The sequence below is a fragment of the Mangrovibacterium lignilyticum genome (assembly GCF_010882175.1).
Classification (GTDB): domain Bacteria; phylum Bacteroidota; class Bacteroidia; order Bacteroidales; family Prolixibacteraceae; genus Mangrovibacterium; species Mangrovibacterium lignilyticum.
The window spans coordinates 979,164-1,094,506 of the sequence record NZ_WKLH01000001.1; the positions used below are offsets into that span (position 1 = coordinate 979,164).

Annotated in this window: 99 protein-coding genes and 1 tRNA gene (2 of these 100 cut by a window edge); 52 read left to right on the plus strand and 48 right to left on the minus strand. The window is 43.7% G+C overall.

The window, feature by feature from the left end:
* Together GJV22_RS04015 and GJV22_RS04020 are read right to left on the minus strand one after the other, a co-directional pair.
* Positions 1-147, minus strand: the start of a protein-coding gene (locus GJV22_RS04015) for a 4Fe-4S dicluster domain-containing protein (protein WP_163709028.1). It extends 387 nt beyond the left edge of the window; only the first 147 of its 534 coding nucleotides appear in the window; its start codon is at positions 145-147; its stop codon lies off the left edge, out of view.
* Entirely contained in the window at positions 144-2,399 is a 2,256-nt protein-coding gene (locus GJV22_RS04020; RefSeq protein WP_163709031.1) for a molybdopterin-dependent oxidoreductase, read from the minus strand. Before GJV22_RS04020 ends, GJV22_RS04015 begins: the two co-directional genes overlap by 4 nt.
* Positions 2,400-2,935: 536 nt before the next feature.
* On the opposite strand from GJV22_RS04020, the gene GJV22_RS04025 reads away from it, so the two are divergent.
* Together GJV22_RS04025 and GJV22_RS04030 are read left to right on the plus strand one after the other, a co-directional pair.
* Positions 2,936-3,328, plus strand: a complete 393-nt coding sequence (locus GJV22_RS04025) for a QcrA and Rieske domain-containing protein (protein ID WP_205461741.1) — start codon at positions 2,936-2,938, stop codon at positions 3,326-3,328.
* Between the two features lies 1 nt (position 3,329).
* Positions 3,330-6,035: a cytochrome b family protein gene (locus GJV22_RS04030; RefSeq protein WP_163709037.1), complete on the plus strand. Its 2,706-nt coding sequence runs from the start codon at positions 3,330-3,332 to the stop codon at positions 6,033-6,035.
* A 3-nt stretch (positions 6,036-6,038) separates the two neighbouring features.
* Here the strand turns inward: GJV22_RS04030 and mobA are convergent, their stop codons facing one another.
* The 5 genes from mobA to GJV22_RS04055 form a co-directional block, all read right to left on the minus strand.
* Positions 6,039-6,611: a molybdenum cofactor guanylyltransferase gene (gene mobA / locus GJV22_RS04035; RefSeq protein ID WP_163709039.1), complete on the minus strand. Its 573-nt coding sequence runs from the start codon at positions 6,609-6,611 to the stop codon at positions 6,039-6,041.
* A gap of 278 nt (positions 6,612-6,889) precedes the next feature.
* Complete coding sequence (locus tag GJV22_RS04040; RefSeq protein WP_163709042.1) at positions 6,890-7,687, minus strand: hypothetical protein; 798 nt, start codon at positions 7,685-7,687, stop codon at positions 6,890-6,892.
* Between the two features lies 1 nt (position 7,688).
* On the minus strand, positions 7,689-8,405 hold the full coding sequence (locus tag GJV22_RS04045) for a L,D-transpeptidase (protein ID WP_163709045.1): 717 nt from the start codon (positions 8,403-8,405) through the stop codon (positions 7,689-7,691).
* Complete coding sequence (locus GJV22_RS04050; protein ID WP_205461742.1) at positions 8,402-9,514, minus strand: L,D-transpeptidase family protein; 1,113 nt, start codon at positions 9,512-9,514, stop codon at positions 8,402-8,404. Before GJV22_RS04050 ends, GJV22_RS04045 begins: the two co-directional genes overlap by 4 nt.
* A gap of 75 nt (positions 9,515-9,589) precedes the next feature.
* Positions 9,590-10,192, minus strand: a complete 603-nt coding sequence (locus GJV22_RS04055) for a hypothetical protein (protein ID WP_163709051.1) — start codon at positions 10,190-10,192, stop codon at positions 9,590-9,592.
* A gap of 163 nt (positions 10,193-10,355) precedes the next feature.
* Here GJV22_RS04055 and GJV22_RS04060 point away from each other — a divergent pair, with 163 nt between their 5' ends.
* The 20 genes from GJV22_RS04060 to GJV22_RS04155 all read left to right on the plus strand — a co-directional run bounded on the left by GJV22_RS04060 (position 10,356) and on the right by GJV22_RS04155 (position 31,623).
* Complete coding sequence (locus GJV22_RS04060; RefSeq protein WP_163709053.1) at positions 10,356-10,928, plus strand: RNA polymerase sigma factor; 573 nt, start codon at positions 10,356-10,358, stop codon at positions 10,926-10,928.
* Positions 10,929-10,987: 59 nt separating this feature from the next.
* Entirely contained in the window at positions 10,988-11,395 is a 408-nt protein-coding gene (locus GJV22_RS04065; protein ID WP_163709055.1) for a hypothetical protein, read from the plus strand.
* A gap of 90 nt (positions 11,396-11,485) precedes the next feature.
* Positions 11,486-11,562: transfer RNA gene (locus GJV22_RS04070), tRNA-His, on the plus strand.
* 138 nt (positions 11,563-11,700) lie between these two features.
* Entirely contained in the window at positions 11,701-12,426 is a 726-nt protein-coding gene (locus GJV22_RS04075) for a head GIN domain-containing protein (RefSeq protein ID WP_163709057.1), read from the plus strand.
* A 144-nt stretch (positions 12,427-12,570) separates the two neighbouring features.
* On the plus strand, positions 12,571-13,497 hold the full coding sequence (locus GJV22_RS04080) for a DMT family transporter (RefSeq protein WP_163709059.1): 927 nt from the start codon (positions 12,571-12,573) through the stop codon (positions 13,495-13,497).
* Between the two features lie 68 nt (positions 13,498-13,565).
* Positions 13,566-13,898, plus strand: coding sequence for a hypothetical protein (locus GJV22_RS04085; protein ID WP_163709061.1), 333 nt, complete (start codon positions 13,566-13,568; stop codon positions 13,896-13,898).
* 200 nt (positions 13,899-14,098) lie between these two features.
* Positions 14,099-16,477, plus strand: a complete 2,379-nt coding sequence (locus tag GJV22_RS04090; RefSeq protein WP_163709062.1) for a TonB-dependent receptor — start codon at positions 14,099-14,101, stop codon at positions 16,475-16,477.
* A 119-nt stretch (positions 16,478-16,596) separates the two neighbouring features.
* Positions 16,597-17,100, plus strand: a complete 504-nt coding sequence (locus GJV22_RS04095; protein ID WP_238480273.1) for a YkgJ family cysteine cluster protein — start codon at positions 16,597-16,599, stop codon at positions 17,098-17,100.
* Between the two features lie 92 nt (positions 17,101-17,192).
* Positions 17,193-18,215, plus strand: coding sequence for a type IX secretion system protein PorQ (gene porQ / locus GJV22_RS04100; RefSeq protein ID WP_163709066.1), 1,023 nt, complete (start codon positions 17,193-17,195; stop codon positions 18,213-18,215).
* A gap of 138 nt (positions 18,216-18,353) precedes the next feature.
* Positions 18,354-19,058, plus strand: coding sequence for a (d)CMP kinase (gene cmk, locus GJV22_RS04105; protein WP_163709069.1), 705 nt, complete (start codon positions 18,354-18,356; stop codon positions 19,056-19,058).
* A 50-nt stretch (positions 19,059-19,108) separates the two neighbouring features.
* Positions 19,109-19,960 (plus strand): 4-hydroxy-3-methylbut-2-enyl diphosphate reductase, encoded by an 852-nt coding sequence (locus GJV22_RS04110; protein ID WP_163709073.1) that lies wholly within the window; start codon positions 19,109-19,111, stop codon positions 19,958-19,960.
* 263 nt (positions 19,961-20,223) lie between these two features.
* The gene (gene pfkA / locus GJV22_RS04115) at positions 20,224-21,213 is read left to right on the plus strand and encodes a 6-phosphofructokinase (protein ID WP_163709075.1); all 990 of its coding nucleotides are present in this window, start codon (positions 20,224-20,226) and stop codon (positions 21,211-21,213) included.
* Between the two features lie 122 nt (positions 21,214-21,335).
* Positions 21,336-23,807 carry a replication restart helicase PriA gene (priA, locus tag GJV22_RS04120; RefSeq protein ID WP_163709078.1) on the plus strand — a complete coding sequence of 824 codons (2,472 nt, stop codon included), beginning with the start codon at positions 21,336-21,338 and terminating at the stop codon, positions 23,805-23,807.
* A gap of 210 nt (positions 23,808-24,017) precedes the next feature.
* Positions 24,018-24,818, plus strand: a complete 801-nt coding sequence (locus GJV22_RS04125; RefSeq protein WP_163709081.1) for a ParA family protein — start codon at positions 24,018-24,020, stop codon at positions 24,816-24,818.
* Positions 24,819-24,839: 21 nt separating this feature from the next.
* Positions 24,840-25,727 carry a ParB/RepB/Spo0J family partition protein gene (locus tag GJV22_RS04130; RefSeq protein ID WP_163709084.1) on the plus strand — a complete coding sequence of 296 codons (888 nt, stop codon included), beginning with the start codon at positions 24,840-24,842 and terminating at the stop codon, positions 25,725-25,727.
* Positions 25,728-25,749: 22 nt separating this feature from the next.
* Entirely contained in the window at positions 25,750-26,352 is a 603-nt protein-coding gene (locus GJV22_RS04135; protein ID WP_163709087.1) for a DUF5683 domain-containing protein, read from the plus strand.
* A gap of 9 nt (positions 26,353-26,361) precedes the next feature.
* Positions 26,362-27,933 (plus strand): LysM peptidoglycan-binding domain-containing protein, encoded by a 1,572-nt coding sequence (locus GJV22_RS04140; RefSeq protein ID WP_163709091.1) that lies wholly within the window; start codon positions 26,362-26,364, stop codon positions 27,931-27,933.
* Positions 27,934-28,006: 73 nt separating this feature from the next.
* Positions 28,007-29,398, plus strand: coding sequence for a GDSL-type esterase/lipase family protein (locus tag GJV22_RS04145; protein WP_163709094.1), 1,392 nt, complete (start codon positions 28,007-28,009; stop codon positions 29,396-29,398).
* A complete protein-coding gene (locus GJV22_RS04150) occupies positions 29,383-30,903 on the plus strand; it encodes an MBOAT family O-acyltransferase (protein ID WP_163709096.1) in 1,521 nt (506 codons plus the stop codon). Before GJV22_RS04145 ends, GJV22_RS04150 begins: the two co-directional genes overlap by 16 nt.
* Before the next feature lie 147 nt (positions 30,904-31,050).
* Entirely contained in the window at positions 31,051-31,623 is a 573-nt protein-coding gene (locus tag GJV22_RS04155; RefSeq protein ID WP_163709099.1) for a YkgJ family cysteine cluster protein, read from the plus strand.
* Positions 31,624-31,756: 133 nt separating this feature from the next.
* Here GJV22_RS04155 and GJV22_RS04160 read toward each other — a convergent pair whose 3' ends face one another.
* From GJV22_RS04160 to sucC, 6 genes are all read right to left on the minus strand, one after another.
* Positions 31,757-33,310 (minus strand): alpha-L-fucosidase, encoded by a 1,554-nt coding sequence (locus GJV22_RS04160; protein WP_205461743.1) that lies wholly within the window; start codon positions 33,308-33,310, stop codon positions 31,757-31,759.
* A 122-nt stretch (positions 33,311-33,432) separates the two neighbouring features.
* Positions 33,433-34,533, minus strand: coding sequence for a PAS domain-containing sensor histidine kinase (locus tag GJV22_RS04165; RefSeq protein ID WP_163709102.1), 1,101 nt, complete (start codon positions 34,531-34,533; stop codon positions 33,433-33,435).
* 433 nt (positions 34,534-34,966) lie between these two features.
* On the minus strand, positions 34,967-35,980 hold the full coding sequence (locus tag GJV22_RS04170) for a mechanosensitive ion channel family protein (RefSeq protein ID WP_205461744.1): 1,014 nt from the start codon (positions 35,978-35,980) through the stop codon (positions 34,967-34,969).
* A gap of 3 nt (positions 35,981-35,983) precedes the next feature.
* Positions 35,984-38,812: an ATP-binding protein gene (locus tag GJV22_RS04175; RefSeq protein WP_163709105.1), complete on the minus strand. Its 2,829-nt coding sequence runs from the start codon at positions 38,810-38,812 to the stop codon at positions 35,984-35,986.
* A 201-nt stretch (positions 38,813-39,013) separates the two neighbouring features.
* Positions 39,014-39,895, minus strand: a complete 882-nt coding sequence (gene sucD / locus GJV22_RS04180; protein ID WP_163709107.1) for a succinate--CoA ligase subunit alpha — start codon at positions 39,893-39,895, stop codon at positions 39,014-39,016.
* Positions 39,896-39,928: 33 nt separating this feature from the next.
* Complete coding sequence (sucC, locus tag GJV22_RS04185) at positions 39,929-41,062, minus strand: ADP-forming succinate--CoA ligase subunit beta (RefSeq protein WP_163709109.1); 1,134 nt, start codon at positions 41,060-41,062, stop codon at positions 39,929-39,931.
* Between the two features lie 274 nt (positions 41,063-41,336).
* Here sucC and GJV22_RS04190 point away from each other — a divergent pair, with 274 nt between their 5' ends.
* From GJV22_RS04190 to GJV22_RS04200, 3 genes are all read left to right on the plus strand, one after another.
* Complete coding sequence (locus GJV22_RS04190) at positions 41,337-41,948, plus strand: SIS domain-containing protein (RefSeq protein ID WP_163709111.1); 612 nt, start codon at positions 41,337-41,339, stop codon at positions 41,946-41,948.
* Positions 41,949-42,074: 126 nt separating this feature from the next.
* Complete coding sequence (locus tag GJV22_RS04195; protein ID WP_163709114.1) at positions 42,075-42,617, plus strand: isochorismatase family protein; 543 nt, start codon at positions 42,075-42,077, stop codon at positions 42,615-42,617.
* 128 nt (positions 42,618-42,745) lie between these two features.
* Positions 42,746-44,710, plus strand: a complete 1,965-nt coding sequence (locus GJV22_RS04200) for a sensor histidine kinase (protein WP_163709116.1) — start codon at positions 42,746-42,748, stop codon at positions 44,708-44,710.
* Between the two features lie 15 nt (positions 44,711-44,725).
* On the opposite strand, the gene GJV22_RS04205 is transcribed toward GJV22_RS04200, so the two are convergent.
* The 8 genes from GJV22_RS04205 to purN all read right to left on the minus strand — a co-directional run bounded on the left by GJV22_RS04205 (position 44,726) and on the right by purN (position 55,879).
* Complete coding sequence (locus tag GJV22_RS04205) at positions 44,726-47,296, minus strand: T9SS type A sorting domain-containing protein (protein WP_163709120.1); 2,571 nt, start codon at positions 47,294-47,296, stop codon at positions 44,726-44,728.
* Positions 47,297-47,581: 285 nt separating this feature from the next.
* A complete protein-coding gene (locus GJV22_RS04210) occupies positions 47,582-48,247 on the minus strand; it encodes a transaldolase family protein (protein ID WP_163709122.1) in 666 nt (221 codons plus the stop codon).
* Between the two features lie 74 nt (positions 48,248-48,321).
* A complete protein-coding gene (locus GJV22_RS04215; RefSeq protein ID WP_163709125.1) occupies positions 48,322-49,593 on the minus strand; it encodes a zinc-binding dehydrogenase in 1,272 nt (423 codons plus the stop codon).
* A gap of 89 nt (positions 49,594-49,682) precedes the next feature.
* Positions 49,683-51,650: an SDR family NAD(P)-dependent oxidoreductase gene (locus tag GJV22_RS04220; protein WP_163709129.1), complete on the minus strand. Its 1,968-nt coding sequence runs from the start codon at positions 51,648-51,650 to the stop codon at positions 49,683-49,685.
* A gap of 88 nt (positions 51,651-51,738) precedes the next feature.
* Entirely contained in the window at positions 51,739-52,968 is a 1,230-nt protein-coding gene (locus tag GJV22_RS04225) for a hypothetical protein (protein ID WP_205461745.1), read from the minus strand.
* Positions 52,969-53,111: 143 nt separating this feature from the next.
* Positions 53,112-54,134 carry an adenosine deaminase gene (locus GJV22_RS04230; protein ID WP_163709132.1) on the minus strand — a complete coding sequence of 341 codons (1,023 nt, stop codon included), beginning with the start codon at positions 54,132-54,134 and terminating at the stop codon, positions 53,112-53,114.
* Positions 54,135-54,708: 574 nt separating this feature from the next.
* Complete coding sequence (locus GJV22_RS04235; protein WP_163709135.1) at positions 54,709-55,239, minus strand: hypothetical protein; 531 nt, start codon at positions 55,237-55,239, stop codon at positions 54,709-54,711.
* A gap of 58 nt (positions 55,240-55,297) precedes the next feature.
* Positions 55,298-55,879, minus strand: a complete 582-nt coding sequence (gene purN, locus GJV22_RS04240; protein ID WP_163709138.1) for a phosphoribosylglycinamide formyltransferase — start codon at positions 55,877-55,879, stop codon at positions 55,298-55,300.
* Positions 55,880-56,067: 188 nt separating this feature from the next.
* On the opposite strand from purN, the gene GJV22_RS04245 reads away from it, so the two are divergent.
* The 5 genes from GJV22_RS04245 to rprY all read left to right on the plus strand — a co-directional run bounded on the left by GJV22_RS04245 (position 56,068) and on the right by rprY (position 60,895).
* A complete protein-coding gene (locus GJV22_RS04245; RefSeq protein ID WP_163709141.1) occupies positions 56,068-56,304 on the plus strand; it encodes an acyl carrier protein in 237 nt (78 codons plus the stop codon).
* A gap of 19 nt (positions 56,305-56,323) precedes the next feature.
* Complete coding sequence (fabF, locus tag GJV22_RS04250; protein WP_163709144.1) at positions 56,324-57,565, plus strand: beta-ketoacyl-ACP synthase II; 1,242 nt, start codon at positions 56,324-56,326, stop codon at positions 57,563-57,565.
* Positions 57,566-57,569: 4 nt separating this feature from the next.
* The gene (rnc, locus tag GJV22_RS04255) at positions 57,570-58,316 is read left to right on the plus strand and encodes a ribonuclease III (RefSeq protein ID WP_163709152.1); all 747 of its coding nucleotides are present in this window, start codon (positions 57,570-57,572) and stop codon (positions 58,314-58,316) included.
* 292 nt (positions 58,317-58,608) lie between these two features.
* Positions 58,609-60,231, plus strand: a complete 1,623-nt coding sequence (locus tag GJV22_RS04260) for a sensor histidine kinase (RefSeq protein WP_163709155.1) — start codon at positions 58,609-58,611, stop codon at positions 60,229-60,231.
* The gene (gene rprY / locus GJV22_RS04265) at positions 60,194-60,895 is read left to right on the plus strand and encodes a response regulator transcription factor RprY (RefSeq protein ID WP_163709158.1); all 702 of its coding nucleotides are present in this window, start codon (positions 60,194-60,196) and stop codon (positions 60,893-60,895) included. The genes GJV22_RS04260 and rprY overlap by 38 nt, the downstream gene beginning before the upstream one ends.
* A gap of 65 nt (positions 60,896-60,960) precedes the next feature.
* Here the strand turns inward: rprY and GJV22_RS04270 are convergent, their stop codons facing one another.
* Together GJV22_RS04270 and lepA are read right to left on the minus strand one after the other, a co-directional pair.
* Entirely contained in the window at positions 60,961-62,949 is a 1,989-nt protein-coding gene (locus GJV22_RS04270) for a cation:proton antiporter domain-containing protein (RefSeq protein WP_238480274.1), read from the minus strand.
* Between the two features lie 214 nt (positions 62,950-63,163).
* Positions 63,164-64,951, minus strand: coding sequence for a translation elongation factor 4 (lepA, locus tag GJV22_RS04275; RefSeq protein WP_163709161.1), 1,788 nt, complete (start codon positions 64,949-64,951; stop codon positions 63,164-63,166).
* 203 nt (positions 64,952-65,154) lie between these two features.
* Between lepA and GJV22_RS04280 the strand changes: the two genes are divergently transcribed.
* Together GJV22_RS04280 and GJV22_RS04285 are read left to right on the plus strand one after the other, a co-directional pair.
* Positions 65,155-65,850, plus strand: coding sequence for a lipid-A-disaccharide synthase N-terminal domain-containing protein (locus GJV22_RS04280; protein WP_205461746.1), 696 nt, complete (start codon positions 65,155-65,157; stop codon positions 65,848-65,850).
* Between the two features lie 10 nt (positions 65,851-65,860).
* Complete coding sequence (locus GJV22_RS04285) at positions 65,861-66,844, plus strand: GDP-mannose 4,6-dehydratase (RefSeq protein ID WP_163709163.1); 984 nt, start codon at positions 65,861-65,863, stop codon at positions 66,842-66,844.
* On the opposite strand, the gene GJV22_RS04290 is transcribed toward GJV22_RS04285, so the two are convergent.
* From GJV22_RS04290 to GJV22_RS04310, 5 genes are read right to left on the minus strand one after another with little or no spacing between them, the layout of a single operon-like run.
* Positions 66,841-67,485: an SRPBCC family protein gene (locus GJV22_RS04290; RefSeq protein WP_163709166.1), complete on the minus strand. Its 645-nt coding sequence runs from the start codon at positions 67,483-67,485 to the stop codon at positions 66,841-66,843. The two genes, GJV22_RS04285 and GJV22_RS04290, sit on opposite strands and share 4 nt — an antisense overlap.
* An 18-nt stretch (positions 67,486-67,503) precedes the next feature.
* Positions 67,504-68,496, minus strand: coding sequence for an NAD-dependent epimerase/dehydratase family protein (locus tag GJV22_RS04295; RefSeq protein WP_163709169.1), 993 nt, complete (start codon positions 68,494-68,496; stop codon positions 67,504-67,506).
* A gap of 14 nt (positions 68,497-68,510) precedes the next feature.
* On the minus strand, positions 68,511-69,215 hold the full coding sequence (locus tag GJV22_RS04300; RefSeq protein WP_163709171.1) for a CPBP family intramembrane glutamic endopeptidase: 705 nt from the start codon (positions 69,213-69,215) through the stop codon (positions 68,511-68,513).
* Position 69,216: 1 nt separating this feature from the next.
* A complete protein-coding gene (locus tag GJV22_RS04305) occupies positions 69,217-70,065 on the minus strand; it encodes an SDR family NAD(P)-dependent oxidoreductase (protein ID WP_163709174.1) in 849 nt (282 codons plus the stop codon).
* Positions 70,062-70,565, minus strand: a complete 504-nt coding sequence (locus GJV22_RS04310; RefSeq protein WP_163709176.1) for a DUF2062 domain-containing protein — start codon at positions 70,563-70,565, stop codon at positions 70,062-70,064. Before GJV22_RS04310 ends, GJV22_RS04305 begins: the two co-directional genes overlap by 4 nt.
* Before the next feature lie 375 nt (positions 70,566-70,940).
* Here GJV22_RS04310 and GJV22_RS04315 point away from each other — a divergent pair, with 375 nt between their 5' ends.
* Entirely contained in the window at positions 70,941-71,945 is a 1,005-nt protein-coding gene (locus GJV22_RS04315; protein WP_163709178.1) for a hypothetical protein, read from the plus strand.
* 9 nt (positions 71,946-71,954) lie between these two features.
* Here GJV22_RS04315 and GJV22_RS04320 read toward each other — a convergent pair whose 3' ends face one another.
* Together GJV22_RS04320 and GJV22_RS04325 are read right to left on the minus strand one after the other, a co-directional pair.
* Positions 71,955-72,740 carry an SDR family NAD(P)-dependent oxidoreductase gene (locus GJV22_RS04320; protein WP_163709181.1) on the minus strand — a complete coding sequence of 262 codons (786 nt, stop codon included), beginning with the start codon at positions 72,738-72,740 and terminating at the stop codon, positions 71,955-71,957.
* A gap of 222 nt (positions 72,741-72,962) precedes the next feature.
* Complete coding sequence (locus GJV22_RS04325; protein WP_163709183.1) at positions 72,963-73,340, minus strand: MotA/TolQ/ExbB proton channel family protein; 378 nt, start codon at positions 73,338-73,340, stop codon at positions 72,963-72,965.
* Between the two features lie 223 nt (positions 73,341-73,563).
* Between GJV22_RS04325 and GJV22_RS04330 the strand changes: the two genes are divergently transcribed.
* The 5 genes from GJV22_RS04330 to GJV22_RS04350 all read left to right on the plus strand — a co-directional run bounded on the left by GJV22_RS04330 (position 73,564) and on the right by GJV22_RS04350 (position 77,558).
* On the plus strand, positions 73,564-74,670 hold the full coding sequence (locus GJV22_RS04330; RefSeq protein WP_163709186.1) for a sensor histidine kinase: 1,107 nt from the start codon (positions 73,564-73,566) through the stop codon (positions 74,668-74,670).
* A complete protein-coding gene (locus tag GJV22_RS04335) occupies positions 74,670-75,401 on the plus strand; it encodes a LytR/AlgR family response regulator transcription factor (protein WP_163709189.1) in 732 nt (243 codons plus the stop codon). The genes GJV22_RS04330 and GJV22_RS04335 overlap by 1 nt, the downstream gene beginning before the upstream one ends.
* Before the next feature lie 111 nt (positions 75,402-75,512).
* On the plus strand, positions 75,513-76,379 hold the full coding sequence (locus GJV22_RS04340; RefSeq protein WP_163709192.1) for a cation diffusion facilitator family transporter: 867 nt from the start codon (positions 75,513-75,515) through the stop codon (positions 76,377-76,379).
* 74 nt (positions 76,380-76,453) lie between these two features.
* On the plus strand, positions 76,454-76,918 hold the full coding sequence (locus tag GJV22_RS04345; protein WP_163709195.1) for a DUF6452 family protein: 465 nt from the start codon (positions 76,454-76,456) through the stop codon (positions 76,916-76,918).
* A complete protein-coding gene (locus GJV22_RS04350; protein ID WP_163709198.1) occupies positions 76,863-77,558 on the plus strand; it encodes a DUF6048 family protein in 696 nt (231 codons plus the stop codon). The genes GJV22_RS04345 and GJV22_RS04350 overlap by 56 nt, the downstream gene beginning before the upstream one ends.
* Positions 77,559-77,898: 340 nt before the next feature.
* Here the strand turns inward: GJV22_RS04350 and groL are convergent, their stop codons facing one another.
* From groL to GJV22_RS04380, 6 genes are all read right to left on the minus strand, one after another.
* Entirely contained in the window at positions 77,899-79,530 is a 1,632-nt protein-coding gene (groL, locus tag GJV22_RS04355; RefSeq protein WP_163709201.1) for a chaperonin GroEL, read from the minus strand.
* Between the two features lie 32 nt (positions 79,531-79,562).
* A complete protein-coding gene (locus GJV22_RS04360; RefSeq protein ID WP_163709204.1) occupies positions 79,563-79,841 on the minus strand; it encodes a co-chaperone GroES in 279 nt (92 codons plus the stop codon).
* 310 nt (positions 79,842-80,151) lie between these two features.
* A complete protein-coding gene (gene secG / locus GJV22_RS04365) occupies positions 80,152-80,502 on the minus strand; it encodes a preprotein translocase subunit SecG (protein WP_163709207.1) in 351 nt (116 codons plus the stop codon).
* An 11-nt stretch (positions 80,503-80,513) separates the two neighbouring features.
* The gene (locus GJV22_RS04370; protein ID WP_163709209.1) at positions 80,514-81,092 is read right to left on the minus strand and encodes a hypothetical protein; all 579 of its coding nucleotides are present in this window, start codon (positions 81,090-81,092) and stop codon (positions 80,514-80,516) included.
* The gene (locus GJV22_RS04375) at positions 81,092-81,619 is read right to left on the minus strand and encodes an LptE family protein (protein ID WP_163709214.1); all 528 of its coding nucleotides are present in this window, start codon (positions 81,617-81,619) and stop codon (positions 81,092-81,094) included. Before GJV22_RS04375 ends, GJV22_RS04370 begins: the two co-directional genes overlap by 1 nt.
* A complete protein-coding gene (locus GJV22_RS04380; protein WP_163709218.1) occupies positions 81,606-82,850 on the minus strand; it encodes a sigma-54 interaction domain-containing protein in 1,245 nt (414 codons plus the stop codon). The genes GJV22_RS04375 and GJV22_RS04380 overlap by 14 nt, the downstream gene beginning before the upstream one ends.
* Before the next feature lie 163 nt (positions 82,851-83,013).
* Between GJV22_RS04380 and GJV22_RS04385 the strand changes: the two genes are divergently transcribed.
* Positions 83,014-85,662, plus strand: a complete 2,649-nt coding sequence (locus GJV22_RS04385; protein WP_163709221.1) for an Ig-like domain-containing protein — start codon at positions 83,014-83,016, stop codon at positions 85,660-85,662.
* Between the two features lie 130 nt (positions 85,663-85,792).
* Here GJV22_RS04385 and GJV22_RS04390 read toward each other — a convergent pair whose 3' ends face one another.
* From GJV22_RS04390 to GJV22_RS04405, 4 genes are read right to left on the minus strand one after another with little or no spacing between them, the layout of a single operon-like run.
* On the minus strand, positions 85,793-87,268 hold the full coding sequence (locus tag GJV22_RS04390; protein ID WP_163709224.1) for a glycosyltransferase family 2 protein: 1,476 nt from the start codon (positions 87,266-87,268) through the stop codon (positions 85,793-85,795).
* On the minus strand, positions 87,268-88,656 hold the full coding sequence (locus GJV22_RS04395) for a HEAT repeat domain-containing protein (protein ID WP_163709227.1): 1,389 nt from the start codon (positions 88,654-88,656) through the stop codon (positions 87,268-87,270). Before GJV22_RS04395 ends, GJV22_RS04390 begins: the two co-directional genes overlap by 1 nt.
* Positions 88,657-88,658: 2 nt before the next feature.
* Positions 88,659-89,936 (minus strand): YaiO family outer membrane beta-barrel protein, encoded by a 1,278-nt coding sequence (locus GJV22_RS04400; RefSeq protein WP_163709231.1) that lies wholly within the window; start codon positions 89,934-89,936, stop codon positions 88,659-88,661.
* A complete protein-coding gene (locus tag GJV22_RS04405) occupies positions 89,937-90,296 on the minus strand; it encodes a response regulator transcription factor (RefSeq protein WP_163709234.1) in 360 nt (119 codons plus the stop codon). It abuts the gene before it with no gap.
* A 276-nt stretch (positions 90,297-90,572) separates the two neighbouring features.
* On the opposite strand from GJV22_RS04405, the gene kdsB reads away from it, so the two are divergent.
* Positions 90,573-91,319, plus strand: a complete 747-nt coding sequence (kdsB, locus tag GJV22_RS04410; protein ID WP_163709237.1) for a 3-deoxy-manno-octulosonate cytidylyltransferase — start codon at positions 90,573-90,575, stop codon at positions 91,317-91,319.
* Positions 91,320-91,323: 4 nt separating this feature from the next.
* A complete protein-coding gene (locus tag GJV22_RS04415; RefSeq protein ID WP_163709239.1) occupies positions 91,324-91,794 on the plus strand; it encodes a putative molybdenum carrier protein in 471 nt (156 codons plus the stop codon).
* 4 nt (positions 91,795-91,798) lie between these two features.
* Here the strand turns inward: GJV22_RS04415 and uxuA are convergent, their stop codons facing one another.
* Complete coding sequence (gene uxuA / locus GJV22_RS04420; RefSeq protein WP_163709242.1) at positions 91,799-93,004, minus strand: mannonate dehydratase; 1,206 nt, start codon at positions 93,002-93,004, stop codon at positions 91,799-91,801.
* A 42-nt stretch (positions 93,005-93,046) separates the two neighbouring features.
* A complete protein-coding gene (locus GJV22_RS04425; protein WP_163709246.1) occupies positions 93,047-93,856 on the minus strand; it encodes an SDR family oxidoreductase in 810 nt (269 codons plus the stop codon).
* Positions 93,857-93,965: 109 nt separating this feature from the next.
* Here GJV22_RS04425 and GJV22_RS04430 point away from each other — a divergent pair, with 109 nt between their 5' ends.
* The 5 genes from GJV22_RS04430 (at position 93,966) to GJV22_RS04450 (ending at position 101,589) form a co-directional block, all read left to right on the plus strand.
* Positions 93,966-94,841: an AraC family transcriptional regulator gene (locus GJV22_RS04430; RefSeq protein WP_163709248.1), complete on the plus strand. Its 876-nt coding sequence runs from the start codon at positions 93,966-93,968 to the stop codon at positions 94,839-94,841.
* Positions 94,842-95,002: 161 nt separating this feature from the next.
* Positions 95,003-96,550: an acyl-CoA dehydrogenase family protein gene (locus GJV22_RS04435; protein WP_163709251.1), complete on the plus strand. Its 1,548-nt coding sequence runs from the start codon at positions 95,003-95,005 to the stop codon at positions 96,548-96,550.
* Positions 96,551-96,706: 156 nt separating this feature from the next.
* Positions 96,707-98,860, plus strand: a complete 2,154-nt coding sequence (gene yccS, locus GJV22_RS04440; RefSeq protein WP_238480275.1) for a YccS family putative transporter — start codon at positions 96,707-96,709, stop codon at positions 98,858-98,860.
* Between the two features lie 108 nt (positions 98,861-98,968).
* A complete protein-coding gene (locus tag GJV22_RS04445) occupies positions 98,969-100,339 on the plus strand; it encodes a dipeptidase (RefSeq protein ID WP_163709253.1) in 1,371 nt (456 codons plus the stop codon).
* 515 nt (positions 100,340-100,854) lie between these two features.
* Positions 100,855-101,589, plus strand: coding sequence for a DUF6261 family protein (locus GJV22_RS04450; RefSeq protein WP_163709257.1), 735 nt, complete (start codon positions 100,855-100,857; stop codon positions 101,587-101,589).
* Positions 101,590-101,682: 93 nt separating this feature from the next.
* Here the strand turns inward: GJV22_RS04450 and GJV22_RS04455 are convergent, their stop codons facing one another.
* The 5 genes from GJV22_RS04455 to GJV22_RS04475 all read right to left on the minus strand — a co-directional run bounded on the left by GJV22_RS04455 (position 101,683) and on the right by GJV22_RS04475 (position 107,376).
* Positions 101,683-102,396, minus strand: coding sequence for an OmpA family protein (locus tag GJV22_RS04455; protein ID WP_163709260.1), 714 nt, complete (start codon positions 102,394-102,396; stop codon positions 101,683-101,685).
* 271 nt (positions 102,397-102,667) lie between these two features.
* Positions 102,668-103,942, minus strand: a complete 1,275-nt coding sequence (locus GJV22_RS04460; protein ID WP_163709263.1) for a spondin domain-containing protein — start codon at positions 103,940-103,942, stop codon at positions 102,668-102,670.
* A gap of 158 nt (positions 103,943-104,100) precedes the next feature.
* On the minus strand, positions 104,101-105,051 hold the full coding sequence (locus GJV22_RS04465) for a bifunctional methionine sulfoxide reductase B/A protein (protein WP_205461747.1): 951 nt from the start codon (positions 105,049-105,051) through the stop codon (positions 104,101-104,103).
* A gap of 139 nt (positions 105,052-105,190) precedes the next feature.
* Complete coding sequence (locus tag GJV22_RS04470) at positions 105,191-106,663, minus strand: sensor histidine kinase (protein WP_163709266.1); 1,473 nt, start codon at positions 106,661-106,663, stop codon at positions 105,191-105,193.
* Between the two features lie 17 nt (positions 106,664-106,680).
* On the minus strand, positions 106,681-107,376 hold the full coding sequence (locus tag GJV22_RS04475; protein ID WP_163709269.1) for a response regulator transcription factor: 696 nt from the start codon (positions 107,374-107,376) through the stop codon (positions 106,681-106,683).
* Positions 107,377-107,588: 212 nt separating this feature from the next.
* Between GJV22_RS04475 and GJV22_RS04480 the strand changes: the two genes are divergently transcribed.
* Complete coding sequence (locus GJV22_RS04480) at positions 107,589-108,047, plus strand: hypothetical protein (RefSeq protein WP_163709272.1); 459 nt, start codon at positions 107,589-107,591, stop codon at positions 108,045-108,047.
* Positions 108,048-108,131: 84 nt separating this feature from the next.
* On the opposite strand, the gene GJV22_RS04485 is transcribed toward GJV22_RS04480, so the two are convergent.
* Positions 108,132-109,760, minus strand: a complete 1,629-nt coding sequence (locus GJV22_RS04485; protein ID WP_205461748.1) for an AMP-binding protein — start codon at positions 109,758-109,760, stop codon at positions 108,132-108,134.
* A gap of 373 nt (positions 109,761-110,133) precedes the next feature.
* On the opposite strand from GJV22_RS04485, the gene GJV22_RS04490 reads away from it, so the two are divergent.
* The 5 genes from GJV22_RS04490 to GJV22_RS04510 form a co-directional block, all read left to right on the plus strand.
* Positions 110,134-110,775: an HD domain-containing protein gene (locus GJV22_RS04490; protein ID WP_163709279.1), complete on the plus strand. Its 642-nt coding sequence runs from the start codon at positions 110,134-110,136 to the stop codon at positions 110,773-110,775.
* A gap of 25 nt (positions 110,776-110,800) precedes the next feature.
* Entirely contained in the window at positions 110,801-111,190 is a 390-nt protein-coding gene (locus GJV22_RS04495; protein WP_163709282.1) for a VOC family protein, read from the plus strand.
* 150 nt (positions 111,191-111,340) lie between these two features.
* Positions 111,341-112,540, plus strand: a complete 1,200-nt coding sequence (locus tag GJV22_RS04500; protein WP_163709285.1) for an alpha/beta hydrolase — start codon at positions 111,341-111,343, stop codon at positions 112,538-112,540.
* Between the two features lie 130 nt (positions 112,541-112,670).
* Positions 112,671-114,845, plus strand: a complete 2,175-nt coding sequence (locus GJV22_RS04505) for a hybrid sensor histidine kinase/response regulator transcription factor (protein ID WP_163709287.1) — start codon at positions 112,671-112,673, stop codon at positions 114,843-114,845.
* Positions 114,846-115,072: 227 nt separating this feature from the next.
* Positions 115,073-115,343, plus strand: partial view of a hypothetical protein gene (locus tag GJV22_RS04510; protein ID WP_163709290.1) — the 5' portion only. 11 nt of this gene lie beyond the right edge of the window; 271 of the gene's 282 nt are visible here — the first part of the coding sequence; the start codon lies at positions 115,073-115,075; its stop codon lies beyond the right edge, outside the window.

Here is a 115,343-nt window from a genome sequence, read left to right on the forward strand (position 1 = left end):
GCTTAAGCTCGGATAAGTTCCATCCACGCGCTCCACAATCCAGTCGCGGCAATAGCCGTGAGGCACATTATTTTCTGTTTGACAGGCCACTACACAGTCGCCACAACCAACACATTTCTTGGTGTCGATAGCCATTGCATATCTCATGCTTTATCCTCCTTTACTTCCATTGCAGGATCTTCTTTCAAAAACGTTATAAAGTTTCCGCGCATGCCGGTTCCACCCATAATCGGGTCAACGGCAATGTTGGTGATCAGCTCTTCATCACTTGCTCCGCGACCAAATGCGCGCGACAATTTTTTATCTGAGTGACCAAAACCATGGACCATATAGACGGAGTCCCAACGAATACGCTCTGTTACCCGAACTTTTACAGGGAACGAGGTAACCGCTCCATCCTGATTCTTCAACCAGACTTCCTCGTCCTTTTTCAGCCCCCAGAGATCAGCCACTTTGGGGTTTACCCAAACGCTGTTTTCACTCATTAAATCCCACAAATTGGGATTGTTCGATGTTCGGCTGAAGGTGTGCATTGGAGCACGACCATATATCAGGCGGTAAAAATTCTGTGGCGGTTCGGGATGGGGTTTGTACACTGGCATCGGATCGAAACCTTCATCCGAGAAATCAACCGCATACAATTCTATTTTACCCGTGTTGGTGTTGAATTTGAAATCTTCCCCTTCACCGATATAAAGCGGCCCACTTTGTCTTGGATAGGTTTTTACACCAATCTTTTTCATTTCCTCCAGCGATGTTCCCATTTGCTTCAACTGCCAGTCAATCACTTCCGAGAAATCGTCATAATTAAAGTAATCATGCAATCCGAGTCGTTCACCAATTTGCTTGGCAATCCACCAACCCGGTTTCGAATCGTATTTCGGTTCAGCAGCCGGCACACGCAAAGCAATATTGGGCTCGCGGTTTTGTGCCGAACGAATAAAATCGTAACGCTCCAGATAAGTTGCTTCCGGAAGAATAACATCGGCGTAACCGGTGATTTCCATCGGCATTGTATCCATTACCGCAATAAACTCAACAGAATCAGCGGCCTCTTTAAACAGCTTTTTATCGGGCATTGCTAACGGCAAGTTGGTTCCGCCAACCAGCCAGGCTTTCACCTGATGCTTTTTATTCAATCGGGGAATAGAAGCCTTTAGCAACTCAGTCGTAATCCCCATCGTCGCCAACGGATATTTTCCTTCGTTGATGTCCTTCCAGGTCCACTCCGGCTCCGGGTATTCCGGTTGCGGATATTTCGGGATGCTAACAGATTCGGGCAGGTACAAACTTCCACGTTTCCCCCATGCACCGAGCAAAGCCGTCAAAATAGCCATCGCCCGCTCGCGTTGTGTGTCATCTCCGTACCAAACAACGTGACGTCCCGGATGAATTACGACTGCAGGTGCAGCCCCGGCCATCGCTTTCGCAGTTGTGCGAATCACATCAGGTTGAATATCGGTTATTCCATAAGCCCACTCCGGAGTCATGTTTTTCACATGCTCTTTCAGGTGATCTAAACCGAACGTATATTTCTCAACAAAATCTTTATTGAACAATTCCTCATAAATCAGCACATGTATCCAAGCCATCAACAAGGCAATGTCAGTCGATGGTTTGATCGGCAACCAATGTGTTGAGTGCGCTGCTGCAGTAGAAAAACGTGGATCGACCGTGATAATAGTTGCCCCGTTATCAATCGCCTGCGACATCTCCTGAACCTGCGAGTTGTGCATGTTTTCGCCCAGGTGAGAACCGATCAGCACCAGACATTGCGTATCGCGAATATCGGTACACTCCGGAGAGCCAATGTAGGCACCAAAAGTGGAAAAATAGGCTGCCGAACGTGGACCGCGACAATTTGCAAAAGCCGGTTCCGCATTCGATTCCGATCCGTAGGCACGTAAAAGGTGTTCGAGATGAGTTCCGGGGTTACCATGATTGAATAACCCGAAAGCTTCAGGGCCGTACTTATCTTTCACTTCCGTCATTTTGGTCGCCACCAAATTCAGCGCTTCATCCCACGAAGCTTCGCGGAAATATTGGCTGCCGTCGCTATTTTTTTCACGGATTAATGGCGTCTTTAAACGATCTTCGTCGTAATACATTCCAACTCCGCCTGTTCCTCGGGGACATAAGCGACCGTTGCAATGCGGATCATTTTGGTTTCCGACTACTTTCCGAATTCGGCCTTGTTTATCCACATAGGCCCATCCGGCGCATTTCCAGAAACATACTTCGCAGTAAGTAGCATAGGGTGTCAGATCTTCATCACTGACAGGTCCTTCAATCTTCGGCTCAAACCACTTGAACTTTTTTGCACCAAAAGCACTTAATCCTAAGACCGTTGCTCCGGTACCAGCTGCTGAAATCTTGATAAAATCCCGTCGTGTCTTCATGCGTGATTAGTTATTTTTCAAGCTATTTTGTTACTATCTCCAATGCAGAACCAATACGTGTAGACTGTAGAATATTAATCATAGTTTTATCTACAAGTTAGGCTATGCAAATATTTAAAGATTTAGATATGATGACAAATATAGAAGTATTATCAAAAGATGATACAATTCAATTCTAATTTGAAAACGTTAAAAATAAGGCCCATTCAATATCGGATTTAAAGCTATTTTTATCTTCTTGTTTCTTGAAAGGAAATGCGATCTCAAAAAACACAACAAACTCGCATACATCATCTTCCATCTAGATTAGATTACGAAATTTAAATTCAGGCAGGTCAATTCACTTCATTTTATGTGCGCTAATCGACCAATCTATTTAAACAAAATACAAATAATCATTTGTTCATTTCTAACTTAAGATAAGAATCTTGATTTTGCAATATGTTATAGAAAACCCTACCATAAAAGTCACTTATGAAATATTCCAGATATTTTCATTTATCATTTTACTACTTTTGCTTCTTAAAATTGAAGTAATGGAGCGAGTGAGCAGACGGACTTTTCTACAGTTAGCCATGACGATTACCGCAGGGCTTTTTGTTGCCTTATGGAACAAGCTTGCTCAAAATCAACTAAAACAGGATGAGCAACGTACGCGGATTTTTCCTTTCAATAAAAACAAGACTGTTATTTTCGCGGACAACTTCATCATTATAAATCAAGAGGATAGCACAACGGTTTTATCGGCTCATTGTACGCATTTGGGTTGTAAAATAAACGAAACCGAAAATGGCAAACTGATTTGCCCCTGCCACGGCTCGGAGTATGATCTCAGCGGAAATGTGTTAAAAGGTCCGGCTTATAAAAGTCTACCGCAACTTCAGGCACGCATCTCCGACGATGGAAACCAAATCGAAATTCAAGGGTAAGATGAACGGCAAAAAAAATAAAACAACTTTTGGGACGGTAGCATTAAGCCTCTTCTGGCTGGTTCTTGTTTCCGGCGTTTTGTTGGCTGTGCCTTATAAGGTTGAATCTCCATACCTCAGTGTCAGCGGCATCATGGTTGCTAACCCATGGGCCTCGCTGACAAGAAACCTGCACTACTGGAGCGCTCAATTTTTTCTGATTTTCAGTCTGATTCATCTCTACGACCATTTTCACTACAAAGAACGAATCGGCATAAAGAAGGGCATAGCCTGGCGATTGAGTCTGGGTGTGCTAATCATTTTCATGGCCATGCTCACCGGTTTTTTGTTGAAGGGTGACGCAGATAGCTTGCAAGCAAGGCAAATACTGGAAACACTTTCGGCCCGAATACCTTTCATTGGGCAACTACTTGCCTATTCATTGCTAGGAAAAACAGGCGACTTCCAGCTCATTTACGTTCATCACATCGCTACTTTTACGGTTTTCATCACCATCGTCATGGTAGAGCACAGCCGTCGTTTCTGGCCATCAGCCGCGGAATTCCTACTCACTACCATAAGCGTTTTAGCCGTCAGCTATTTGTTCAGTGCTCCCTTGCACGACAACCTCAACCCAACTGTAAAAGGTCCGTGGTATTTTGTTGGTTTCCAGGAAATCCTACATTGGCTGAGTCATCCCGAGTGGTCGTTACTGCTATTTCTGGCTATCCTCGTACTTATTTACCTGGTCAATGCAGAAAAAGGAAAACTTGTCTTTATCAGCAAAAGAAGCCTACTGGTTGTGACTGCTTTTTATTTTTTGCTGACCATCACCGGGCTCTTTTTTAGGGGAGAGCGCTGGACCTGGATTCTTCCCGGCGAATCAAATTACAACTACAGCGTATTGCACAATTTTAAATCGCCCCGAGTTAACTTCTCGCCGGATTTCGAGTCGCAGGGGACATTCAACTCACCGGTTGTTTTTGGACGAAAAGAAAGTTGTCTGTCGTGCCACACCGAAACACACGGCTTTGTCGATTCCCACAAACCCGAAGTGATTGGTTGTTTTTCATGCCACGGAGGAGATCCGTTTGCAACCGGGAAAAAACAGTCGCACCGAAAAATGATCCTGATTCCAGGAAACCTTGCCACCGCGCAACAAACATGCGGAACAACGCAGTGCCACCCGGAAATCGTGGAGCGTGTCCCTACCGGATTGATGTCGACCCTAAGCGGAATGATCAGCGTTGATCGTTTTGTTTTTAATGAACAGGAGAATCCTGATATCTTAACTGATGTGCATCAACTGGGTAATTCCGCAGCCGACGAGCATTTAAAAAACCTTTGCGTCCGATGCCATTTGGGAAATCCAAAAATGGAACTCGGCGTGATCAATGAATCAAGCCGCGGAGGCGGTTGTTTGGCCTGCCACCTGAATTACAGCGCCGAAGCCGAACAACTACTGACTGACTCTGGAAAAAACATTCACCAGTTCCACCCATCAGTGAGTTTAAAGGTGACTAACAATCATTGCTTTGGCTGCCACAGCCGTTCCGGACGTATTTCGACCAACTACGAAGGATGGCACGAAACCACACTTGAAGCGAATGAAATGCCCGACAGTTCCAATTACCGACTGGTTGAAGGGACCCGCGTTTTCACCCAACAACCTGAAGACGTGCACCACAAAGCAGGAATGGAATGTATCGACTGTCATCACTCTTACGAACTGATGGGAGACGGCAAACATTATGCACACGAAGAAGACCAACAGGATGTTCAGTGTATTGACTGTCATATCGATGGTACTCCAAATACAATTGCGGCTTCAGATTTGGATAACGAATCAGCCCTTATTGCGGCTTTGCGGTTCGGAAACATCAATAATCGCCGGCTCCTGATAACACAAAAACACGATCATGCCCTCATCAACACATCCTTTGAAAACGACTCACTTTTCCTATTCACTAAAAATACAGGCATAAAAATGGAGCTCAAAGCGCCTGCAATTGTTTGTACCCGAAATAATGCGCATCAGCATCTAGCCTGCTCCGCGTGCCATAGTGCATGGGCTCCGAGCTGCATCGGCTGCCACAACACCTACGATGAGAACGAACCTGGCTACGATATGATTCGAAATGAAGAGAAAATAGGAAGCTGGGTAGAATACATTGGGAGATACACCGCCAAAGAGCCTGCACTTGGCACCAGAACAATTGACGGCAATCGGGAAGTGATCCCGGTGATCCCAGGAATGATTCTGACCATTGACAAGAAATCGTATCCAAATGCAAAAGGAGACTCGGTTATTTTCCACCGATTGTTCGCCCCCGCAGCTCCTCACACAACTTCGGCCAGTGGCCGCGATTGTATAAGTTGTCACAACAACCCTGTCGCTCTCGGGTTTGGCGAAGGAGAGCTAACCTACCATGTGGAACCCGAGAAAGGCAAATGGACCTTCAACCCGAAATATGAAGATGATCCACACGATAATCTGCCCGGTGATGCCTGGACCGGATTTATGCAAAATCGCAACGGCGTGGTTTCAACCCGAACAAACGTGCAACCATTTGACATTGAACAACAGCAAAAAATCCTTACAGTTGGCGCCTGTTTGCATTGCCACGATCAGAAATCGAATCTAATGCTAAATACACTAGACAATTTCAACGCGCTAATCCAAAAAAGAAGCAGTCGATGTGTCCTTCCGGAATGGGTGAATGAATAGGTTCTAATCTGCCAACTCGTCCAGTTCTTCGGGACGGTTTAGATTATAAAATAGCCGTGGATATTTCTGAATTAAGCCGGTTGCATCGTAAAAAGCCGTATTGCTTTCGTACAGAAATTTCTGTGTTTTGAAATCCTTCGCTTTCAATTTGGCTTCAATCGATTCAGCCAACGATTTGTGATACACACCAGCCATTGGCTCAATTCCTCCGGCATGTTTGGGAATAACCGCGTCAAAGCCGGTTTTCATTTGCAAAAGCGAAGTAAACAATTCGGCCTGCAGAAAAGGCGTATCGCAGCTCACAACAACATTCCATTCAAATTCCGTTTCTGACAATGCTGCCTGCAATCCACCTAATGGGCCACAATCGCGATAAACATCAGCAACTGTTTTCAACCCAAATTCTTCATAAGCTGCTTGATTGGTACTAATAATAATTTCGGTGCACAAAGGATGAAGTAGGCCGATTGCATATTGAATCAGTTGCTTGCCCTGAAACTCAATTAACCCCTTGTCTTTCCCCATACGGGAGCTTTTCCCGCCTGCCAAAATTATTCCGCCAATCTGGTCGCCCATCTTTCGTTCTATTTTTTTCGAAGTTCGGAAAATCATTCAAAAGAAAAAAATAATCCTATCGCGTTACTTCTGCGTATAATCACGTCTAACGTATAAAACCATCAAAGATGAACACAAGCAGGAAATCTAAAAGTCAGGGAAACCTAATTGCCTTTTCGATAGCTTTTATACTGCTACTAATATTGGTTCTGATTTACCTGATGTAAGTCAGAAAAGAAGAGGGAATACTGGGGTAACGGGACACCGGGAGTTGAGAAAACCCGGTGTTTTTTTCTCAATCAAAAACGAATACAAATCAAGGGTGATGTTGGTAAAGCTCTGAAAATTGCTTTCGCGTCAGCTTCTGAAATTACCATTGCAATCTCGGGTTTATAATCGGGAATCTCGAAAAACAAGGTCTTTTGAATATCCTTCTTTAACTGCATAAAATCCTGCTTCCACCAAAACTTTCGCCCCATCCAACCGCCATCGTTCGAAAGCTTGTCGGCACCTTCTATTTTAAGAACAATACCATTATCCAGCTGAAGCAACCAATGCACCACTTCTGACTTTGCGCTGCCAATAACATGCTCCTGTTCCGCATATTCAATCGTATCTTTCGGCGCATTTTTCACAATCAAAGGTTCTTTCTCAATGGTTGACAATGCGCTCTCGGCAACCGCCTGCACACCGAAAAAATGATGGTATGCTCCTTCGTTCAGGTGGCTAAAGATTTGATCAGCTCTAAAATCCAGAATCTTAGACCTTTTTAATACGACACCCTTCAATTCCAATTGCAAAGTGCTGTCTCCTAAATTCACCGATAAGCTTATGGAATCGGTTCGGGATATTTGATAACGTGTTTCAAGCCACGTTTTATCCTTATAATGCATGAACCATGTTGAATCGGCAGGGATATTTCCGGAGAGTAACTTTACATCTTCCTGGTCATAGAGCATTTTCAAATTATCGCGAACGGCAACAATTGACAGGACTGCATACTGCCCGACAATCAACAATAAAACAACTGGAATGGTAACCGCAAAAAAGCGGCGTACCGGATGACTTAATTTGCGTGTATATTTTTGATTGTTCATCTTAGTATATAAAAACTTTGGCGCCAACCGACAGGGTTTTGTAGACCGTTTCCAAATCCTCGTCGTTCATTCGAACGCAACCGTGTGTTACCGCTTGTCCGAGGAAACGCTTGTATAACGTACCGTGAATGAGATAGCCACCGCCCAAACTTAGTGCATAGGCGCCCAGCACACCGGACTCGTATCGAGAAGGATCGTTCGCCGACGGGATCGGCAGACCTTCCTCAACAAAAGCCCAATCCGGCTTTCGCCACACAGGATTGGTAATTTTGCCCTTGATCGTAAAAACACCTTTGGGCGTTTCAAACACCCAGTTCTTTTGATTCTCAGCTTGCAGCTTGATATAACTACCGGTTGAGCATAACCCCTCCCTGATAAGTTGCTTATTCTGATACAGAGAGAAGCTATTATCGGAGGTGTTAATAATGAGATACACGCCACCTGGTGTCATGCGTTCAAGCTTCTTTTGCAAACGACCAATATCATCGGTCAGATCCTTGTCTGTGGGGCGATTCTCGACTACCGAATCATTTACCGGCTGATTTACCTTATAAAAAACAGCCTGATCTTTTAGCCAGGGAACAAAAGAAAACAGCAGCCAAAGAAATAGCAGAATGGCTGTCAGAATAACTGTTACAAATCCGAGCCACCCCCATAGCGGATTCTTCAAAAAACCAATCTTATTGACTTTATTTTTTGTTTTTACGTCTTCGTTCATTCCTTACCCAATACTTCCTTCAATGATTTCTGTGAACCAATAATAATAACCGGAGTTCCGACTGCGGCCATCCTAAACAAGGCATCCATGTCCTCATTCTTCAATGCCACGCAACCATCGGTCCAGTCAACGCCCTTTCCTCCCAAACCGTGAAATTCAATCAAGCCGCCAATGTCGGCTTTCGCAGGTAATGTCCCGTTACGCTTTGCACCAGCAAACCGGGCGCGATCATCATCGTTGGGATAGTTCAACAGTAATGCTTTATGAAACCGGGTGCGAGAGCCATCCTTTTTCTGACTAATTCGATAAAAGCCTTCAGGTGTTGCTTTATCACCTTTTCGCACTTTATCGCCCATCCAATTCACACCAAGTTCGACATCAAATCTGCGAATCACTTTCCCGTTTTGGTACAGCAAACACTCATGAGCTAACTTATCCACCAAGATTACTTTCTGCCCGCTTTTCGACAATCGAATCGACTGTTCTGCCAGCTTTTGCCAGGTGTTGTGGGATTCGAACCAACCGCGAACAATTTTCTCCGCCTTGCCATTAGCTCGTTCAATCAATTCTTTTGCTTGGTGAAAATGCGTTTCAGCTTCGTTAAATCGGTTGTTTTGCCAGGCAAACTTAGCTTCAGAAAGTTTCAACACTCCTTGATTATGCCTCTTTGAAACCGCAGCAGGGAGTGGCATCCGCTTAAAATACTTGTTATACTCAGCAACTTTCTTGTCCAAATCGGCTACTCCGTTCCGTACGCGACTATTAGCTGATGCCGAGCGCTTACCGGACAGTTCTTCTGCCTTAACAGACTTTTCAATTGTCTCCGCAATCCAGCCATCCAAACGCGAATAATTACGAAACAAAAAGAAACGTTGGTTTTCAGCAGACCAGCATACCATCGCCGAATCGTAAGCTTGTTTCGCTGCAGCGTAGCTATCTGCGGCATAAACTTCAGCTCCGCTTTTCAGTGCTTCAGTTAAAGCCTCCCGAGCTGTTTTAAGTGCAGCCACCGGTGGTCTCGGAGTTCTGTAAATCAGCAATCCAGCCAGTAAAACAACAGCGGTAAAAATCCAAAATCCCCAAACAACTCCTCGTTTCAATTTTCGCATAAAAACAACACTGATAAAAAAATCCCCGGATACATTACTCCGGGGAAATCTCAGGTTATGGCTTACAATCTGACTTTATCTCTTTTTATTTTTGGCGTATTTCGTCGTTACTTCGTTCAGTTCGGCGTTAATAGCCAATGCTTTTTCCTTCGCAGCCTTAGCTTTGTCAAGCGAAGCAATCAGGTTATCAGCCAAAACCAAATCAGCCACTTCAGTCATCGAAGTTTCGATCAGGCTAATGTCGCCTTTAATAGCTTCCAATGCTGCTGCTCCTTCTTTTCCTTTTGGAGCTTTTGCAACCAACTCATTGTTCAAAGCAACCAATTCTGCCACTTCTGTTTGCAAGGCAGCAACTTCCTGTTTCACTTCTTCTTTACGAACTTCGGCTTTCGTTTTGGTCTCTGCAGCCATTTCGGTTACAACAGCCAACTGCTCTTTCACTTTGTCGAAGTTCTTGAAAAGCTTACCATTCTGTGCTTCCACGCCTTCGTTTACAGCACGCATCGAATCTTGCAGGGCAGCAAAATCAGCAACCACATAAACATCAGCACCAGCGGTTTTAGCCACCTCAATCGCGGCATTTGCAGCATCAATTTCCGCCTGAGGCGCTTTTCCACAACTACTAAACAAGACAGCTATACTTAAAGCTGTCAACGCAATCATCAACTTTTTTTTCATCGTTAACAAGTAAAATTTATTTTTCAGAATGAATTCCAATCCCATTGCTTATTTTCGTTTTTTGTATATTAATCCGGGTTGAAATCTTCATTTAGACGGAAGGAAAATCTGAAGTAACGAAAAGATTGAAAAAATATTTTCAGAAACGTTTTGAAGCGCGTTTATGACCAAAGAACAGTTATCAGACACCAGCGATGAAGAGCTTGTTCGCTTGATTACACAAGAACAGCGAACCGAGCTTTTTGAGCATCTATACAAACGTTATTTTTTAAAGGTTGTCGACAGATGCCACAGTTTCGTTAGAAACCGTGATTTGGCTGAAGATTTTGCCAGCGACATCTTATCGAAAGCTTATGAAAAGCTTCCCGGATTTAAAGGGAATGCACACTTTTCGTCGTGGCTATATGCCATTACTTATAACTATTCTATCGATTATTTACGACTGAAAAAAAAGCTGCACTATCCTAGCTGGAATGCTGAAAATGAAATTCCGGATATTCCGGACGAGTCGGAAGCTGATTTGCAGGACTTAAGCTACGATAATCTGTTGAAGATTCTGGAGATGATTCACCCGGAAGAAAAAGCCCTTTTATTGATGAAGTATCAGGATAACCTGCCTGGCAAACAGATTGCGCAAACCTTACGCATTAGTGAAGACGCCGTAAAAATGCGTTTAAAAAGAGCCCGAACCCGAGTAATCTACCTTTACCAAACGGTGTTTGAAAAAGATTTATAGGAAATGTAGTTACTTCCTCAATAGCCCGCGTCAATTAACTGAAAGACAATCAAAACACAATGGATATCAAAAATTTCTTCCACAAAATATTATCGACCAACAAAGGACCAACCATCCCTGAACTGGTTAAAGAAAGCTTTTTCAAGCAGTTTCAGCAACCACTGAACATTGAATGGCAGGTATCAGCCGATCAATTCGAAGCCGTTTTCTACAAAAATGAGATGGAACACATTGCCCGTTTCAACCGAGAGGGACAAATTACCTGTTTAAAGACGAATATCTCCCTGGAAAAGCTTCCTGAAGCAATCAACGAGACAGCCCAAAAGCATGGTGAACTAATGAATGCCATCTCTATTGCATGTGACGAAAGCCTGAAATACGAACTCATTGTGCGCGATTCAGAGCTAACCAGATACTTCCTGCTACTCAGTAAAACAGGTGAAGTCCTTGATAAAGAAAAACTTTAAAAACAGACGAAGAAATTTTTCACGACAAGCACAAAAAATGCTTGCAGAGATCACAAATAAAATACTATATTTGCACCCGAAAGAAAAATGGTGGTTGTAGCTCAGTTGGTTAGAGCGCCGGATTGTGGTTCCGGAGGTCGCCGGTTCGAACCCGGTCTTCCACCCCAAAAGAGAAGGATATCAGTAATTGATATCCTTTTTTTATTTCTTCATTCTGCAAAAACACCCCACATAAAATACACCCTATTTCATGTAACGTTTTGTCGTTGAGATCGTCTGTTTAAATAAGCAGAAAAGAAACAAGCATGAAAACAAAACCTGACTTCCTTGTCGTGCTCCTGGCAGCACTGGCAATTACCATTTCCACATCGTGTTCAACCGATGAAAAAATTGAAGGCAATCACCAACTCACCACCGAAGATCGTGCAACCAGCGATTTCAACCAAGTTGTCATGTCCGGGTCGTTTAATGTTTACATCGCTCCCGGAAATGAGCACTCGGTGACGGTCCGTGCAGAATCCAACCTCATTGATTACATTGAAACCGACCTGACCGGGAAGACACTCCACATCAAAAGCAGCGACAATGTCAGCCTGCAAAACAATCTTCCCATGGAAATACACGTCAGCTGCCCCGAAGTACATAGCCTCGAACTTGAGGGTTCTGGTTCTATTGAAGCCGGGCACTTTGAGAACGATCTTTTCTACATCGATTTAATTGGCTCCGGCATCATTAGCAGTTCGGTAAATGCTGATAAGCTTCAGATCCGGCTTTCCGGCTCGTGCCAAATAATCATTGAAGGCGAATGTAACCAAAGCGACATGATGATTATTGGCAGCGGCCTTATCTCATCGTTCAAACTGGAACAGGACACCTGCCTGGCCTCTATTGAGGGTTCTGGGATCATGAAGGTTGATGTTTCTGATTTACTGGATGTACTCATCGACGGAAGTGGCGTTGTGCTGTATCAAAATGCACCTGAAATCAGGTCAAGCATCAACGGAAGCGGGAGCGTAACTCCGGCTAATTAGTTCCACTTCCAGTAAAGTCGTTGAAAGTTGGTCACTAGAACCACATTTGACCGGCAGCGATTATCGCCGATAAATGTTTCGCAAGGATGTATTTTATCCGATTAAATTTATCTCTACTTTTGCGCTGCATCCTGAAAATGTTTTATGCAAAATAATATCTTGAAATACTACGGGGCAGCGCTGTTAGCCATGTTCTTTTGGAGTTTCTCCTTTGTGTGGTTTAAAGTTGCCTATCGCGCTTACGACCCGATGACCGTCGTGCTAATCCGTCTCACTCTGGCAACAGTTATGATGTTTGTCATCGCTAAAGTAATTGGCAAGTTACAGCCGATTCAAAAAGGCGATTTGAAGTGGATGATTCTACTCTCCTTTTTCGAACCGTTCCTGTATTTCATGGGCGAAAGCTTTGGGTTGAAATATGTTTCCCCAACCGTAGCGGCAGTGATCGTGGCAACGATTCCGCTTTTCACTCCTTTGGCGGCCTGGTATTTTCACAAGGAAAAAATGAGCTGGGCAAACTTTGCGGGCTTGACCATCTCCTTTGCCGGAGTCTCTTTAGTTGTGCTCGACAATTCGTTTCGATTTTCAGCGTCGCCACTAGGCGTCACATTGGAATTTATAGCCGTTCTTTCCACTATTGGTTATGCAATCATTCTGAAAAAGCTGACCCATAACTATAACGGATACACTATCATCAGTTACCAAAACCTCTTTGGTTCCTTTATGTTTTTGCCTTTTTGGCTCACCTTTGAGGCTCAAAAAACGTTGCAAACACCTTTTAATCAAGAAGCGTTCATGGCAATCGTGAAATTGGCAGTGTTCGCGTCTATCCTTGGATTCATCTTCTTCACCTACTGTATCCGCCATCTGGGGATTAACAAATCGAACATGTTCATCAATGTCATGCCTGTATTTGTGGTCATTTTCTCTTATTTCATTCTGGGTGAAGAAATCAACAGCCAGAAGGTGATCGGCATCATCATTGTTATTACCGGCATATTTTTAGCACAATTGAAACGGAGACGAATTAAACCTGTAACAAATGCGGAAATACCGAACATTGAAATCTAAAATCGTTTAAAAGACTTTCACTTTTTAATCAAACACTTTTCCGACTTCGCTGTTTCTAACAGTCAACAATGAAGAAACTGAAACAAATAAATTTAGTTCTGCTGGTCGTTAGCCACCTGATTTTGTTCGCCTATCCGTTGGCGAGCAAAACCTTTCACGTGCACGAAGTCCAACCCGAACAAAGTTGTTGTGAAAGTTGCTCAACACCAGGTCCGGTCATTGATCATCCGGCTCAAGACTGTCTCATTTGCGATTACGAGCTATTGAGTTTTGTCAGTGAACCGACTTTCACGCCGTCAGTTTATTGGGTTACTTATCCCATTTTACTTGCTCCGCTACCGGAAAAAGTACATACGGAGCCGATACGTCATTTTTCTCTTCGAGGGCCTCCTGTAGCCTAAGCTTTATCAAGCATAACAAACTCTCACATTCGATTTTTACAATTGGTACGCATTCATTTTTTATTCAAAATATGAATTCGGCGTGCCTGTATTTCTATTTCCTAAAAGCAGGGAAAGAAGTATAATATAATCTCATAATCAAAAAGATATTCGCAATTCAACTGACGTTTGATTGCTGAATTAACAATAGACAGAACAACATGAAATACCGTATAATTACCATTACATTCTTCTTATATTTTATTCATTCTGCTTTTGCGCTGCCGACAGACACCAGCAGCCGAACCCTGCTAAGCGGAAAAATAACTGATAGCGAAACACGTGAGCCACTTCCTGCAGCGACAATCTATTTCCCCGAGCTAAAGATTGGCGCATTAACGGATGATGAAGGAAATTTTGAGATCAAAAACTTACCTGCCTCCAAATTGACAATTCAAATCAGTTTGATTGGCTACCAATCCATCACCCAATCCGTGGACCTGAGGCAAACCACTTCTATTAATTTTGAACTAAGCGAATCGGTCACCGAAATCAGCGAAGTGGTAATTACCGGCCAACCCGGCTTGATTGAGCAAAAACGGACACCGGCACCAATCGCTGTTGTGCCACATGCTGCCTTAATCGAGGGAGCCTCCAACAACATCATTGACGCACTGGCCAAGCAACCGGGCGTTTCACAAGTAACAACAGGAGCGGGTATTTCGAAACCTGTGATCAGAGGGCTGGGGTACAATCGAGTGGTGGTGGTAAACGATGGAATTCGCCAGGAAGGTCAGCAGTGGGGTGACGAACATGGTATCGAAATTGATGAATATGGTGTCAACCATGTCGAAATATTGAAAGGACCTGCCAGCTTGGCGTTCGGCTCCGACGCCATGGCCGGAGTTATTAACATGATATCGGCACCAACATTGCCAAACGGAACAATCAACGGAAATATCATCACCAACTACCAAACAAACAATGGGTTGTTTGGCTATTCGGCAAATATGGCCGGCAACCAAAATGGGTTTATTTGGGATGCCCGAATTAGCGACAAAAGAGCACATGATTACCAAAATAACATCGACAATTGGGTCAATAACTCAGCCTTCCGCGAAAACGCTGCCAGCGCACTGGTCGGACTAAATCGCTCATGGGGTTTCTCACACTTAACCCTCAGCCTTTATAACCTGAATCCGGGAATTATTGGAGAGGAAGAAGGAGGAACAGTGCGCGATCCGAAGTCGTATCAACCCGGAGCTCCTTTTCAAGAGATAAGCCACTACAAAGCAGTATGGAACAACAAACTTTTCCTCGGGAAGGGAAGTTTAAATGCGACCTTTGGCTTTCAGCAAAACAACCGAAAGGAATTTGAATCGGCCGACGACTATGGCTTGTACTTCAAACTAAACACGCTTAGTTACGACCTGAAATACAGTTTACCCTCTGAAAGCGATTGGACACTTACCGGAGGCATTGGTGGTATGTGGCAACAATCTGAAAATAAAGGGTCCGAGTTTTTGGTGCCTGCTTACGATCTGTTCGATATCGGCGTTTTTGCCATCGCTCACAAACAAATCGGTGATTTTGATATCAGTGGCGGACTACGCTACGACCGCCGCCATATGAATGGTGATGCACTCTACCTTACAAGTGACGAAGCAGTTACAACAGTAACTGATCCGGATGCGACAGTGCGCTTTCCCGGCTTCAGCGAAACCTTTAATGGCATTTCGGGAAGTATCGGTGCCAGCTATCAGATCAGCGAGTCTGCTTATACGAAACTGAATATTTCAAGAGGTTTTCGGGCACCTAATATTGCAGAGCTCGGCTCGAACGGGAACCACGAAGGTACTTTCCGTTACGAAATTGGCAACCCCGATTTGAAACCGGAAAACAGTCTACAGATTGATTGGGGAATCGGACTGGACACCAAACACGTTTCCGCCGAACTCAACCTCTTCAACAACAAGGTCGATAATTACATTTACAGCCATAGGTTGAATACTGAAGCGGGAAATGACTCGACAATCAATGATGTCCCTGTTTTCAAGTTTACCGGTGGAAAGGCTCATTTGTATGGCGGCGAGCTATTCATCGATATGCATCCGCACCCGCTCGACTTCCTGCATTTTCAAAATACCTTTTCGTACACTCGCGGAACTTTATCGAACCAGCCCGATTCAGCGAAAAATCTGCCCATGATCCCGGCAGCCCGCTGGTTATCCGAAATTAAATTCGACATCAAAGACGTTAATAATTGGATGCAAAACGCCTGGATAAGTTTCAGTGTGGATCACAACTGGAAACAGGACAATTTTTTTGCGGCTTACGCCACCGAAACAGCAACTCCCGCATACACGCTCTTGAATGCAGGAATCGGAACTGATTTCACCGGTAAAAAAGGAAAAATCTGCTCCCTGTTCATCAGCATCAATAACCTGACGGACAAAGCGTACCAAAGCCACCTCAGTCGACTGAAATACACGGGTCTAAACGAGACAACCGGTCGCGAAGGATACTTTAACATGGGGCGAAATGTGAGTTTCAAACTCATCATTCCAATTTCCATCAGTTCGACCAGTGCATCAAAATAAATAGTCAATCAATATGATAGGGTGCCGAAAGCCTTGTGGGCATTCGGCACCCATTTTTCTTTTAGGCTTTTCAGTATTCCGTTTATCTTTGCGACAAATTCATTCGATATTAGGAAGCAGTGGACAAAATCTTGTACTATAAACCGGAACAATTGAAAGAAATGACGGCCAACAACCGACAGGAATTTACAGCGTTGTTTCAGAAATTGAGAAAGAAGAAACCGAAAAATCTGGATTCAGTGGTTCACCAATTGCACAACGAAGCCTTTGATCGATTCGACTGTCTGGATTGTGCCAACTGCTGCTCCAGCATCAGTCCGATTGTAACCGATAAAGACGCTGATCGCCTGGCCAAAAGTCAGAAAATGAAATCTGCCGATTTTATTGCCAGTTACCTTTACAAGGACGAAGACAATGATTTTGTTTTTCAGCAAACGCCCTGCCCTTTTCTGATGGCCGACAACTACTGCTGTGTTTACGAAAACCGTCCGCGTGCCTGTCGCGAATACCCTCACACCGACCGTAGCCGTTTTTATCAAATCCTGAAACTCAGCCAGAAAAACTGTGAGGTTTGTCCGATTGTCTTCGCGATTACCAAAGAGCTGGCCAAACAGGAATGGTAACAATAATGCCGGCGTAAAAACGTTCCATTGCTATTGAATTTTTTCATCCCGAATAAACAAATATCTTTGAGCGAACGAACAGGCAACCCCGTATGAAATTCAGAAAACTCCTCGTACTTCCCTTACTCATTTTGAGCGTGCATGTCGTTGCTCAAATTGGCGGCGAGTCGACCTACGAGTTCCTGAACCTGACAAACTCGGCCAAGATGGCTGCCTTGGGAGGAAACCAGATAGCCCTGAATGATCATTCCGATTTGAATGTCGCCTACAATAATCCCGCTTTACTCAATGATGAAATGGCCGGTTCAGTCCTGATGAACTATGTGAATTACATTGCCGATGTCAACTACGGCTATGCTGCATTCGCCCTCAAAACCGAGAAAATCGGTCCCTTGACTTTCGGGATTCATTACATCAATTACGGAGACTTTATTAAAGCTGACGAGACCGGACAAAAGGAAGGATCGTTTCGCGCTGCCGAATATGCCTTGCTGGCGAGTTGGTCAAAACAGGTAAAGGCAGTCAAGCTGGGTATAACTCTAAAACCGATCCTTTCGTCGTTCGAATCCTACAAATCCGTTGGCATCGCTTTTGATCTTGGAGCAGCATATACCAGCGACAACGAACTAAGCACAATTGGTTTGGTTGTTCGCAACATGGGCACGCAAATAACGACTTATTACGAGAACGGAGACCGCGAAAGCATTCCACTCGACATTCAACTGGGGGGCTCGCAACGGCTGGCACATGCACCTTTTCGACTGTCAGCAACCTTACAGCATCTGCAGCGCTGGAGACTGGCACAGGACGAAGAAGTTGACAACGGCTTTGAAACCACCATTGAGAAAGACAGCTTTACCAAAGCCTTCATGCGCCATGTTGTGTTGGGGGTTGAGTTACTCCCCTCCGAAAACTTCCACATCCGCGCCGGTTATAACTTCCAACGCCGGCAAGAGCTGATGTTTAATGACAAAAAATCGACCGTAGGATTTTCATGGGGATTCGGTTTTCAGATTAAACGGTTCCGCATCGATTACGGGTCGGCGCGCTATCACCTGTCCTCGTCGAGCAACCATTTCTCAGTTGCTTTCCGGCTGAACAACAGCCTCCGCTAATTCAGAACGGCATCAGGTTTCCTCGAAACAATTCCCGTTATTTAATGAACAGGATCGCTTTCCGTTTTGGGTTTCACACGGTCCAATGTGAATAATTTTCTGGCCGCTCTTCCGGCCAAAAATCCTATATTTGCTCGCATGGAAAAAGCGACTCAACCCAAAATCATAATTGCCATCGACGGCCATTCTTCCTGCGGGAAAAGTACCGTAGCCAAACAGATTGCCCAGGAACTGGGCTACATCTACATTGACAGTGGTGCGATGTACCGGGCAGTTACCCTTTTTGCCCTGCGCAACAAGCTGGCTGCCGACGAGCAAGTCGACGAACAAGCATTGATCGATCGTCTCGGGGAAATAAAAATTGATTTTCGCCTTAGTCCTGAAAATTCGCGTAACGAGACTTATTTGAATGGGGAAAATATTGAAGAAGAGATTCGCCAACTGCCCGTTTCTCAACATGTGAGTCCCGTTGCCACCATTGGTCAGGTGCGTGAAGCCATGGTTGCACTGCAACAGGAAATGGGGAAAAATAAGGGCATCGTGATGGACGGCCGAGATATTGGCACGGTTGTTTTTCCGGAAGCAGAACTGAAGATTTTCATGACTGCCCGGCCGGAAGTTCGCGCACAGCGACGCTACGATGAGTTGACAGCCAAAGGGCAACTGGTTAGTTTCGACGAAATTTTGGCTAATGTGATTGAACGCGACAGAATCGATTCGAGCCGTGAGATCAGTCCTCTGAAACAAGCAGATGATGCACTGATTCTCGACAACAGTGATATAACACGCGAAGAACAGCTGGATTGGGTGATGCAGCAAATTCAACAAATGATCAGCGCTTAGCCACCAATATCCCGGCTTAGAATTTGAATTTTGGAACTTGGAGTTTTTGTATGAAAGTAGTGATTGATGATAGATCGGGTTTTTGCTTCGGCGTAGTTAGCGCCATCGAAAAAGCAGAAAAAGCACTCGCCAAAGGTGAACAAATTTACTGCCTCGGCGATATTGTACACAACCACCAGGAAGTAAAGCGCCTGGAGAAAATGGGCATGCATACCATCGATCACGAGAAATACTTCAGCCTGAAAAACTGCAAAGTTCTGCTTCGTGCCCATGGAGAACCTCCTAAGACATACGAATACGCAAAGGCCAACAGCATCGAACTGCTGGATGGAACTTGCCCGGTTGTGCTAAAACTGCAACAACGCGTACGAAAAGGATTTAGCGACATTCAAGCTAAAAACGGACAATTAGTTTTACTGGGCAAAAAAGGCCATGCCGAAATAGCCGGACTGAACGGACAAACCGGAAATCAAGCAATCATCATCGAAAATGAAGATGACTTGCACAAAATAGATCCGGAACGACCAACCCTTGTTTTTTCACAAACCACCAAGTCGCTCGAAGACTTCCACAAGCTAACCGCGCAAATTAAACAGCAGGCCAATGCTGAAACCGCAATCAAAGATACGATCTGTCGACAGGTAGCCCATCGTGTTCCAAGAATGAAAGAATTCGCTGCTCAGCATGATGTTATCATCTTTGTAAGTGGCCAAAAAAGTTCGAACGGCAAAGCTCTGTTCAAGGTTTGCCAATCAATTAACCCCAACAGCCACTTTGTATCCGATAAAACCGAACTGAGACCGGAATGGCACACAGGATACCAAAGCGTCGGCATAACAGGAGCCACATCAACACCGAGATGGCTAATGCAGGAAATCGCCGACACTTTGTCACTAGATTAAGCCAACATTAAGCTTCATCGTTTTTTAGGCCCGTAGATTAAACCGCTCCTAAAATCAGCTTTACTTTGCCGGCTCAAATATATTATACAGCATAAAGCGTGGTAGATATCTTTGGAAATATTAGATTTGCGCAATCGATTGCTCAATACTACTAGAAAACGACCCTATTACTAAATTTTATGCTGTCTAGAGGAGGTTGGCTGCCTCTGAATTGAAAGAATACGCGGGATGATAATTGTGGAACCAAGAGTAAAAGCTGTAATATGAAACGCAAAAAGCTTGAAAAAATAGGCGTATTCACCTCAGGTGGAGATGCTCCCGGCATGAATGCCGCTATTAGGGCCGTAACACGTGCGGCCATCGCAAACAAATTAAAAGTAGTCGGTATCCGTCACGGGTACCAGGGAATGATCGACGGAGATTTTATTCCGTTGAAATCCAGAAGTGTGAGCGGAATCCTCCACCGTGGAGGAACAATTCTGAAAACAGCACGAAGCGCCGAATTCCGGACTGAAGCAGGTCGTGAAAAAGCCTATCAGAACCTGAAGAAAGAAGGCATTGATGCGTGCGTTGTTATCGGAGGCGATGGTTCCTTCACCGGAGCACTCATCTTTTCACAGGATTATGACATTCCTTTTGTTGGAATTCCCGGAACAATCGACAACGACATGTACGGAACGGATTACACCATTGGCTACGACACTGCGCTGAACACCGTTGTTGAAGCTGTGGACAAAATCCGCCACACAGCCAGTTCGCATGAACGCATCTTCTTTATTGAAGTAATGGGGCGCGAAGCAGGCCTGCTGGCCTTGAGTGCCGGGATCGCTGTTGGTGCTGAAGCAATTCTGATTCCGGAAGCAAAAACGCTTGAACTGGAATTGGAACAATTCCTGAAAAAGGGTTATAAAGAAAAAGACCGAAGCGGAATTGTAATTGTTGCTGAAGGTGGTCAAACCGGACGGGTAATTAAAATTGCCGGACAGGTAGAGACCAATTATCCGGATTTGGATGTACGGGTGTCTATCCTTGGGCATATCCAACGCGGTGGAAAACCATCAGGACGTGACCGTATTGCAGCCACTAAAATGGGTGTTGCCGCTGTTGAAGCTTTGTTGGACGACCAAAAAAGCATCATGATCGGATTGGTTAAAAACTTCATCATCGACCATGTGCCATTCAATAAAGCCGTAAAAATGAATAATAGCATTGATGAGGATCTGATCCACATCCAAAAGCTTATCAATATCTAATTGTGAATCCCCGTTCAGCCGAGCGGGGATTTTTTCTTTCCTCTCCCGCCGCTGAAGAAGTTATTAACAGATCGCGGCCCAATTCATCTTAACTGGATAAATTTTGCGAAGTTTGTACCACCATGACGGAACAACTCTTTGCCGATGTCATATTGCCCCTGCCGCTTGGTGACCAATTCACCTATCGTGTCCCAGCCGATTTTCAAGTCAACATTAAAGTCGGTGTTCGGGTAATTGTGCAATTTGGTGCCCGCAAATTCTTTTCTGCTCTTGTTTATCGCCTGCACAACAACATGCCGGTTGGCTCATTTGACATTAAAGATATTGATGCCATTCTGGATCAGGAACCTGTTGTTACTCCGGCCCAAATCATTCTTTGGGAATGGATGGTTGACTATTACTGCTGCACCCTAGGCGAAGTTTATAAGGCCTCACTTCCTTCCGCTTTAAAGCTGGAAAGCCAGACCAAAGTTAGTTTCAATCCGAATTATAAAATACCTGTTGATCTTCCCGGTGAAGAAGAAGCGCTGTTGCTGATGCTTCAGGGACACGGACACACCAACATTCAATCAATCAACAAGTTCCTGGGGAAGAAATCGGCGCTTCCAACGTTGAAACTTTTATTGGAAAAGAACGCGGTGGTTATTGAAGAAAGGTTGGAAGATTCGTACACGGCCAAAATGCAGCCATTCATATTTCTTCACCCAAAGTTGGGAAACGAGACCGCCATTTCGCAAGCGCTGGATACGCTGACGAAAGCGAAGAAACAGCTGCAGTTAATGGAATTTTTTCTGACAGAGACGATTTATCATGCGGAGCAGAAATCCAATCTTTCCAAGAAAGAACTATTGGAAACAAGCGGTATCAGCGAAAGTGTATTACGAGCGCTGTTAGACAAAGATTTTCTGCACGTGCAGGAAATTGAAGTCGGACGATTGGATCTCAGCAGCAATGGCGAGCAAAAAATATTCGAGCTTAACGAAGCTCAAAACAAGGCCCTGACGCAAATCAAAGAGCAAACAAAAACGGGTAAGCCAGTTCTTCTGCACGGCGTTACCTCGAGCGGAAAAACAGAAGTTTACATTAAACTGATTGAAGAACAGCTGGCCTTGGGAAAACAAGTTCTTTACCTGGTTCCAGAGATCGGTTTAACCACCCAGTTGATCAACCGGCTCAAGCGGGCTTTCGGTGACAAAGCCGGTATTTACCACTCTCGTTTCAATGATGGCGAGCGGGTAGAGATTTGGATGAACACCTTGCACGAACGGGAGAAATCGTTCCATATAATCATTGGAGCAAGGTCGGCAGCCTTACTCCCCTTCCGCAACCTCGGGCTGATTATTGTTGACGAAGAACACGAAAACAGCTACAAACAGTTCGATCCATCGCCTCGCTACAACGCACGTGATTTGGCTATTGTACTGGCACAAATTCACCGGGCACAGGTCATATTGGGAACGGCAACGCCATCTTTTGAGAGCTACTTCAATGTAAAAACAAAGAAATACGCGTTGGTTGAGCTAACCGAGCGATACCAAAACATCAGTTTGCCCGAGATGCAAATTAGCGATGTTCGTGAAGCAACGCGCCGCAAACAAATGAAGTCGCTGCTTACACCTGCTTTGTATGAAGCGGTTGATAGCGCATTGAAAAATGACGAACAGGTGATCTTGTTTCAAAACCGGCGCGGCTTTGCGCCCTACATTCAATGTAACACCTGCGGCTGGATTCCGAAATGTAAAAACTGTGATGTCAGCCTCACCTATCACAAAAACCTGTCGGCACTGATTTGCCACTACTGCGGACATACGCATTCGTTGCCCGGCAACTGCCCTGATTGTCATTCTGAAGAAATAAAAACCCGTGGCTTCGGTACCGAGAAAATTGAAGAAGAATTGGGGCTTCTTTTCCCTGAAGCCAGAATTGCCCGGATGGACATGGACAGCACCCGCGCAAAAAAGGCTTACGAGCGTCTGATTTACCAGTTTGAAAGCAAACAAATCGACATTTTGGTGGGCACCCAGATGGTTACCAAAGGCCTCGATTTTGACCATGTACGGGTTGTTGGCATACTGAACGCGGATCAACTACTCAACTACCCTGATTTTCGCTCCTATGAACGCTCCTATCAGCTAATCGCTCAGGTCAGCGGACGAGCAGGTCGAAAAAATAAACAAGGCAAGGTCATCATTCAAACCAGCCAACCCCAACACCCCGTCTTACAAGAGCTTGTTGAGAATAATTTCATGCAACTTTTCAACCGGCAAATGGCAGAGCGTCAGCTTTTCAAATACCCGCCCTATTTTCGGTTAGTAAAAGTAGTCCTCAAACACAAGAACAAGGAGCGGTTGAACCTGTCGGCCAACCAACTGGCGACAAAATTCCGAAAACTGTTTGGCTTCAATATTCTGGGCCCCGAATACCCGTTGGTCGGCCGCATACAAACCTGGTATCAGAAAGAGATCTGGATTAAATTGGAACGAGATCAGAAGCTGGGACAATCGAAAGCAAAAATAATAGACGAGATTAAGTCGCTCAAAGCCCAGCCCAACAATGGGAATCTGATTGTTTTCGCCGATGTGGATCCAATGTGACCCAACCCGAAGCGGTGTTAAAATTTGTAAATCCAACTTAGCCATTCAAAAATTGTTATTTTTGCATTCACCGAAAAAGCCATAAAACATCCCTTCTTCATGGAAGAAGACCGTTCGGCTCTTCTGGTTTTAATCGATTAATTTTTCAACTTAACAAGCATTTTCACATAAAATATTAACTTTGAAACTCTGCAAAAACAGGAAAAACCTATGGGAAAAGTAATCGCTTTAGCAAATCAAAAAGGAGGGGTCGGAAAGACTACAACAGCCATCAATCTGGCTGCCAGCTTGGCTGTCTTAGAAAAGAAAGTATTGATTATCGACGCTGACCCTCAAGCGAATGCCACTTCCGGAATTGGCTTCGATGTGAGAAATGTGAAAACAAGCATTTACGAGTGTGTTGTCGACGATTTAGATCCAAGAAATATCATTCTGAAATCAGAAATCAATGGTCTCGACCTGATTCCTTCGCATATCGATTTGGTTGGTGCGGAAATTGAAATGCTGAATTTACCGAACCGTGAAAAAGTTCTTTCAACAGTGATCAGCAAAGTACGCGATGACTACGATTTTGTATTAATCGACTGCTCCCCTTCCCTTGGTCTGATAACAGTTAACGCGTTAACCGCTGCCGACTCAATTATCATTCCTGTACAGTGTGAATACTTTGCTCTTGAAGGTCTGGGAAAACTGTTGAACACGATCAAAATCATCCAAACCCGACTAAACCCGGAACTGGAAATTGAAGGTTTCCTGTTGACCATGTACGACTCTCGCTTAAACTTGGCAAACCAGGTTTTGGAAGAAGTACGGACCCATTTCGGTGATATGGTTTTTGAAACGCTCATCAACCGAAACATCAAACTAAGCGAGGCTCCAAGTTTTGGTATTCCCGCGGTGTTATACGATGCCAGCTCGAAAGGAGCTACCAGCTACATGGATCTGGCTCGGGAAGTTCTGCAAAAGAATGATCTTACCAAGATCAAGAATTCGGAAAAAGTAATTGAATAAAAGAATAGAGTAAGAAATAATATGGCAAAAAGAAGTGCATTAGGGAGAGGTTTAGGCGCACTAATTGATGATGCTGACAAGCAAATGGATTCGTCCACCTCATCATCAATCAACGAAATTTTAATTGAAAACATTGAAGCCAATCCCTTTCAACCACGAACGAAATTTGATGAATCAGCTTTACAGGAACTTTCAGCCTCAATAAAGGAGCTTGGTATTATTCAGCCAATCACTCTTCGCAAAGTGACTGATGGCAAATACCAGATCATTGCCGGAGAACGTCGCTTTCGGGCATCAAAGCTGGCTGGCTTAACAACCGTTCCTGCTTACGTTCGGGTTGCTGAAGACGATGGCATGTTGGAAATGGCACTGGTTGAAAATATTCAGCGTGAAGATTTAGATGCCATCGAAGTTGCCCTTTCTTACCAACGGCTGATTGAAGAATGTAAATTAACTCAGGAAGTTTTGAGCGAGCGCGTCGGTAAAAAACGTTCAACGATTTCTAATTATTTACGTCTTCTGAGACTGCCAACACTGATCCAAAAAGGCATTATTGATAAAACCATTTCGATGGGACATGCCCGCGCATTGGTAAATATTCCAAATCCGGAAGATCAATTATCAATTTATGAGTTGATTCTGGATGAGGATCTCTCCGTTCGGAAAGTTGAAGAGATTGTCCGCAACCTAAACTCGCAAGAGCCGGAAACTGAAGAAAAAGAAGCCAGCCCGAAGAACGAAAAATACCCTCAGGAATATGGTGAACTGAAACAGCACCTGAGCAATTTTTTCGATACAAAAGTTGACTTCGCTCTCAACAATAAAGGAAAAGGAAAAATCGTTATCCCATTTGGATCCACCAAAGACTTGGAACGAATTATGGGTATTCTGGACAAATTGGGCCGCTAAACGATTTCAAACAAACAGAAAATTGAGGCATTTAAGAATATTCGTATTGCTAGTCCTGTTTTTGGTGACAGGATTTTGTTCATTTGCTCAAGTCGAGTTTGAAGCTGATACAGTACCTATTTCAGAATTGCAGCCGAAGCATTCGCCCCGAAAGGCGACTATCTATTCTGCTGTTCTTCCTGGCTTAGGGCAAATTTACAATAAAAAATACTGGAAGGTTCCGCTAATTTACGGAGGTTTTATTGGTTTTGGATATGGAATAAACTGGAATAACGACTATTACGTGTTATACAAACAAGCTTATTCTGATATCGTTGACGATGACCCAAATACGAATTCGTTTAAAGATCTGGCTATTGAAGGAAATTGGGATTGGGATAACGCCAGTCAAGTCACTCAATTTACAACCCGGTTGAACAACGCTAAAAATGCAGCGCGAAGAAACCGGGATTTTATGATTATTTTGACAGCTGCATTTTATGCACTCAATATTATTGATGCAACTGTTGACGCACATTTTTTTGATTTCGACATCGGGGATGACCTGACGTTTAACTGGGCACCGGGCCCAATGTACAGTGCTGGTAAAGCATTCCCCGGTATTAATGTTCAAATTAGATTTTAAAGGGGAAGAATGAAGAAAGCGATTGTACTATTTCTAATAAGCACCATCTGTAGCTTGGCTGTAAAAGCCGAGCGAACGGATAAAACCAGTTTAAAACAAATTAAGCGTATCGAGGTTCTGTCATTGGACACCATCAACGGATACACCTCCGTTTATGCTTATCCTGATGAAAACCTGAATGACCTGTTCGCCGAGCAAATGGACAGTTTATACCATTCCTGGTACGTTCAAAACTCTTACGACGTCAACTTTTTCGAGAACGAAACTGAAAGTTCTGAATTGGCATCTCTCCCCGACTCCGTTTATATTCAACGACTACAAAATATCGATTCGTTTGTTGACCTGTCATTCAATAAAACAGTTAAGAACTTTATTGATTTGTACACGCAACGCCGTCAACAGCTGACTGAGGTTATTCTGGGGCTTTCAAGCTTTTATTTCCCGATTATTGAAGAAGAATTGGACAAATATAACTTGCCGCAAGAACTCAAATACATGCCAATTATTGAATCGGCACTGAACCCGACAGCACGCTCACGTGCCAATGCTGTAGGACTTTGGCAGTTCATGTACGGCACCGGGAAAATGTACAAATTGGATATCGGCACTTTTGTTGACGAACGTCGCGATCCGGAAAAATCATCCGCAGCAGCTGCTAGGTATTTGAATGATCTGTATAAGATTTACAAAAACTGGCACCTGGTTATTGCAGCCTATAACTGTGGACCCGGCAATGTTAACAAAGCAATTCGTCGTGCCGGTGGCGCCCGCGATTACTGGGCAATTTACTATTACCTGCCGCGCGAAACCCGCGGTTATGTCCCTGCTTTCATTGCAGCGGCCTACGTGATGAATAATTACCAGAAACACAACCTGCACCCCCGTTATCCGGATTTCCCAATTGTTACAGATACCATCCAGGTTCGCAACTATGTACACTTCACTCAGATTTCGGAGACACTGAATATCCCGATGGCAGAGTTGCAAAGTTTGAACCCGCAATATCGCCTGGACATTATTCCGGCGAAGGAGAACAAGCCGTATACGCTGCGTCTGCCTTTGGAAAAAATTGCAGAATTCATCGACATGGAAGAAGAGGTTTATGCGCTCCGTCGTGATACATTCTTCCCCAATAACGAAGTTCTGGTTCCGAAAGAACGCGGAACCTATGTGGCTGATGTTAACGGAAAAGATCGCATTGTTTATACGGTAAAATCGGGTGACAACCTTGGGTACATCGCCAATCGTTTCCATGTTCGGATCAACGACCTGCGTTACTGGAATAACATCCACCGCAACCTGATTCGTATCGGACAAAAAGTGGTCGTTTATGTTCCTGCCGGAAAAGGAGAACAATACGCACAGTCAGGCAGTGTAAAAGTGACGCAGCAAGCTAGTTCTTCTGCCCAGGTAAGCAGCGATGGAAAATTCGTTTACTATACCGTCAGAAGTGGCGACTCACTATGGTCGATTGCACGACGTTTTCCGGGGGTATCCAACGAAGACATTAAACACCTCAACAACATTTCGAGCAACACAATTAAGCCGGGTCAAAAGCTGAAAATTCAACCCAAGAGCTAAAGCTTATTGTTAATGAATTGATTTGCAAAGACCCGAATTTCGTACTACATTTAGCGAAGACGAAATTGCTTGTATGAAACCTGTTCGGGCCTTTTTATTCCTGGTAAGTGTTTTATCCCTTTTGTTCCTGGTTTCTTTTTACCGTTTAAAAAGAAGTCAGGAACAATTGCATGTGCCCATTTCCCAAGCACCCATCGAAGCGCTTTTAAATGACGAAGATTCGATCCCTGAATTTCAGGAACTCGACTCGATTGCCCACAGCGACAGCCTTCTTTTATTATCCGATGTTCTTGAAGCCGACTCTGTCAAAGCAGAGATCATATCCTTTGACGATCTAATTTTTGCGCCAACGGATTCCGTTCGGTTCACAGCCTTAACCGAACGTTTGCACAGCTTGCCGGGCACAAAACAACAAGTCCGGATCTTTTATTACGGCGACTCTCAAATTGAGGGCGATCACATCACGTCCGCTTTGCGAAAAAGCTTTCAAGCCCGATACGGCGGGAAAGGCCCGGGACTGATTGCTCCCGATCAATATTACAATCCGCCGCATCAATTGATTATGACCCTCTCCGACAACTGGCAAAACCTGACCATTAAAGAAATGAGAGGCGAGAACCGAAGCATCGTTTTTCGGAATGCCCTGACAGTTTCAGGTGATGAACCTGCGTGGTTCAGGATTAACCGGCTTCGCTTCCTCGATCCGCAGGCAGATTACAACCAACTTCGTTTTTTCCTGTATTGCTCCGATAACAGCCGGGTGGAACTGTCCAATTCGGCCCAACCTGTTTTTCAAACTCAAATCGATACGATCGATCAGGTTCAGGAATTTAAAATGTCATTCAACGAAACACCGGACGATTTAAAGCTGAGCTTTTCGACCAACGACAGCCTATGGGTAACCGGACTTTCGCTGGAAAGTGAAACGGGCGTATTTGTTGATAATATTGCGCTGAGGGGGCTTTCTTACCCGCCGTTCAGCTCGTCGGACAGGGCTAGCCTGAAGCAAATGTCCGATAAACTTCAACCGTCGCTTTTCATCTTACACTTTGGGGTTAATGTTGTCCCCTACTTCTCCGAGAACTATAAAGCCTTCCGATATCAGCTCAACCGGCAAATCAACCTGATTCGTCAGTTGCGCCCCGACGCATCTATTCTGATTATTGGCGTTTCGGATATGGCTCATCGGGTTGAAGGCGAGTTCGTGTCATACGAAAATATCAACCAGATTAAGCAAATTCAGCTCGAGCTGGCCATGAAAAACGGCTGCGCCTTTTGGGATCTGGAAAACTATATGGGTGGCCCGGGAAGCATGATTCGCTGGGTGAATACAGAACCGCCACTCGGCCGGAAAGATTACATCCACTTTTCTGCAGCGGGAGCGGAACAAGTTGGCCGGGAACTAGCCCGGATATTAATTAATGAAATCGAATACAGCCAGCTGACAGCATGGAAGAACAACTAAGCAAAATAATCCGGCAACTCATCAGCTACCAAGCCGATAATCCGATGTTTTACACGGGTATTGCTTTCTGGGTTGTTTTTGCCTTTACCCTCGCCTTCTATTCCATTGTGTACCAAAAAAGCATTTTACGCAACAGCTACCTGTTGGTAATCAGCTGGTACATTTATTACCAAATGAACGGGGCTTTCCTCTCGCTGCTTATTTTTTCGTGCCTGTTCAATTATGGATTCGGCCTGCTGATCGACCGCCGCAGAAAAACCAGATTCTGGTTGATTTCGGCTGTCAGCTTCAACCTACTTTTACTTGTTTACTTCAAATACAGCTACTTTTTTGCCGACACGGCCAACCTGCTTTTCGACACCAACTACCAAGTCTTTAATTGGCTGGGGTGGATCCTGAATCAACTATCCGAAGGGGTGGCTGATGTGCATTCCATTGTGCTGCCAATCGGAATTTCGTTCTATACCTTCCAAGCAATCAGTTACCTTTCTGATGTTCGCTACCAAAGAGTCGAGGCTGTTCGAAATCCGCTAGACTTTAGCTTCTACCTAAGCTTTTTCCCGCAACTGGTTGCCGGGCCAATCGTCCGGGCTGCTGCATTCATTCCTCAACTCTACCAAAAATATCGCCTGACCAACAAAGAACTGAGTCATGCCGTATTTCTGATTCTGAAAGGATTGTTTAAAAAGATGGTGATTGCCGATTTTTTGGCGCTCAATTTTGTCGATCGTATTTTTGAAGCTCCCGGAGCTTATTCCGGGCTGGAGAACCTGCTGGGCATTTATGGCTACTCGATCCAGATTTACTGCGATTTTTCGGGTTACACCGACATTGCAATCGGGTTGGCGTTGATCCTGGGGTACAAAATACCGGTCAACTTTAATGCACCATATTGCGCCAACAGTCTTACCGACTTTTGGCATCGCTGGCACATTTCGCTTTCCCTTTGGCTACGCGATTACCTGTACATTCCGCTGGGCGGAAACCGAAAAGGAAATTTCAGGACACACCTCAACCTGATCATCACCATGGTGCTGGGAGGCCTGTGGCATGGTGCCAGCTGGCGGTTCATTATTTGGGGAGGAATTCACGGGATAGGCTTGTCCCTTGAAAAGCTCTTCCAAAAAGTCAGCAAGAGCAGTATTCGCCCCAACAAATTCCGCCGTTTTATCGCTGTCTTTGTGACCTTTCAGCTTGTTAGTTTAGCCTGGGTATTTTTCAGAGCGTCTGATCAGGAAACCATTTACCGGATTTTCTACCAGCTTCGCCAACATTTTATTCCACACTTAAACCAGGAAGGACTGGTGGCCTATCTTCCAACCCTACTGGTCTTGCTCCTGGGCTTTATACTGATCTGGTTTCCGTATGATGCCAAAGAAAAAATCCGCGGGTTGTTCATTCGCCAACACATCACCGTTCAAATTATCATCTCCGTGTTACTTGCCTTGCTCATTCAAGCCGTATCGAGCGCTGAAATTCAACCCTTTATTTATTTCCGATTCTAATCGAAAATGAGTAAATATTTTTTTAGTCATTCGAATAATAAATTCAACTATTTACTAGTTTTACCGCACTATCAAGGGACGTTCATCCCGCGATCGATTCTCATTAACCATTGTACTTTACTTAAAATCAGTTGTGCGTAAATTTCTATGTACCGGAAAATTCAACGCGTGCAAAAACTCCTGAAGAATGCAGCTTTGCACACCGAAAAGTTTAGCGCCCAAAGTGGTATCTCCTGTGGATCCAAGTGTCATCTTTGTTGCCTGAAAAAAGACATCAGTGCCAGTCCTTTGGAATTCTTCCCCCTCGCCTACCAACTTCTCAAGGAAGGACGGGCCGACGAATTTTACGACCGATTAGACCAGATTCAGGGGAATGATCTTTGCATTTTATTCTCAGCTTTGGGAAACACCCCCGGTGGATGCACCGCTTACGCTTACCGCGGGTTGATTTGCCGCCTGTTTGGCTTCTCGACCAATCGCGACAAACTAAGTCAAAACCGCATGATAACGTGCAAAACCATCAAAGAAAGCCCGCCTTACATTCAGCTTACGAGCAAACAGTTGACCAAAGCACCGGTTATGAGCGAATACTACATGCAGCTTGCAGCCATTGACTTTTCACTGGCAAATCAGCAACTGCAGATTAACCACGCGATTAAACGGGCATTGGAACTGGTGATGACTTACTACATGTATCGCGGACGAGGCAAGCGGGCTTAAAAACAGAAACCGGCGAATTCAACCTTCTTCAAACAAAGCGGAACCAATGTTCCCGCACTATTTTATTAAAGAGCAATGCAAGCAAAGGCGATAGGAAACCTCACCCCGCCTTAACTTGCATCGTATTGATTCGCTATATAAACTCAACTTTGAGAACAGTCGCAATTTCATTCATTGCTTCTGCACCGGGTGTTGTCACCTTTAGTTTATTCTCGTTGGCAGACCATTTCAGATCAACGCCACTTCCAACAACACGGACACCTTTGATGTCCTGCCCCGGGTTGGTTTCAAAAACGTGTTCCAACTCGATTTCCTTATTCGCCTCGGGGAAGCCCAGCAAATAAACATACAAGGTTTTTCCATCTTTCGATTTGCTGAACCGAATATCATCCTTCGTGTATTTCATAGTCGCTGATTGACCGCCAAAATGCCCTTTCTCGAATGCGGCAGCCCCATAACCATACACTGAATGCACGCGTGTATTGTACACTGCTTCTTCATGCTGTTTAATCCAGTCTCCAATCGTCATCAGCACCTCTTGCTGCTCCTGCGGAATAATCCCGTTGGCCATCGGTGATACATTCAACAAAACCACTCCCTTTTTACTCCATACATCGATCATATTACGGATGATAAGATCAGCCTTTTTGTATTTCAATCCGTTGGTGTAACACCAGCTGCCATCGCTAATCGTGATGTCTGTTAACCAGTATTTGTCCGCGATTTCCGTTTTGCCACCCTGTTCAATATCAATTAGCGCAACACTATCGGGCAGATCCTCCTGCTTGTAGAAGGCGATTGGCTCCTGACCTCGGCTCACTGCTTTATTGTAATGGTGAGCCAACATCTTTTGCCGGTATTCCTCCGGGATTTTATCCAACCATGAATCAAACCAAATCAGGTCAGGCCCATATTTATCAACCACCTCATCAACCTGTCCCAACCAACGATCATAAAACTCTTCGGCGGGGATGTTCCCGTACAGGTACTTCAGCTTTTCATCCTTCGTACTGGTTACCGCGTTCGGGTCGTAGGCATAATGACTGTCGTTGCCCACGTTGCCACTATTGGCCCAATGAGTGCTATCATTCGCATAGCGTTGCAAATTGCGGGCGTGATGAAAGGTTGTTATGGTTTTTAAATCCCGCTTCTTGAGTTCTGCCAATAGCTCCCCCGCAATATCCTTGTGCGGTCCCATGGCGGCGGCATTCCACTGGTTATTCTCACTATCCCACATCGCAAAACCATCGTGATGCTCCGCAACCAGACCCGCAAACCGGGCTCCAGCTTGTTGAAATAGTCCACCCCACTCGGCCGCATCGAAGTGCTCGGCTTTGAACTGGGGTATGAAATCATGATAATCGAAATCGGCTCCGTAGGTATCAACATGGTGCTCGTGCACGCCTGCTCCCCATTCATTTTTATCGAGGTTGGTGTAATACATCCACGCTGGGTACCACTCAGAATCATAAGCAGGCACAGAGTAAATTCCCCAATGAAAATAGATTCCCAGCTTGGCATCCTTAAACCATTCGGGTTGCGTATTGTGTTTGGCCAGTGACTCCCAGGTCGGCTCATAAATTGCTTCAACTGGCCTGGCTTGCTTTGAGTTGCACGCAAACATAACACTCGCCAGCACAAATAGAGATACGTTCGTTAACGCACGTTTTCTTAGTTTCTTCATCATTATCAAAAGTTTTTCAAAAAAGAAATATTTCGTTTCTCGGCCATGAATATAAATGCAATTCGGGAATATACCCTGCCGCAACAGCGCTCCCGCCCTGAAATCCACACTTTGTAGCTTGGATTTCAATTTCGACGAGCCGGAATACGAACAAAAAATTTACTGCCGATTCCGACCTCACTTTCAACCCCAATAGATCCGCCCTGCCTTTCCGCAAGCATTTTACAGATAACCAAACCCAAGCCATTTCCTATTTCCCGCGATGTACCTTCCGTGGGTTTGTTATGTATATTTTTGAATAAAGTAGCCAATTTACCTTTCGCAATACCTTTCCCTGTATCCTTAACTGATATTACTATTTCACCATCATGTTCGGTAGCACCAATGGTTACTTTTCCATCGACGCTGGTAAATTTCAGAGCATTAGTCAATAGATTACGAATGATTACCCGAAGCATGTTTGCATCAGTATAAGCCTGTACATCATCATCAATGGCATTCGTAATTTCAATATTCTTATTTTCGGCAATAGGTTCTAAAATGTCAACTGTTTTTTGGCAAATATCTTTTAGGTTAAAGAATTCAGGCTCATAACTCATGGTGCCGGAATTCGAACGAGACCATGTTAAAATTTCCTGCAACAGGTTAAATGCTTTTGTTGAAGCGTTATGTACAATATCTAATTGCTTCCTGATCGCAGCCCTGTCTAAGTTATCGAAATCAGCGGAAAGCACTCCCAAATACCCTAAGATAGTATTAAAAGGGCTTACTAAATCGTGTGCTAAAATGGTAATAAAATGATCTTTATCTTCATTTAATTCGCTTAATTCATTGGCATAATCCAACAATTGCAATTCATATTTCTTACGTTCCGATATATCGCGGTAAATGGACTGATAGGTACCATCCGGCATCATTTTCGTGCGCATTTCAATGGTAATTTTAGTCCCGTCAGACCGCAGTAGTTCCCGCTCGCTAACCACCAATTGGCCTTTACGCAGTAAATCGAACCGGAAAGGGGTTTGCTCAACACTTGTTTTTGCAAAAGGGATATCCGCAATAAACCGCCCGATCAATTCTTCTTTCTTCCTTCCGATCATGGTGCAAAAGGTTGAATTCGCTTCAATTACAATCCCGTCATTCGCCCCAATTAAAATCCCGTCAGTTGCCAATTCAATCAGGTTTCGAAATTTCTCTTCGTCAATACTTAAACGCTTACCATCCATCCCATTGCTAATTTTACGAAGGGATAAATTTACATATTTTGTGTGGAAAAGACTCGTATTGAAGACTGGTTTTGCAAATCTCTGCCCCCTACATTCAGTTCGAGTCATCGTAACCTGCTTTTGCCAGAATATAGGTGGGTACAGAGGCTCTAACCTGCTTTTTTATCGTTCTAACCCGAGGTACAGCCTCGCTAACCCACTTTTTTAAGGCGCCAACCTACTTTTTTATGTTACCAGCCAAGGTTGGAAGGCCGCTAACCTGGGGGATGGAGTCACTAACCTACTTTTTTGAGTTCCCAACTTAGGTTAGAGAGCCTCGAACCTGCCTTTTTGCCTCACCACCCCGGGGAAAGAAGACGCTAACCCGCTTTTTTATCACTCTCCCCCTAGACAAAGTGGCTCTTCAACCTAAAGTGAAGTAGAAAAGTCAATATCAGATCGAGATCTCCGGATCTATCAGCCCGGCTTTGAGCAGGTCGCTGATCACGATTTCGGTCATTTCACTTTTAAACAGGAACTCGTAACGGATGTCCATCACGTAAGCCTTCAGCCGCATTTTATAGCAAAGCTTATCGTGCTTTATTTCGTTGAAAAACAACACGGCTATTGGCTTAGCCAAGTAAATAAACCGGGAAGTCTGAGCCGCTTCAGTCGCAACTTTCCTCACCTTATCGGTATCGATGGTAATGGGCAGGTAAATTTCGGCAACAACCTGACAGTTCGATTCACCGGAGTTTGAGTTTGAAATCGGCTGATTGAGTAGTTCTCCGTTCGGCAGAGTGACTAATGAGTCGTCGGCTGTTTGGATACGGGTCGACCGAAGCGACATGTCCAGCACTTCGCCATATACACTCCCAACCTCAATCTTGTCGCCTACTTTAAACGGGCGATCAATCAGGATCACAAAACCACCAAAAATATTCTTCAACAAATCCTGCGCTGCGAAACCAACAGCGACACCGATCGATGCGCCGAAAGCAATCAGAGAACCGAGCGGAGGATTGAAGATGCCGCGGATAACGATGTAGCTGACAATAATCCAGCTGACAATTTTCACCACCGGCAAAATGGCTTTCCCCTTAATGCGGCGTTCTGCATTTTTTTCAGACCATGCCTCAATACTTCGCGAGATAAACCGAATGATAAAATAGGCTACCAGAAAGAAAACACCGGCCCAAAACAGTTTGGCAAACGAGAAGATCTTTTTCAGTTCAACAGACGGAATACTTTTTATGGTTTTATCCACCGCATCGTCAGCCGACATTAGGGTGTCCGAGGCTGCCTCCAGCGAATTGTTACCGGCTCCACTGACCGAAGAAACCACCATATTAATGGTATCAGGTAGCTGTATAACTTGCTGTTCAGTGCTATCTGCACCCGACACAGGTAAAATCAGGATCACAAGCCCGATCAAACATCCTATTATTTTGAAAATCAGGTTCTGCATGGTTTAATAAATAAAGTTCAACGACTTCAACTGACTCACTAAAACACGGTATACTAACGGATTTACAACGTACAGCTCATCCTGCTTATTCAAAAGTCCGTCGTCGGTCAATACCATCAACATCCGAAAGCTATCTTCAGCCGGGCAGCGGAAGATCCGACTGTGCTGCTCCAGCCCCAGGCCACCATGAATCAGGATGCTATGCAAGGTGGTTATTTCACGAGTTTTCAGCGAGTTCAGAAAGCTAAAGTTGAGTCGTTTGGATTGAATGGAGATTTCACCGTCTTCAACTTTGCGGATGGCGCGCAGCCAATAAATAAATGCCAAACTCAGGTTTGCCTGCGCGTATTTCCAGAGCTCGTCAAAAAAGATGTTTTTCAGATGAAGCTGTTTTTCTTCATCACTCATTTTTTGATAGTTGCGTTTGGGAGTAAAGTTCTCCGGCTCCATAAAACTCAATGAAAAACCACTCACCTGATGACGCTTCAATATGGCTTCGCGCAATTGCTCTGCAGTCATCGGACTAAATTCAATAACATGGGCAAAATACCCGGCGATACCGTTTGTATAATTCAGCAACGCCCAACTATACTGGTAGCAAGTGGTTAGCCAAAAAATCTTATTATTGGTCTGACTGATCAGTTTAAACAGGAGAAACAGATTTCCAAAATCGCCACTGCTCCGCAAAAACAACTTGTGAATGTTCTCCAAGATAATCATTCGTGTTTCCTCCGTCTCCTGGATCACTGCAATCAGGTCGTCAACCGTTTTGATCGATTCTGCAGGGTACAATTTGCTGAACAGTTTGAGAAAACCTTCATGCTCAATTGTAATTCCACTGATCTCCAATCGCTTAACAGGAACTTCTTTTTCAATCGATTTCCCGAAGAAATTCAAAAGAGTCGTTGTTCCGCTCCCCTGCTCACCGACAATACAAGCCGGAGAAAACCGACCTGCCCTCCAATTCTCAAAGGCTTCATTCAGCTTCGTTATTTCTGTTCGCCGAGCCAGGTAAAAGCGTTCTTCTTTTAGCGGAACATTCTCAAACAGCTTTTGGTACATCAACGGTAGCCGCGCTATGGCGTGCCTTGTTTCGGAAAGGTAGTTCGACAATTCGGCGGTAATCGGCTCCGTTTCATACGAAATACCCAGCAAATTCCGCAGGTTGAAATACCGATTGTATAAGGCAAAATAAAGTTCCTTCAGCTTCCTGAAATATTGGCGCGATAACTTGCTGCTTGTTTTCAGGAAATCACGGAGCTGTGCTTTCCGGTGTTCAATAAACTCGCGACGCTGATTAATCTTTTCGGACTGATGCAGTCGATGAGGTTCGAAATATTGTAAAACCCGTTCGGCAAAGGTCAGGCTCAAACGCGCAAAGGACTCTTGTGTCAACTCAACCATAGCTGACAAGAAGCTCAAATTTTCATCCGCCTTTTTAACGGTTCTTTTCAGTCCCTCAACAAGCTCACCTGCCGCATTCTCATCCTTTTTTTGTGAGAAATAAAAATCGACACTGTAATTTGCAGAATATTGAATTTCCTCCAGGCTGGTTGTCAGTTTCTGCACAATGCCCATAAATTTCTTGCGATCCGCCACAAAATCTCCTTTGAGTGGCTCCAACACGCTCCCTTGCAGCAACTCCCTGGTTTCTACCCGCCGAAACGACTTGCGTGTAATTGGCTTACCATCAAAAACAGGTGCAGCAAACTGGTAACCTACCGGCCCATTGGCAATAGCTTGCTCAAGTTCTTGTACCGGTCGTTCGAATAGGTTATTCAATTTGGACTGAAAGACTAACTGTACGAGCTCCGGCATCCGCTGTTTCACAAAGGCTTTAATTTCGAGCACCTTTTTGCGGTCGGTCCACTCGCTGAGGTCCCTCCCGGCAAAAACTGAAAGTTCTTTCTTTAACGCAATAAATGCAGGTTTCAAGGTTTCATTAACCTGCTCGAACAAAATTGATCCCTGGTTGACTGACTGTTCCTCCAAACTGAAAATTAAACTTCGATTTTGCAGTTTCAGGCGCCAATGTTCAGCCAATGCAAAACAAACAAACTGCTGGTTCCGCAGCAGACGGTCCAGTCGGTTGACTGCTCGTTGCCGATGTTTGGCGATTACTTTTGCAGTCAGCTTGCTTTTGGGAAGCTCAAATGTCCCCGCTTTCTCCCTAAGCGAAAGAAACAGCGCATTCAGCTCTTCTTCTTTGCTGGTAAAAAATTCATCAATACTCTGTCTGTCATTTGCCAGATCTTCTTTCAGCTGAAGAACCGTTTCGTCAAAATCGACTAATTCGGCATTCAGCAACTGATACTCCTCTAATTCCCGATCGAGTACATAAAACTGTCGATACCGAATTTCCTGGTTTTGGAGCAACTGGTCATAAAACGACAGGAAGTCCTCACCAAAGCGCGTTATAAATACCAGTTCAGCCAGAGCCGCTTCCGGGATATCATGTTTCCAAAACTCTTTTTCTTTATTTTCTTTACGAAAAATATTCCCCAGTCCTGTCAAAGCCCAGCCTGTCTTCAACAAAAACCGTTTACACAACTTTCGGTACCGGACTGCAACAGAATCTCCCTCCAACGAATAAAACCGATCTAAACTTTGTGACTCTGTGATTTCTTCCTGGTATTGGCTCAACTTCTGCCGGAGATCCTGAAGCTCATCATTCTGCTCCAGAAATGTGACGCAATCCATGGTGGTCAAGTGCTGGTTTAACAGCGCCAACAAGTCGGCTGAATAAGCAGCATATTCAACAGACTTCTTTTCGGCAACCTTGGATTTTGAAAAAACGTTGATTAATTCATCCTCCAAATCAAAATCCGCCAACAGTCTGCTTTTTATCGCTGTGTATTTATCAAGGGATGTGTGGTTCATATTCTTCGCTAACCAATAAATTTATCAAGCAAGATAAACTAAAGATAAAGCAAAACGATCAATTCTTAAATCTTTTAAAGCTTACAGACAGGCAGAAACAAGAAATCCTGCAAAAATTGCAGGATTTCGATATCATTTGAGGCGTGGCTTTCTTTATGCTGAAGCTTCGGCCATTTTTTCCTTTAACAAGCCCGGAATTTCTGATGGCTCTTTCGCCACCGGAACTCCGGCTTTATTGAACGCTTTAATTTTGTCCTCGGCTGTTCCTGAGCCGGCAGAAATGATGGCACCAGCGTGGCCCATTCGTTTTCCGGGAGGAGCAGTTTGACCAGCAATAAACGACACAACCGGCTTGGTCACATGTTTGGCGATGTATTCGGCAGCTTGCTCTTCGGCATCACCACCAATCTCACCGATCAGAACAATGGCTTCCGTCTCGGGGTCGTTTTCGTACATCTCCAGCAAATCGATGTAGTACAATCCGGCAACAGGGTCACCGCCAATACCAACAACCGTACTCTGGCCCATATCATTTTGAGTCAACATATTTACGACCTCGTAAGTCAAGGTGCCACTACGCGACATCAAGCCAATATTTCCCTTTTTGAAGATCATTGCCGGTGAAATTCCAATCAATGCTTCATCAGGAGTAATTAAGCCCGGACAGTTTGGCCCGATCAACTTGGTATCGTTCCTTTTAATTATTGGAGTAACACGGATCATATCCAAAATTGGCACACCTTCGGAAATACAAATAACCAGGTCTACTCCTGCATATGACGCTTCCAAAATAGCATCAGCTGCAAAAGGTGCGGGAACAAAAATAATTGATGCATTGGCACCTGTTGCCTGAACAGCTTCTTCAACTGTATCGAAAACAGGAATACCATCGACCGTTGTGCCGCCTTTTCCCGGCGATGTGCCAGCTACAACATTTGTTCCGTATGCTTTCATTCGGCCGGCGTGAAACTGGCCATCGCGTCCGGTGATTCCCTGAACCACCAGTTTTGTATCTTTATTAACGAGTATACTCATTGTAATTCTCTTTTTTTGATTTCGGTTTTGCCACTACTTTTTACTTAACTCAATTGCTTTTTGAGCAGCTTCGCTCATGGTAGTTACCGTTGGTAAGCCGGTTTCTTTCAAAATAGCTAACCCTTCAGCCGCATTGGTACCGGAGAGGCGCACCACAATCGGTATTTTAGGTTTAATGATATCGAGGGCCGTAATCAAGCCGCGAGCAACATCATCGCAACGCGTGATTCCACCAAAGATATTGATCATCATAGCCTCCACATTTTTATCCGAAAGCAAGATATTCATGGCATCTACCACTTTCTGCGGATTCGAGCTACCACCGATATCCAGGAAGTTCGCGGGGTTTCCGCCGTACAATTTGATCATATCCATCGTAGCCATGGCAAGTCCGGCGCCATTCACCATACAACCGATGTTTCCATCCAGTTTGATGTAGGAAAGACCTTTCTCTTTGGCATCAATTTCCTTTTGTTCATCTTCATCGACTTCGCGAATGGCCAACAATTCAGGTTGACGGTACAGCGCATTATCATCGAAATTCATTTTACCATCGATGGCCAGAACCTCGTTATCCGGCGTCAATACCAATGGGTTAATTTCAGCCAATGTGGAGTCCGTGTCCAGGTAAATCTGGTATAACTTCTGGAAAATATCGGCAGCTTTACGGGCAAGCTTGACATCTTTAAACAACTTCATGGCAATATTACGCGCCTGGAAGTCCAGTAGCCCGGTCAGTGGATCGATGTTGAATTTGTATATCAACTCGGGATTGGTTTTGGCAACTTCCTCGATTTCGACACCCCCTTCGGCACTCACCATCAGGGTGACTGACTTGGAATTTCTGTCGCTAATCAACCCAACATAGTACTCTTTCTCTATGTCGGCTGCATCGGCAACAAGCACTTTTTCAACGGTGAAGCCTTTAATATCCATTCCCAGGATTTGTTCGGCTGCTTTTACGGCTTCGTCTTTTGTTTTTGCCAGCTTTACACCGCCGGCTTTACCACGTCCGCCAACTAAAACCTGGGCTTTTACAACCACCAGGTGATCAATACTTGCCATTGCATCTTTTACTTCCTCTACCGAGTGGCAAAGAACAGAACTCGGAACAGGAATGCCATACTTGCTGAAGATTTCTCTGGCTTGGTACTCGTGTATGTTCATAGTTTGAAATAATTAATTTTTAAAGGTCAGTATCCTTAATTGCTAAAATTATCAAAATGTTGGTTTAATTAACAGAAACAAAATCAGCTTTTGCCCTATTTTAAAACATATCAACACGTATGCACCCGAATTGTTTGGTCATTTTTTTCAATTCCTCCATTTCGTTTTTAATACATGATACATTCTCTTTTCCTAGCTGTTACAAGGCTGATTTTAGTCCTTGTAATCCCTGAATTTTGAGTTAGCTTTGCAGCAGTTTCAAATAACTTAAACCATGATCAACGAAGTATCTAAATTAATTAAACACGAGGCCGAAGCCATTCAAAACATTCCGATCAGTGATCAATATGAAAAAGCTATTAACCTGATCGAAAAGCACGTACACCAGTTAAACGGGAAATTGGTTGCAAGTGGAATGGGCAAGGCCGGACAAATTGCATTAAATATTGCGACAACGTTTAGTTCAACCGGAACACCGGCCGTTTTTTTGCATCCGAGCGATGCGCAACACGGTGATCTGGGGGTCATTCAACCCAACGATGTTTTACTGCTCATCTCAAACTCAGGCAAAACCCGTGAGATTCTCGAATTGGTTGATTTGGCTGATAATCTATATCCCAATTTACCAATCATCGTAATCACCGGAAATCCGGATGGCGAACTCTGTAAAATGGCCGATGCAACCTTATTTACCGGCAACCCATCTGAAGTTTGTACGCTTGGATTAACACCGAGCACTTCAACCACGACTATGACAGTAATCGGTGATGTCTTGGTCGTTTTAATGATGAAAAAAATCGGGTTTACAAATGCGGATTATGCCAAACGCCACCACGGTGGATATTTGGGTGATAAATCGCGTCGTCAGGCCCGAAGCAACTCGTAACCGGAAATTATCGCTCAACTGAATTGGGCAACATGTTAAGAGAACATAAATCCCCTCAGGTTTTCGAATTAAGTCCGATAGAAACCAAAATATTGGGGTATTTTTGCAAAAAACAATACAGAAATCATGCGCATAAACAAAGAAAACACCATCGGGTTGGTTGTTGACATTCAGGAACGTTTGTTGCCTGCAATGGAAGGACAAGAAGCCTTATTGAATAACTGTCAGATTTTGATCAATGGTTTGCAGGAACTGGGATTACCAATTCTGGCTACTCAACAATACAGTAAAGGTTTGGGTGAAACAGTAGAGCCAATCAAAAGCATCATCAAAGATTTCAAAGCGATCGAAAAAAAAGACTTCAGTTGCTGCGACGAAGCAGTTTTCGCTGCTGAACTCGAAAAACTTCAAGCTAAAAATGTGATCATTTGCGGTATCGAAAGTCATGTTTGTGTGCTTCAAACAGCCCTTGACCTGAAAGAAGCCGGGTTGAACCCTATTGTCGTGATGGATTGCGTTTCATCTCGTGATTACGACAATATTGATTTAGCTGCCGAACGTTTCCGTTTTGAAGGAATCATGATGACTTCCTACGAATCAATCCTGTTCGAACTGACACGTAGCGCTTCTGCTCCGGAGTTCAAGGCCATTTCGAAGTTAGTTAAATAACTTCCCGATCAAATCTTCGACTTGAGAAGATAACGTTAATAATAATTGAAAAAGTTGACCGTCGTAACTATCAGTTTCGGTCAACTTTTTCTATTTTTATCCCCCCGAAATCAGTTCTACTGCAGTACATGAGCGTCAAGACAAACAAGCCACAACTTAAAAATTTCCGTCCAACAATCTATGCGTTGTTGTTTTTCATTGTTCTGTTGGCTATTTCATTTTATTACATCTCCTACCGTCGTGGTTTGTGGGAGAAAGATGTTCGATCCAATCTGTTGGAAGTCTTGATTGGTAAAAAATCGAAGCTTGAAAAAGCCCTTTCATCCCGGATCTACTACACCAAAGGAATTGCAGCGTTCGTTTCCATTCATCCAGAAATAACCAACGACGAATTTTACGATTTAGCCAAGCAATTGACAAGGAATGACTCTGTTATTTCAACCATGTCGATTTCTCGCGACGGCATTATTAATGCCATTTATCCGTTAAAAGGGCACGAAGCGGCTCTTGGCCTCAACCTGATGGAACACCCGAAACGCCGGGAAATTGTTGAAAAAACCATCAAAACCCGAAAGACATTTGTTGCCGGCCCTGTCGAATTGGTGGAGGGTGGCATTGCTTTTATCAGCTACACACCCATTTTTTACAAGAATAAGCAGGGAGAACAAAAGTTTTGGGGAATGACCGATATTGTGATCAACAAAGACGGGCTGTTGAATGATGCAGAACTCGCCCCAAACGAGAATAACTTTGAATTTGCTCTAAAAGGTACCGATGGCAACGGACAACAAGGCGAAGCCTTTTGGGGCGATGCAACTGTATTCAATCGAAACCCGGTCGTTATAACCATCAACCTCCCCGACGGTAGCTGGGTTTTGGCAGCGACTCCGCATAAAGGATGGACACATTTCTTCAACCAGGATAAGACCTTGGATTATGTGTTGCTTTTCAGCTCCATTATCATCAGTATCCTGTTTTGGCTTTTGCTAAAAACACAACTAAAGGTAAGCGCCAATGAAAAGGAACTGAAAGCCATCTTTAACTCGATGCACAACCTGATCGTTGAGTTTAGCGACAAAGGCGAATATGTGAACATCCCACCGACGAACAAACAACTTCTCTACCGGCAGGAAAGCGAACTGATTGGGAAAACCGTCTTCGAGGTATTTGACCGGGATATGGCTGATTTTTTCATGAATGCCTTCAATCGGTGTTTAAAAACCAAGAAATTGGTTGAACTGGAATACCCGCTCGAAATAGGCGGTGTTATGCGTTGGTTCTCCGCCCGTATTTCCTATAAGTCTGCCCATCGGGTCATCTTAAATGCCTACGACACGACAGACCGGAAAAAAAACGAGGAACACATGCGCGAATCGGAACAAAAAATGAAAGAGCTGAATGATGTCAAAGATAAGTTCTTCTCGATCATTGCGCACGATTTACGGAGCCCGGTTGGAAGTTTTAAGATGCTGACCGGCATCATGCTTAACGATTTCGGAACGGCAGAGCCGGAAAAAACAAAGCGTATGCTGTCTTCCATCCACCTGGCCAGTTCAAACTTATACGATTTGCTGGAAAACCTCCTGAGTTGGTCGCATACTCAGCGCGACTCGATAGTTATTAATAAGCAGGAACACCGACTCTTTGATTTGTGTGACGAAGCGATCGATTCGCAGATGATTCATTCGGAAATGAAACGCACCCAAATCAAGAATGAAATAGCGGAAGATTGCCTCATTTATTGCGACCAATACGTTACACTAACAGTGATTCGCAACTTGCTTTCCAACGCCATAAAATTCACGCCTGAGAAAGGAGAGATAACAATTAGTAATACGCTGATTGAGAACGAAGGTACAAGCTACCAGAAAGTGTCGGTAAAAGATTCAGGGGTTGGTATTCCCGAAGATCGTCTGGAATCCATTTTCGACTTTAAATTGAACGAAACGACGACTGGCACAAACAACGAATCAGGCAGCGGACTGGGCTTGATGCTCTGTAACGAGTTTATTGAAAAACAAGGTGGGTACATGAAAATTGACACAATCGAGAACACGGGCACGACAGTTTCATTCTCGCTACCACTCCAATAATCTTTTCGCTACAAACTATTTAACCAGGATAAGTTTCTTCGACATGATCGCTCCGTTTATGATCGCCCGAAAATAATAGACCCCCGAAGGATTGTTACTTAAATCAAAATCGATCATATTTTCCTGTTGATTAAAACTACCGACTCCGGAGTATATCAGCTGCCCTGTTTGGCTGTAAACCGACAATTCAGCATCTCCGTCTGAAACGCTGGCAACTGTGAGATGATACAGGCCACTTGACGGATTTGGATAAACTTCGACTGAATTGGTCAACAGATTCAAATCCAGGTCACCTTCGGCACCATCAACCCCATCGACCTGCAACCAGTATTTGCCTCCCGGAATCACTTCTGAATTTAAAATAGTGGCATTGGTTGTACTTTTCAGCCCGTAATCTGCGGCCGCAACCAACGTGTAGGTAGCCTTGCTTCCCGACAGTAAATAATTTGCTGTGGCAGCCCGGTAAATTGCGATCTGCGAACTGAAGCCTTCTGCCTCAATCGTGATCGCACCACTTGACGGCCCGGTGAATGTAAACCAAATAGAATTGTCCAGCACCTCATTTGAACTTGGCGGACACCAGTTATTCACAACCGTACACCCATTCGTTTCCGGCTCCGCTTCATTATCCTGAACGGTTCCACATTCATTGGAATAGCTTCCATTGTACCCCAACTTCAGTGGCAAAGCCTGTGCTACATTATCATTTTCAGGAACAATCACGTGGAGCAAAATACTATCCGCAACAGCACACGATCCTTGCGTTCCGGTCACTTTCACATAAGTATCAAAAGATCCTCCCTGCTTACCTTCATCATTCAAGCTGAGTGTTAAAATATTTTCTGAAACCGATTGGTCGAAATTTGCGGCAGCTGTCAGTTCAAAATTAAATCCGGGAGCTCCTTCAGCTACAAACTGGTAATTATCGAGTTCCCAACCGCACATTGTCATTTCATCCGCCAGCTCAGTAAAAAGCACCGGTAACTGTGCATAAACAGCGATCAAATTGCTTTTAACTAAAACGTCGCTGCCATTTTCATTGGCAACAGTAAGCTGAACGGTGTAAACACCTTCTGTTAAAAACTGAACTTCGGGATTTTGTGACGAAACCGATGTTCCGTTGACAAAACTGAAACTAGCCGGACTAATTTCCCAGCTCCAACTTTCCGGTTCGTATTTTGATTCATCATTGAGTGTGATCGCCTCATCCAAACACATAATAGTAACTTCCGGACTAAATGCAGCCACCGGTTTACTGTAGCCTTCCAAACCATCCATTTGAGTGATGCCTGTATCATCCGGATCAAGCCAATGTTTGAGCTGTCTGTTTGTTTCAGACCGGTAATCCCACGAAAGAGAGAATTTCCCGAAAAGCGAGGAATTTTCATCTCCTCCATGCAGCTGACCTTTGATTCGCTTATTTTCGTCGAACAAGGGCCCACCCGAAGAGCCGCCCTCATCAATTCCAACATCGTAAGTCACTTCCCAATGCGAGTTGACCTGTGAAACGGTCCCATCATCCCAACGCACAGAATAATCGACACTCGTTGGTGCACCATAATCTAAAGCAATGCATTTCGCAGTTCCTTGCGGATGATGAATACAGGTTCCCGTTTCCGGCTGATCACCACTGGCATCCCATCCCGCAAAATAAGGTTGATATTCCCTTGGAGGATATTCATCCAACTGGAGCAAGGTAAAATCAGAATAGCTATTAGATGCCAATAAACTGGCTCCCGACAATGATTGACTCAGTGTCCCGTCGGAAGCTTCACAAGTGGAGTTTTCGTAGTTGAAATAAGCGATCAGTGTGGCGGCCTCCGTCGACGAGCTGATACAGTGATTCGCTGTCAAAAAATAAGCAGAACCATCCTCCAGGGTATTATTCACCAAGGCACCACTGCAGTAATAACTATACTGCGAATCATTAAACGTAATCATGCATACTGCCCGCTTCTCATTTTGCCAATCATCCCCTTCCGGACAATTAATCTGGATCCGTTCATTGGTATTGGCTTCAAAACTCTGATAAGCTTTGACAACTGCCCCCAGAATTACCCCTCCCTCAAAGACTGGCAGAATTGGCTCATTGTATTCAATGATCAGAGTATTCCCCTGCAAATCAGCTAAGGTCAGTCCGCCATTATCTTTCTTGTTTGCCCAAGTAAATGCCCCTCGAACGATTTGCCGATCAGGCGTGTAAATGTATAATGCTGCCCCTTGTGGAATATCATAAGTGCTAAAAAACAAGCCAAGGGAAAGTGCATCTTCACAACTCAATTCATATTGCCAGATATTCTGATCGCCATATTGTGAATAAACGCCTGCTTCTTTGATATTGAGTTCCAGGTTTTCAAGTACACCATAACGGTTTTGGACGCCTTCTGCTTTATCTAAAGCGATACGCTCCTCCTTGTTTACCGGGTTTAGTTCCCTTTGAGGCAGAACATTGGCTGACTTTAAATTGATACTGAATGAGGCCGGTAAACTGCCATCAGCAATTTGAGCGAGCACTGATCCATGGACCAGAAAAACCGCCAAAAAAGAAAAAGCACAAAACGCTTTCTTTAAGTATATTATTCTCACTCTCAAATGTTTATTTAACAATCCCGTCATGATTTAACCGTTCATAAAGCTCTTTTCAATTTAGCGCACTAATTTGAAAATCGAGAATTAAACAGAAAAATAGATCAGATAAATGCATTCAGTAGGAAATTATCGATTTTTTATAGAAACAATTAAAATGCTGAATAGATTAATCGGATCATTAACTTTCTAGTAATCCAGTCAACAATCGCCCTACCCTAAATTTCGCTTATAAAAAAAGGGCCCAAAGGCCCTTTCTGCTGTTGTCTTAGCATATTTCAAATCCTAAAATGAAATATCATATAAATCTTTACCGTCTTCAAGGAATGTTTTCACACTAATATCAGTCATCGGGTGCCTGATTAATTGCATCAGCAAATCCGGACTAACAGTCGCAGAATGTGAACCATTCATACTTACGCGATGAATCTGGTCAACCGTTTTAAAACTCGCGGCCAACACTTTACAGGGTAAATCAAAATCATTCATGTTTTTTGCAATATCACGAACCACTTCAATTCCATGCGATGAAATATTATCCAGTCGACTCACATAAGGAGCTACAAAATCAGCACCGGCTTTTGCTGCAACCAAAGCTTGCTGCTGCGTAAAAATAGCAGTCGCAGTCACATTGATTCCTGCATCTTTCAAAATTGCCATCGCTTTGTAACCTTGTGGCGTCACCGGAATTTTCGCATAAAAATTATCACCTGCATCAAAATAATTCTTGTAAGTCTTCGCTTCGCGGACAATGTCCTCTGCTGTTTCACTCATCACCTGCACGTGCATCATCCCGTGACCAACTATTTTCATAATATTATCGACCGCAACCGATAACTTTTCACCCGCCATTTTTAAAATTGTCGGGTTTGTAGTCACTCCTTCCAACGGAAAAAAATCGTAAAGTTGTTTCAAGGCTGCTATATCAGCCGTGTCTGCCATGTAAATCATATTCTTAATTGTTTTCAGTCATTACAAAATGCCGACAGCTAAAATAAAGCCTTTAAAAACATTCAAATTCGCCATTAAATGTCCTTCGCGTTCGCTAATAAAAACTCTTCTGCTTCGACCGACCAAAGTTCGTTATTTCGTTCGCAAATATCATGAAGCCCTGCGAATAAAGGATCAGATTTACCTTTTTCTTTAAATTCGGAGATGGCTGTCAATGGAATATCCTTGTGCGTATAGATTAACTTTTTACCACCCGGGATTTCCGGCAAATGCAAAGTTGTATCAATAACCGCATTTAAGCCCCCAATATGAGTCACTAATCCAGCCGGATCCAATCCTTTGTTGAACATCTCCAGCGACTCAACCATATCGTCATTGTTTCCGCCAGATGTTCCAACAATATGTGTTGAAGCATAATGCACATTGTAGAAGTTCATTTTAGCGGTGAAGTCGGTATTGCCTGGTCCAGCAAAGAAGTTCAAACATCCATCGTTCGACAAGATCGCATCGCCTTGCTCAATAACCGGAGGAACAGGTGCAAAAACAAACACATCGTTATAACCTTCACCACCCGTCAGGTCGCGCAATTTGCCGACAGGGTCCGCTCCGCTCGTGTTCAAATAAATCAACTCAATACCATTCGATTTTGCCCACTCAGGTGAATAGATTGAAGCTGCCCGATCCAAACGTGCCTGATCAATATCAGTCACCACCATCAGCGATGGCTTTTTGTCTTCGCGCATAATCACATAGTTGATCGCTGCCAAGCCCATGGGTCCAACACCCGCGAGGATCGCCATTTTACCGCCATCAATAATTTCCATTTGGTGAACGTACGAACCCGGCTTAGTGTGGTAGTTGGCATGCATGGCACCAATCACACAGCTAAGTGGCTCCGCCAACGAAGCCGGATAATAGCCCGGACCTTCATAAGCCAACAAACAGTCCTGCACCAACACATCTTTAGGAATAATGACGTAAGTCGCATCCCCTCCAATATGCTCATACGAATAGCCGGGTGCACTCAATACGCCAACCGGGCCGTCTTCGTAATAAATTGCCGGCTGGATCGAAAACTTCTGCCCGGCCTTAAATTTGTGTTGCCAGTTAGCACCAATTTCAACTAACTCGCCGGCAAACTCGTGACCAATCAGAATTGGCTTTTCAGCCACATCATTGGGAATACGTTTGTGATCGCTCCCCTGCGATGCCGCTTTATACGACGACATACAAATACTATCGGATACCACTTTCGCCAAAATCTCATCATCACTGATTTTCGGAAGTTCAAACTCTTCCAGTCGCAAGTCTTTCTTGCCGTATAGTCGAATACCTTTTGTTTTCATTTTATGTGATTCGTTATTTTAATATTTACGTTTTGTCATCCTGAATTTATCTCAGAATCTGTAAAGAGAGACTCCCCCTCAAATAATCTTTAATTCAGCATATTTTGCCCGCCTGTTACCGGAACGGCTTGTCCTGTTTCATATTCCTGTTCGATGACATAGAAAATGGCCCGCATCACATCGATTGGTGTACAGCCACGTCCCGCCGGAACCTGCGCTTCATAAAATGCTTTTACATCGTCGATGGTTTTCGCTCCGGGCACTTTACCTGCATTCAAATATTGAACAAACAATCCCCGCTCAGGATCAGCCCAAAGTGGCCCATCAAAGAAATTTCCGGGACAAATTGAATTTACTTTAATCCGGAAAGGCATCAATTCCAAGGCAAATGACTGAGTCAGACCGATGCCTCCAAATTTACCACCTGCGTATGCAAAGTTTTTATTACTTCCTTTCAAACCTGACTTCGAGTTAATTTGAATGATATCCGCAAAGTGATTGCGTTTGAATTTATTCTGTAGCTTCATCACAGCCGCCGCATATTTTGAGCAAATGAAGTAGGCCGAATAATTCACTTTTGTCATCAACTCAAAAGTTTCCGGAGTCATCTCATCCAGACCTCCTGCCCGCAATATTCCGGCATTGCTGATGAAAGTATCCAAGCCTCCAAAATTCACAACCGTTTCGTAAACCAGGTTTTCCACCGATTCAGCTTTTGAGACGTCAGCCAGCACAAACAGAGCTTTGTTTTTCCGATTGCCGGTATTCAACTGAGCGGCGAATTCCTGTCCTTTTTCGGCATTCAGGTCGGCAATCACCACATTGGCCCCGTGCTTCATCAACTCTTCAACAATTCCGGCACCAAAGCCTTGAGCCCCCCCGGTTACCACAATAATTTTGCGGTCAACACGACCAGCAGTTGCTCCAAGTGATATTTTCGAGCGGTATTGCTCAACCTCCCAATTTTCGATAAACTGAATCTGAACTGCTGTCATGGGATGTTCACCACCAAACGATCCCGCCAGCTTTGCAATCCGGCAACTGTCCGTTACCACATCGTATAAAATATCAGCCCCTTGCGCATGATCAGCAATCAGCAACATACCGAGTCCGGGTGAAAAAATCACCTTTGGCAGCTTGCCTTTTTCCGTCTCATAAGCAGTTATCTTAACTTGAATGTCATCCAGAAAACCGGCAACATCGTCTTTAAATTCAGCATAAATAAAAGCTGAATTGGCATAAACGATACCATCGGGAGTGAATGGATTGGCAACTGATTTATAATTATTGGCATCCAGGTAAAAGTCCAACAAACTGTTGTTTGCCAACCGAACAGATTTAAGCCCTTCCGAAGAAACCATCATACGGATAGCCGGTACAATTTGAGCTGCTTCTGCAGCTACCGGCAGCTCTTCAACCAGTGCTTCTTCGCCATAAACAGCGTCCAGTTTACCAATTATTTCGTCGTAGATAGATTTGATTTCAGCAATACTATCTGCCCCAACAAACACGCCGTGGTTTTGGAGTAAAATGACGGCAGGTTCTTTCCCTTTCTCCTCGCGATACTTTAGAACAGCCTTTTCAACCACTTTGAATAGAATGTATCCAGGGTCGTCGTAGCCGATGTACAGCACATCATCTCCAAACAGCTCCGCTGTTTTTTCAGCAGCCTGGTTGCTACACATTAAACCATTTACTTTGGTTGAATGGGTGTGTACAATAAAGGCAAAATCAATTAAGTTATGCAGCGACGTTTCAACAGAAGGACGCTGCCCTTTTTCGGGTTCAACCCGACTTTTCATCAGGTCGTTCTTGATCTCTTCCTCCCGAAACAAAACATCGCCTGAATATTCTTTTGTGTTAATTACAGCGAGTTGATTTCGATCCAATTTTGCGAATCCCTCCTCGCTAATTGTTGCCAGACTGAACCCACTGGCTTTGATCCACAAATGATCACTGTTTTTATATGATGTGTTCCCGCCACCGGCCAGCACATAATCTTTTTGCTTTCCGTAAAATTGCGAGATTTCGATTAAGTCTTTTATTCCCTGTTCCATAGTTTGAAAAATTCGAGCTTACAAAATCCAGTACTCAACATGGCAACATGGTTTCCTGAATTCGATTCGTTTGATTTTAGTAGATTTATTAAGCTATAAAATGTTTGATAACGGCATTCCCCAAAGCTACAAACTCAGCTCGTTTGTCAACCCTGGCTTCTCCCGACTTTTTGAGATAACCGCGTTTACCTTTGGAAACCAAATACTGATGAGCAGCAATAACGCAGGCTCCATCGTAACCCACTTTTTTCATCGCAGGACTTAACTCAGCTCCAGCTCCATCATAAACAGTAATTGGATCCAACTGCGGCGTATTATGCTCGGTACCGAACGTGATTACAAAGCCTCGTTCATTGAAGAAATTCACGAACTCTTCGAGAATCTCCGGTTTATTACGGCCAGGAATCAACTCCAACATATAGACTTTTTTGGCTACCAACTGCTCGTACAGTTTTTCGTAATCGCCTTCAAAATCGGTAAATTCTCCTTTGGGATTATCCAGCAACACAGGATAACAGGGGATTCCGCCGGCCTGAATAATTAACTCGATAACCTGGTTGAGACTGAGAAATGCTTTGTCATCCTCCGGCACGAAAGCCCGACCTCCTGCTTTCAGCAAATTACCGCGAATTTCATTTTCAAGACCTGCAAAATCAGTCATCGCTGATTTGGGTTCTTTCCCGGAAAACAACTTGACAAAAAAAGCTTTTTGATTGGCTTCGTCCGGGAAGGCTTCAACCACGGCTTCCCGCAATGCTTTAGCAATATGTCGCTCGCGTAACAGGTTTTTCGCATATTTTGCCATCATCTCTTCAAATGAGAATGCAATATCAACACCCAGTTCCTTTAAAAAACTGTTGAGTTTATCGATCATCTGAGCGGTCTGCCGATTACTCTCGTCCTGCACCTGGAACAAACGGTCAACCATCGCAGCATTTAAATGGACAGGAAATTGTAATCCTTTCCCACTAAAATAAGTACGTCCGGGGTTGTTTGGATCGTTCACCCGAACCCCTTTAGCCTGCAAATCTTTTTGCAAGGACATGAATTCGATATTAAACAAGGGGAAGACCAGCGAACCTTTCGCTAATGCACTAAATTCTTCATATCCGTCCGTGGTGTAAAAGTCGTTTATCCCCAGCACCTTTACATTTTCATGGTGAGCCATATCAAAAGGCTGCCTGATTTCGGTAAAAGCGCTGAAAGAATATGGCGTGTGAAAATGCCCGTTTACCTGCAGGATTTTCTGATCGTAATCATCCACCGAAGCCATCATCTGTTCCGGTTTGGGAAATTTAGAAAATACAGAAATAGCCATAAATTAGATTTCATTTTTTGGTTTGTAATACAAAATAAAAAAAACTAACCCGGATGGCTATCCTTTGGTGTCCTGCTATAGAATTATAAAATAAAAAGGGCGCCTTCTGTCGAAGACGCCCTTTTCAAAAAAATTCCCATAATCTATACAAATGACGCACAGTAGTGCTCAATCGAATTCAAATATTTTTCTTTTTCAGCCGCTGTCAGAAAACTCCCATCAATGGAGTTCTTTGCCAATTGAGCCAATTCGTCCTGGCCTAGCATCAGCGCTTTCGACACAGCTTCGTAATTTTCGTTCACATATCCACCAAAATAAGCAGGGTCATCCGAGTTGACAGTTACCAAAAGGCCTTTATGAAGCATTTTTTTCAGGGGATGACATTCCAAATTCTCAACTACTTTCAATGCTTTGTTCGACAAGGGGCATATGGTTAGTGGAATCCTTTTTGCATTTAAAACCTCAAGAAGATGTTCGTCATTTACAGACGCGTTTCCATGGTCAATGCGATCCACTTTCAAGGTATCGATAGCCTCGCGGACATAATCCGAGGTTCCTTCTTCACCGGCATGAGCCACCAATTTAAACCCTTCCGCTTGTGCTTTCGAAAAGACGTTTGCGAATTTAGAAGGCGGGTTGCCGCGTTCCGATGAATCGAGTCCGACCCCTGCAATTTGCTCTTTAAAAGGTAAAGCATCGTCCAACGTACGGAAAGCAGAAAGCTCGACCAAATGACGCAAGAAGCACATGATCAACTTACTCGTTACACCCAATTGCTTTTCACCATCCTGAAGCGCCCTACAAATACCGTTAATTACTGTAGCAAAATCAATTCCGCGGGCTGTGTGCGTTTGTGGATCGAAAAAGATTTCAGCATGAACAATCCCCTGTGCTTTTGCTTTTTGCAAATAAGCCCAAGTCAGATCATAGAAATCCTGTTCGGTTTGCAGCACATTGGCACCTTCGTAATAAATATCCAAAAAATCCTGTAGGTTATTGAATGAATAAGCCTCTTTCAAAGCTTCAACAGTGGGGTATTTTAGCTTAATATGATTACGCTTAGCAAGTTCGAATAACAATTCTGGCTCCAGTGTTCCTTCAATATGCACATGCAATTCGGCCTTGGGCAAGCCCTTAATAAACTCAGCTAATTTCGGATTGGACATAAATTATAAATTTTTGACAAAGTTGACTATTCTTTTGCATTAAAAACGAAGACAAAAGTCAGGGAATGACTATTGTGGGGAATCAAACAATATTATCAGGTAAAGGTTCAGGCCATTGGAGGCAAAAACGACAAATCTACATGATAATGTTTATCCGGGAAGACCGGATCGATCCAAACCGGGACCTGCTTTTCCGAAAGAAAAGTTAAAGGATCAAAAAACAGGGGAACACTTTTAAACAGATAAATCACTTTATCCATGGGATTCAGCCGCTCGCAAATAATAACAAAGCCGTTGCCTCTTTCCCTTTGAGAATGTCAACTCACCCCTGTTCTATACGAACGACTGTTGCGGAAGCAGCTACCGAATGACTAATAAACTCAAGCCGCTTTTTAGTAAGAATTACTCGCCGCGACAACGCCGCCAAACCCGAAACAAGCAGAACGACATGTTTCAACACCCCTGATTCTTTCATAATATCAACTCACTCTTAGCAAACACTACAATTCAGCGAGTAAGTTGATATGATATACTTGATCGGACGAATGTTTTAACCGTGATTTAGCTTAGCAAGCTACTTCGATTGTCCTCTAAAATAGTCTTCTTTTTCAGCAAACAATACATTAAACGTAGTGAGGCTGCCATAAGCCCTGGTAATGTATTGTTGTAACTGCACTTTATCTTCATCATCCAACTTCGGATGACTGTTAATATTCTGTTCCAGCACACGAAGTCGGTCACGCAGCATCACAATTTTATGAAAGAAGGTCTCCATGGGTATTTCTTTCGACTGCAATTCCGGATTCGCAGGTTTCATGTCCAGTGTCCCCCCCTTCCATTTATCTGCAATCGACACGGCATAATTCAAGCCCTGGTATTTATCCAACACATAAGTTAATGCTTTCTCAACCTCTTCTAAAGATAAGCCTGTCCGTGGTTTCTCGTCCGGCGAACTGACGATTTCAATATCGGCATTGTACTTGGTCAATTCCATTTTGCCGCTACGTTCGAAGAATATCTCATAAATTGTCAGGTGAGAACGACTTACTATACCCTCACCGTAAACCGGATGTTTCACACGGGTGCCAACTGCTAGATCTTCCATAAATTTGCTCGATTAGTTTAGGAACTTATATATATAGTACATAGGGAACGATCAAAAACTAAAAATCACTTTCATCGTCTTCCTTCAGCAAAACCTCCTCAATTACCCTCGGGTAATGTTCATATTCAAGCTGATGAATTCGCTCAGCAAGGCTTTCCGGAGTATCTGTCGCCACCACAGGACACTTGGATTGAAAAATAATACTTCCCGAATCATAGCGTTCATTTACGTAATGAATGGTAATTCCGCTTTCCTTCTCTTTGTTTTTTATTACTGCTTCGTGGACGTACCTACCGTACATGCCTTTTCCTCCGTATTTCGGTAGAAGTGCCGGGTGTATATTAATAGTCGTAAACTCGCCGGTCAGATTTACCGGCATCAACCACAAGAAACCGGCCAATACAATCATGTCAATCTTGCGATCGCTTAAGGTTTCCAGAACCTCAATACTCCGGTAGAGATCATCCTTATCGAAGGTGAAAGTCTCCACATCTAACTTCTCTGCACGAATAAGGGCATAAGCATCTTCATTGTTTGACCACAGCGAATCAACGAAGATGTCTCTGCTACTCTTAAAATACTCAATAATGTTTTCTGCATTAGTGCCTGAACCTGAAGCAAAAATGGCGATTCTTTTCATAAAAAAATTCGTTATAATGTATTTTTTGAACTTTAGACTAACCTGTTCAATTATAGCTTGGTCAATTCAAAACAAGCCAGCCAAATCAACGATTTATTTCAATTTTTCTTTGAAATATTTTGGGTAAATTTATTACTTTGCACCGATTTTTTAAAAACAAAATTGAATATTAACTTAAAATTAGAACTATGTCTGACATTGCATCTAAAGTAAAGGCAATTATTGTCGACAAATTAGGAGTTGACGAAAGCGAAGTAACCGTTGAAGCTTCTTTCACAAATGACCTTGGCGCAGATTCTTTGGATACTGTAGAATTGATCATGGAATTTGAAAAAGAATTTGATTTGGCTATCCCAGACGATCAAGCTGAAAAGATTTCAACTGTAGGGGAAGCTATCGCTCATATCGAGGCTAATAAAAAGTAATAAATCAGAACAAAATTTTATGGAATTTAAACGGGTAGTTATTACCGGACTTGGAACCGTTAACCCGCTTGGTAATTCTGTACAGGAATATTGGGAAGGGCTTAAAAATGGAGTTAGTGGAGCCGCTCGCATTACTCGTATGGACAGCGATCTTCACAAAACTCAATTTGCATGTGAGTTAAAAAACTTTGATCCAACAGTTTATGTTGAGAAAAAAGAGGTTCGTAAACACGACCCATATACACTCTATGCATTTGCATCATCACAACAAGCGATCGACGATTCCGGATTAGATCTGGAAACATTGGACAAAGACCGTGCTGGTGTAATTTGGGGAGCCGGAATTGGTGGTTTGCAAACTTTTTACGAAGAAGTTAGAGCTTACGACCTTTCACGTCCTAAATTTAATCCTTACTTTATTCCTAAAATGATTGCGAACATAGCTGGTGGATTATTATCTATCCGCTATGGCTTTCGCGGTCCGAACTTCACGACTGTATCAGCTTGTGCTTCGGCATCTCACGCTATGATTGAGGCGTTCAATTATATTCGTATGGGAAAAGCAGATTTATTTATTACAGGAGGTTCGGAAGCAGCAATCAACGAAGCTGGTTTATGTGGTTTCAATTCTATGCGTGCACTTTCAACACGTAATGATGATCCGGCAACTGCATCTCGTCCTTTCGACAAGGACCGCGATGGGTTTGTTATGGGTGAGGGTTCAGCTGCTCTGATTTTTGAAGAGTACGAACACGCCAAAGCCCGAGGAGCAAAAATTTACGCTGAATTTGTAGGCGGGGGGATGTCAGCAGACGCCTACCATATGACTGCCCCTGATCCAGAAGGGAAAGGTGCTTCACTGGTCATGAAATGGGCCTTGGAAGATGCCGGTATAAAAGCTGAAGATATTGATTATATCAATGTTCACGGTACCTCTACTCCTCTGGGAGACATTGCTGAGCCAAAAGCAATTCAAGCATGTTTTGGCGATCATGCCTATAAGTTAAGCATCAGTTCCACAAAATCAATGACAGGTCACCTTTTAGGTGCAGCTGGTGCTATCGAAGGCATCGCATCAATCCTGGCATTGCAAAATGGAATTATTCCTCCAACCATTAACCATTTCACCGACGATCCTGAAATTGATCCTAAACTCGATTTCACGTTCAACGTGGCAAAAGAACGTCAAATTAAGTACGCTCTTAGCAACACATTCGGATTTGGAGGTCATAATGCTTCAGTAATTTTTAAGAAATACTGATAACGTGATACGATCATTCGTACAAAAAATAAAACTCTTTTCAACACCACGAAAAGAGTTTTATTTGTTTTTAAAATCGTTGTTTGGTTATTCTCCCAGCAACATCGACTTATACGAAACAGCGCTGATTCACAAGTCGGCTTCAAAACTGGATTCGCAACGAAATCTGGTTAATAATGAACGACTTGAATATTTAGGCGATGCTATCTTAGGATCTGTTATTGCCGAATTTTTATACAACCGCTTTCCAAATCAAGACGAAGGCTTCCTCACTCAAATGAGGTCAAAACTCGTCAACAGAAGCTTTCTAACCGAGCTCACTTACCAAATCGGACTCAACAATTACATCAAGTCGAACACCAATTCGACAATAGAAAACAGTCATATTTACGGCGATGCATTCGAAGCACTAATTGGAGCGCTTTACCTTGACAAAGGCTATGAACGCACAAGAGAGTTTATTACGAAAAAGTTACTGGCGAATTACGTCAACCTGAAAGAAGTTCAGCACACCAACAGGAACTTTAAGAGCCAGTTGATAGAGTGGAGTCAGAAGAATAAAAAGGAAATTAATTTCGAAACGACGGAACATCTCGCCGGTGACAACCGGAATCCTAGTTTTATAACAGTCATTACAACTGACGAGGAGCCCATTGGGCAGGGAGAAGGAAGTTCGAAGAAAGAATCGCAACAAAATGCTTCGCGGAAAGCTATTGAGCATTTGAAAACTATCGACCCGGACTCATTCTGAGAAAAAATGAAGTAGGAATGAAAAATTTGCGGGGTCCCCTGACCCCGCAAAACCAAAACCTAAATTCACCTTGTTAAAACTCAGTTAAACCCCAAATTGTAAAAAGAAAATTGTCTTTTGCTTTCTACACTTCAAAGATAGATATTCAGATTGGTCGTACATGTAAACAAATGTTAAAGCCTGTTAACGATTTTAAGTACACTATTTTAGCCCTAATAGCCAGATTTTCAGTCTGTGTTAAATTGTGTTAAGTAGTAATTTAAGCTATATTTTTAAAGCTATATTTGCCGATATGAGTAGAAAGATAATCATCAGCCTTATTGTTTTAATGGCATTGGTCATGACCAGCCTGATTCTGGTCCAATCCAATTCCATCAAAAAAGCTTTTGATATTCGGGAAGAACAATTTGATCAAACTGTCAGTCGTGCGCTACGACAAGTGATCGAACGACTGGAACGGGAAGAAATGAACCGCATTTCAAATTCGGGCTATTCTTCCTCGTCAACGGGTAGTACTCTTTTTCCGAACATGGGCAGAAATGGCAATTTCGTTCCTCAAAACAGGGGGCAGGGAAAAGCCAGCTTTTCACTTCGTTTCTACCAAAAAAACGGATCCGGCAATGTTTATAACGAAGAGATTACAATTTACACCGATACCACTGCAAAAGCGCAAACTGAAAGAGGAAGACCGGGTGAGTTCCCTTCAGCCTTTGACATGTTCCACGACTACGATAGCTATTTCCAGCAAGAATACGAACGGAAAGTTGATGAACGAGCGAGAATTTACCGGGTTATGCAGAACCAGAAATTCTTTTCAGAGCTACCTCTAAAAGATCGGATCGACCAGAAAATGCTGGAACATTACCTACGCGATGAATTTCGAGATACCGGGATTCAGCTGGATTTTAAATATGCGGTAAAATCATTCCCCATGGGGGAAGAACAATTCGTTTTTGGTGATAAAGACTATGCCCCCGCTAACCGAAAAGAATATAAAGATGTGCTGTTTCCTCGCGATATCGGAGAGCTAAAGCCGAACTATTTGCGGGTTTACTTCCCCAAAAGAGATACATTTTTGCTGAAAGCAACCGGCTTTATGGTCATACCAACAGCCATTCTGACCTTCATGCTGATCGCAATTTTTGTTTATACCATATTGATTATCCTGAAGCAGAAAAAGCTTTCTATTATCAAAAATGATTTCATTAACAACATGACTCACGAGTTGAAGACGCCAATTTCAACGATCTCACTGGCGAGTCAGATGCTTCACGACAACAGTGTCTCAAATACCCAGCGAACGATCGAGCATATTTCAAATATTATTCTGCAGGAAAGTAAACGACTCAGCTTTCAGGTTGAGAAAGTCCTGCAAATGGCAGTATTCAATGAAGGACGTCTTAAACTAAAGTTCAAAGAGTTTCACTTTAATGATTTAGTTAGTAATGTTATTATTAACTTTGAACTTAGGGTGAAAAACAAGGGCGGAAAGCTTGATGCTGAGCTATTGGCAGACCAGGATTTAATAAAAGGCGATGAGGTGCATGTTACCAATGTCATTTTTAACCTGCTGGACAATGCCGTTAAATACAGCAAGGGAGAACCCCATATTTCGATCAAAACAGAAAATAAAGGCAACTATTTACTGGTGTCTATAAAAGATAACGGAATTGGTATTCCGAAAGAGCATCTTGACCAAATATTTGAACGATTCTTCCGTGTCCCAACCGGCAATGTGCACGATGTAAAAGGTTTTGGATTGGGCTTGAGCTATGTCAAAAAAATAATCGACTCGCACCAAGGGAAGATCAAGGTAGAAAGTATAGTTAATAAGGGAACGAAATTCATCATTTACTTCCCGCTTAATATGAAAGAACATGGAAACAAAAGCAAAACTTTTATTGGCCGAAGATGATGAAAATCTCGGTTTACTTTTAAAAGAATATTTAATTGCCAAAGGATTCGATACCGACTTGTTCGGAGATGGAGAATTGGCTTATGCCGGTTTCAAAAAGAGCGAATATAATTTATGCATTCTGGATATAATGATGCCTAAAAAAGATGGCATCTCCGTGGCTCGTGACATCCGTCTGATCAATCAGGACATTCCAATTATTTTCCTTTCAGCCAAAAACCTGAAAGAAGATGTATTAGAGGGATTTAGAACTGGTGCAGATGATTATATCACCAAGCCATTCAGTATGGAAGAGCTAATCTTCCGCATTGAAGCTATATTAAGAAGGACAGCGCAGGAAGGAAACAAAAGCGGAACAGAACAAGCTATTTTCAAATTAGGACGCTTTACATTCGACCCCCGCAAACAGGTATTGTCCAACGAAGAGAAGGAAGAAAATGTCAAACTAACGACGAAAGAATCGGAACTTCTTCGTTTGCTGTGTAACAATGCCAATAAGGTTCTGGAACGCAATTTCGCCTTAAAAACGATTTGGATAGACGACAACTATTTCAATGCCCGAAGCATGGATGTTTACATCACTAAACTTCGCAAGCACCTGAAAGAAGAACCAGCCGTTGAGATCATCAATGTGCATGGTAAAGGTTACAAACTGATTTTGTGATAGCAACCAATCATACAAACGACAAATCCCGGACAACCGGGATTTTTTTGCTCCAAACTAGTTGCCTAGGATTGTTCGTCTTTCCCAAATAAATCGAAGGCCCTGGTGATTTGCTCTGATCGTCCCATAATGTACACGATATCATTTTCCTCTAAAACACATTTGGGCTCGGGATGCTCAATCAATTTTTCGTTGCGCAAAATGGCAACCAACGTCACACCATAAACTTTCCGGAACTGAATATCTTTGATACTCTTACCAATCACCTCAGAAGCTTCCCGCACTTTCAACGCAATAATATCCAAATTTGGCAACTCCTTAAATATCTGATTGGAATCATCACTTTCGTCCCGAAAAATACCATAATGATCGTCCCTTATTTTCGCAATTAGCCGATTAATCTCCCTTTTCGGCACCAAACGCTTATTCAACACTTTCTCGAACAAATCAATTGCTGTTTCAAATTCTTCGGGAATAACCTGGTTCGCTCCAATCCGGTAAAGCTCATCAACATCAAAAACATGTTTGGTACGAACGATGATAAAAACATGCGGATTCAAATGGCGAATCTTCTCAATAACTGACATCGCCGTAATCAGGTTTCCAACCGAAATCACCACGACATCCGCCGTGTTGATGTGCGCCTTTTCCAGAATAGGTTCATTTATTGCATCGCCGTAAATAACGGTTTCTCCCTTTTCCTGCAATTTTTTCACAATCCCCGGATCGAATATGATAGAAATATACGGTAGGTTGACGTACTTGGCCATGACTGATAAGTTAACAGCCCGGGAATCCTTACCTATGAAAACGACATGGTTCTTATAGGCCGGAACTTCAATCTGTGGAAGGGGGAACAAACCTTCAACCAACACTTCAGGAAGGGGCAACTTTAACAGCAAATTGGCAACCCGCCGCGACCCCATAATGAGTATCGGAGTAACCGACATACTGATAATAGCCACAGCCAAAAATAGCTGGTAATATTCTTCGGCTATAATTTGATACTTCATGCCACTTTGAGCCAGAATAAACGAGAATTCACCAACCTGGCACAAGGCAAAACCAACCATCACTGTTCCCCTGAAAGTGTGTCCAAGGACAAAAGCTGTGCCTCCGGCAATTACCGTCTTCAAAACCAACACCAGGAGCACCGTACCAAATACCAGAATTGGATTCTCAACTACAAAGCCGAGATTCAATAACATCCCGATACTAACAAAAAAGAAACTGGTAAATGTATCCCTAAATGGAATCAGGTGTCCGAAAGCATTGTGGCTGTACTCCGAATCGGAAATCATCAGGCCTGCCAGGAAGGCACCAAAAGCCAGCGAGATTCCCATTTGTGCAGTCAATAACGCAACGGACAAGCAAATAACAAAGATACTCATCATAAAGAGTTCCTGATTTTTGGTATGAGCGACCATTTGCAGAACCTTTGGCATAAGCCAACGATTGCCAACATACACCAACCCAACCAAAACAACAGTTTTCCCTAAGAGTAACAGAAGTTCATTCGATTGGTCACCACTTTCACCGGCCAGCATAGGTGTCAAAAGCAGCAATGGAATCAGGATTATATCCTGAAAAATAAGGATCCCGACAACCGTCCGTCCGTAATTTGACGTTATTTCAGAGCGCTCTTGCATTAGTTTCAGAACGACAGCTGTACTACTCAAGGCGGTCAGAAAACCCACGAACAGAGCACCAGGCCAGTCGATGTTGTACAACCGGGCAATCAACAACGTAATTCCGGCGGTTAACAGCAGCTGCATGAAACCACCAACAAAGACAACCTTCCGGATTTTAAACAGGTGATTAATCGAAAACTCCAACCCGATCGTAAACATCAACAGCACAACCCCAATCTCTGCCATCAACTCGATAGAATGCGGTTCACGGATTACTCCAAGCGCATACGGACCCGCAACCACTCCTGTAACCAAGTAACCAATAATCGTTGGAATTTTGATTTTGGTAAACAAATAATTAACCGAGGTTGACAAGGCAAAGATGATAACAATATCAATCAAAAGACTGAGATCCATTTCCATAATAAATCCTGTTTAAAATTTTGTGCTGAATTAAAGCCGGGAGCTACAACGATGAAAATACGACATATTTGACTATTCCCGATACATTTTGATTGCATTTCTAAATAATCATTCTCGTTTATTTAAGATAAAACGCGTGTTGGATTTCAATCACAAAAAAAATCCGCTCTGGAGGAACGGATTTTTGTATTTTGATGTTATACTAAATTCAATCTTAGTCTAGCTTCAGTACCGCAAGGAAAGCTTTTTGAGGTACCTCAACATTACCAACCTGCTTCATTCGTTTCTTTCCTTTTTTCTGTTTTTCCAGCAGCTTCCGTTTCCGGGTAATGTCACCACCATAACACTTGGCTGTAACATCTTTCCGCACGGCCTTGATGGTTTCACGGGCAATAATTTTTGCACCAATAGCTGCCTGAATAGCAATATCAAACTGTTGGCGCGGAATCAACTCTCTGAGTTTTTCACACATCCGACGTCCTAAATTGTAAGCATTATCGAAGTGAATAAGAGAGGACAGAGCGTCCACCATTTCACCGTTCAGTAAAATATCCAAACGAACTAATTTGGCTGGTCTAAAGCCAATCATATGATAGTCGAAAGATGCATAACCTTTCGAAATGGATTTCAACTTATCATAGAAATCAAAAACGATTTCACCCAGCGGCATATCAAAAGTCAGCTCAGCCCTTTCAGCCGTCAAGTACTCCTGTTTGGTCAGCAATCCGCGTTTGTCCATACACAAACTCATCACCTGCCCAATGAAATCGGACTTGGTAATAATCTGTGCACGAATAAATGGTTCTTCAATCTCGTTTATTTTATTCGCTGCAGGCAAGCCACTGGGGTTATAAACGTGCGTGACTTCGCCATCGGTCGTATGTACCAGGTACGAAACGTTGGGAACTGTAGTAATCACGTTCATATCAAATTCGCGATCCAAACGTTCCTGAATAATTTCCATGTGCAACATTCCCAGGAAACCACACCGGAAACCAAAGCCCAATGCTGCTGATGATTCCGGCTCGTAAGTCAGGGAGGCATCGTTCAACTGCAACTTTTCCATCGCAGCACGCAGATCCTCGTAATCGTCAGAGTCGATGGGGTAAACACCGGCAAATACCATCGGCTTTACTTCCTCGAATCCTTCGATTGCCTTTTCACACTGCCGGTCTTTATGGGTAATGGTATCACCAACTTTTACTTCTTTTGCTGTTTTAATCCCCGAAATAATGTAGCCCACATCTCCTGTGCTCAATGTATTTCGTGGCTCAAGCCCCAGGCGAAGTACACCTATCTCCTGAACATCGTAATTTCTTTTCGTGTTGACGAACCGAACCATTTCTCCTTTCCGAATCGTTCCGTTTAAAACTTTAAAGTAAGCAATCACTCCCCGAAACGGATTGAACACGGAGTCAAAAATCAGCGCTTGTAACGGTGCCTCAGGGTCTCCTACAGGCGCTGGAACACTCTTGACAATACGTTCCAAAATATCTTGAACGCCTTCGCCGGTTTTACCACTTGCCCTTATTATATCGGAGCGGTCGCAACCAATCAAGTCAATAATCTGATCTTCCACAACTTCGGGCATGGCGTTAGGAAGGTCCATTTTATTTAGGATCGGAATAATTTCCAAATCATGTTCAATGGCCAGGTAGAGGTTTGAAATGGTCTGCGCCTGAATCCCTTGCGTTGAATCGATAATCAGCAAGGCTCCTTCACAAGCAGCTATTGAACGGGAAACTTCGTACGAGAAGTCAACGTGTCCCGGAGTATCAATCAAGTTCAATACATATTTTTCACCATCTTGCTCATAATCCATCTGTATGGCATGACTCTTAATGGTGATTCCTCTCTCCTTCTCTAGATCCATACTATCCAACACCTGAGCATGCATATCTCGTTCACTCACTGTCTTTGTAATTTCCAGTAAGCGATCTGCTAAAGTACTCTTCCCGTGATCGATATGGGCAATAATGCAAAAATTGCGGATGTTCTTCATCTGGTTAATTTTCAAAATTCTATTAGCCGATTTTCCCAATGTGATTTTGCGCAAAGATATTCAATTTTTGGGAACAATTACTGCCAGCCTAAAGCGTTAGGAAACTTTAAACTAATGTTAGCGAACAAGAGGATTTTGCAAAAATCAGCTATTTAAATTATCGGGAATAATATTCCAGTATATTTGCAGGGCAAAAAGAAGTTATGGAGATGGATCACTTCCTGATTATTTCAATTGGATTTATTGCTCAAATCCTGTTTTTTGGTCGTACGATTGTTCAATGGTTTAAATCGGAACACGAAGGTAAAGTACTCTCACCGACCTTGTTTTGGAAGATTAGCCTACTTGGTTCTATATTGATGCTGACCTATGGGATCTTACGTCAAGATGCCGCTATCTTAATTGGTCAAATCCTGGTTTATTTCATTTACGTGCGAAATATCCAGCTCAAAAATGACTGGAGGTCAATGTCATTAATCCTGCGGATTTTTATCATCATTACCCCAATTGCAATTCTTTCCTATTTGTTTTTCGGAACAAATTACTCGTTAGCTACTTTTTTCAACAACGAAAAAAACCCGCCCCTACTCATGTTTTGGGGAATTGCCGCACAGGTTACATTCATCTCTCGCTTTTTCTACCAATGGATTTATTCTGAAAATAAAAAAGAATCTATCCTACCCGTTGGCTTCTGGATTATCAGTATTTGTGGCTCCATTATGAATTTCATCTACGGTATTTTTCGCCTAGATCCGGTGCTGTTAGCTGCACATAGTTTCGGCATGTTTGTGTATCTTCGTAATATTTTAATTCACTATAATAAAAAGAGTTTATTTTCCCGGATGGATGTGCCGGTTATTAATAAGCTCATTGCCCGAATCTCAGGGAAAATTAAATAGCAATTTCAATATGGCAATTATTCTTGTTACAGGTTGCGCGGGGTTCATTGGATCTCATTTAACTGAACGATTATTAAGTGATGGTCATCAAATTGTGGGGATTGATAATTTTGATCCTTTCTACGATCGCAATGTAAAAGAGCGCAACATGAGATCATTTCTGGAAAACCCATCTTTTCAATTCTTCGAACTGGATTTAATAGATGGCCCGGAAATGGAAAAACACCTTTCGGCTATTCCAATCGAAGCCATTGTACACTTAGCTGGAAAAGCCGGTGTACGCCCTTCAATTGCCGCTCCGCACTCTTACACCAAAGCAAATATAACTGCCACTCAGAACATTCTGGAGATGATGCGTAAACGTGGAATCCGAAAAATGGCTTTTGCCTCGTCTTCCTCCGTTTATGGGAATACCAAGGAAATTCCTTTTCACGAAAAACAGGACGTGAGTAATCCAATCTCACCCTATGCCTTTACAAAGAAAGCGTGCGAGCTAGCAACATATACGTATCACTCGCTTTATGATCTGGATATCATCAACATGCGTTTTTTCACTGTTTTTGGCCCTCGTCAACGACCGGATCTGGCAATTCATAAATTCACGAAGTTGATCATAAATAAAGAGGAAATCCCCATGTTTGGCGATGGTAGCTCTTCACGCGACTACACCTATTTTGAAGACACCGTTAACGGAATATGCGGAGCGTTGAATTACCTTTTTGAGCACGAGAAAGTATACGAAATCGTCAACCTTGGCAATAATAAACCGGTGAAGTTAACCGCTATGATTTCCGCCATTGAAAAAGCGACCGGCGAAAAAGCCATCATCAAACAACTTCCAATGCAGGCTGGCGATGTAGATATTACCTATGCCAATATTGAGAAGGCTAAAAGCATGTTAGGTTATAACCCGCAATATTCTTTTGAGGACGGCGTCCGCAATTTTGTAGAATGGTACAAGAAAACCGCTTTGCACAATTCCCAATCCCGTTAATTAATCGCGGCTAACAAGTCTTTCAGTGTAGCAAAGTCCTTCCTGAAGATATGCTTCACTACCGGATCTTGTAGGCTACGCGGTACTTGGGGAGGCATGTGACAGCACACTTCAAAAATTATCTGTACCCGATTTGCCTCCAACCGGGTAATTTCCCACCTGGCCTGATAGTCTTTAATCCTTTTCTTTTTCCTCTTTTCCGGAATAAGATTGTCCTCACTTACAATTACAATCCTCGAGTGATCTTCGCTGAGATCAATTCGTTCCTGCCGCGTTACCAAATCCTGATCCTTCAATGGCCAAGGCAGATCCATTATAGTATAGGCATACTGACAATCTCCTTTAACCGCCACAATTGTGTCCAATGAGCTAACCCGAGAGACACCGCTCATCCATTTCTTCGTATTTTGTGGCTGACTCAGGAATTTCAAAGCCCGTTCAAAAGAGCAATTCACGGTCATTTCTATTCGTCGCTCACGCACACGGATATCGTTTCCTATATCTACCCAACGCTCATAATGGGTGATGTCGTCTGATGTCAGGATGCAAGTCCATGCCTCCGCTTCGTTCCTATCACCTTCTTCTGCACTGGCAGAAAAGTGCCAAAAGATCATCAACACCAATACATATTTTGCTAACATGACATTTTCATTTTAAGGTTACTGAACTACCCTGCACTGATCAAGTCGGGCAATTGTTTTCTGCAGACCCACATCGAGGGGAGTAATCGTATAGCCCAGGGTCCTGTGAGCTTTTTGACTTGATACTTCCCAGTTATACAAGAACCGTTTGAGCCATTTTTTTGTAATCAGAGGCGGTCGACTAGTCACCTTCGTCACCATCTCGAAAAACGAGGCGATTAACCACAGAAAAACATATGGCAGGTGAATCATTCGAATCCGGATTTCGGTCAGTCGATTCAGCAAATCGAAGAATTCATTAAAACTGCAGTTCTCACCTCCCAGTATGTAATTCTCGCCGGATTGCCCTCGCTCCAACACCATCAGGTGGCCGGCAATTACATCGTCAATAAAAACGTAATTCCCAATACTCTTGCCATTGCACGGTATAAAACGGAACCGACCTTCAACATACATTTTCACCATTCGGGTAACCCCGTTACTTTCACTAAGCAAGCCGGGGCCGAATACACGGGTTGGGTTTAAAATGAAGACTTCAAACCCATCGCATGCTGCCTCCCGTACGACATGCTCAGCCTCGTCCTTCGTTTTTTCGTACTCTGTCAGATAATCAACCGAACGGCTTGTCTCCTCAGTTATCACCTGTGCTAGAGATGGTCCGTATTTACCGGCAGTTGAAGTGTACACAAATTTCTTTACTCCGCCATCTTTGGCTGCACTTACCAAATTGTAAGTCCCCAAAACATTCACCCGGTAAAATAAATCATCCTCTTTTGCCCACATTTTTGCACAGGCCGCCAGATGATACACAACCTCACAGCCCTCAACCAATCGGTCAAGAGCCAGCTGATCCGACAGGTTGCCAACAACCTCTTTTACCATCGGGTGTTTAAGCTCCGGTGTTTTTCCCTGGCGACGAACCAAGGCGTTTACCCGATATCCCTGGGCTGTCAATGCCTTGACCAATTGACTCCCAACCAAACCACTTGCTCCTGTAACAGCAACTTTCATAGCTATCTTCTTTTTTAAATCGTTTCACTTTCTCCGAAAGGCCGAAAATGAATTTGTTTTGAAAAATACAACGAGGCCCACTCGTTGGTCAGAGCGATGCTGGCATGGATGAAAAATGCCATCCAAAACGAGCCGGTATAAACCGTCAACAGGCATAGTACCGCTCCTAAGGGAATTGAACCGATGACCTCGAAGCGCCCTTTGTGAATATGGGCCAGGGCATAAAAAACCACATTAACAGCGATTGCCCATTCAAGCCCCAGAGCATTCCAACAGGCAAACAACAAGACGCCTCTGAAAAAGAACTCATAACTCAACAAATAAGCCATCCATGTTAAGGCACTCGAAAAGAATATTCTGAAATTCCAATTTAGAATCCTTATTTGCGGATATTGTTTCAGGTTACCCGCTGATTTCGACTGCAGGATACAAGCAGGAACAACCAACAGGATTGCGGGCACGATCCACTTCAACACCTTTCTGGAATTGACGAATACAAATCCAAAAGCAGTCAGCCGACCGTCCAAAATCCAACCAATGGCAACAAGTGGGATCAATCCAAAGAAAATCACCCCGGCTATTCGGCTGGCATATACCTGCGTTTCATTATCTCGTCGGTCTGGTGGATATCCTTCCCCTCCTCCATTTAATGCCCGATACAAAAGCGAATAAAGAAGAATATCAACAGCAGCTATCAATACAACAATTATAGCATCCATATCATCCCCCTTTTCTGGTTAACCGATCATATGAGCCAACACAAGCCAAACCGGGAAGCTGAGAGATTTCTCGTTTCACAAAGCTTGAAATCAATGGAATGCGAATTGGAGAAGGAACAACCGCCATCAGGAACCGATAAATCTGATTCGAAATACCCGGAATAATCACTTTCTTCCTTCTAAACAAATCCCGAACCGCTATCCGAGCCACTCGCCTGACCGACATTAATCCAAATCTTGCGACTCTGGATTGCCGGTTCACCCGTTCACAAACATCCGAATTGGTTTGCATTGGTCCCGGGTTTAAAACACTGACAAAGATTCCGGTATCCTTCAGCTCCTCACTCATACACCGGGAGAAATTGTATACAAACGCTTTCGAGGCGGGATATAGAGTTTTATAGGCAATCGGGCTAAATGATGCCATACTTGACACATTTAAAATGTAGGCTTCACGTTGCTTTCTCAATCTAGGCAGCAATCGCCATGTCAACAAGGAAACCGTCCGGATATTTAGCTCAATAATTGTATTCAAATAGTTACTATCCACGGACTCGAAGGATTTCGAACCTCCAACTCCTGCATTGTTTATGAGAATACTCACCGGTCGGTCTCCAACCCATTGATCAATTATCGCAATTGAGTCGGCCTGCGTTAAGTCTACCTCCAAACAATCAGCTTCAATCCGGAATTCATTCCTGATTTCCACACACAAATCAGTTAATCCCTCCTGTGGTAGGGCAACCAAAAGCAGATTCATCTTTCGTGCGGCCAATTCATAGGCAATCGCCCGGCCTAATCCCTTACTGGCACCTGTAATTAAGGCATATTCATTCTCTGTTGTTTTCATGACTCTGTGTTTAAGGGGTTGTACTTGTTTTGTCTTTTGTTTAGCCACCGCTTGATGAGATGAAAAGCAAGCAATGCTGAAGGAACTCCGGTTATTACACCTCCAATGATAAATGCAAGAAGAATGCTGGTACCGGAACCAAAGATTGTTGAAAAGGAAAGTAAGTCCGGATTTTCAAAAAGGTTGATTGTCTGCTCCAGACCTAAAACTTGTGCTCCAAGCATAAAATTGAACCCGAACACAAAGGTTCCGGTGAGCACGTTGGTTTGAAACACAGCTATACCGGCAGCTAACTTATTCCAGCTCAGCAAACGAGCGATAAATACGGCTATGAACAGCTGAAAACCTATAAAAGGAGTCATTCCAATAAAGGTCCCCAAGGCAAATCCCTTAGCAATACGCTCTGGACTATCCCTAATCGTCAAAATACGATTAAGGACCACAATTATCCGTTCTTTTAAATTTAACCTGACTCTGATTCCTTTTCCTGAACTTTTCATAACAGTGAACTATTTAAACTTATTCATTTTGATAAGTCAATTCTATTTTATGCGCTGACTTTACATCAAATTTACAACCTGAGTAAGCCGGCCCGTTACGGAAAATCAGAACCACATAGCCGGATATTTGCATTTTCTGCAAATTCGAAGTCGGTTTATTTCCTTATTTGGGAATAATTGCAACATCAGACCAATATGTCTTTTTTAATATTCTTACTTTACGCAAAACATTAATTCATCAATCAACGTCAGAGGCATTCCCTGCAAAATTTTATGGATATGATAAGTGATGAGTCGCTGAAGATTGAAACCTTATGCTGAAACTACGGTAAATACAATATGTTGTCCAATTGTAAGAATCCAATATATGTATAAATGGATCAATATATTCAAATTCAAAAAGACCTGTTCAGTAAAATAAAGTTGATTCTATCACCGAACGAATCGTTGGTACATACCCTCTCCGAAATATTAGATTTGAGTTACGATAGCACGTACCGGAGAATCCGCGGTGAGAAGTTTCTGGGCATCGATGAACTGATTAAACTCAGTAACCATTTCGGCTTGTCGATTGACAACATTTGCTGTCCTGACAGTAACTTTATAACCTTCGATCATCATGCGATGGATCATGAAAATTTTCGCTTTAAAGACTGGGTGAGTATGATACTAACGGACTTAACCCGGATCAAAGAAGCACCGACAAAACACATTCTATACTCGGCTAAAGACCCTCCAATCTACCACTATTTTGTACTTCCTGAAATCGTTGCATTCAAAGAGTTTCTGTGGGAAAAATCAGTCTTCCAGTTTCCGGAATATGTGGATATGCGATTTTCGTTTGATAATACTGATTCGGAAACCTTAGATATGGGGAAACTGCTTTGCAAGGTGGCAACACTCATTCCTTCCACCGAAATTTGGAACGAGAATACGCTCATCCTCACGCTGCGCCAGATCGAATACTATTGGGTTGCCGGCTTATTTAAAAATAAAGATGATGCCCTTAATATTCTTGATAAGGCAGAGAAATGGATATTACATCTTCGAAACCAAGCCCAATTAGGCTTTAAATATCTGATTGACGGACCTGCAGAAGGACTCGAAAATTCATATACCCTTTATGAGACTGAATTAATACACAACGACAACTTAATCGTCGTCAGTGTTGCCAACAAGAAGATCACCTATCTGGCTATCAATTCGCTGAATTTATTACGAACAACAAGTCAGAAATACAGTACAAATGCGGAAGAATTCCTAAACAATCTAATTCAGAGATCGAATTTGATCAGTCATAGTGGAGAAAAAGAACGGAATCGTTTCTTTAATAAGCACCTGTATTTACTGGAAGAATTACGAAAAAGAATCAGCTACTGATACCGCGTTTTACTTTTTTTGCCTGTTCTTTTCCTGAATACGCATTACTATTTTGGCCTGCGAAGTGAGTGGGACGAATCGACGTATAAACAAAATAAAATTATTCATGAAGCCGGGAACAGCCAAGACTTTCCCTTTAATCATTGCTTTATAACCAAAACTGGCGACTTGCTCGGCACTCGCCATGTTGACACTGATTTTGGGATCGGAAGAGCCAACCGCTTTTTGGAAGCCGGTTTTGGTAATTCCCGGACACAGTACCGTCATACTTACTCCTGTTCCCTTTAATTCGGTAGCCACTGACGTTGAAAATGAAAGCAAGTAAGCTTTTGTGGAATAGTACATGCACATCAGTGGGCCAGGATGAAAAGCGGCTAGCGAAGAAACGTTCAAAATCTTGCCACTATCTCGCTTCTGCATTTGAGGCAAGAACAATTTAACAAGTTGTGTAGGCGTGTAAACATGCAGGTTAATCATTTTCTCTTCGCGCTCCCAATCTGTTGATGCGAAGGTTCCAAACATCCCAAAACCGGCATTATTAACCAGCATCTCCAATTCAATTTTCAAATCTTCAACAGCATGATATACGCTTTGAGCAGCATCTTGTACACCAAGGTCAAAGGCGAAACTTTTAATTTCCACAGCAAACGACGCCTTCAATTCCATTTCTTTTTCAATCAACGCTTGCTCCTGCAAGTCAATCAAAACAAGATTAAAGTTGTCTTTGGCCAACAGCTTTGCAAATTCAAATCCGAGCCCACTTGCCGCCCCGGTTACTAATGCCCACTTATTCATTTCTTTTTTGGTTTTTGGGGTATTGAATAATTACACCTACTTTATCGAAAAACAAATGCACGGCTAAAGATGACGGTTATCTGTCAATTACCCAAAATTGACGGCTAGTAATCTCCGATATAATTCAGGAAAAGTTGACGCCACAAAAAATGACCGGTTCAATTTCGAGGCTTTTCCACCCAATTAAACCGGTCATTTCAAACTGAATAAAAATTCATCTTTTCAATATGTGCTCTTTCGAAGCATGAATTCCCGTAAAAGTCCCCAAACAAGCAAACTAAAAATGAAGACGAAAAATCCGTACAGAGGAGCGATCATACTCACTTTAAATCCTCCGGCAATCAATGCCGGTGAAATATCTCCGGCGGCTTCAATGACGTTAAAAGCCATAAACAAACCGATTGCTTGTCCAAGTATTCCGGTAACAAAGGCTAGACTTCCAAATAGAAGGATCAGGTCAAGTCCGGCTTTGGTGTAATTATGCTGAATGAAAATCTGAACGATCTTTTGAACCACAAAAACCAGCATAACGATAGTCCAAACCGTAATAGCACCCATAAACAAAGCGCCTCCCATGTAAAACAGATCAATAATTTTCATGACGATTAAATTTAGAAATTATAATCTAATTTATAGCTTCCGGAAAACAAGCCGGAATTTTGTCGATCAACAACTGCAAACCATACAGATACAACGGGCCTTCGAGCTTAAGTCTCATTTTGATCGTCATTTTTGCTGTATTCCATCAAAATTGAACGGTTCATCGATAATTGTTTTGTTGAATCCGGCAAAACCGGTAATTTCAGTCTGGAAACAACAAAATATGGGAATAATCAAACTTCACCAATGGCCGACAAAGGGAATCCCGATGCTCAAGACCGGGCAGCATTTGTTCTTTTGGATCATCTCCTATTTGTTCTTTGTGCTCTTCTTTGGCCGGGCAAACCGCGACTACCAAAGTACAGTCGCATTTTCAGCCATGCTCTTTCCGTTGGCTATCGCTACCAGCTATTTTTTGAATTACTACCTGATACCCAAATTCCTTTACAGAGCAGCGTATTTCCGGTTTATTCTGCTTCTCGTTTACACGCTAATTTTCACGCTTTGGTTCGAGGTCCTGATCAGTTTATTTGTCTTCACCATTGTCAGCGATTTCAAGCTCTACAAAATTGATCCTTCAACATTCGACATTGTTTTCCTGCTGGTGGGACTCTACTTTGTCATCCTCGCTTTTATTGCAATTGAACAAGTTAAGCGGGCCTTTGAGATGAAAAAAGAAAACACCCGGTTGATGAATCAACAACTCGAAACGGAACTGAAACTTCGGGAGTCGGAGCTGAAACTGCTCCGTGCTCAAATCCATCCACATTTTCTATTCAACACCCTGAACAATCTGTACGGACTAACCCTTGAAAAATCGGATCTGGCCCCGGAATTGGTACTGAAACTTTCGGACCTGATGGACTATATGCTGTACAAATGCAACAAACCGTTGGTACAACTTTCGAGCGAAGTGGAACATCTAAAGAATTACATCGAGATTGAACGGATTCGTTATGCCCAAAAAATCAAAATTGATTTCCAAGTCAAAGGTGAAGCCGGGAACACTGAAATCGCACCAATGCTTTTGCTGGCTTTCTTCGAGAACGCTTTTAAACATGGGGTGAGTAAGTCAATTGTCAATCCGTTTGTGACAATTCAGTTAAACATCGATGAGGCTGTTCTTCATTTAAATATGGTGAACAGCTGCAACCCGGCAAGCGAAAAAGACGATGATTACAGTCGGGGAATCGGTCTGAAGAATGTCAGGAAACGGCTCGAATTGCTATACCCCAACCACAACTTGCAAATCGAGAACAAAGCCGATACCTTTGAAGTGGATTTGCGAATCCCGCTGAATGTATTACCGACCGAAAACAAGGTAACTTAATGGAAGAGCTCACATATAACTGCCTGATTGTTGATGACGAGCCCATCGCGATACGGGTCATCAAAAATCACCTTTCAGAATTTAAAAACCTGAAGCTGGTCGGAGAATGCAGTAACGCGATTGAAGCCATTGAACTGTTATCTCGATGCCGGGTTGATTTGATTTTCCTGGACATTCAGATGCCGCAAATAACGGGCGTCGAATTCCTGAAAAGCCTGAACCAGGCGCCTAAAGTAATTTTCACCACTGCTTACCGCGATTATGCGGTTGATGCCTTTGAACTGGACGTAATCGATTACCTGCTAAAGCCGATCTCGCTGCTTCGTTTCTCCAAAGCCGTGAATCGCTTTTACCAACGGATACAAGAAAACGCGCCCCACCAGTCGCCCCTTCCGGCGGGAAACAATCAGGACTATGTTTTTCTGAAAGCCGACAAAAAATACCACAAGATTTTACTGAATGATATCCGTTACATTGAAAGTTTTGGCGACTACCTGATTGTGCATTGCGAAAAGGACAAACTGACGATCAAAGAACGAATCAGCCAAATGGAAGACATGCTGCCAAAGGATCAATTTCTGCGGGTCCACCGTGGCTACCTTATTTCATTAGCGAAAATTACGGCTTTGCTACCCGGCATGGTGGAGCTTGGGCCAAACAAAATACCAATCGGACGGAGCTACAAAGATGCCATTGAAAGCTTCAGGCAGGGACCGTTGTCCGCTTCCTGACATCTCCAATCGATACTTCATCCGGTTTTCAGCCATTTTATTCAACCTAAAAAGTGACGAGAATGACAATACTTTTTGTTTTATAAGACGCTATTTGCTTATTTTATCCCGATGAAAAGTTCCAAACACAAATATATTATCCGCGAGGGATGGGTCTCAATCATTGCCAATACCCTGCTGTTCTTCCTGAAGTATTGGGCGGGGATTGTTTCCGGCTCCATCGCCCTGATCGCTGATGCCTGGCACACGCTGACTGACTCTGTCTCGTCTGTTATTGTTCTGATCGGAGGACGACTCTCGCGAAAACCGGCTGACGACGATCACCCATTCGGACACGGGAGAGCTGAGCATATTGCAGCCATTATTATCGGTGTCTTACTCGCAATAGTCGCTTTTGACTTCACCATTTCGGCATACGAGAAACTGGTTTCGCGCCAATCGGGGAATTTTGGAACAATCGCCATTGTTGTGACAATCGCATCGATCGTTATCAAAGAAGCAATGGCGCAATATGCGCTTTATGCTTACCGCAAAACCGGATCGTCCATCCTGAAAGCCGATGCTTGGCATCATCGTACCGACTCCCTTTCGTCGGTTATTATTTTAGTTGGTATCCTTCTCGGAAAATATTTCTGGTGGATCGACGGTGTGCTTGCCCTTGTTGTCGCGTTAATGATTGCGTACGCCAGTTTTGAAATTCTGTCGCAGGAAATTAAATCGCTGCTTGGCGAAGATGCTTACCCCGACGATATTGAGGCGATCACCAAAGAAGTTTACCTGCTGCTGCAGCGGGAAGTTTATATTCATCACTTTCACCAGCACCGCTACGGCGACCACAACGAACTGAGTTGCCACATCAAACTTCCGGCAGAAATGCCCCTGGAAGAGGTGCACAACATTTGTACGCAAATTGAAGGGATGATCCTGGCAAAATTTAATATGGTCGCGACAATTCATCCGGAACCGCTGCGCAAATAAGACCGAGAAAGTTCAAATTGTTGGTCAAAATTCCATCAGAATATGATTACTTTAGCTGCTCATAATCAAATTGCATGAAACAGTTTTTTCAATTCATTTTCATCCTGCTGATTGCGGCTGCTTGTAAAGAGGTCTACGACCGCCCTCCACAGTCGCAGGTTCAGCTGAATTTATACAACATCGGAACCAAAGGCTCAGAAAGTACCTTAATAAGTGCCCGGGGATTACAGCAAGACAGTATTTGGATTGACGGACAAAACTCATCGTCGTTTCTGCTACCGCTCAGTGAGAACGGCCCTTCAACCTTCGTTGTTTTAATGGATTCGGTAGCCGACACCATTACGCTTAATTACAACACGAAACTGGTTTACGAGTCGATGGAATCAGGCTTCTATTACGAACATTACCTGCAATCGGTTAGCTGCAGCCTGAATAAAATTGACTCCATTAGTTTGATTGACACCCTAGTAATTTCGATCTGGCATGAAAATATTCAACTATACCTTAACGATAGCACTGCTTATACTGACGCTAACTAGCTGGGCACAGGAGCAGGAAAAGAAAAAAATGCCCAAACGAACGGACAATTTTATTCACATGCCCGGAATCAGGCTGGGAGTAGATTTCACCCGTCCGTTTCAAAATTTATGGACCAAAGGCGATCGTTACGGATCTGAATTTAGCGGCGATATTGAGGTTAAGCCAAACCTGTATGCAGTAACCGAACTGGGTTGGGAAAAGCTGAAAATGGCGCACGATTATGTGGACTACGAGGCTTCGGGCTCCTACATGCGTTTGGGGATTGACTACAACATGCTGGCCACCGAAAGCGCTGATGAGCGAGACATCTTTTATGTTGGCCTTCGTTATGCATTTGCCGTAGCCAGCCAAACCGTGAACGAGTACTATTTCGACGGCTATTGGGGAGACACAACCGGCTCGTTCCCGAAACAAAACTTCAGCACACATTGGATGGAAGTTGTGCTGGGCTTGAAAGGCGAAATTTTCAACAACTTTTACATGGGCTGGAGTATCCGCACTAAGTTTATATTGGCTCAAAAAGACTTTGATATCCCGCCGGTTTATTTTACCCCGGGATACGGCAAATCGGAAAGCGGCGTGGCCCTCGATTTTACCTATTCGCTTTATTACACCCTACCGTTTAAGTTCCGGAAGTAAACCCGAAACACAATTCAGTCTAACGACTCTGCAGGAAGCCGGTTAAATTTTAACCGGCACCAAAACATGCTGCAGGACACTTCTTAAAATTTAACAGGGCTCCTGCAAACCTGCGCGGAGGTTCTTAAGCTTTAACAGCCTCCAAAACATGTTGCAGGGCACATCTTAAATTTTAACAGGCTTCCTGCAAGCTTGCGGCTGCGCTGTTAAAATTTAACAGCCCCGTTGTTGCCCGCCACTGGCCTGATTCAGCATTCAACCTGAACGCGCAGGCGATAAACAACACAAGAGGCTCCCCTTTCGGAAAGCCTCTTGTCTATTTGGTCTTATTCGGAGCGGATTACATCATGCCGCCCATACCGCCACCCATTGGAGGCATCGGAGCTGCATGTTCTTCTTTTTCGTCAACCAGAACACATTCGGTAGTCAGGAACATACCTGCGATTGACGCCGCATTTTCCAGCGCTACACGTGTCACTTTTGCAGGGTCGATAACACCTGTTTCCAGTAAGTTTTGGTATTCGTCAACGCGAGCGTTGTAACCGAAATCGCCGGTTCCTTCTTTTACTTTCTGAACCACAACAGCACCTTCTTTACCTGCGTTAGCTACAATCTGACGCAATGGCTCTTCGATGGCACGTTTAATGATCTCGATACCGGTTGTTTCGTCATCGTTGTCGCCGGTCAATCCTTCCAAAGATGCAATAGCACGGATGTACATCACACCACCACCAGGAACGATACCTTCTTCAACAGCTGCACGGGTTGCGCTCAATGCATCGTCAACACGGTCTTTCTTTTCTTTCATTTCTACTTCCGAAGCAGCACCAACATACAATACAGCAACACCGCCGGCCAATTTAGCCAAACGTTCCTGTAGCTTTTCGCGGTCGTAGTCTGAAGTTGTTGATTCGATTTGTTGTTTGATCATGCCAACACGAGCATCAATCTGAGCTTGATCGCCGGCACCGGCAACAACAGTTGTATTTTCTTTGTCAACAGTGATTTTTTCAGCAACACCCAACATATCAATTGAAGTATCTTCCAGTTTCATACCTTTTTCTTCGGTAATCACGGTACCACCAGTCAATACAGCCAGGTCTTCCAACATTTCTTTCCGACGGTCGCCGAAACCGGGCGCTTTTACAGCACACACTTTCAATGAACCACGCAGGCGGTTAACCACCAATGTAGCCAATGCTTCACCGTCAACATCTTCAGCAACGATCATCAACGGACGACCGGTTTGAGCCGTTTGTTCCAATACAGGAAGCAAATCTTTCATGGTGCTGATTTTCTTATCGTGGATCAAGATGAATGGGTGATCCAATTCAGCAGCCATTTTTTCGGTGTTGGTTACAAAGTAGGGAGAAATATAACCACGGTCGAATTGCATACCTTCAACAACGTCAACGTAAGTATCGGTTCCTTTGGCTTCTTCAACAGTGATAACACCTTCCGTTTTTACCTTTTCCATGGCTTCTGCAATTAACGCGCCGATTGTTTCGTCGCCGTTTGCAGAAACTTTTGCTACCGATTTAATTTTATTGAAGTCGTCACCGATGTTTTGAGATTGTCCTTTGATCGCTTCAACAACTTTTGCAACGGCTTTGTCGATACCGCGTTTCAAATCCATTGGGTTTGCACCGGCAGTTACGTTTTTCAAACCTACGTTAATGATTGACTGGGCCAATACGGTTGCTGTAGTTGTACCGTCACCTGCGTCGTCACCTGTTTTGCTGGCAACTTCTTTCACCATTTGAGCACCGATGTTTTCGTAAGCATCAGACAAATCTATTTCTTTGGCTACTGTAACACCGTCTTTTGTAATTTGTGGCGCACCGAATTTCTTTTCGATAACAACGTTGCGTCCTTTAGGTCCTAAAGTTACTTTTACGGCGTCGGCCAATTTGTCAACACCTTTCTTCAGTTGATCTCTTGCTTCAATATTGAATTTAATTTCTTTAGCCATTTTTATTGCTTTTAAGTTGTATTACTAAATAATTAGGCGATGTATAATACATCTGTTTGTGACATCAACAGGTAGGCGGTTCCGTCGATATTCAATTCAGTACCTGAGTACTTGCCATAGAAAACAGTGTCGCCAACAGATACTTCCATTGCTTCGTCTTTTTTAGCAGCTCCAACTAAAACCACTGTACCAGCTTGTGGTTTTTCTTTTGCTGAATCAGGAATGATAATTCCGCTTGCTGTTTTTGTTTCTGCTTCCTGCGGTTGAACAAGAATTTTACCTGCAAGGATTTTACCTTTTAATTCTGCCATTTCTTCAAATTATTTTAGTTAAACATTATTTTTTATTTGACACACCTATCTATCCAAAGTTATGCCAAAGTCGGCCACCCTTCGTCAAGGCGAAAACTTGGCAGTTTTTTGATCTTCATTTAAGCTTGACAGGTGAAAACCAAGACAGAACAAGCAAAATAGGATTGCCAAATCCTGCCATTTCTTCTGACAGGCTGACAGGGAATCGAAAGGAACTTGTATTCAGCGTTTGAAACCAGTCATGCGGAGAAACAAAAAAGGCTTGCTCCTATTGGAACAAGCCTTCAATATTTTGTCTGGTAATTTTTTCTTAGTTGGCTGAGTCTGCTGGTTGAGCAGCATCATCAGGAACAGCAGTCGGGAAATTTGGAACAGCACTTGGATCAACCGCTTGCTCCACCTGGTTTTTGATAGCCGACTCGTTTACACGATCGCTACCGTGAGGAATAAATGCACTACCGGCAACCGATAAAATCAACAAGGCTGCTGCTAACACCCAGGTCGCTTTCTCTAAAAAGTCGTTGGTTTTGCGAACCCCCATAATTTGGTTTGTCGACTGAAAATTACTTGCTAAACCGCCGCCTTTTGAATTTTGTACCAATACAATCAGGATCAAAAGCACACAGGCGATAAAAATTAAAACAGTGATCAGCGTATACATTAGCCTTTATTTTAGTTCGTTAATTTTTTTACTTCTTCAATTCGACCGGCAAAGTAAATATTTTTTTCCGGATATTTCAAACTTAATTTTTCGTAAGCTAAAATAGCCTGTTTATACATTCCCTGCTGGGTGTAGATCTTCGCAAGTGTCTCGGTTACAAATTCAGGAGACTCCACTCTTTCCTTGGCTTTGGCATCTTGCTCATCCTTTGTTTCTCTTGCTAAAGACGCCTTTTTACGCAACGATTTCACCAAGTCCGACAAGGTCTCTTCCGGCGCCTGTTCTTGCTCTATTTGATAAGACCCGGTGGATAAATATTCGTTGGCCAATTGGTCCATTTCCCCTTCTGCAGATATACTTTCGGTCATCAGAAAATGGTACAGTTTCCGTCGGTCGGCAATGTAAAAAGCACCTCTTCCCAAATAGCTATCAAACTCCGGAGAGCCTAACACTTTCAAGTTTTTCAACAGCAACATCCATCCCAACTGAAAGGCAGGTTTTCGTTCAACCAACTCTTTCAGCATCGGCAGTGTTCCTTCGTTCAACTGTTCCGGAGACTTCAGTAGCTTATGAAAATCGGCAGCCAGCATTACCAGTTTGCAATTGATGCGTTAAAAATATCATCGGTTAACTGTTCCAAGACCTCTTCCATCAAACTCTCCTCCACGTCGCTCAGTAACTGAGTACTGTCATAATCGACATAGGACGAAAAGGATTTTTCCCAGTCGTCATCGTGGTTTTTGTTGTTGGTATATTTAATCTTAACAGTTACAGTCAATCGGTTCTGAGCCGCAGTATCCCCTTCCTTAATGTTCATCGGACGGATATCGTAGCCGGTAATTGTTCCTTCAAACTCCAGGTCGCCACTGTCTTCCAGCAAACTCAGCGATGTTTGCCTGGTCAGTTTATCCTGCAAAGCTTCGGTCAACTGCTGACTCAGGTTCGGGTTTATTAAACGGGCACGGTTTGGAATGTAATAAACCGTAAACGTTTTTACCGATGGTGCAATGGAAGCACCGGTAAACGAATAAGAAATTTTACATCCCTGAAAAACCGGAACTGCAAGCACTAGCACAAAGGCAAGGGTAAAAAGAAACTTTAACTTATTCAATTTCATACTCTTTAATTTTCCGGTACAAGGTCCGTTCGGAGATCCCCAATTCCTGGGCGGCATATTTTCGTTTTCCTTTATGTTTATCTAAAGCCTTACGGATTAATTCAATCTCTTTATCTTCCAGCGAAAGCGATTCTTCGACAAATTCTTCCGTATCCTGAATATCATCCCGTTCAACACGATGATCGTAAGATACCGTTTTGCTTACTTTGGGCTCGGGAACATAAGATGCCGACGGCTCCTTATCATACAAGTCACGGATGATCTGCGCGTGTTCCGCGCGCACTTCCGACGAAGGCGCCTGATCATGCATCATATCAAATACCAGTTTCTTCAGGTCGTGCATATCCTTCTTCATATCGAACAGCACCTGGTACAAAATTTCCCGTTCCGAGTTGAAGGTCTTTTCGTCAACTCCGCGCCCCTGGTAAAGAGCAGGTAATTGCGGAGCTCCGCCCAATGGCAAATAACCACGCATTGAATCTCCGGTAATGTTCCGTTCCTGTTCGATGATGGAAATCTGTTCGGTTATATTCTTCAATTGCCGCACATTACCCGGCCAGTGGTAGGTTTCAAGCACATGACGGGCATCATCATCCAACCGGACCGGAGGCATCCGGTAACGCTCAGCAAAATCCATCGCAAACTTACGAAACAGCAAGAAGATATCTTCCCGGCGATCGCGCAGAGGAATCACCCGAATCGGAACAGTATTTAAACGGTAATATAAATCTTCCCGAAATTTACCACCTTCAATTGCTGTAGGAATATCAACATTTGTCGCAGCAACCACACGAACATTGGTCTTCAAAACCTTGGAAGAACCAACTTTCATGAACTCCCCGGCTTCAAGCACACGCAACAAACGCACCTGAGTTGACAAAGGTAACTCACCAATCTCATCCAGAAATATCGTTCCGGCGTCTGCTTCTTCAAAATATCCTTTCCGATCGGCCAAAGCACCGGTAAAGGCACCTTTCTCGTGACCAAACAATTCCGAATCGATTGTTCCTTCCGGGATCGCACCACAGTTCACTGCAACATACTTGCCGTGTTTGCGGGCCGAGAATTGATGTATAATTTGAGGGAACGACTCTTTACCCGTTCCACTTTCCCCGGTAATCAATACCGAAAGGTCTGTAGGAGCGACCTGAATAGCCACTTCAATAGCGCGGTTCAAGTCCGGAGAATTCCCAATAATTCCGAATCGTTGCTTTATTTCCTGAATGTCCATTTTTCAGTTTCCGATTTAATTCAGCAAAGTTATAATTTTAAGCATAATCAGGAAGAAACTACTCAACCAGTTCAAGTTAAATTTTGTTACTATACCAATATTTATTAATAAATTGGCTCCCTGAAACCGGTTTAGAAATGCGCTTAACTCAAAACTATTTTTAATGATACGAGATTTACCTGCTATTGCCTTGCTGTGCCTTTTTGTATTCATCACAAAGTCAAACGTGTATGCTAAACAAAAGGAAATCAACTGGGCAGAATTAAGCACTTGTGCTTCGAATACAACCACTCCTTTTAAGGCAAAGGGAGATTATTTTTCTATTTGGGACGGAAAAGATTACACCAAACTTTTCCTGAAAGGAATCAACCTGGGGATATCTGTTCCGGGAACATTGCCGGGTGAACTGGCTGCAAGTTCTGAACAATATGCTCGATGGTTTGAGCAAATAAAGGAGATCGGGTACAATAACATCCGGACCTACACTTTGCACTATCCTCGTTTTTATGAGGAGTTGAGAAATTACAATTTAGCTCATCCGCAAAGCCCCATTCTGCTGTTTCAGGGAATCTGGCTCGAAGAACCGGAAAGCGATCTCGATCTGTATAACAAAACCAGCTCTTTCGAAACTGAAATCGAAGAAGTAGTCAACTGTGTACATGGGAATGCAACCCTCGGCGCGCGCTTTGGGAAAGCATACGGCACTTTCACCGACGACGTCTCACCTTGGGTTATTGGCTACATCATCGGCCGGGAGGTTTTTCCGGGCGAAATCACCGTTACCAACGACAGCCACAGCGACAATTCCTTCGCTGGTGATTTTCTATCCATTAGTAACAGCACCGCTGCTGAAGCCTGGATTTGTGCCCGAATGAATAAAACCATTGCTTACGAATACCAACAATATGCCACGCAGCGTCCGATTTGCTTTTCCAGCTGGCCAACCCTTGACCCGCTAACCCACCCAACCGAATCTGATCGCTACGAAGGATTGGAAGACCGGGAATCGGTTGATTTATCAAAAGTAGACGGAAGCAATGCTCCGGCCGGCTTTTTTGTTTCGTACCATGCTTATCCTTACTACCCCGATTTCATGAGCGACCAACCGGAATACACAACTTACTCCGACAGCTACGGGCCAAACAGCTACCTCGGATATCTTTATGACCTTAAATCGCATTACGAGAATATTCCGCTTGTTGTCGCCGAATTTGGTGTACCCACCAGCTGGGGAATTGCACATCTAGCACAAAGCAACATGCATCATGGCGGAATCACCGAAAAGCAGCAGGGAATCTACACCATTCGAATGTTGGAAAATATTGAAGAAGCCGGTTTAGCCGGTGGCATGCAATTTTCGTGGATCGACGAATGGTTCAAGCAGGCCTGGATTACAAACCCCTTGTCAGATGAAACACGCCGGTATGTTTGGCACAATGTAACGAATCCGGAACAAAATTTCGGGGTGGTCAGTTTCGAAGCTCCACAAAGTAAAAAGGAAGTAATTGGCAGTTATCCGTCGAGCGCAACGATTCGTAAAGTGACGGCATCTGCCGATCCGAGCTATTTCAGAGTCGACATTCGGTCGAACACCAGCAACGACATTACCGATGGTGAATATTGGGTAGCATTAGACACGTATGCTCCCGAGCTCGGTGAGTCGATCTTGCCAAACGGAGAAAGTATTACTGATAACGGACAGACGCTGCGTGCAGAGTTTGCACTTCAAGTCGATCTGAAAGATAGCGTTGCGAACCTATACGTAACAGAAGCATACGACACCTATGGCATTAAACTGTTGGATCGTCTGGATACGATTGTTTCGCAAGTCACCGATGGTTCAGGATGGAACCTGGTTCGCTGGAAAGTAAATTACTCCAAGAATGACATTCAATATATCGGCCGAATAAAAATTAGCCCAAGTAGCAACCCCTACGGTTCACTTGATCCGGTCTACTGGAATTCGGACAGCATATCCATTAACCTGCCATGGACTCTCCTGAATTTCAGAGATCCATCGCACAAAAAAGTAACCCATTACACCTCTGAATATATTGGTGGCGAAATTAATGTACTCGCCAGAGATACAACTTCGACCGGGATTGCCGTCACTGTTGTACACAACAATGAAACATTCCAAACCGACCGCTATACCTGGAATGACTGGGAACCGCTGGATTTGATCAACAATCCTCCGTTGGAAAGATTGAAGGAATCAGCCTTGTATATCGAAGACAAGCTGGGGCAGTTCAACAGTTCCCCTGTTGCCAATTGCGATGCGTATGAAGTGAACGTTGGAGAATATATTGAGATTGATGCGGCAAACGGATTATTGGCGAATGACATGGACTTCGACAGTAAAAACATGGAAGTCGTTATTCCGGATGGCTACACAACCATGCAGGGTAATCTGTATGTTCACCCCGATGGATCGTTCGCTTACGAACCTTACGAAACAGCCAGCGGAACCGATCAATTTATGTACTATGCAACTGACGGAGAGGCCTACAGTCGTCTGGTAACCGTTACCATCACCCTAAATACGAGTGGCACCTCAGCCAGCAGCCCAATTGCAGAAACAGCTGTGATTGTTTACCCAAACCCGACTCCAGGACAGTTCCAGATCAACTTCACAGACGGAAATGAAATCTCGAACATCAAGGTATCAAGCTCGACCGGATTGATCGTCAAACAGATCGAAGAGTTGAACAACGATGCTACAATCGACCTAAGTGGTCAGCTTCCCGGAGTATATAATGTCAGTTTCAACGTCAACGGTAAACGTTTCACCCAAAAACTGGTGAAGTATTAACACCAGAAGAACACAAACTTCCGAGATAAAAAAAGTCTGCAAACTAAGCTTGCAGACTTTTTTTATCTCGTTTCGATATCTTTTGTGTAATTCAATCGGTCAACAATCTGTTTCTCAGTCGGCCTTTAAATTATGGCACTTTGACATTTGGAATAACTTTCTCTTCTTGCTTTTTCTTTTTGTTGGTATTCGCCAGTCCTACCCGAGCCATATTTCCCCACGAACGTTTCCGCAATACGAAGTAGTCGAAGTTTCCTTTGATCGCAGCATATAAAATTAAAGGGTGAAAGAAAAACGGTTCGACCAATGCTGCAGCCAATTGTCTGAAAACCATCTTCCAGCTCTTGTATCTAAAGAAGGCAATATGGTCGTACAAAATGGCATAGCTGGTGAACGAAATGGAAAAGAAGTAAACAAAGAACAGTGTCACAAAGAAATACGGCCAGTTTGCAAAGCCCAAAAGCGCAATGGTGACAAAATAAACGATCCCGAATAACTCGACAATTGGAGCCATCCATTCAAACATCACCCAAAACGGATGAGAGACCAAGCCCATCATCCCGTATTTAGGATTCAGGAAAACATTCCAATGTGAAAAAAGCGTTTCGATTGTTCCGCGCGTCCAACGATTTCGCTGACGAATCAGAACATTCAGATTACCGGGAGCTTCAGTCCAGCACAACGGATCCGGCAAATATTCAACCCGATATGGCTTATTGTTATCCGTCATATAACGGCGCATGCGCACAACCAACTCCATATCTTCACCAACAGTATATCGGTGGTAACCGCCGCAAGCAATCACAATCTCCTTGTCAAACAAGCCCAGCGCACCCGAAATGATCAGCAGACCATTCAACTTACTCCAGGCTAAACGCCCCAACAAGAAAGCCCGGTTGTATTCGAGCACCTGAAACAAAGGCAAAATTTTATCCGGAAGCTTAATATTGACCAGGTGACCATCAACAATCTCGCATGAGTTGGCGATTCGGATCACTCCTCCGGTTGCAATAACCTGCTTGTCACTTTCTTCGAGGAAGGGCTTTACCATTTTCTGAAGCGCGTGCGGATCGATGATCGAATCTGCATCAATCGCGATAAAATATTTTCCTTTGGCAATATTCAATCCGGCATTCAACGCGTCGGCTTTCCCTCCATTCACTTTGTCAACAATGGTCAGGTTATTCAGCGCTCGCTTCCGCGATTTGTAAACTCCCCTGATCTCGGAACAAAAGATCCGCTCATCAACCACATAATGGACCTTCTCCAAGTCGAAAGCTTCAATTGCCGTCTGCAGGGTATCATCGCCACTTCCGTCATTGATCACAACAACTTCGAAGTTGGTATAATGCAAGGCCAACAAGGCCTTGATGTTCTCAACAATATTCAACGATTCGTTGAAGGCCGGGGCTAAAATCGAAATCGATGGCGCAAAAGGAGAAGACAACACCTCGTTGTGATCGGCTATTTTCCCGTTTAAGTAAAAACGCCTCAACACAAACGCCGATATAATGGCCAACACGAAGTAAACTAAAAAGATAGCTACTGTATAGTAAAAAATAAAGGACTCAACCCAGAACGAAATTATTTTAGCTATGATATCCATTAGTTTCGTTGGTCTTTAATGTGTTCAATAAATCTCTTCAAATCAAAATCTTCAGTTTCACTGTAATCCTTCAGAAATGCCTTCCCCGAATCTCCCATCCGGTAAAAAGCTTCACAAGCATACACCTTTAACGGTACAATTTCACCTTTCAAAACACCAATCAAAAAGCTAAAATCCTGCTCGTCTCCTAAATCACGAACAACTTTAAGAATTTCAACCTTATTGGCCATCGATTCATCTTCATACTTTGCTTTGGCTGGTTCTTTTCCTTCAAACAAACTCAAATGCCGAATGGTCTGATAGACGTAGCTGCGCGTTTGTTCATCGGGATGATCCAGTTTGGGAATTAAATATTCGGCATTCTCATTTTGCTGAAAATAGTTCATCATCCGAATAGAGAAATCCTGCACATCTTTATTTGGCGAATCAATCCATTTGTGAAACGAAGGCACATTCCGTTCATGCAGTTTCACATAGTTCAAAATATTTAATTGCACCCAGGTTGACAGTTTCTGATCCAAATTATCGAGAAAACTGAATGAAGTGTCTTCATCGAGATGTGCATATGCAATTTGAGCTTCGCTGCGTACCGTACTGTTTTTATCGGTCACATATTTCAGGATTAAATTTTTGGCACCTGAGGGATACATATTGGCCAACTCCCTGATTCCTTTCACGCGTTTATAGGTGTGCATCGAACGAGTCCGTTTTTCCGAAATCTTAAACAATTCCATGCGATTGTACAATTCAAGAATCCGGTCGCGGTATTCGCCAGAAAGGTTTCGATGATAATTAAAGAAGATATCAAGGAGGAGATCTCGCCCCAAATTCGTTTTCACCTGACGCAATTCGATCAATACATCGTCCAAACTAACATCGTAAAAAAGGTACTTCGTCAAAATATCTTCAAAACGAGTATTCAAAGTTTCTTTATAAGCTTCACGTGCTCGTTTAAAATAGCTGACAATAACAATAATGATTGTCACGATGGTCACATTAATGATGAAAGTGCAACTCAGCAGCAGCAGAATAATCAGCAATGGAATCTCGAAAATTATATCGATAACGGACTGAATAAACCCTTTCCAGGATGCCGGAAATAGTGTTTCACTGGCGCGATATAAAACATCGTGAAAAAATTGTGTTGTCCGATCCCAAAACGTATGATGTGGAATTTTATCAGCTCGGGCACTGACGTACTCAGCAACACGATCTTTAAAAGCTTCTGTTTTCTGAGCATTTAACGAATCAGACTTCGACAACTTCCTTTCACTCAAATTCGCTTTCTCGCTGCCGGCGGGTTCCGTGAGCGCGGTTTCCTGGCTGAAGCCTGGAAACGTTCCGGCAAGCATCAGAAATAAAAAGCAGATGATTATTTTCTTTTGCATTGCTAAAACAAGATTGAGATTGACGTTCTTAAGCTTAACTGATTGCGACGTTCGCCGACGGTATATTCAGCATTTTCGTACCCCCCTTGCAGCTCAAACAACAGGAAACTGCTGAGCTTTTGTTTCCACTCCATTTCCACTCTCCACGATTGTAAATCGGGTATAGCTTCACCACTTGTATAAAAGTAAGGATTATCGGGCGAAACACCAGTGCCGAGCATCAACCCAAGATAGCTTTCGTCCTTGGGTAAATAGTAGCGTCCGGTCAGTAAGAAAACATCGGATGATTCCGATTCACTAAACACAAAATAGGGTCGAAATGAAAGCCAAAACTTACCCATATATTTTGCCAGCGATCCGGTAATGATATGTACATTGACATTCTCCGGAAGGTCTTTCGAATAATTCATGAAACGATAGCCGGCCGACAATTCAATACGATTCCTAAAGACATGGTAATATTCGAGTCCTGCGCGATGTTGCGGGAAAATTGCATCAGGCGACCAGGCATAATTCACATACATCGAATTGTAGTCGTCGATTTTCGGATAGCACTCCAAAGCAAATTGCTTTCCAACACCATCACTATATAAGGATTCGCCATCCTGAATCATATCTCCGACATACACTTTCGCATAATAATCTCCAAAAGACGTGCGTCGCCCATAACCAACCGAACTCATATGCCAGTTGCGCTCGTAGGGTTTATTAAATGTATCGTAATAATGTTCCAGCCGAACAATGTTGGAGTAAAGCAGCCCCGCCCCCTTTTTCAGAATCGAAAGAGATTCATTTTCCGGGTCCAGTTCTTCCAACTGATCAATCGTATGGCGCGCATCGCTCACATTGTCATCAGCCAGTTGGACTTTCGCTTTTTTAGTAAGAAGGTTGGCATCTTCCGGATAATATTCCAACGCTCTGTCTACAGTTGCCAGTGAAGCGCGGTTATCACCACTCCAGAAATAGAAATCGACTAAAGCATTATATGCATCGTAATTTCGGGGATCTTCTTCGATGACCTGTGAAATGTTTTTCACAGCACTTTCATAATCATTTTGCCAGGCATAAGTTCGGGCCATTAAAATTCGAACATCATAATATGCCGGGTATTGTTCAAGAATCTTTTCAGACAATTGTATCGACTCATCATATTTCCCGTCAATGGAATATTGACGCGCCACATAATACAACGAATCTGCCTTCATTTTCTCTTGTGCAAAGGCTGAAAATGGCAGTATTCCGAAAAGTAAGAACAAAAAGAGTAAACTGAGTTTTTTCATTTACTTGAGTAGTTTTCGGATTCGAATTGTCAATTCACTCAAGCTAAATGGTTTGATCACGTAATCATCTGCTCCCAAATCAAAAGCTTTCAAAACCGTATCTTCAGCACCATCAGCCGAAAGTACCAAAATAGGCATCGTTAAGTTCAGATCATTCCGCACAATATTGATCACCTCATGGCCATTTACATAAGGCATATATAAATCTGTAATCAGGAGGTCAACAGAATTTTCTTTTAAATATGAAAGACATTCCTTTCCATCAAGCACTTTCACCACATCATATCCATCCCTAATCAATTTATGGTTTATCGTCTCGAGGATAAGTTTATTATCTTCAGCGACAAGAATTTTTTTCATACATCGAAATTTTTCCGGCAATTTTAGAATTACGCACGCTACACTATGAGAATTAGTGGCTGAAAATAGCTGATAAGTTTCACATCTACAATTAATTTACTAAATTTTATTTCATGACAACCAGAACTATTTAAGCCTAAATTCCAAACCACTTTTTCTGATAAATTTTCCAGTAAAAGATTACAATGACTTAAATTATTACTTTTGCATAACGCACAAACAGGCTAATAAATTACATATCAGACAAAAACATCTTTATTAACCAGATTTTTAGCTATGAAATTCATCGCCATCATACCTGCACGTTACCAGTCGACCCGTTTTCCCGGTAAGCCGTTGGCTCTTTTAGCCGACAAACCCATTATTCGGCACGTTTATGAAAATGTACAAAAAAGTGTCGAACAAGTGTGGGTGGCAACCGACGACGAACGAATAGCAAAAACAGTTGAAGACTTCGGCGGTAAATACATCATGACCCGAGCTGATCATCCAAGTGGAACCGATCGTTGCGCCGAAGCAGCAAAAGTCATTTCAAAGTCGATTGATTTTGATGTGATCATCAACATTCAGGGTGACGAGCCTTTTGTTTGCGAACCTCAACTTGATGCGTTGAAAAAATGCTTCGAAGATCCGAATACGGAAATTGCGACCTTGGTTAAAGAAATTGACAGCGACGAGGTACTGTTCAATCCGAACCGTCCCAAGGTTGTATTCAACAAAGACTATTATGCGCAACTTTTTAGCCGATCTACCATCCCCTACATTCGGGGAAAAGAACAAAAAGACTGGCTGAACGCTCACCGCTTTTTTGCCCACCTGGGAATGTACGCTTATCGTGCTGATGTTTTGCCGAAAATCACCCAATTGACTCCTTCTCCATTGGAATTGGCAGAATCGCTGGAGCAACTTCGCTGGCTTGAAAACGGATACCGTATAAAAATTGCAGAAACCAAGTTCGAAAGTATCGGCATAGATACACCGCAAGACTTGATGCAAGCCAAGAATTTTTTGATTCAAAAATGAGTTGATGGGATTGCAGATCATCATAAGTGGCGGACAAACCGGGGTTGATCGCGGTGCATTGGATGCTTGTCTGGAACTTGAGTTCCCCTGCGGTGGTTGGTGCCCGGCTGGCAGAGCTGCCGAGGATGGCCCAATTCCGCCTCGCTACCCGATGATCGAGCTACAATCTCCCTATTACGACGACCGCACCCGACGAAATATTGTTGAGTCGGAAGCGACACTAATTATTTACGATGGAAAGTTAACCGGTGGAACTTTGCTTACCGCAAACTACGCCAAACAAATTGGTCGCCCCGTATTTATTTTCGAGCTTTCGCCTTTTTTCATCGACCGCACCATGGAAGACCTGATTGATTTTTTGGAAGCCTACCAGGTTGAAACCCTAAACGTAGCCGGACCACGAGCCAGTCTGTGGGACAAAGCACACGAGACAAGTCGCCATATAATTAAAGTACTGCTTAGTAAACTTTATTGAGCAATTATTCCATCATTCTTTCTATTCCCATTTCCAGGCCACTCAATTCAGCCAATCCTTTCAAACGACCAATCAACGGATAACCCGGGTTTGCCGATTTGCCGTAATCATCCAACATCTTGATGCCATGATCAGGACGAACAGGAATGCGTACATCTTCGCGCCCTTCCGCGGACCTTCTTTTTTGCTCCTCCAACAAAGCCTTCATGATCGGGAACAAATCAACATCGCCATAAATATGCCCAGACTCGTGAAAACAGCCATCGGGTAGAAAAATGTTATTTCGCAAATGAGTAAAGTGAATGCGATCTCCAATTGATTTGACAATGGCCGGCAAATCATTATTCCGGTTCACTGATAAAGAGCCTGTGCAAAAAGTTACACCGTTCGACACTGAATCGTACTGATTGCAAATCCATTCCAGATCGGCCTGGGTGCTGACAATACGCGGGAGGCCCAAAACAGGAAATGGCGGATCATCAGGATGAATGCATAACTTCACACCATATTCTTCAGCAACCGGAATCACATCCTGCAAAAACAAGCGCAGATGCTCACGCAACCGATCAGCATCAATTTCACGATAAGTATTGATAAAATCAAGAAACAGCTTTTTATAATCCGGAGCAGAACCATCCACCACACCATCAATGAAACCTTGCGTGACAACAATGGTATTATAGGCAAGTTTCTCCTTTTCCTCATCGCTCATTTCAACCATCAACCGGCGAGCCTTTTCGACAATTCCCGCCGGATAATCCTGCTCAGCACCGGGACGTTTCAAAATGAACGCATCGAAAGCCACAAAAGTTGGGAAATCGAAAAACATGACTTCACCACCGTCATCCAGTTTATAATGAAGGTCGGTTCGTACCCAGTCAATTACCGGCATAAAATTATAGCAAACCCGGTCGATTCCACATTTCCCGAGACTGCGGATTGATTCCCGGTAATTTTCGATCAACCGTGGATAGTCCTCGTTGTGGGTTTTTATTCCTTCCGAAACCGGTAAACTTTCCACAACACTCCAGCGCATACCATGCGCTTCAATCTGAGATTTCACCTTCAGTATCTCTTCAACCGGCCAAAGTTCACCGTTCGGAATGTGGTGCAAAGCAGTAACCACACCTTCAATACCCATTTGTTTTAAGTCGGCCAAACTCACCGAATCTTTTTCACCAAACCAACGCCATGTTTTCTCCAAGCCCATACTTCTCTATATTACATGTTTCAAATTTCGGGGTACTCACCTCTACACCCCACTAAAAGAGCTAAATCCTCCGTCGACCGGAATAATTGTGCCGGTGATGAAACTAGCTGCATCGGAACAAAGAAACTGCACCAAGCCATTTAGTTCGCTAATATCACCAAAACGTCCCATCGGTGTTTTAGCCAATACTTTTTTACTTCGATCGGTATACGAACCATCCGGATTAATCAACACCGCCCTGTTTTGGTCGCCAATAAAAAAGCCTGGGGCAATCGCATTCACCCGAACTTTGTCACCAAATTTCATGGCCATTTCCATCGCCATCCATTGCGTAAAAATATTGATCCCTGTCTTTGCAACCGAATACCCCATCACCCTTGTAATAGCGGAATAGGTTGCCATCGACGAGATATTGATAATACTTCCTTTGCCGCTTTTAGCAATCACTTCTCCAAGAATAAGACTCGGAACAATTGTCCCATCCATATTCAACTCCGTCACTTTTTTGTAATCATCGATTTTAAGGTCGAAAATAGTTTGATCCTCCCGCAGCGTAGCTCCGGGGATATTTCCGCCTGCCACATTGATCAGGATATTGATTTGCCCCCATTTCGCCAAAATAAGATCGCGAACTTCGGTAACACGCTTTTCGTCTAAAACGTCACATGCAAAACCAACCAGGTTTTCATTTCCTGAAAAATCGGCCACAAAATTTTGTAACTTTTCTTCCTGCCGCCCCAGAACAACCACACGTGCCCCAGCCTCAAGCAAGCTTTTTGAAATACTTCCACCGAGTACACCGGTGCCTCCGGTAACAACTGCTACCTGACCTTCGATACTAAAATTGTTCATCCTTTACAGTTAATTGTCGTTCACCCAAAACTACACAAAAGCAACACTCGAAATCAGTATTTTTTTTGCACAATCTTATACTATCTTTACGAAAAATTTAAATACGACCATGAAAATCATGCACGAGAAAGTGAGTTTCACAGGAAATAATTCACTCAATATTAAGTGGGACGATTTTCCTCATTTCACTTTTCCCTGGCATTTTCATACCGAATACGAATTGGTTTATGTCATTAAAAGCTTTGGAAAGCGATTTGTCGCCGACCATGCTGAAGATTTTACGGATGGCGACCTGGTTCTGTTAGGCCCTAAACTGCCCCATTTCTGGAAGAACGATGAAGTATTCTTCCAAAATGACCCAAATTATAAGGTGAATGCGCTTGTGATTCATTTCCCGGCTGACTTTTTCAGCCAGCAACTGGAAGAACATCCGGAGTTCTCGAGTCTAAAAAAACTGCTACAGGATGCCAAACGAGGAATCCACTTTTCATCAACAACAGCGGCGCAACTCGATAAAAAATTCCGTCGACTCCTGAAACTGAAAGGTTTTGAACTCACCATCGCTTTTCTGTCTCTTTTAAATGAGTTGGCAAAAAAAGGGAACTACCGGCTTTTGGCAAGCAAAAGCTACCAACCCGATTTGCAGAATTGGAGTGGCAACCGCATGGACAAAATCATGTTTCTCATGAATTCGAATTACCGCCGACAATTAAAGCTGGAGGATATTGCCGCTGAAATCGGGATGAATCCAACTGCCTTTTGCCGGTATTTTAAAGAAAAGACGGGTAAATCCTTCATTCAGCTCATCAACGAAATGCGTGTTGGTTATGCCTGTAAGTTACTCCAGGAAAATAAAATGAGCGTTTCTGAAATCGGGTTCACAAGTGGGTTCAACAACCTGTCGAACTTCAACCGCTGCTTCAAAAAAAACACCGGACATAGCCCGTTGAGCTACCGGAATCAGTTTATCCACGCACACCCGTAAGTCTAAGCAGTAATAAATAAAGACTGAATTGTCTTCTAATTCTTTCTACAACACATAATTACAGACTATCTAAATATCGATTTTTTCAAAACAATATTTGATCGTATATGTTTCGGTACTGGTGAAGGATATTTTCACCTTTTTATCTTGACATTAAAAACATGAATGAAACTATTTTAAAAGCTACCACCCTGAAGAAAGAAATTGCTAGTCAGACCACAGAACCGATCCAGGAATTTTTATCGAAATTGAAAGAAAAGATGCAGCAGGTTTTCCACCTGCGTGGCGACATCAATCAATATGCACAACAACGCGGACTTCCGCCATTTGTGTTGCGTGAAATTATGGATACGAATCCGCTTTCCATTGGTATTCCGGTAGAATACGGTGGCCGCGGTGCGGTTATGCGTGAGAACCTGGCCCTTTTGGAGACTGCGTCATACGAGTCATTAGCACTGTCTTTAACCTTCGGTATAAATTCTGCACTGTTCCTGCAACCGGTTGCCAAATATGCTTCGCACGAAGCAAAAGCTCCGGTATTTAAACGCTTTTTGGAAAACAAAACCATGGGCGGCTTAATGATTACTGAGCCCGACTATGGCAGCGATGCCTTAAACATGCAGACTTTATTTACCGAGGACGAAGACCATTATAATTTATCGGGTAAAAAACACTGGGCCGGATTAACCGGATGGGCCGAATTCTGGTTGTTGACTGCCCGTCAGCAAACCGCCAAAGGCGACCTGCAACGCGATATCGATTTCTTTATTTGCGATGTAACTCAGCCCGGTCAGTCAATTAAAGTTGAAGAGTTTTACGACAACCTGGGATTGTACCAAATTCCTTACGGTCGTAACCACATTGATGTCAGCATTCCAAAAACACATAAACTGACACCTCATTCAACGGGTGTTAAAATGATGCTCGACCTGCTTCACCGCAGCCGGATGCAATTCCCGGGAATGGGAATGGGCTTCATCCACCGCATGTTGGACGAAGGATTAAATCACTGTAAGCAACGTTTAGTAGGCGGAAAAAGCTTGTTCAATTACGATCAGGTTCAGGAACGTCTTTCAAAACTGCAGGCTTCTTTTACCGTTTGTTCGGCCATGTGTGCCAACAGCGCAAAGAATGCAGGCCTGGATAAAGACCTCACCGGAATTGGCATTGAAGCGAACGCTGTAAAATCGGTCATCACCGACTTAATGCAACAAGCCGCTCAATCGGTTACTCAATTGGTTGGCGCCAAAGCATATCGCAACAGCCACGTAGCCGGACGTGGTATCGTCGACAGCCGTCCGTTCCAGATTTTCGAAGGTTCGAATGATATTTTATACGCTCAAATCTCGGAAGGTATATTGAAACAAATGAAACGACTGAAAGAGTCTAATCTCTTCGATTTCATGAAATCAAACCCGCTTACCAGCCGCTCGGCGGATCAGTTGAAAGAACTTTTCAATTTCAAATTGGACTTTCAATTACCACAGCGCAAACTGGTTGAACTGGGACAAATCATGGGCCGTGTAATTTCAATGGACATGGTGCATAAATTGGGCGACGAAGGGTTCCATAAAGATTTGATTGATGGTGGTATTGAAATGCTTCATCAGGAAATCCTGCAATTAATGGGATCGTTCCACCGCAATTCACAAATTCAGGTTATCGACAATTATCAGGAAAATAGCTCTTGGTTAAGATATACAATTTAAGTGCTGATTATTATTTTAGGGTTAAAGCATCTTCTTCGGAAGGTGCTTTTTTATTTTATAATAGTTAACGAATGCACGGCGAAGGTACACGGCTCGCCATTCAACAAATGGTTTTACTAATTTTACCCCCGGTAAAGACCTTTAAAATCCCCAAGAGTGAAGCTGACAAAGCAAATAAGTAGTTGGTTTGAGAAACAAACGTGGTACGAACCCTGGCGTCGTGCTTTCTGGAGTCGGCCCGACAGAATGATGGCCACAAAAGCCACCCTGGCAATTGCCTTGGTAAGCATCCCCTTTGTGGCAATTGGCAAACCGTTCTTCGGAATTACACTTGGTCTTGGTGCTTTAGCCGGTGCACTTTCTGAAACCGATGACCACCCCAAAGGACGTATTAAATCGTTATTGTTGAAGGTTGTCAGCTTTGGCATCTCAAGCTTTGCTGTTGGCATTTTGCGCCCCTACCCCATCCTTCTAGGTTTGGGATTGGGCATTTCCACCATTGGCTTTTTATTGATTGGCGGCTTGGGCGAACGCTACCGCGGCGTAACATTCGGTGCTATCCTGGTCGGAATTTATGCCATGCTGGGTATCGAAATCAGTCCCGACTGGTATTGGCCGGCCGTACTGATGCCTACCGGAGCGCTATTCTACGGGATTCTATCCCTGTTATTGCTTTATTACCGTCCCTACCGGCTTTTGGAGGAACAACTAGCCCGCGGTTTCAGCGCGCTCTCAGACTACTTTGATGAGAAAGCAAACCTGTTCCCAAGCGACGAGAAAGTGCAAAGTGAAGTTCGCAATAAACTCGCTTTACTCAATGTCAAGCTGGTGGGATCGTTGGACAGCTGCCGGGAAGTGATGCGAAGTTATGCCGATGCGCTGGAGGATGATAAGCCGCTAAAGCCCTATTTGCAAAACTTCATGTTGCTGCAAAGCCTACATGAGCGGGCAACTTCGAGTCACGAGCGTTACGATCTGCTCAGCCAGGATCCGCACAACCAGGAGATGATGGAAGGAATCGGACAGATTTTACATCAAATGGCCGGAGCCATTAAGCAGTTCTCGTATTCTCTGCTCACCGGTGTGCCTTACCGTCACCCCATCGCATTAAACTGGAGCGTTAAAGCCCTTCACGATAAACAGACCTTGTATAAACAGGACGAGAACCACCCGTTGAGCTTTTTGATTCTCAACCTGACCCGGACCAACCTGTCGATGCAACGATTGACCGACGAAAACCAACGTCCGATTACGCCCAAACTGGCCAAAGACACCCGCACACTCTATCAGCGGCTCAAAGACCAGCTGAGTTTTCATCATCCGCGCATGCGCCATGCGATCCGGCTGAGCATTTGTTTCATGATTGGATTCGCCATTTCTGAAATTTTCAATATGACCAAAGGAGAATGGATTATATTGACCAGTTTGTTCGTTTGCCAACCCAGCTACAGCGAAACCCGCCGGCGACTGTTCCAACGGATACTTGGAACGATTACCGGTGTTATCGTTGGTGTTCTCATCATCCAGATACTCCCCACCGTTACCGGTCAGCTGTTATTTATGCTGGCATCGGCGTTCTTCTTTTTTATCTGGCTGCGCCGCAAATATTCGACAGCCGTTGTGTTCATTACAACCTTTGTTTTGTGTGTTTTCAACCTGGCCTCCCACCAGGGTGTAGCGGCAATGCTTCCGCGCCTGATCGATACGATTATCGGATCGACCTTAGCCATTATCACCGTGCGCCTGCTTTGGCCCGATTGGCAGCACAAACGCTTGCCCGACTTGCTGAATACGGCCTTTCATAAGAATGCCGCCTACTTCGATGCCATCATCAACGAATATCAGCAAAACTCAACCGGCGACGACTTCGACTATCGTGTTGCGCGTCGTCAGGCACACCGGGCCGACAACGCGCTGGTACTGGCCTGGCAAGACATGCAGCTGGAGCCACGAAAGCACCAGCTTTTGCGCGAGCAGTCCTTCACACTCACGTATTTGAATCACGCGCTTTTGTCCTACCTTTCGGCGCTGGGAGCCCACCGCGAAACCAGCGACAAAGAAACGACCATCCTTATTAAGCCAGCAAAACTAATCCTGTCCATCTTGCAGGAGGCGAAGGTACCGATGCCTGAAATCCTGATTGACCGGAAAGAAGAATTGCTTGAGCTAATCAATGATTTACGGGAAAAACAAATCCCGGGCGACCACAATCTGCCGATTCAACAAATCCGGGTATTGACAAATATTGCGGAACTGACACTCAAACTGGTCGAGCGAGCGCAGCCGTTCAACGCTGAACAACCAGCCTGAAGTCTGACAAATATCAAGTTTTTAAGCCCGAAAAGCTTTCAAATATGCTGGATCGTTGTCTTCGAAAAGGTTAATTTTAATGCGAATTATATTCCAAAAATTCCTTGAATGAATAATATTGAACAGTATCTCGAAGAAAACAAACAACCAATCCTTGACGAACTTTTCGGTCTGATCCGAATTCCTTCTATCAGTTCTATTTCCTTGCACAAGCCCGACATGTACAGAGCGGCTGAGTACTGGAAGGAAATTCTGCTGAAAGCCGGCGCCGATCGGGCTGATATCTATGAAACAGCCGGCAACCCGGTTACCTATGGCGAAAAAATAATCGATCCGGCTAAACCCACCGTGTTGGTTTACGGCCACATGGATGTGATGCCGGTTGAACCGCTGGAGCTATGGAAAACTGCTCCGTTCGATCCGCAAATTCGCGACGGCAAAATCTACGCCCGCGGAGCCGACGACGATAAAGGCCAATCATTCATGCATGCCAAAGCATTCGAATACATGGTTGCCAACGACTGCCTGCCGTGCAACGTGAAATTTATGATTGAAGGTGAAGAAGAAATTGGTTCACCCAACCTGGGCAAATGGTGCCAACAAAATAAAGAGATGCTGAAGGCTGATGTGATTCTGGTGTCAGACACATCGCTTCTTGCAGCCGATATCCCATCGATTACGACCGGTTTACGCGGTTTGGCTTACTGGCAGGTTGAAGTAACCGGCCCCAACCGCGACCTGCACTCCGGTCTTTATGGCGGTGGTGTGGCGAATCCGATTAATGTTTTGGCGAAGATGATCGCTCAAATGACCGATGATGAAGGTCGGATTACGGTCCCCGGATTTTACGATGATGTGATGGACGTTTCGCCCGAGGAACGCGAGCTGCTGGGCCGTGCGCCATTCAATTTGGAGAACTACAAGCAGGCACTGGATCTTGGCGATGTAGCGGGAGAAGCCGGCTACACAACCGGTGAACGTACCGGCATCCGTCCGTCGTTTGATGTGTGCGGAATTTGGGGTGGCTATACCGGCGAAGGTGCCAAGACGGTGATCCCGTCGAAAGCGTTTGCCAAAATCAGCAGCCGTTTGGTCCCCAATCAAAATCACGAAAAGATTGCCGTTTTGTTTAAAGAACATTTCGAAGCCATTGCGCCGAAAACGGTTAAGGTTGAAGTTACATCCCTGCACGGTGGCCAGGCTTACGTTTGCCCGATTGACATTCCGGCCTACCAGGCAGCCGAAAAAGCGTACACCGATACTTTTGGCAAACGCCCCGTTCCGATCCGCAGTGGCGGCAGCATCCCGATCATTTCAACCTTCGAACAGGTGTTGGGCATTAAAACAGTGTTGATGGGCTTCGGCCTCGAGTCGGATGCGATTCACTCGCCCAACGAAAACTATCCGCTGGAGCAGTTTTTCAAAGGCATTGCAACGATCCCGAAATTCTACCAACATTTCGTTGAGTTAAGCAAATAAAAGAACTCCGATAATCGTCAGAATCCGCTTTGCCTTTTTGGTTAAGCGGATTTTTTGCGTTTTCATGCTGCTTCGTTTTTGAGTATTGATTCAATGTTGAATCAAAAAGCCGCCTTTCTCCAATGGAAGTCACCGAACTGGCGGATTTGGGGGATGAACTGTCAGTGGCCATTCAAAACACCTGTTCCCGGGTCGGAAAATCCTTACTTTATACGATATGATATCATATCGATATGCCAAACAATAAACCAACTAAATAATGAATCATATCTTATTCAATCCACTTATCTCATCTAAATAAGTCATCATATCTGATTCAATTACTCGGTTTTTATAAAATATGATTCATTATCTATTTAGTTCAAACCGATTCACAAAAACATGAAACCTTATTTCATTGAAACACGAATAAAGAGGATATGAATACATATTCGAAAGCTGAAGAGCCTTTAAACTGCTCTAATCAACCGATCGATGTCCGGCAAACCCAATCGTCCAACTAAAAATCAAACCAGATGGCCTCACTAAAAAAAATTCATTTCAATAGTTCGAACGCCGAAGTTGACGTGATAGCAAAAGAGCTTGTCATGCTATATGCGCAATCGGACTTAACGCAGATGCCCTACCTGCCGGCCATGATGGGAAAGGTACACGAGATGCGGCAGCAGTTGAACCAGGCAATCAAGCGCCTTAAAACCATGTCGTCGTTAAAACAGTACGATCACGAGCGGGATCAGGCACTGGCGGCACTGATGTATTTTGTTTTCGGCCTGCAATACCAGCCGGATGCCGCCATTAACGCGGCTGCCGGAACAATTTACAAGACCCTGAATAATTATGGACTTAGTATTACCCGCGACAACTACACGGCCGAAAGTGCACTGATTGACTCGTTACTGCTCGATCTGTCGAAGCCGGATTTACAACCGGCGATTGCTCAATTAGCGGGCTGTGCCGAGTTGATTGAGATTGTTCGCGAAAAACAGGAGGCCTTCGTTCAGCTGCAAAACCAGTATTCAACGGCGAAAGCGAAGGAGCAGTCGCTTCTTTCGGCCACCCGCTTGAGACGGCAGTTGAGAAAGTACCTGAACGGAATGGTGCTGGTTTACCTGAACGCCATGTTCCTGGTGGACGAGCCGCTGTACGGGCAGTTTGTGCAGACAGTGGCGGTTATCGTCGACGACAGCAACCGGAATGTGAAACGCCGACAGGGCAAGCGCAAGGAGAGGACCGTGAGCAATGAGCAGTGAGCAGTGATCAGTCCCAGTGATCAGTAAAAAAAAAAGGCTGCCTCAACCCGTGTTGAAACAGCCCCTGTATAATCATAAAACTTTCTTTTTTTCCTATTTCAACGTACCGGCTTCAGCTTGCTGAATCATGGTTTCGTTGGCGGTAATGAAGATCTCCACACGACGGTTTTGCGCACGACCTTCAGCGGTTTCGTTGCTGGCAACCGGTTCGTCGTAAGCTTTTCCTTCGGTTACCAAGCGGCTTCCGGCCACCCCATTTTCAATCAGGTATTTCGCAACCGACTCAGCCCGTTCGTTCGATATCTTCTCGTTGATTTCGCGTGAACCGGTGTTATCCGTGTGACCATAAATTTTCACATCGGTTTCCTGCGTTGTCTTCAACGAAGTGGCAAACTTCACCAGCGCGTCTTTCGATGCGGTACTTAATGCACTTTTCCCGGTTGCAAACAGGATTCCGCTGTCGAAGGTTACTTTGATCGCTTGCAGGTTGTTCGAGTCGGTCACCGTCTCCACCTGAGCACCTTCAATTTTTTCGAGCTCGGCTTGTTGCTGATCCATTTTCTTACCCACCAGGATTCCGGCACCCGTTCCGACAGCGCCACCAATAGCGGCACCAATGATCGCTCCTTTGCCCGAATTTTTGGCAAATATGGCCCCCAGTCCGGCACCAACCGCGGCACCACCGGTACCACCTAAAATTCCGCCTTTTGTTTTGTTATTTTGCGCTGCCCATTTGCTGCTCGAACAACCGGCAAACATCAATGCTCCGCTTAACAGCAGAACCATCACATAATTAAATCGTTTCATTTGAATTCCTCTTTTCTGTTTGATTGATTATTTTCATTTCCTTCCGAAAACACTTAAAATCCCCGCTAAATTAGAACATGTTTTAATTTTATTTCTTTCCGGAATGTTAAATAAAATTGGAAGTTCTCAACAACTTATTACGTCAAACGGCCAATTGAAGTTCCGCAACATCGCTATTTGAATCCGGATCCGGAGGACACAAAAAAATCCCTGCGTCTTCGTAAAAGCACAGGGATTCATCAGGCCATTCCTCAATCCATCGTCCTTAAGTCTAATTTTTGGTGATGGTCACTTTAATCACCTGGCTGGCTTCCGGCCATGGCAAACCATCGTTTAGTACATGAACTGTTCCCCCCTCTTCGGTATCGGCCGATGTCTGGGCACCGGGATATTCATTCACTTCGGTACCGGCATCGTACAATTCAATTAAATGGGTAATGTCTTTTTCGGCCTCACCATACGACAGCTTGATTCCCTTGTCTCCGGTGGAAAAGAAAATATCGTTTGAAGCGCCCAACATCGAAGCAATGCTCAGGCTTTGTCCCACATGCCCTTCAATGGTGAACATGTATTTCTGACCGGGGAAGAGCGGGCCACCTGTACCATCGGTGCGCATTGCCTGAAATCCGGTTTCATATCCGGCTGCCATCAGCGAATTGTACAAAGGTCCCGGGTTTCCGGTTTCGGCAAGCGTCTCCAAACCTTCACCGTAATCGGGCGTTCCTTCAGTAAAAACAGGCCTATCTTCTTTATCGTGCAGCACCCAAAGAACCGGTGCAACCGGAGAAACATAACCGCTGTTCATCGACAGGTACTCGCTCAGTGGGCCGGCGTTACCGGTTTCGGCAAGCGGTTCCAATCCTTGATCGTAATCAGCGGCACCTTCTGTAAAGATCGGCATTTGTCCGTCAGAATGAACCACCCATGCCACGGGAGAAATAGCTGTTGTACTTGCGTCGAGCACTTCAATGGTCACTGAAAACAGGCTGTTGCCATGCGCATATAAGGTTGCTTTTAAATTGGTCGCAACTGATCCGTAATCATAGCCATCGCCGACAGCTGCCATCAACTGTACCACACCGTTTTCGTCGGCACCACTGTGCGGATTATCAGGTCCAGGCATTTGGTTGACTTGCGTTCCGGCATCCCACAGCATAATTTCCGAAGTAATATCGCGCTCACTGACGGTAGCCGGAAAGTCGCCGTCGTAAACACTGATACCGCCCTGTCCCGGTGCGTAAAATCCATCATTCGACAAGCCATACATGGTTGCAAACGACAATTTGTGGTTCGGCCCGGCGTGGAACCAGAAGGTAAAGGAATGACCGGGGAAGGCTGGTCCCGCAGCCTCTGCACCATCGGGAATAAACTTTGCTCCGGCCTCGAAGAAGTCATAAGGCACCGAAACATTTTCAACCATTACGGTATAGGTTCCCGACGGAAGATCAGCTTTTTTAAGAACATTGTTTTCATTCATGTCATCGTTACACTGCGTAAACAACCCTGCTACCAGTGCCAAAATCAACGTTAAGCGAAAAAGTTTCATAGCATTAGATTTTAAAATTTGTACAGCTAAATTCCTGATAAAGTATCACAGGGCTGTCACGTCACTTTAAACCTTTTGTCACAATGCCAGGACAAGAAAAAACAAAGCCGCCATTGCAAACGCAGTGACGGCTAAACGGATCGTTGTGATGCTATTTTTTAAAACCGCTTGGTGTATTTGTGGCAGTATGGTGTGCCACCTTTCCGCACATAGTGGTTTTGATGGTACTCTTCGGCGGTCCAGAATTTCGACGCGGGTTTAACTTCGGTAGCCACATTGTAGCCTTTTTGTTCCAGCAGTGAAATCAACTTTTCGGCTGTTTTCTTTTGGTCTTCATTTTTATAGAAGACGGCCGAACGATACTGGTCTCCAATATCGGGTCCCTGCCGGTCGACCTGTGTCGGATCGTGAATTTCGAAAAACAGGCGGGCCAAGGTTTCATAGTCTGTTTTCGACGGATCGAAGGCCACGCGAACAGCTTCGGCATAACCGGTCGTGTGGCTGCACACATCTTCGTATGAAGGGTCATCGGTATGCCCGTCGATGTAACCACTCTCCACATTCAGCACGCCCGGCGCCTGCTCCATGTAATATTCAACACCCCAAAAACAGCCACCGGCGAAGATGGCCGTATCCTGTTTGGCTTTTTTCGGCGCACTGGCCGGAATAAACTCCATGGAGATTGAATTGACACAATGCCGGGTATTCTTGTCGGTAAAACCTTCGTTTAAGAAGACATGCCCCAAGTGCGCACCGCAATTGCTGCAGGTGATCTCGGTGCGCATACCATCCGGATCGGTTGTGCGGGTCACGGCACCGGGAATTTCATCATCAAAGGCAGGCCATCCGCAACCGGCATCAAACTTATCGGACGATCGGTATAACTCGGCACCACATCGTTTGCAGACGTATACGCCGTCTTCGTAAAAGTCATCGTATTCACCGGTAAACGGAGCTTCGGTTCCTTTGTGAACGATTACCCGTTCTTCCGCTTTTGTCAGCGGCCGGTAGTAGCGTGATTCTTTATCTGTTTTCATATTTTTCCCTCCCTGCGCGCAGCTCGTCAGCGCGATCATGGTAATTAGCAAGACATTCATTAAGCGTTTCATGTTCTGTTCTCCTTTCTGAATTTGATTTAAGTTGAAAACCATCCATCTCCAACGGGGCGATCCATAATGACTTTCCACTTGTAAAAATCACAGAAGTTTATCACAACAAGTTCACAGAGAGATCTTATTTTCATGACGTTTAAGCCACAACCGGCAAATCAAACACGAAGGTTGTTCCCTTTCCGTATTGACTAAACACCTGGATGTTCGAATGGTGCAGCTCAATAATTTTCTGCACAATGGCCAACCCCAAACCGGTGCTCTGCTGGTCTTCCCTCCCTTTGTAGTAGCGTTGAAAAACATTCGGCAAATCTTCCTGACTGATTCCCTGTCCGGAATCGGCAACGCGCACCTCTACTTTCCCCGGAAACTTGCTGTCAATTTCAATATTGATCGTATCTCCTTCCTGACAGAATTTCATGGCATTGTCTATCAGGTTTTGAAGCACCCGGTCAATCATCGAAATATCAGCTTCCACTAAAGGGACATTTTTCGCAATGGTTGTGTTCACGCTAATGCCTTTCTTTTGCGAAATAATCCGGTATTTATTGGCAATATCGTACACCAGCTCGGCGATTGAAAAAGGTTCGGCATTGGGTTTCACCTGCTGGGTTTGCAGCTTCGACAGTTCAAATAAATCTTCGACCAGTTTTTTCAGGCGGCCACAGCTCTTGAAAATTACCTCGAGGTATTTCCGTTGCTCCTCCTCTTTTATCTTGCCCTGTTTCAACAGCAGCGTTTCGGCGTATCCCTGTATGGAAGCCACCGGTGTCCGCAAATCGTGCGACACATTACTGATCAGCTCACGGCGAAGGTTATCCACGCCCTTCAGTTCCTCAATATTTTGCTGAATGGTATCGGCCATCTCGTTAAATACCATCCCTATTCGATCGATCTCTGTCTCCGTTCGAACCGGAATTCGCGCAGCAAGATTGCCTTTTCGGAACTCATCAATTCCGTGAATAATCGGGTTGAGCTTGTTTGTAATCAGCCAAATTGCCAGCAAACCAACCAAGGCCGAAATAATCAGGATCATAATAACCGACCGAATAGACAGCCCGAGGATGTAGCTTCCCAATACTGCCTGCGCATTTGAGACATATTCCTGGCTGGCCAACACAATGTAAATGTACCCGGTCAGCTGGCCATTTTCGACAACTTCGGTCGCGGAGAACGTTTTGTATTCTCCCGGATTGCGGGGATCATCACCGTAAATAATGCTATGCTCCGGGTCTTGCAGGAACTCCCGAATGGGCGAAAGATTCACCTCCTCCAACTTCACAACTTTATCGGGCGCTACATATTTTAAGATCTTGCCATGGGTATCCAGAATGTACACCTCCACAATTGGATTAATAACCATCATGGAGTGCATAATATCGGCAATCGCTTCATCGCTAATCTTCCCGTCTTTGATATAGGGTTTGATCATATCAGCCGTGTTTTGCGCCAAGTCGCGATTCAGGCGCTGATTCACCTCCACCGAGTAATCGCGCGAAGCTTCGACAGAAACATACATGGCAATGGCTGTGAATAAAAACAACACCAACAGGAAAATAGCCGACACCTGAAGGTACAAACGGTTCACTAATTTTGGTCTCAATCTGGTCATTGTACTTCCCCTTTCTCTCAGGCTTCCCTGAATTTATATCCAACTCCCCAAGTCGTTAAAATGTACTCCGGCTGACTCATGTTTTGCTCAATCTTCGAACGCAACCGGTTAATATGCGAGTTCACAGTGTGCTCAAAACCTTCGAACTCATAGCCCCAAATCTGATTCAGCAATTGCATACGCGAATAGGTTTTCCCGGGATGCGAGGCCAGGTATACCAACAGATCGAACTCTTTCGGCGAAAGCTCAATCCGCTCACCTTTCAGCTCAACGACCCGCATACCGACGTTGACGTATAGATCATCGTAACGCAGCTCGACATTTTCAGCATCGCCTAGTTCCGGAACATGCTCAGCCCGCCTCAAAACGGCTTTGATCCGCGCCAACAGCTCCCGGATTCCGAAAGGTTTAGAGATGTAGTCGTCTGCACCGATTTCCAGCCCCAAAACTTTGTCAATCTCTTCCGACTTGGAGGTGATCATCAGCACCGGCGTGTTGTTCTTCTCCATCCGAATGCGTTTACACACCTCAAAACCATCGAGCAGCGGCAAGCGGATGTCGAGTAAAATGAAGCGGTATTTGTTGTTCAGGGCTTTCATTAAGCCATCCTTTCCATCGAATGCCTTGTCGACTTCCATATCCATATCTGCCAGATGAATTGCAATTAATTCGGAGATATCTTTATCGTCTTCAATAATTAGCGCCTTTTCCATTTGCATTTTTATTGCTGAAACGTAGGAAAGGTAGGATGAGTTTATCACAGAATTATCACAAAGGTTTAAAATAACAGGAATCACCGATCAAAAGGCTCTGAACAATCTCCTAAAATGCCCGATATAACAGGGCTATACTCAACCTTTTATAAAGCAGATTTATTCTGAAAATAAGTTGCTATATTCAACAACTGAATGCAAAAACCAGCAAAATGACGCCTTTACTAAACCATCCCACGTTAAAATCTATCCGTATTATTTATTCCATATTGATCGTTGGTCTCGTGTTCTTCTCGTGTATGAGCTTTTTTATTACTCATACGAGCGGCGCTATCGGTGATTTTGACGAGTCGACAACAAATATGCTCCTGATCTTTGCGAATACATTGCCAATAATCGCTATTCCCGGCGGAATTTTTATTGCCCGAAAACGATTAGTTGGAATTGAAACGGTGACGCTGAAAGAAAAGCTGGCCCAATTCCAATCGGCCATGATCGTGCGGGCTGCCACCATTGAGGCAAGCGGCTATTTATTTTTGGTTTGCTTTGCTTTGACCGGCTCCATAATTTTTTTCTTTGAAGCCATTGCGATCATCACCCTCCAACTCTACTTTTTCCCAAACAATACCCGCCTTGCCAACGAAATGAAACACGATTTGCGGGAACTGTAACAAAAGTTAGATCCGGATAGACGTAAAAAATCCCTTCCAAAAAATTGAAAGGGATCGCTGTATATTGTGGTATTTACGATCTTCTTACAAATACAAAAAACGCTTTATCTTCATCGTTGGAGTCTTCTCAAAAGGAACGGGTTGAAGGACGACTGTCTGGATTCTGGAGAATTTATTGACTTCATCGTTTACCTTTTTCTGAATTTCCACCAGGATGTCATCAACCTTTGCGTTAAATTTCAGCACAGCTTCTTCTTTGGCTTGTTGAAAGCGGGCTTCAATCTCCTCCATATTCAGGTGAACCATCGCGACCAAACGTCCTTTTTGCTGAACAACCAAAGACTCTAATACGTATTCCATCCGATTGATCACCGATTCAATCTCCTCAGGATAAATATTCTCGCCACTGGCTCCTAAAATCATATTTTTAATCCGGCCTTTGATAAACAACGAACCTTTATCAAATTTCCCCAAATCGCCGGTTTTGAACCAACCATCTTCAGAGAACACATCGGCTGTTAGTCCGGGTTCTTTAAAATACCCTTTCATCACATTGTTGCCTCGAGCCTGCACTTCACCCTCGCCGGTTTTCGGATCCGCATTAGCAATCCGCAACTTCACACCTTGCAATGGAACACCGGTAGAAAGATAGCGAACATTTTTGCCGACAGCTCCGGCCAACAACGGTGAAGTCTCAGTTAGACCGTAACCAATTGCCAACGGAAATTTAGCATCTATCAAAAAACGTTCGACCTGATCATCCAGCTTAGCTCCGCCAATTCCAAAGAATTTAAGCTTTCCTCCAAAAGTCTGGTACAATTTCTTTCCGGCAATACGACTCAGTATTTTTTGGAAAGGGCGAATTTTAAATAAAGTACGGGTGATCGCCTTACTATTGATCTGTGGCAAAATTTTGCCTTTATAAACCTTTTCAATAATCAACGGCACCACCAACATCACGGTTGGTTGCACCTCTTGCAGTGCAGGCAACAAAACCGAAGCAGTTGGAGCTTTCCTCAAATAATGGATGGAACAACCGTACATGATCGGAAACACCAAACCTAAGGTATTTTCGAATGTATGTGATAACGGCAAAACCGACAAAAAGCGGTCACTTGAATCAACATACTGAAATGTTAAACTTTGCTGCGCAGTCCAAACTATATTTTTGTGAGAAAGCATTACGCCTTTTGACTTCCCGGTTGTTCCTGATGTATAAATGATCGACAACAGATCTTCTTCATCAACCTCAGTATATTCAAATGCTCCATCTGTTAAAGGTTCATTATCAAAAAGCTTACCATCCGGAGCAATTTCGTCAAAATCCTCCATACAAATAACCCGCAGTTGAGCTAATTCCTTACGGTCAACTTTGAATGCCAAAGCTTCTGAAACGAAAACCATTTCTACTTCGGCATGCTGCAAAATATTGGTGATTTCGGTAATAGAAAAGTCAGGGAGAATTGGCACAACAACTCCACCAACAGACCCGATGGCAAAAAAGGCAACTCCCCAATTCGGCATATTCGCACTGAGAATCGCAACCTTCATTCCTTTCTGAACGCCCATCGCTCTCAACTGATTGCCCAGATGTTCAACATCTGCACGCAAATCACCGTAGGTCTTGGCTTCTTCTCCGGCAAACATCAAGGCCTTATTCGAACTATATTTTCTAAAACTCGCCTGGAGCATTTCAGGCAAAGTCAATTTCATATTTTCCTTCATAATATAACTGCCAACTTCCTCTAATTCATGGAAGAACACGCAAGCTGAGCTGCAAAAGTAACTATTTCTCCCAAATTAGATTTTATTTTAACATGTTTTAGTGACAAGGTCAAAGTCTAAATCTTCGCCCTTGAAACAAACAGTCCAAAGGCGTTCAAAAATCCTGCCGAAGATCCACAACAAACATACAAACCTAAATATAAGAACATTACAAACACAAATATTTCATGTCAACTCAAAAACATACTAGCGAACACCTGTAATACGCGTTCTGCAGTATTGAAATTGCACGATGAACACTCCGTTGAAATTATCTCTCAAAGTCGAAATCTTCTGACCAGATTTGTGTAATTTAGGGGATATGGATAAGTCGGTTTATATACAAGAAACGGCCATGTATGTCAGGCTGCAATTTGAGCAAGATGCTGGTGGACATGATTGGTGGCACATACAAAGAGTATGGCAATTGGCCAGGAAAATTGCGCAGCATGAAAAGGCAGATTTGTTTTTAGTTGAAATGGCTGCCCTTCTCCATGATTTAGATGATTGGAAACTCAAGCAACCAAAACAGGAAACCCGTTCCCGAAAATGGATGATAAAGCTGGGGGTGGATATGGAATACATTGACAAAATTGAGAAAATCATCACTGAAGTGTCATACAAAGGAGCCGGAGTAGATACAACACCAAACACCATTGAGGCTAAAGTGGTGCAGGATGCCGATCGGCTTGATGCAATGGGAGCCATCGGTATTGCCCGTACTTTTGCTTACGGCGGGAACAAAAACCGACTCATCTACAATCCGGAAATCAAACCGGAATTGCACATTGATTTTGAGTCGTATAAAAAAGCAAATGCTCCAACCATAAACCACTTTTACGAAAAACTGTTATTGTTGAAAGATCGCATGAATACAGACTATGGAAAGAAGATGGCGGAAGAACGACATCGTTTTATGAAACTATACCTGGATCAGTTTTTCAAAGAATGGAATCTCAATTGAGTGACTTGTCTAAATCATACCGAATATGAAAATTGCACACATTGCTATTTGGACCCGTGATCTGGAGGGAATGAGAAATTTTTACCTCCATTATTTTGATGCCAGTTCAAAAGAGGCCTATTACAATCACACTCGAGATTTCAAGTCGTATATGATTGGTTTTAGTGGTGACTGCTACCTTGAACTCATGCAAATGCCCGGAATCCCAGCCAATAAAAACGATATTCGCAAACAAGCAATCGGCTTTATTCATCTGGCAATTAGTGTTGGGTCGAAAATAAAAGTGGACGAAATCACCCAACAACTTAAAGAAGATGGCTTTCGGGTATTAAGTGAACCCCGCACAACAGGAGACGGTTTTTATGAGTCGGTAATTTTGGATCCCGAAGGCAATCGAATAGAACTGACCGTCTAGTTTCCACTTGTAATTTCTCTATTTTCCAGCCAAATCCAACGCATTCGGCGTTTTGGGAATTTTCAGTAAAAAACGGGGAAATCCCGGAAAATCGTTTCTGCAAAGGCATGGTAATTTAGGTTAAAGTTTCAAACCTAAAATCAACATGCTATGAAAACAAAATCATTCGTCTACATTCTGATGATGGTCTTTTTCACCATCTCTTGCCAGCAAGATCTGCTCCCGGACGAAGAACTTTCGGCAGAAGCACAAACCAAAAGCGCGATTACTATCCCTGATGGATTAACAGAGGGTACAGTAATAACGACACAGTTCTACAGCCCCTCATTGGAAGGGAATTTAGTCGGCGATCCTGCGCTGCGCAATGTGAATATTTATCTTCCTAAATCCTATTTCCTCTGTCCTGAAAAACGATTCCCGGTCATTTACTTTTTGCATGGAATGCCAGCTTGGGAAAAAATGCTGATGGAGCCTGCCTCCTTCGAAATCTTCCAGCAAATATCAGGGTTGGCTCCAGTCGACTTTCCTGCCGAAGGTTTCACCCAATGGTTGAACCAACTCATCGATGAAGGCGGGATGAAAGAAACCATCATTGTGATGCCAAATGCCCAAACGATATTTGGCCCTTCCTTATACCTCAATTCCGAGGTTTTAGGCAACTATGAAGACTACATTGTTAACGAGCTCACTGCCTTTATCGACCATAACCTCAGGACTATTCCTCATTTTAATTGGAGAGCTATTTCCGGGCACTGTGCCGGCGGTTACGGTGCGCTGAATATTGGCATGCGTCACCCGAAATTGTTCCGGTATGTCGGTGCACTATCGCCAGCACATTTCTCCGAAGCACATTTCAACCAAATTGCCCTTTATTCTGCTTACGAAGAAATGGTTTGGCAACAGCAAGGAGCTCCCGCGGGGCCTCTTCCTTACTCTCCTTTCGAACCTGCCAAATTTATGACAAACACGGTTTATTTACTCTGCCAATTTTGGTTGCCGAATCCGCAGAATCCACCGTATTATTGTGATCTTCCTTATACTTATATCGACGGTCAACCGGAAATCATTCCGGAATTGATGGCACGGATCGATCAACAAAACCTACTGGCTGAAACAAAACAGTTCCAGAAAGAATTGAGACAATTAAAAACCGTCTATTTTGATTGCGGTTCAAACGATGAGCTATTTATGTTTCCGTTTAACCAAATGCTCGATGCACAATTAACAGAAATGCACATCAAACACCAATTCGAAGCTTTCGAAGGAACTCACATCAACCATTTGTACGAAAGATTGGCCAAAGCCTGGATTAAATTATCCAACGATTTCCCGGACTATGAAGACGAATAATTTCCTAAAGGAGGTGTAGAATGCCCCTCGGCTTCTGCCCTCCTTTTTCAAACCTGGGTTAATCCAATCAAAAAGAGTCAATCGACGTATAATCGATCAGGAATGTAAATAGCAACCAGAAATCACGGCCATGAAATTCGAACGTCTGATTAATAGGGGCGAAAGATTCTTGACGCAAGCCTCTCGAAAAACACCCAAAAGCCAGGAAACAACCGAGCTGTTCAGATATTTCATTGCCGAATCTGTAGTTGGCATTGCTCTCTGCGGATCACTACTTATCATTTCCTTAATCGTTCGGGCTCCAATCATGGTCGAATACGCCGCAAGCCTTTTGATCGTTCTTGGCCCACTGTCGCTTAGCGGTTATTTTCTATTTAAAAAAGTGGAGTATTGCATGCTACTCCAAAAACTTGTAACCATCAGTACTGTCGTTTTCTTCACCGTAAAAATGGGAGGGCTACTAACCAGCGGTGGAATAATCATACTGGGAGCTGCTCCGGTTTTTAAAACATTGGTATTCAAACAACGCGCGCGGATGGTCCTTGTATACATTCTATTTCTCTGCTGCATCATCTTTCTAGCAGTTTTTGACTCCCACTTTAGTGGAAAAAATCTGCTGTCCGTCAGCCAAAACAAATTCTTTTTCGCTTTGAACTTTACAGTTATCATTAGCTATATTTTCTTTTTTGCCAGGTACATACAGCGGATGTTTACTAAGCTTGAGCACAACGAGACTCTTCGCCAAAAAGAAATCAATAGAGCTAAAAGTCGACTCTACACCAACATCACTCATGAGTTCAGAACACCACTCAGCGTGATTTTAGCCATTGCCGATTCCTTAAAAAAGCGAGCAGACACCGATACAAAAACGAAAGCAGACACGCTCATCCGCAACGGCCGGAACTTACTTCAACTCATCGACAATCTATTGGATTTAAACAAACTGGAAACCGGGAACCTGCGCATAAACCAATGCCATGGAAACATCATCCCATTTCTAAAGGAAACGTTCCAACTTCAGGAATACGCCGCACGACAAAAAAATATTCGATTCATTTTTAAAGCAGAACCTGCTTGTTGCTCAATGGACTTCGATGCTCTGAAAATCAAAACGATTGTTACAAACCTGCTGAGCAACGCCATCAAATTCACCCCTGCGGACGGTTATGTTCTGATGAGAGTTCGCTGCACCGAAAAACAACTGACAATTGCTGTTCACGACAGTGGAATTGGCATCCCGACGGATCGACAACAGAAAATATTCGAACGCTTCTACCAAATAGATGATAGTGACTCCCGACCTGCTGAGGGAAGCGGAATTGGCCTTGCGCTGACTAAAGAGTTGGTCGAATTGCTAAAGGGAACTATAAACTTAGTAAGCAAACCCGGCAAAACTGTCTTTAAAGTCAACATACCGATTACGTCTCATTCAAACAAAGAGCTCCTTGTGCCAAAGGCCGTCATAACTTCTCATCAGGAACAAACTCCAGCCAGGTCGTTCACCAATGAGATTGAGTCGCCCGAAAACGAAAGCTACAAACTCCTGATTGCTGAAGATAACGCGGACTTAATTGACTACCTGACAAATTGTTTCGATACTCGATATGAAATACAAACGGCTACAACCGGTTCCGAAGCGAGGCTGAAAGCACTCCAGACCATTCCGGATCTAATCATCAGTGATGTCATGATGCCGGAGATGGATGGATTCACCCTCTGTAAAAAACTCAAGGAAGATTACCGCACGAGTCATATTCCGATCATATTGCTAACCGCTAAGGCCGATATGCCTTCCCGTATAGAAGGTTTGGAACAGGGTGCAGACGCCTACATCGCCAAACCATTCAGTCAAGAGGAACTGGAAGTTCGGATGAAAAAACTACTGGAGCTTCGCCTTAAATTATATGAAAGATATGCGAACGGAAATTTGAGTCAACTGTCTCCAACAACGGCCTTTATTCGCGAAGATCAGTTTATGACACAAGTAACAGATATTATAAACCGACAACTTGTCGAGGAAAACTTTAACGTTCATGTGCTTTGCGCGGAAATGGCCATGAGCAAATCGCAATTATACCGTAAGTTCAGTGCGCTGACCAACATGTCGGCAGCTAAATATATCCGAAAACTACGCATGCAGCGAGCCAGACACTTGTTGTTGACATCTTCCCTCAACATCACAGAAATCAGCTACGAAGTTGGCATAAAAACGCCATCTACTTTTAGCGAAATATTTAAAGATGAATTTGGACAAAGCCCATCTGACTACCAAAACCACTTCAACGGCCATCTTCGAAAAAACTGACCGCACAAAAACCATCCTCCTCTGCGAATGCAACATCGAATTGATCCGGTTTTTGTTAACCGAAAAACTAAATGGATAGTAATTTTTGGGTTAAAAACCGGAAATCGAATCAACCGTTGAAACCAATAGACAACAAAAAACCGTAAAAAACTAAATAAGCTATTAATCAATGTCTCGATCAAATACATTCAAATAATTCACAACATCTAATTTTAAAACTTCAAGTTATGGCTAAAATAAATTTAACACCTGAAGAAGAAGAAACCCTCGAAATCATAAAAGAAGAACAAAGTATTGAAAAGGAAAAAATCTTAAAAATATTAGTTGGGGAAACCTATTTTGAAGATCAAAACGTTGTGAGATTCTTGAAAGACAGCTGGTATACCGATTTGGAAAAATACTACAAAAAGAAATCTCAAGGTGAAATCAATTATCAAAAAAAGTTTGAAAAATTAATTAATAAAATGGACAAGCTAATTCAAAAGCATAAAATAGAAG

Coding starts and splice junctions, on each gene's coding strand:
- GJV22_RS04020 (WP_163709031.1), bottom strand. CDS start 2,399: ATGAAGACACGACGGGATTTTATCAAGATTTCAGCAGCTGGTACCGGA.
- GJV22_RS04025 (WP_205461741.1), top strand. CDS start 2,936: ATGGAGCGAGTGAGCAGACGGACTTTTCTACAGTTAGCCATGACGATT.
- GJV22_RS04030 (WP_163709037.1), top strand. CDS start 3,330: ATGAACGGCAAAAAAAATAAAACAACTTTTGGGACGGTAGCATTAAGC.
- mobA (WP_163709039.1), bottom strand. CDS start 6,611: ATGGGCGACCAGATTGGCGGAATAATTTTGGCAGGCGGGAAAAGCTCC.
- GJV22_RS04040 (WP_163709042.1), bottom strand. CDS start 7,687: ATGAACAATCAAAAATATACACGCAAATTAAGTCATCCGGTACGCCGC.
- GJV22_RS04045 (WP_163709045.1), bottom strand. CDS start 8,405: ATGAACGAAGACGTAAAAACAAAAAATAAAGTCAATAAGATTGGTTTT.
- GJV22_RS04050 (WP_205461742.1), bottom strand. CDS start 9,514: ATGCGAAAATTGAAACGAGGAGTTGTTTGGGGATTTTGGATTTTTACC.
- GJV22_RS04055 (WP_163709051.1), bottom strand. CDS start 10,192: ATGAAAAAAAAGTTGATGATTGCGTTGACAGCTTTAAGTATAGCTGTC.
- GJV22_RS04060 (WP_163709053.1), top strand. CDS start 10,356: ATGACCAAAGAACAGTTATCAGACACCAGCGATGAAGAGCTTGTTCGC.
- GJV22_RS04065 (WP_163709055.1), top strand. CDS start 10,988: ATGGATATCAAAAATTTCTTCCACAAAATATTATCGACCAACAAAGGA.
- GJV22_RS04075 (WP_163709057.1), top strand. CDS start 11,701: ATGAAAACAAAACCTGACTTCCTTGTCGTGCTCCTGGCAGCACTGGCA.
- GJV22_RS04080 (WP_163709059.1), top strand. CDS start 12,571: ATGCAAAATAATATCTTGAAATACTACGGGGCAGCGCTGTTAGCCATG.
- GJV22_RS04085 (WP_163709061.1), top strand. CDS start 13,566: ATGAAGAAACTGAAACAAATAAATTTAGTTCTGCTGGTCGTTAGCCAC.
- GJV22_RS04090 (WP_163709062.1), top strand. CDS start 14,099: ATGAAATACCGTATAATTACCATTACATTCTTCTTATATTTTATTCAT.
- porQ (WP_163709066.1), top strand. CDS start 17,193: ATGAAATTCAGAAAACTCCTCGTACTTCCCTTACTCATTTTGAGCGTG.
- cmk (WP_163709069.1), top strand. CDS start 18,354: ATGGAAAAAGCGACTCAACCCAAAATCATAATTGCCATCGACGGCCAT.
- GJV22_RS04110 (WP_163709073.1), top strand. CDS start 19,109: ATGAAAGTAGTGATTGATGATAGATCGGGTTTTTGCTTCGGCGTAGTT.
- pfkA (WP_163709075.1), top strand. CDS start 20,224: ATGAAACGCAAAAAGCTTGAAAAAATAGGCGTATTCACCTCAGGTGGA.
- priA (WP_163709078.1), top strand. CDS start 21,336: ATGACGGAACAACTCTTTGCCGATGTCATATTGCCCCTGCCGCTTGGT.
- GJV22_RS04125 (WP_163709081.1), top strand. CDS start 24,018: ATGGGAAAAGTAATCGCTTTAGCAAATCAAAAAGGAGGGGTCGGAAAG.
- GJV22_RS04130 (WP_163709084.1), top strand. CDS start 24,840: ATGGCAAAAAGAAGTGCATTAGGGAGAGGTTTAGGCGCACTAATTGAT.
- GJV22_RS04140 (WP_163709091.1), top strand. CDS start 26,362: ATGAAGAAAGCGATTGTACTATTTCTAATAAGCACCATCTGTAGCTTG.
- GJV22_RS04145 (WP_163709094.1), top strand. CDS start 28,007: ATGAAACCTGTTCGGGCCTTTTTATTCCTGGTAAGTGTTTTATCCCTT.
- GJV22_RS04150 (WP_163709096.1), top strand. CDS start 29,383: ATGGAAGAACAACTAAGCAAAATAATCCGGCAACTCATCAGCTACCAA.
- GJV22_RS04155 (WP_163709099.1), top strand. CDS start 31,051: ATGTACCGGAAAATTCAACGCGTGCAAAAACTCCTGAAGAATGCAGCT.
- GJV22_RS04160 (WP_205461743.1), bottom strand. CDS start 33,310: ATGATGAAGAAACTAAGAAAACGTGCGTTAACGAACGTATCTCTATTT.
- GJV22_RS04165 (WP_163709102.1), bottom strand. CDS start 34,533: ATGGATGGTAAGCGTTTAAGTATTGACGAAGAGAAATTTCGAAACCTG.
- GJV22_RS04170 (WP_205461744.1), bottom strand. CDS start 35,980: ATGCAGAACCTGATTTTCAAAATAATAGGATGTTTGATCGGGCTTGTG.
- sucD (WP_163709107.1), bottom strand. CDS start 39,895: ATGAGTATACTCGTTAATAAAGATACAAAACTGGTGGTTCAGGGAATC.
- sucC (WP_163709109.1), bottom strand. CDS start 41,062: ATGAACATACACGAGTACCAAGCCAGAGAAATCTTCAGCAAGTATGGC.
- GJV22_RS04190 (WP_163709111.1), top strand. CDS start 41,337: ATGATCAACGAAGTATCTAAATTAATTAAACACGAGGCCGAAGCCATT.
- GJV22_RS04195 (WP_163709114.1), top strand. CDS start 42,075: ATGCGCATAAACAAAGAAAACACCATCGGGTTGGTTGTTGACATTCAG.
- GJV22_RS04200 (WP_163709116.1), top strand. CDS start 42,746: ATGAGCGTCAAGACAAACAAGCCACAACTTAAAAATTTCCGTCCAACA.
- GJV22_RS04210 (WP_163709122.1), bottom strand. CDS start 48,247: ATGATTTACATGGCAGACACGGCTGATATAGCAGCCTTGAAACAACTT.
- GJV22_RS04215 (WP_163709125.1), bottom strand. CDS start 49,593: ATGAAAACAAAAGGTATTCGACTATACGGCAAGAAAGACTTGCGACTG.
- GJV22_RS04220 (WP_163709129.1), bottom strand. CDS start 51,650: ATGGAACAGGGAATAAAAGACTTAATCGAAATCTCGCAATTTTACGGA.
- GJV22_RS04225 (WP_205461745.1), bottom strand. CDS start 52,968: ATGGCTATTTCTGTATTTTCTAAATTTCCCAAACCGGAACAGATGATG.
- GJV22_RS04230 (WP_163709132.1), bottom strand. CDS start 54,134: ATGTCCAATCCGAAATTAGCTGAGTTTATTAAGGGCTTGCCCAAGGCC.
- GJV22_RS04235 (WP_163709135.1), bottom strand. CDS start 55,239: ATGGAAGATCTAGCAGTTGGCACCCGTGTGAAACATCCGGTTTACGGT.
- purN (WP_163709138.1), bottom strand. CDS start 55,879: ATGAAAAGAATCGCCATTTTTGCTTCAGGTTCAGGCACTAATGCAGAA.
- GJV22_RS04245 (WP_163709141.1), top strand. CDS start 56,068: ATGTCTGACATTGCATCTAAAGTAAAGGCAATTATTGTCGACAAATTA.
- fabF (WP_163709144.1), top strand. CDS start 56,324: ATGGAATTTAAACGGGTAGTTATTACCGGACTTGGAACCGTTAACCCG.
- GJV22_RS04260 (WP_163709155.1), top strand. CDS start 58,609: ATGAGTAGAAAGATAATCATCAGCCTTATTGTTTTAATGGCATTGGTC.
- rprY (WP_163709158.1), top strand. CDS start 60,194: ATGGAAACAAAAGCAAAACTTTTATTGGCCGAAGATGATGAAAATCTC.
- GJV22_RS04270 (WP_238480274.1), bottom strand. CDS start 62,949: ATGGAAATGGATCTCAGTCTTTTGATTGATATTGTTATCATCTTTGCC.
- lepA (WP_163709161.1), bottom strand. CDS start 64,951: ATGAAGAACATCCGCAATTTTTGCATTATTGCCCATATCGATCACGGG.
- GJV22_RS04280 (WP_205461746.1), top strand. CDS start 65,155: ATGGAGATGGATCACTTCCTGATTATTTCAATTGGATTTATTGCTCAA.
- GJV22_RS04285 (WP_163709163.1), top strand. CDS start 65,861: ATGGCAATTATTCTTGTTACAGGTTGCGCGGGGTTCATTGGATCTCAT.
- GJV22_RS04290 (WP_163709166.1), bottom strand. CDS start 67,485: ATGTTAGCAAAATATGTATTGGTGTTGATGATCTTTTGGCACTTTTCT.
- GJV22_RS04295 (WP_163709169.1), bottom strand. CDS start 68,496: ATGAAAGTTGCTGTTACAGGAGCAAGTGGTTTGGTTGGGAGTCAATTG.
- GJV22_RS04300 (WP_163709171.1), bottom strand. CDS start 69,215: ATGGATGCTATAATTGTTGTATTGATAGCTGCTGTTGATATTCTTCTT.
- GJV22_RS04305 (WP_163709174.1), bottom strand. CDS start 70,065: ATGAAAACAACAGAGAATGAATATGCCTTAATTACAGGTGCCAGTAAG.
- GJV22_RS04310 (WP_163709176.1), bottom strand. CDS start 70,565: ATGAAAAGTTCAGGAAAAGGAATCAGAGTCAGGTTAAATTTAAAAGAA.
- GJV22_RS04315 (WP_163709178.1), top strand. CDS start 70,941: ATGGATCAATATATTCAAATTCAAAAAGACCTGTTCAGTAAAATAAAG.
- GJV22_RS04320 (WP_163709181.1), bottom strand. CDS start 72,740: ATGAATAAGTGGGCATTAGTAACCGGGGCGGCAAGTGGGCTCGGATTT.
- GJV22_RS04325 (WP_163709183.1), bottom strand. CDS start 73,340: ATGAAAATTATTGATCTGTTTTACATGGGAGGCGCTTTGTTTATGGGT.
- GJV22_RS04330 (WP_163709186.1), top strand. CDS start 73,564: ATGGGAATAATCAAACTTCACCAATGGCCGACAAAGGGAATCCCGATG.
- GJV22_RS04335 (WP_163709189.1), top strand. CDS start 74,670: ATGGAAGAGCTCACATATAACTGCCTGATTGTTGATGACGAGCCCATC.
- GJV22_RS04340 (WP_163709192.1), top strand. CDS start 75,513: ATGAAAAGTTCCAAACACAAATATATTATCCGCGAGGGATGGGTCTCA.
- GJV22_RS04345 (WP_163709195.1), top strand. CDS start 76,454: ATGAAACAGTTTTTTCAATTCATTTTCATCCTGCTGATTGCGGCTGCT.
- GJV22_RS04350 (WP_163709198.1), top strand. CDS start 76,863: ATGAAAATATTCAACTATACCTTAACGATAGCACTGCTTATACTGACG.
- groL (WP_163709201.1), bottom strand. CDS start 79,530: ATGGCTAAAGAAATTAAATTCAATATTGAAGCAAGAGATCAACTGAAG.
- GJV22_RS04360 (WP_163709204.1), bottom strand. CDS start 79,841: ATGGCAGAATTAAAAGGTAAAATCCTTGCAGGTAAAATTCTTGTTCAA.
- secG (WP_163709207.1), bottom strand. CDS start 80,502: ATGTATACGCTGATCACTGTTTTAATTTTTATCGCCTGTGTGCTTTTG.
- GJV22_RS04370 (WP_163709209.1), bottom strand. CDS start 81,092: ATGCTGGCTGCCGATTTTCATAAGCTACTGAAGTCTCCGGAACAGTTG.
- GJV22_RS04375 (WP_163709214.1), bottom strand. CDS start 81,619: ATGAAATTGAATAAGTTAAAGTTTCTTTTTACCCTTGCCTTTGTGCTA.
- GJV22_RS04380 (WP_163709218.1), bottom strand. CDS start 82,850: ATGGACATTCAGGAAATAAAGCAACGATTCGGAATTATTGGGAATTCT.
- GJV22_RS04385 (WP_163709221.1), top strand. CDS start 83,014: ATGATACGAGATTTACCTGCTATTGCCTTGCTGTGCCTTTTTGTATTC.
- GJV22_RS04390 (WP_163709224.1), bottom strand. CDS start 87,268: ATGGATATCATAGCTAAAATAATTTCGTTCTGGGTTGAGTCCTTTATT.
- GJV22_RS04395 (WP_163709227.1), bottom strand. CDS start 88,656: ATGCAAAAGAAAATAATCATCTGCTTTTTATTTCTGATGCTTGCCGGA.
- GJV22_RS04400 (WP_163709231.1), bottom strand. CDS start 89,936: ATGAAAAAACTCAGTTTACTCTTTTTGTTCTTACTTTTCGGAATACTG.
- GJV22_RS04405 (WP_163709234.1), bottom strand. CDS start 90,296: ATGAAAAAAATTCTTGTCGCTGAAGATAATAAACTTATCCTCGAGACG.
- kdsB (WP_163709237.1), top strand. CDS start 90,573: ATGAAATTCATCGCCATCATACCTGCACGTTACCAGTCGACCCGTTTT.
- GJV22_RS04415 (WP_163709239.1), top strand. CDS start 91,324: ATGGGATTGCAGATCATCATAAGTGGCGGACAAACCGGGGTTGATCGC.
- uxuA (WP_163709242.1), bottom strand. CDS start 93,004: ATGGGCTTGGAGAAAACATGGCGTTGGTTTGGTGAAAAAGATTCGGTG.
- GJV22_RS04425 (WP_163709246.1), bottom strand. CDS start 93,856: ATGAACAATTTTAGTATCGAAGGTCAGGTAGCAGTTGTTACCGGAGGC.
- GJV22_RS04430 (WP_163709248.1), top strand. CDS start 93,966: ATGAAAATCATGCACGAGAAAGTGAGTTTCACAGGAAATAATTCACTC.
- GJV22_RS04435 (WP_163709251.1), top strand. CDS start 95,003: ATGAATGAAACTATTTTAAAAGCTACCACCCTGAAGAAAGAAATTGCT.
- GJV22_RS04445 (WP_163709253.1), top strand. CDS start 98,969: ATGAATAATATTGAACAGTATCTCGAAGAAAACAAACAACCAATCCTT.
- GJV22_RS04450 (WP_163709257.1), top strand. CDS start 100,855: ATGGCCTCACTAAAAAAAATTCATTTCAATAGTTCGAACGCCGAAGTT.
- GJV22_RS04455 (WP_163709260.1), bottom strand. CDS start 102,396: ATGAAACGATTTAATTATGTGATGGTTCTGCTGTTAAGCGGAGCATTG.
- GJV22_RS04460 (WP_163709263.1), bottom strand. CDS start 103,942: ATGAAACTTTTTCGCTTAACGTTGATTTTGGCACTGGTAGCAGGGTTG.
- GJV22_RS04465 (WP_205461747.1), bottom strand. CDS start 105,051: ATGAAACGCTTAATGAATGTCTTGCTAATTACCATGATCGCGCTGACG.
- GJV22_RS04470 (WP_163709266.1), bottom strand. CDS start 106,663: ATGACCAGATTGAGACCAAAATTAGTGAACCGTTTGTACCTTCAGGTG.
- GJV22_RS04475 (WP_163709269.1), bottom strand. CDS start 107,376: ATGGAAAAGGCGCTAATTATTGAAGACGATAAAGATATCTCCGAATTA.
- GJV22_RS04480 (WP_163709272.1), top strand. CDS start 107,589: ATGACGCCTTTACTAAACCATCCCACGTTAAAATCTATCCGTATTATT.
- GJV22_RS04485 (WP_205461748.1), bottom strand. CDS start 109,760: ATGAAATTGACTTTGCCTGAAATGCTCCAGGCGAGTTTTAGAAAATAT.
- GJV22_RS04490 (WP_163709279.1), top strand. CDS start 110,134: ATGGATAAGTCGGTTTATATACAAGAAACGGCCATGTATGTCAGGCTG.
- GJV22_RS04495 (WP_163709282.1), top strand. CDS start 110,801: ATGAAAATTGCACACATTGCTATTTGGACCCGTGATCTGGAGGGAATG.
- GJV22_RS04500 (WP_163709285.1), top strand. CDS start 111,341: ATGAAAACAAAATCATTCGTCTACATTCTGATGATGGTCTTTTTCACC.
- GJV22_RS04505 (WP_163709287.1), top strand. CDS start 112,671: ATGAAATTCGAACGTCTGATTAATAGGGGCGAAAGATTCTTGACGCAA.